Below are 111,483 nucleotides of genomic sequence, written 5' to 3'. Positions count from 1 at the left end.
GCCCGGCCCATGCGCCGCCAGAACTCGACCATGGCGCACCTCTACATCAGCGACCCGATGAAGCCGGGCGTCGTCGACCGCATGTTCCAGACACACCCGCCCATCGCCGACCGAGTCAAGCGCCTCATCGAGAACGCGAACCGCTTCTAGGTCTGCTGGGCGAGGGCGGCGCGCACTTCGGCCGCCGCGTTGCCCCAGAGGGGCTCGGTCACGATCACTTCGCCGAGGCCCTGCCACGCGGATGCTCGCCGCAGCACGGGCGCCACTCGCGCCGCGAGTTCCGAGGCCGAACCCCCGGGCTCTACCCACGCGCTCTGCACCCGCAACACCCCCGACTGCCGGTCGCTCTTGAGGTCGATGCGCCCGAGCAGCCGATCGTCGACGAGCACGGGCAGCGTGTAGTAGCCGAACTGCCGCTTCGGCGCGGGCGTGTAAATCTCGATGCGGTAGTGAAAGCCGAACATGCGCAGCGCGCGGTCGCGGCTCCACACCACGGGGTCGAACGGCGAGAGCAGCGAGGTGGTCTCGATACGGCGCGGGATGCGCGCGCCCGGCACGATGAACGCTGGCAGCGGGCGGCCCGCTCCGCTGCGCCACCCCTCCACCTCGACCTGCTCGACCTCGCCGGCGGTGAGCAGCGCCCGGAGGGCATCCGTCGTCGGGGCGATCTTCAGCCGGAAGTAGTCGGCGACGTCACCCACGGTGCCCACGCCCAGGGCCCGCACGCTGCGCAGCACGAGCTCGCGCTCGGCGTCGGCCCGCGGCACGACCTCGGCGTGCAGAGCGGCGAGCCCCACCTGCTCGGGCAGTGCGTAGACGCGCGAGAAGCCGCGCCGACCGCCGCTCACCACGTCGCCGAACGCGAAGAGGTACTCGAGGCCTTCCTTGACGTCGCTCCAGCCCCACCACGGACCGCGTCGCTCTGTCGCGGCATCGTGCTCGACGTCGCTGACGGTCATGGGGCCCTTCGCCGCGAGTTCGGCGAGCAGCCAGTCGAGCATCGCGGTGTTCTCGCGCACCCACGCGCTCTTGAGCGTGAACCGCTCGCGCAGCGCATCGCGCTTCCAGCCCCACAGCGGCCAATCGTCGCGACGGATGATCGCCGCCTCATGCGCCCAGTACTCGGTGTAGCGCCCACGACGCGCGAAGATCGCCGCATCGAGGTGGCCGCGGTCGTAGGAGCCGAGGCGCGCGAAGAGCGGCAGGTAGTGCGATCGCTCGAAGACGTTGACCGAGTCGAGCTGCAGCACCTGCAGGCGGTCGATCGCCGCGGTCAGCTGCCGCGTGCCGACGGTGGAAGGGTGCGGACGGTCGAAGCCCTGCGCGGCGAGCGCGAGGCGGCGGGCCTGAGCGGCAGACAGTCGCGTCACGGGTCTGACAGTACCCGGCAGGTGCGACGCGGCTCAGGCTCGTAGACTGGCGCAGTGCCTGGGTCTACCAGGCCGCCCCCCCTTCTTCACGCAGGAGCGCGCATGACGATTCCGCTCACCCTCGCGGGCCCGACCCTCGCTGAGGTCGAGGCCGCCCGCGTCGTCGTCAGCCGGGTGGCCGAGATCACACCGATGGAGACCTCGCGGTACTTGAGCGAACTGCTCGGCACCTCGGTGCATCTCAAGTGCGAGAACCTGCAGCGCACAGGGTCGTACAAGATTCGCGGCGCGTACAACCGCATGTCGCAGCTCTCTGACGAGGAGAAGGCGCGCGGCGTCGTCGCCGCGAGCGCTGGCAACCACGCCCAGGGTGTCGCCTTCGCGGCTCGCGAGCTCGGGATTCCGGCGACGATCTTCATGCCCATCGGGGTCGCCCTACCCAAGCTGCAGGCCACGCGCGCCTACGGTGCCGAGGTCGTGCTGCGCGGGCACACGGTCGCCGAGCCGCTGCGTGCTGCGCAAGAGTTCGCCGAGCGCACGGGTGCCGTCTACATTCCGCCCTTCGATCACAGCGACGTCATCGCGGGGCAGGGCACGCTGGGGCTCGAGATTCTCGACCAGGTGCCCGACCTCGAGACCATCATCGTGCCGATCGGCGGCGGCGGACTCATCTCCGGTGTCGCGAGCGTCATGAAGCGGCGCGCGGCCGAGCAGGGTCGCGAGATCAGGGTCATCGGCGTGCAAGCGGCCAACGCCGCCCCTTACCCGATCTCGCTCGCGGCCGGCGAGCCGACCGAGATCTCGATCAGCCCGACGATCGCCGACGGCATCGCCGTGTCGAAGCCGGGCAAGCTCAACTTCGCGATCATCCGCGACGCGGTCGACGAGGTCGTCACGGTCGACGACGACGCGATCGCCAAGGCGATGCTCGTGTTGCTCGAGCGCGCCAAGCTCGTCGTCGAGCCCGCGGGCGCCGTCGGCGTCGCGGCGATCATGACGGGGGCCGTGAAGGCCTCGGGTGAGACCGTCGTCGTGCTCTCGGGCGGCAACATTGACCCGCTCATCATGGAGCGCGTCATCTCGCACGGGCTCGCCGCCTCAGAGCGATACCTCAAGCTGCGCATCCCGCTGCCCGACCGCCCCGGCCAGCTCGCCCGCACCTCAGAGATCATCGCCGACCAGAACGCCAACGTCGTCGAGGTGCTGCACACTCGCCACGGCTCAGGCCTCGCCATCAGCCAGGTCGAACTCGAACTGCACATCGAGACTCGCGGGCCCGAGCACGCCGACCAGGTGTTGGGGGCGTTGCGTGACGCGGGGTATGACCCCCGCGTCGACTTCTAGCCCGTGTAGGTCGCGACGTCGACGATCGTGACGGCGATCTCTTTGCCGTTCGGCGCCGTGTACGACACGGTGTCGCCGATCTTGTGGCCGATGATGGCCTGGCCAAGCGGGCTCTGCTCGCTGTAGACGTCGATGTCGCTGTCGTCGCCGACGATCTCGCGGCTGCCGAGCAAGAAGCGCTCGTCGTCGCCGAGAATCGTCGCGGTGACGACCGTGCCGGGCTCGACCACGCCGTGCGCGGAAGGAGCCTCGCCGACGACCGCGTGACGCAGCAGCTCGGTGAGGGTACGAATGCGGGCCTCGATCTTGCCCTGCTCGTCTTTCGCGGCGTGGTATCCGCCGTTCTCTTTGAGATCACCCTCGTCGCGCGCCGCCTCGATGCGCTTCGCGATGTCGTTGCGGCCCTCGGTCGAGAGGTGGGTGAGCTCGGCCGAGAGGCGGTCGTGCGCCTCTTGGGTCAGCCACTGCGTGGTGGAACCGGTGCTGTCGCTCATGGAACATGCCTCCTGACACAACGGAACCGGCCCGCGGGCCGGTTCCGTCTTTCGATTCCGGCGAGTTTACGCGAGCCAGCACCGATACGGCAAAGCGGTGACGGGGGGTTCCGCTGTGCGGATGGTCTCGATAAAGACGCGCGTGCGCTCGTCAGAGGCGCCGAGGTCGACGATGCGCCAGCCGACGATGCCGAAGCTCTCGTTGAGCGCCTGGATCGCGCAGGTCACGCTCTCGCCAGGAGCGGCCGAGACCTCCCACCGCACATCGATGGAGGTGTCGGTCACTGCTGAGTACCCCAGCTCTCGGGTTTCGATCGTGGCGTTGGTGCCCGAGAGGCCGCCCCACACGACCCAGGCCGTGAACACGATCGAGAAGATCACGCCGGCGACGATCATCAGGGTGCGCGTGCGACGCTCGGCGCCGGGAGTGCGCCCGTAGCGCTCGTCGAGGCTCTGCCGCTGCGCGGTGTGCGTGTGCTCGGTCAGCTGAGCCTCGCTCTGTGTCGCACTCATCGTGCAGTCACCCCTTCAGCCTGACTCGGTACCCTGTGATCACAGCGTAGAGCGCGCAGGTCAGGGTTGGCTTGACCGCGGCTGAGCGCCACCCTCGTGAGGAGCATCCGCGTGATCGTTTTCGGCCTGGCCTCGTTGCTGGCACCGATGGGCATCGGCCCCAACCCGATCGATGAGCCCGGCACCCCGCCGGGCTTCGACCCCGACACGGTGACACCCGGCGTCGCAGGTTTCGTAGCGATCGCCCTCGTCGCGATCGCCGCAATCTTTCTCATGGTCGACATGTCTCGCCGCATCCGACGCGTGCGATACCGCGGCGAGATTCGCGAGCGCATGGAGGCCGAGCAGCTGATGGCCGAACAGCTCATCGACGAGAAGCAGATGGTGGCCGAAGGCGGCCCCGCCGAGCCCGACCCGGCAGCGCTAGCCGCCGAACGGCGGGTCGATCGCGACCAGTAGCACCGCGGTCCAGTGGCAGAGAAACGCGATGACCGTGAGCGTGTGGAAGATCTCGTGGAAGCCGAACACGCCCGGTCGGGGGTTGGGCTTCTTCATCGCGTAGACGATCGCGCCCGCCGTGTAGGCGAGCCCGCCGACGATGACAAGCACCATCATGGCGACGTTTGCCGCGAAGAGGTCGCCGAGATAGAGAACGGCGGCCCAGCCGAGCATGACGTAGAGCGGCACGTACGCCCAGCGCGGCGCCGAGATCCAGAACACGCGAAACCCGATGCCGATGAGAGCACCCGCCCACACGAGCACGAGCAGCAAGTAACCCTTCTCGGGCGGCAGCGCCATGATCGACAGGGGTGTGTAAGTGCCGGCGATGAGCAAGAAGATGTTGGCGTGGTCGAGGCGCTTGAGCAGCACGCGCGTGCGGTCGGGCCAGTTGAATCGGTGGTAGGTCGCCGAGATGCCGAACAGCAGCAGCGATGAGAAGACGAAGACAGCGCTTGACCACCGCGCGGCTGCGCTATCGCCGACCGCGATCAGCACGAGCCCCAGCACGATCGCGAGGGGAAAAGTGCCGGCGTGAATCCACCCGCGCCACGTGGGCTTCTGGTCGAGGTCGTGGTACTCGATTGACTCGTCGAGCAGGGGAATGTTCGGAATATCCGTGCCCTCCTCCTCGTCGACAGCAGCCGGGTCGTTCTCGCGGCGGGGGGCAGAGGTCATGGCCCGATGATACGGGAGCCACATCGGCTCGGCCACGGCGTGAGAGGCAGGGCACAACTCGGGCGGGGCCGACTACCCTGGGCCTGTGCGATCGTCGAGAACTGTGCGGGGTCGTGGCCTGCTCTATCAGCTGTACATGCGGCGGCTGCGTCGTCAGCTCGCCGACGCCACGCACCCTCGGCACGTCGCCATGATCATCGACGGCAACCGTCGGTGGGCCCGCCAGTACGGCGGCACGACCGACCACGGGTACCGGGCCGGTGCTGACAAGATGCGCGAGTTCCTCTCGTGGTGCGACCAGGCGGGCATCGGCGTCGTGACTTTGTACTTGCTCTCGACCGACAACCTCGCAGGCCGCGACTCGACCGAGCTCACGGGCCTCATGCGCATTATCGGCGTGCTCGCTTCTGATCTTTCGTCGATCGACCAGTGGCGGGTGCAGCACGTGGGTAGCCGCGACGGCTTGCCGCGCGACCTCCTCGACGAGCTCGACGCCGCCGAGCAGCGCGGCGCTGGCAAGACGGGCCTGCACATCAATCTCGCCGTGGGGTACGGCGGTCGGCGCGAGATCGCCGACGCCGTGCGCGCGATCGTGCATCATCACGCCGAGAGCGGCGGCACCCTCGACGAGCTCGCTGAGCTTGTCACCCCCGAGAAGATCGCCGAGCACCTCTACACGGGCGGGCAGCCCGACCCCGACCTCGTCATTCGCACCTCGGGCGAGCAGCGGCTGAGCGACTTCATGCTCTGGCAGAGCGCGCACAGCGAGTTCTACTTCGTCGAGGCGCTCGGCCCCGATCTGCGCGAGGTCGACTTCTTGCGCGCGCTGCGCGACTTCTCGCGTCGGCAGCGCCGGTTCGGGCAGTAGGTGCTGCGATGAGTGAGATCGACGACTACGCATCGGGGTTCTCTGACGACCCCGGCTACCTCGACTTCGCCCGGCTCGCGCCGATCGGCGACGCTGCAGCCGCCGAATCGCGAGCCATGGTCGACCTCATGACTCGTGCCCGCTTCGGCTCGTTCGCCGCAATCGACGAACAGGATGCGCGGGTGCGCGAGGCGGCCGCCGCCCTCGTGCGCAAGCGCCCCGACCAGATCGTCTTCCAACCCAGCACGAGCCAGGCGCTCATGCACGTCATGTTCGGGCTCACGGGGGGAGTCGCGGCGTCATCGGGCGAGTTTCCGGCCGTCGGCTACGCCATGACTCGCGCGGCCGAGGCCCTCGGCGTGCTCGTGCCCCACACGATCACGCCCGAGCACGAACGGGTGACGCCGGGCGTCGTGCGCGACCAGCTTGCCTCATCGGTCGTGGCCGTGGTCGTGAGCCTCGTCGACTATCGCACGGGCCACCTCGTCGACCTCGAGGGCATTCGGCAGGTCATTGGCGACCGTCTGTTGATTGTCGACGCCATTCAGGGAGCGGGCATCGTGGATGCTCCGTGGGAGCTCGCAGACGTCATCGCCTCGGGCGGCCAGAAGTGGCTACGAGCCGGTCAGGGCACCGGGTTTCTGGCGCTGAGCGATCGGGCGCTCGAACAGCTCACGCCCGTCTGGTCGGGCTGGACCGCGCACGCGGGTGAGGGGGTGGTGCACGAGGTGCTGCAGCCCGCCGCCGATGCGAGCGCGTTCAGGGTGGGGTACGCCGATGCCGGCGCGCAGGCTCGACTGGCCGGTGCGGTCGAGGCCGTGCTGCGTGCTGGCGTGCCCGCCATCCGATCGGTCGTGATCGAGCGCACCGCGCAGCTGATGCAGATCGCCGACGACGCGGCCATCGAGGTCGTGTCGCCGCGCGGCGATGTCGAACGGGCAGGCATCGTCACGCTCGCGCCGCACCCCGAGGCGGTCAGCGCCCTCGCCGCCGCCCTGCACAACCACGGGGTCTCGGCGACCGTGCGTGACGGTCGCGTGCGGCTCTCGGCCCACGTCTCGACGACCGACGAGACCTTCGACATGCTGCGCGCGGCGTTCGCCGAGTTTCAACCGCTCGCCCGGGGCTGACCGCGCACGTTACGGCTCGGTGGCCGTGGGCGTGTCGCGGCGACGTGGCGCCCGCACAGGCCTAGCGTCTGAGATATCGGGCATCGCGCCCGATCGGGACGGCCGGAAAGAGCGTCCTCGCGACTGCCGGCCGCACCGCACACAACAGGTCCGGGGTCGCCCGCGTCCCCGGGGATGGAGCACCGGTGGCTGCTGCGAAAACCTCCCTTCAGAACCCGTCGACGTCGACCGGCCGCAAGGAGGTGGGGCAGCGCACCTATGTGCTCGATACGTCGGTGCTGCTGAGCGACCCGAAAGCGCTCTTCCGGTTCGCCGAGCATGCCGTCGTGCTGCCGGTCGTCGTGATCACCGAGCTCGAAGCGAAGCGCAACGACCCCGAGATCGGCTACTTCGCCCGCCAGGCGCTGCGCAACCTCGATGAGCTGCGCGTGCAGCACGAGCGCCTCGACTTTCCGATCGCCGTCGGCGAGACGGGCGGGTCGCTGCGCGTCGAGCTGAACCACTCGAGCCAGTCGGTGCTGCCGAGCGGTCTGCAGTTGGGTGACAACGACTCGCGCATTCTCGCCGTGGCCATGAACCTCGCCAATGATGGTCTCGACGTCACGGTCGTCTCGAAAGACCTGCCGCTGCGGGTCAAGGCCTCGTCGGTCGGCCTCGCAGCTGAGGAGTACCGCGCCGAACTCGCGGTCGACAGCGGCTGGACGGGCATGGCCGAGGTCTCGCTCTCGAGTGACCAGATGGCCCAGCTCTACGACCGCGAAGTGCTCGCGACGCCCGAGGTCGAGTCGCTGCCCATCAACACCTCGCTCGTCATCCAGAGCGATCGCGGTTCGGCTCTCGGCCGTGTCGCGACCGCGGGCGAGATCGCGCTCGTGCGGGGCGACCGCGATGTCTTCGGCCTGCACGGCCGTTCTGCCGAGCAGCGCCTCGCCATCGACCTGCTCATGGACCCTCAGGTTGGCATTGTCTCGCTCGGCGGCCGCGCCGGCACGGGCAAGTCGGCCCTCGCCCTGTGCGCGGGCCTCGAGGCGGTGCTCGAGCGTCAGCAGCAGCGCAAAATCATGGTCTTCCGGCCGCTCTACGCTGTGGGCGGTCAAGAGCTCGGCTACCTGCCGGGTGACGCGAGCGAGAAGATGAACCCCTGGGCGCAAGCGACGTTCGACACTCTGGGCTCGGTGGTCTCGCAGAACGTGCTCGACGAGGTGATCGATCGCGGGCTGCTCGAGGTGCTGCCGCTCACTCACATTCGCGGGCGCTCTTTGCACGACGCCTTCGTGATCGTCGACGAGGCACAGTCGCTCGAGCGCAACGTGCTGCTCACGGTGCTCAGCCGCATTGGCCAGAACTCGAAGGTCGTGCTCACGCATGACGTCGCTCAGCGCGACAACCTGCGGGTCGGCCGGCACGACGGTGTCGCGAGCGTCATCGAGACGCTCAAGGGACACGCCCTGTTCGGGCACATCACCCTGACCCGCAGCGAGCGCAGTGCCATCGCAGCCCTCGTGACCGAGCTGCTCGAGGGCAACGAGCTCGCCTGATCGGCGGGGTCAGGATCGCTGGGCGACCGCCTGTAGCAGTTCGCCCACAGTGTGCGACTGCTCGAGCGGGTGCCGTAGCGGCTCGCCCGTGATGACGCGATAGCGGTTGCGGCGTCCGTCGCGCTCTTTCTCGAGGTATCCGCCCGAGATGAGTTCGGCGACGATGCGCTGCGTGGCGCGTTCGGTGATGCCGACGAGCTCGGCGATGTCGCGCATGCGCAGGTCGGGGTTCTCTGACAGGCACACGAGCACGTGCGAGTGATTCGTCAAGAACGTCCATTCGGCCACGGTGCCACTGTACGACGCGACGGCCTTGTGCATCGGACATGATTCGTGCGATTCACTTTACACGATTTGAAAGACGTGTATTGTGATGCGCGAAAGGAGGTGCTCATGCCCGCTCTCGACCTCGGCACAGACCTCTGGCGCCTCGACGCGGTCTCGATCCTGTTGCTCGTGCTCGTGGTCGGCATCGCCGCCGCCGTGCTGCCCTACGCGCACCGCTCGCTGCGCGGCGATCGGCACGGCCGCGGTGTGACGGTCGCGATCGGGGCAATGCTCGTCGCGACCGCGCTCGTGAGCGTCGCCGGTCCGATCTGGATGCTCGCCCTCGCCTGGAGCGCCGCCACCGCCGCGACGCTCGCCGCTCTCGGGCTCGGGGGAGGAGCCCGCGCGCTGGCTCGGGCCACCCCCTGGTTGCTGGTTTCCGATGCCGCGCTGTGGGGCGCAGTGGCTCTCATGCTCTCCGGCGTAGAGGGCGACGCGACCGCCCTGCTGCTCGTCGGGGCGGCGGTGGTGCGCTGTGCCCTGCCGCCTGCGCACTCCTGGCTCGTCGACTCGCTGCACGCTCCGACGCCCGTCAGCGCCGCCCTGCACGGAGGCATCGTCAACGGCGGCGGCATCCTCATCATCACCCAGTTCGCCGTGGTCGGCTCGAGTGCGCTGGCGGTTTCCGTGCTGGCCGTACTCGGTGGGCTCGCCGTCGTGGTCGGTGTGCTCGCCGCCCTCATGCGCACCGACATCAAGGGTCGGCTCGTGATGTCGACGGTGGCGCAGATGGGCTTCATGCTGCTCGTCGCAGCCCTCGGCCTCACCGCGGCGGCCCTGCTGCACCTCGTGGCGCACGGCCTGTACAAGAGCGCCCTCTTCCTCTCGTCGAACGACGGCATCGACCGCAGGGCGACCGAACGCCGCGCGCCGCGCGCCCTGCCCCTGCGCTCGTTGTCGCGCTCCGCGCGCTCCGGCATCGGAGCGCTGCTGCCGGTCGCCGCCCTCGCACTTGCCGCTCTCGCGGTGTATCCGGGAGGCCGAGGCGCGGCAGAGCTGCTCGTGCTCGTGGTGCTGGCGGCGGCGTTCGGCATCGTGGGGGCCCAAGCCACCGCGATGATGCCGGGCACAGTGCAGGCTGTGCTTGCAGCGTTCGCGGTCGCCGGTGCCGCCGTGCTCTTCGTGTTGCTCACCTCGGCCCTCACGGGGCTCATCGGCAGGTCGGCCTCGAGTGCGGGAGGCGGGGCTGTCGTGGCGATCGGGGCTGTCTGCCTGCTCGCCGTGGGCGGCATCGCGATGGTGCGGCGCTGGGCGCCGCACGGCACGGTCGGCCTGGCGCTGCTCGCGCTCGGGCACGCGACGGGAGCACCGCGCACGAGCCGATCGCCCGATCTGCGGCGCGAGCACGCAGCCACCGCAGAGTTCTCCCCTGCGACCGCTACCGCGAACGGAGCCCGCGCATGATCGCCCCTGCCCCTGCCACTACCCCCGCCTCGGGAGCCCGCGCCCTCCGGGTGCGCGCGCGCGCCGAGATCGCCGCGAACGTCATCGCCGCCTATTACGGGCTCGATGCTGCGATCGCCGTGAACCCCGTGCTGCCGTCGCTCGGCGATGGCTTCACGGCAGCACTCTCGCACGCTGCGCCGGCGGTCGGTGCGCGCGGAGCTCTGACCGAGCAGCAGTTCCGCGCGCACCTCGCATCGGGCCGCATCGCGCGCTCTGAGCTCGCGGCGAGCATCCGGCGACGCAGCACGGTCGCACACGGTGATGACGCGGCCCTCGTCGAGAGCTTCCTGGCGGCTGCGCCGCGCGAGCCTGGCCACGAGCGGTCGGCCGAACATGCACTGAGCGCGGTCGACGAGCGGCTCGCCCGCTGGTGCCGCGCCGCTCTGGCGCCCGAGGCGGCGGCGTGGCCCGTTCCTGTCGAGAGACTCGGCTTCTACCGCGCCTGGCGTGAGGTGAGCCGCCGTGATCCCTCGCTGTCTCGCCACCAGCGCCGCAGAGTCGCCGACCTCCCTGACTCGCCCGACGCGGCGCTCGCCGACGTTCTCGAGCGCCTCGGGGTCGTCGATGACGATCAGCTCGACCGCTTGCGTACCGAACTCGCGCAGCTGCCCGGATTCGCGGCCTACGTGCGATGGCGAGCGATGACGTCGGGCGACGTCGGCGTCGTCGATCTGCTCGCCGTGCGCCTCGGTCTGGTGTGGGCGCTCGGCGAGCCCCTCGCCGCCCCGCGCGACGTACCTAAGGTCGACGTCGACCGCGTGCTGATCTGGCAGGAGGCCTTCGAAGCGGCCCCGCATCGGCAGGTTCTCGATAGCCTCTCGACTGCCGGCAGTGCGACGCTCGACGCGGCAGCGCACCTCGTGTTCTGCATCGACCCCCGCAGCGAGGGCATGCGCCGTCACCTCGAGCGCACGGGGCCGTATGCCACCACGGGGTTCGCCGGGTTCTTCGGCATCGCGGCGCTCGTCGAGCCCCTCGCCGCATTGGAGCCCTCGGCATCGTGCCCGGTGCTGCTGACCCCGCGCCACCTCATCGCCGAGCGGCCCGCACCGGGGGCATGGCCCGCAGCCGGGCGCTTCGTCGGCCGAGGCGCGGTCGGGCGCGCGCTGCGCTCTGCCCTGAAGTCTCCGGATGCGCTGGCCGGCGCTCCGCTGGGATGGGCTGAGGCGAGCGGCTGGGTGCTCGGCCCGAGCGCCGTCGCGCGCAGCGTGCTCGCGGGTCGTACTCTGGCGCCCTCGCGCCCCGACGACCCGCGCACGGGCGTGTCGACACTGTTCGACATCGACTCTGCGCTGACGCCTGAGGCGCAGGTCGACACCGCCGAGGTGATCATGCGCACGATGGGCATGGTCGACGGCTTCGCCCCGATCGTCGTCTTCGTCGGGCACGGCACCTCGACGACCAACAACGCGTTTCGCACGGCGCTCGACTGCGGAGCCTGCGGCGGGCACCGCGGGGCGCCGAACGCACGTATCGCCGCGGCGCTACTCAACGCCCCCGTCGTGCGGACTGGGCTCGCCGAGCGCGGCATCAGCATCCCGCCTGACACGCTCTTCCTCGCCGGCGAGCACGACACGGCGACCGACGTGGTCACGATTGCCGACCTCGAGCGCGTTCCGGAAGACCGTCGGGCAGAGGTCGAGCGGCTACTCGCCGACACCCGGCGCGCAGGCGACGAGCTCGCCCGGGAGCGGGCGGTCGAGCTACCCGGAGCGGGCAGCGGTTCGAGTCGCGCCGTGGCGCGCCGCTCGCGCGACTGGGCGCAGGTCTACCCGGAGTGGGGTCTGGCTCGCAACGCGGCCCTCATCATCGGGCCTCGCTCGCTGTCGGCCGGAGCCGACCTGCACCGACGCGTCTTCTTGCACTCGTACGAACCCGACCACGACCCGCAGGGCGTCGCGCTCGAGACGATCCTCACCGCCCCGCTCGTCGTGGCGCACTGGATCAACGCCCAGTACTTCTACTCGTCGGTCGACCCCGAGGTCTTCGGCGCCGGCACCAAGACCGTGCACAACCTCGTGGGCGGGGCTGGAGTGCTCTCGGGCCCCTCGGGTGACCTGCGTCTGGGGCTGCCGTGGCAGTCGGTGGGCACGCGCTCTGGATTGCACCATGAGCCGGTGCGCCTTCTGGTGGTGGTGGATGCTCCGCGCGAGCGCATTGAGCGCATCGTTCGGCAGGCCGATGTCGTGAACGACCTCGTACACGGGCAATGGGTGATTCTGGTGCGACCCGGCGAGAGCGCGGGAGAGTGGGAGCGGTGCACGGCGGCCGGATGGCAGCCGTGGATGATGGAGCCGGGTTCCGGCGCAGAGCAGAAGGAGGCGGCATGAGCCGCGAAGCATTGACCAAGATGACCAAGATCGAGGTCGTGGCGCGCACCGTCGACGCCGACGCGGTGCGTCGCCAGATCGTCGCTGCGGGCGCCACCGGCTATACGAGCTTGCCGGCCGTGACCGGTCTCGGGCACCACGGTGCCCACGAGGGCAGGCAGCTGTTCAACGACCGCGATGCGCTCACCCTCATCATCACCGTGGTGCCTGACGATCGCGCCGACGACCTCATCGAGGGTCTGCGATCGCTGCTCGACCTCACGGCTGGCGTTATGTTCGTCTCCGACACCTTCGTGAGCCGGCCCCACTACTTCCGCTGACGCGACGCAGATGGCCGGGCTACGCTGGGCCTGCGGTCCGTGTCGGATGCCCGCGAACGCTTCTCGAACCGGTGGTGCGGATCAGGAGACTCAACGACTCCGACGCGGACCGCTTCGGTGGTGAGGTCTAGAGACCGGGAGCGGTCATCTTCAGCACGTCGAGCGCGCTGTCGAGTTGCTCGAGCGTGACCTCGCCGCGCTCGACGAAGCCGAGGTCGATGACTGCTTCGCGAATCGTGAGCCCCTCGGCTACCGAGTGCTTGGCGATCTTCGCGGCGGCCTCGTAGCCGATCACCCGGTTGAGCGGGGTCACGATCGAGGGTGAGCTCTCGGCGAGAGCCCGCGCGCGGTCGAGGTTGGCCTCGAGACCCGACACGGTCTTGTCGGCGAGCACGCGCGTCGAGTTCGCCAGCAGGCGGATCGATTCGAGCAGTGAGGTTCCCATGACCGGGATGGCCACGTTGAGCTCGAACGAGCCTGAGGCACCGGCCCACGCGATCGTGGCGTCGTTGCCGATGACGCGCGCGCAGACCATGAGCACTGCCTCAGGAACGACGGGGTTGACCTTGCCGGGCATGATCGACGAGCCGGGCTGCAGGTCAGGAATGTGCAATTCGGCGAGACCCGTGTTGGGCCCGGAGCCCATCCAGCGGATGTCGTTGCAGATCTTCGTGAGAGAGACGGCGATCACCCGCAGCGCGCCGGAGGCCTCGACGAGACCGTCGCGTGCTCCCTGGGCCTCGAAATGATCGAGGGCCTCGGTGATCGGCAGACCCGTCGACGTGGCGAGCTCGGCGATGACTTTCTGCGAGAAGCCGAGCGGGGTGTTGATGCCGGTACCCGTTGCCGTGCCGCCGAGCGGCACTTCGGCAACGCGCTCGATCGTCGAGCGCACGCGCGCGACGCCGAGCCGCACTTGCCGCGCATAGCCCGCGAACTCCTGACCGAGGGTCACCGGCGTCGCGTCCATGAGGTGCGTGCGGCCCGCCTTGACCGCGGTCTTCCAGAGCTCGGCCTTCACCTCGAGGGCTTCGGCGAGGTGCTCAAGAGCCGGAATCAGGTCGCGCAGCAGAGCGTCGGTCACGGCGAGGTGCACCGAGGTCGGAAAGACGTCGTTCGACGACTGCGAGGCGTTCACGTGGTCGTTCGGGTGCACGGCGAGCGCATCGGTCGACGCGAGCGTCGCGAGTACCTCGTTCATGTTCATGTTCGAGCTCGTGCCCGAGCCGGTCTGGTAGGTGTCGACGGGGAACTGGTCGTGGTGCTGACCCGCGATGATCTGATCGGCGGCGCCGACGATGGCGTGCGCGAGCGCAGCATCCAAAATTCCCAGCTCGGCGTTGACGAGAGCAGCGGCGCGCTTGATCTGCGCGAGCGCGACGATCTGCCCGGGTTCGAGGCCCGAGCCCGAGATCGGGAAGTTCTCGACGGCGCGCTGCGTCTGCGCGCGGTAGAGAGCGCTGCGCGGCACGCGCACCTCGCCCATGGTGTCGTGCTCGATGCGGAAGTCGGCGTCGGTCGTGTCGCTCACGGCAGTGTGATCCTTCTGGTCTGGAGGGGTGTGCGGTTCGCGGGTCAGAGTCGACCCAGCGCGACGTCGGGCACAACGCGGCCTTCGAGCAGCCGGTAGTTCGCGCCGACGATGCCCAGCGTACCGGCGGCGACCTCGTCGCTGATCAGCTCGCTCGCCGCGAGCAGAGCCCCGACGGTGTCGCGCAGGTGCTGTCGGCCGACCTCGTGCGCGTCGAGCGCCGCTGTCGTCGTCGTGCCAGCGGCGAGCCGCACGCGCTCGACGGCGGGAGCGATCTGATCGACGATCCCCTGAATGTGCACGGGCAGCGGTGGGGCGTCAGGCGTCTCGGCGTCGATGGCGGCCTTGACCGCGCCGCACTCGTCATGCCCGAGCACGACGATGAGGGGCACGCCGAGCACCGCGACCGCATACTCGAGCGAGCCGATGACGCTGTCGCTGATCACCTGACCCGCGTTGCGTACGACGAAGAGGTCGCCGAGACCCTTGTCGAAGATGATTTCGGCGGCGAGGCGCGAGTCGCTGCACCCGAAGAGGGCGGCGCGGGGCGCCTGGGCGGCGGCGAGCTCGCCGCGACGGTCGACGTCTTGTCGTGGATGCTGGGGCTCACCGGCCACGAACCGCTCGTTGCCGCGCAGCATCTCGTTCCAGACCTTGTCGGGCCGGGGTCTCTCGTTCGTCATCACGCTCCTGCCAGACGCTCAACGGTCGGGCCTAGGGTCTCAGCCGAGATACGAGCGTAGCCGCCTCAGTCGATGGTGGCAGGCAGATCGGCGGCGACCGCCGTGGCGAGCAAGGCGAAGTCTGCATCGACCGCGGTGCCGTAGAGCACGATCGTGCTGCTGCCGGTCTCGGTCACGAGGGCGTACTCGCGCAGGCCGACGCCGTCGACACCGCGTCGATCGAAGCGCTGCCAGGTCAGGCCCGCGATGTCGATCTCGTCGCCGTCGCCCGCGTTGCGCAGCGTGTCGCGCAGCCACGTGGGGTTGGCGTCGAAGCCCTGCACCAGGCCGATGAAGGTGTCGTCGGCGGTGATGAAGCCGATCGTCCACTCGTCGACGCCGCCCGAGCCCGCCAGCTCGGCGCGGTTCGCGACCCACGTCGGCGGCACGATCGGTGCCGCGACGGTCTCGCCCAGGCTCTGCTCGGCCTCGCCGGCGGCCGCGAGGTGGTCGATGACGAGGGGTGCCGGATCAGGGCGCACGACGACGAGCACGAGAAACAGCACGATGCCGAGAGATGCGGCGATCGAGAGTGCGAGGTTCTTGGCGGTCTGATTCGAGCGCCGTCGCCGTCGGGCTTCGGCTATGCGGGCCGCCTTCTCGTCGGGGGTCTCGGGCCTGCCGAGCTCGGCGACGACGGGAGGTTCTTCGGGCATGCGGTCAGCCTTCGACCGCAGCGCGCGCGGCATCGAGCCGCTGCTTCGCACCGATGAGCCACTCTTCGCAGCGTCGGGCGAGCGCCTCGCCGCGCTCCCAGAGAGCGATCGACTGCTCGAGAGTCGCGCCGCCCTGCTCGAGCTCGGTCACGACCTTCACGAGCTCGTCGCGCGCCTGTTCGTAGCTGAGGCCCTCGGTGTCGAGATCGCCGGCAGACGCAGCGGGGTCAGCGGCGTTGTTCGGGGTCACGGTAGCCATGCTAGGCGGGCCTTTCTGCACTGTCGGTGGGAGTCTCGACGACCGTCGCGATGCGCCCGTCGGCGAGCGTGAGACGCACCCGAGAGCCGGGCACTGCCGATGCGGCTGACCGCAGCACGGCTCCGTCGTCGGTCTGAGCGATCGCGTAGCCGCGATCGAGCGTGCGCTGCGGTGAGAGCGCGCGCAACTGGGTGCGTCGCTCCTCGAGGTCGATACCCGCGCGCTCGAGCAGGCGATGGGTGAGCTCGACACCCCGGGCGACGGCCCGGGTCAGCTCGTCGGCGCGGGTGTCGACGATCCACGCAGCGTCGGCGAGCACGGGGCGCGACCTGATGGCCGCGATGCGCTCGACCTCAGCGCCGATCGTGGCCGTCACGCGAGAGAGCATGCGCGAGCGCGCCTGCTGCACGCGCGCGATCTCTTCGGTGACATCGGGCACAACGCGCTTGGCCGCATCGGTGGGCGTCGAGGCGCGCAGGTCGGCGACCTCGTCAAGAAGCGGCCGATCGTTCTCGTGGCCGATCGCGCTGACGAGAGGGGTCGCGCAGGCGGCGGCCGTGCGCACGAGGCTCTCGTCGCTGAACGGCAGCAGGTTCTGAAAGTCGCCGCCGCCCCGGGCGACGATGATGACGTCGACGTCGGGGTCAGCATCCAATAGCCGGATGCCCGCTGAGACCTCGGCGACGGCCTTGTCGCCCTGCACGGCGGCGTGCACGACACGGAAGCGCACCGACGGCCACCGCAGTTGGGCGTTGCGCAGCACGTCTTTCTCGGCGTCGCTGTCTTTGCCGGTCACGAGCCCGATGCACTGGGGCAGGAAGGGTAGCCGCTGCTTGCGTTCGGGCGAGAACAGGCCTTCGGCCGCGAGCGTTGCGCGCAGACGCTCGAGTCGCTCGAGCAGGTCACCGAGCCCGACGCGGCGCATCTGCGATACCTGCATCGTGAGCGTGCCGCCCTTGACCCACCAGTTTGCCTTGACGAGCGCGGTCACCCGGTCGCCCTGGCCCAGCCCCTCGGGCAAGGTGGCGCGCACCGACGACCAGATGACGAACGAGACCGTCGCATCCATCGAGACATCTTTGAGCTTGCCGTACACGTTGCCGCCCGAGACACCCCATTGCGCGATCTCGCCGTCGACCCAGACCTGGCCGAGCCGGTCGATGTAGTCCTTGAGCTTTGCCGAGAGCTGGCCGACGGGCCACGGGGCATCGGCACTCGAGGCCGCACCACCTGGCGACGGGGCGGTCGGGTCTTCAGACATACGCCCCTCCTTGCATCGATCGGCGGTGTTCGCCAGGGTAGTCGAGACAGCCGACCCCCGATCGTTCGGAGACGCATGACCACGCCCACGCCGCTCGTCATTGACTCGCTGACCAAGGTGTACGGCGAGGTGACGGCGCTGCGCGATGTGTCGTTCACGGCCGAACCCGGCCGCGTCACCGGTTTTCTCGGCCCGAACGGCGCCGGCAAGACTTCGACGCTGCGCATTCTGCTGGGTCTCAACCGGCCCACTGCGGGCTCGGCACTCATCGACGGGCAGCGCTATCGCGACCTCGATCGCCCTGCGCATCGCGTCGGGGGCTCGCTCTCGGCGGATGTCTTCCACCCCGGCCGCAGTGGGCGCGCGCATCTCGCCGCGTTCGCTCTCGCGGCGGGCATCGATCGTTCTCGCGTCGACACCGTGCTCGAGCAGGTGGGCCTCACCCACGCCGCTCGCCGCGCTGTCGGCGGATACTCGCTCGGCATGAGACAGCGCCTCGGTCTCGCGAGCGCCCTGCTCGGCGACCCCGCGGCCCTCGTGCTCGACGAGCCGATCAACGGGCTCGACCCCGACGGCATCCGCTGGATGCGATCGCTCTTGCGCTCGCTCGCCGCCGAAGGCCGCACCGTGCTGCTCTCATCGCACGTGCTGGGAGAAGTGCAGCAGACGGTCGACGATGTCGTGGTCATCCGTCATGGCCGCATCGTCTTCGACGGCACACTCGACGAGCTCGAGGCGGGAACGACGCGCGTGCGTGTCGACGCATCAGATCGGCCGGCTCTCGCGGATGCCCTCACGCGCGCCGGCGCCTCTGTCGAGCCCGGCGCCGCGGGATTGACGGTGCTCGGTCTCGATGTAGCCCGCACGGGCGAGGTCGCGCGCGACGCAGGCCTCGCGCTCACGCACCTCAGCAACGAAGGCGACGGGCTCGAGTCGGTGTTCCTCGCGCTCACCGCCGACCAGGGCGATGCCGCCGCTGAGGAGGGCGCAGCATGACCGCTCTCGCCTCGAACCTCACGCGTGCCACGGCCGCCGAGTTCGCGAAGGTCTTCTCACTCAAGGCGTGGTGGCTGCTCGGTCTCATCATGGTGGCGTACGTGGGAATGACGGCTGCCGGCCTCGCCTTCTTCTTCAGCGACCTGGGTTCTCAGCTCGCTGGCGCTGGCGCTTCGGCACCCGAGCTCGACCCCGTCGTCACGGCGAATCTCGTCTACAGCAGCGTCACGGCGGTCGGTCTCGTCATTCTGCTGCTCTTCGGTGCGCTTCTCGCGACCACCGAATACCGCCACGGCACGCTCACACCCACCGTGCTCGCTCAGCCCCGCCGCGGGGTCGTGCTCGCGGCGAAGGGAATCGTCGCAGCGCTCATGGGCGCGCTGTACGGCGTGATGGGTCTCGTCGGCTCGGTCGGACTCGGAGCCCCGGTGCTCGCCGCGCTCGGCGAGTCGACGGCGCTCGACGAGCCCGAGGTCATCGCCGTGCTGATGCGTACGTTGCTGGCAACAGCACTGTGGTCGCTGCTCGGCCTCGGACTCGGAGCGCTGCTGACGAGCCAGATCGCTGCCATCGTCATCGTGCTCGCCTTCACTCAGTTCGTCGAGCCGATTCTGCGCCTGGTGGCGAACGTGTGGGAGTGGTCGGCGTCGCTCGGGCGGTTCCTACCCGGCGCGGCGACGGATGCGCTCGTCGGGGCCGGCCTCTTCAGTTCGCTCAACGCTTTCGATTCCTCGATACCGGCATCGGAGGTGGATGCTCTGCTCTGGTGGCAGGGCGGCGTGATACTCGCCGCTCTCGCTGCGGTGCTGCTCGTCGCGGCCTCACTCACCACGATGCGACGAGATGTGGAGTAAACAACGGCGAGACTCGAGAGGTCGGCTCTGCTGAAGCTCACGTGCAGGCGGCCACTCGTAGACTGGGGCTCGTGACCACGATCTCGAACGGCGCCTTCGGCTCGACGCTGACGACCCCGGTGATCCCGCAACGCCGGGAGCGCCTTGTTCCCCTGCCGGTCGATCGCCCGAAACGCGTGCTGCTGGCCGCGCCGCGCGGTTACTGCGCCGGAGTCGATCGCGCAGTGATCGCTGTCGAAAAGGCTCTTGAGCAATACGGGGCTCCCGTGTACGTGCGCAAGCAGATCGTGCACAACATCCACGTCGTGACCGAGCTCGAGAAGCAGGGCGCGATCTTCGTCGACGAGGTCGACGAGGTGCCTCCGGGCTCGCACATCGTTTTTTCGGCCCACGGCGTGAGCCCTGCCGTGGTGCAGGGCGCTGCCGATCGTGAGCTGCAGGCCATCGATGCCACGTGCCCGCTTGTCACGAAGGTGCATCGCGAGGCCGTGCGGTTCGCGAAGCAGGATTACCGCATTCTGCTCATCGGCCACGCTGGCCATGAAGAGGTCGAGGGCACGATGGGTCACGCGCCCGAGCGCACGATTCTCGTGAACGACCCCGACGAAGCCGACCGCATCGAGGTTCCCGAGGGCGACGAGCTCATCTGGCTCTCGCAGACCACCCTGAGCGTCGACGAGACGATGGAGACCGTGCGGCGCCTGCGCGCGCGATTCCCGCACCTGCAGGATCCGCCGAGCGACGACATCTGCTACGCGACGCAGAACCGCCAAGTGGCGATCAAGAAGGTTGCGCCCGAGACCGATCTCGTCATCATCGTGGGCTCGTCGAACAGCTCGAACAGCGTTCGCCTCGTCGAGGTCGCGCTCGAGTACGGCGCCAAAGCCGCGTATCGCATCGATTACGCGAGCGAGATCAAGCAAGAGTGGTTCGAGGGTGTGGCCACTGTCGGCGTCAGCTCGGGCGCGAGTGTTCCTGAAGTGCTCGTCGAGCAAGTGCTCGCCGACCTGCGAGACGCGGGCTTCGACACGGTCGACGAGGTCAAGACGGCCGAAGAAGACCTGCAGTTCTCACTGCCAAAAGAACTGCGGCGCGATAAGGCGGGCAATATCGACGAACGCGCCCTCGGTGGTCGCACCCGAGTCTGACGAGCGCGGGCCATGATCGACGTCGGCCTGCCCCGCGTCGCTGCGGCCCGCATCACCGTCGTCGGGCTCGCCCTCACTCAGCGCATGATCGCGCTCGTCGGCGCCGGAATCTCAGCGACGATTGTCATCGATGTGCAGGTGAGCCGTGGTCTCGTCGAGACCCTGCCTCTCATCGTGGCGCCTTACGTCGGCATCGGGATGCTCGCGCTGCTGCTCATCTGGCGCTCGACCGTGCTCACCGCGACCGTGTTCCTGATCGGCGGGGCCGTGCTCTCGGTCGCAGTACCCGTCATCGGGCTCGCCGCCGACCCGGGCTTCGCGGACTCGGGGCCTTATCTCATCAATCGCGTGGCGACGGCGATCTGCCTTGTTGGTGCGGTCGGTGGCAGCGCCGTTAGCGGATTGCTGTGGTCGGCTGTGGGCTTTGTCGTCGCGCAGTCGAGCGTCATGGTGGGGCTGGCGTTGGCCGGATCGACGATCGGGTCGGGCAGCGGGCCCCTCATCGTGTTCTCGATCTCTGCGGTCGCCTATCTGACGCTGGCGTTCGCCCAGCGGCAGACCGCGCGGCGACTCGAGCCCTTGCGAGCGGCCGAGCGCGAAGTGCGCGATCTCGATGGTCGACGAGAGCTCGAGCGTCGGGCAGCCGGCGTCGTGCACGACACCGTGCTGGCCGACCTGACGGCGATCGCGCGATCGCCCGGCACCCTCAGCGATCACGCTCGCACGGTGCTCAGCGGGCACCTGCGAGTGGTCGACGCGGCGTCGGTCGGCGACACCCCGGCATCGTCGAGCGCCGGAAGTGCCCTGGGCGACGCGGTGCTGGGTCTCGTGCGCGACTACCAGTGGAGCGGTGTGCGCATCGACGTCAGCGGAGTCGACTCGCTGCACGGACGCGTGTCTGCGCCCGTGCGTCACGCCGTCATGGGTGCGGTGCGGGCGGCCCTCGACAACGTTGTGCAGCACGCGTCGACAGATCGCGCCGAGATCGTCGTCGGTGAGCGTACCGGGCAGGTGACCGTGCTCGTCGTCGACGACGGTGTCGGTTTCGATCCTGCCGAGATCGCTGACGATCGGCTCGGGGTGCGCGCGTCGATCACTGATCGCATTGCTCAGGTGGGCGGCACGGTGCGGGTCTGGTCGGGGCCTGACGGAACGACCGTCATGATGACCGTTCCCCTCTCGGAGGCCGAGCGATGACCCGGCGCAATGCCTGGACGAGCAGCCCGTGGGATGCCGACCCATTGAGCTGGTTCACCTCGCCGAACCTTCCTCTCGCCGCGGCAGTCCTGGGCGGGGTGCACGGCGCTCTCGTGCTCACCGTGAGCGGGCAGGCGGGGTCGCGGCCGCTCGTGCAGGTCGCGGCGCTCGTCGTGGCCGTCGGCGCACTCCTCGGCGTGCACGTGGCCACGCGACCTCCTCGCGGTGCTCTGACGCTTCGCCGGGCCATCCCCCTTGCACTGCTGTCGAGCGCGGCGCTCGTGCTGTCGGCATGGGGCTACCGCGGTGAGCCCTTCGCGGTCGAGCTCTGGTGGGCACCGCTCGTCAGCTCGCTCACCCTGCTGGCCATGGCACCGTACGCATCGTCGCAGCGACTCTCCCTCGTGGGTGCAGTCGTCTTCGTGGTCGGCGCGGTGACCGTGCTGGCGCTCGTGGTTCCTGACGAGCAGTCGTGGCCGCCCTACACGACCACCATGATCGCGCTCTTCCCGATCGTGATCGGCACCCTGGGGGGCGTGCTGCTCGTGCAGGCCATCACCTCCGGGCTCGCTCGCTGGAGCGAGCGCCCCCTGGAGCTCGCCCCGAAGACGGCCGACGACGGAACCCTCATCGCGGAGGTCGACGCCGTGACGACCGCGCGCATCGCTGACGCGACGCAGTTGATCAGGGGCGTTCTCGAGCGGGGGAGCGTCAGCGACGGCGATGCTCGACTGGCCGCGCAGCTGTCGGAGCGCCTGCGTGACGAGTTGACGGCCGACGTCGATCGCACCTGGCTCGAACGAGTCGCCCAAGGTCAGCCGGTGCGCGTCGACGACGAGCACCGACTTGCCGATCAGCTCGACCTCGCTCAGCGCACGGCCCTGCGCGCTCTACTCGACGCCCTGCTCGCACCCGACGATGCACGCATCGGCCTCGCGCGGCTCGAACTGCGGCGCACCGATCACGGCGCGATCGCTGTCGCCTTGCGCATCGCGTCGGCCATGCCCGAGGGCCGTCGCGAAACCTTCCTCGCGCCGTACTACGTCGGTCTCAAGTCGACGGTCGACAAGCTGCGCTGGCGCAGCGGTCCGCTCACGGCCGTCGAGTTCGAGGTGTCGGGCGGTGCTCCCGCGAGCACGCCCTTGCGCACACCCCCTGCGGGGTCGCCGGGAGGCCCCCGCCGGTAGCGCCGGAGCGCGATCGACGAGGGGTGGTGACGCGAGCCGCAGCTAGCGGCCCGAGTGCCCCGCCGAGCCGAGCTGCTGCGTCGCCTCGACGACACGAGCGGCCATGGCCGTCTCGGCCGCTTTGCCCCAGGCGCGCGGGTCGTAGACCTTCTTATTGCCCATCTCGCCGTCGACCTTCAAGAAGCCGTCGTAGTTCTTGAGCACCGAGTCGGCGACCGAACGGCTGAACGCGTACTGCGTGTCGGTGTCGATGTTCATCTTGATGACGCCGTTCTTGACCGCCGTCGAGATCTCGTCGTCGGTCGAGCCCGAGCCGCCGTGGAAGACGAGGTCGAGCGGAAGAGCATCCGTGCCGTATTTCGCCTGGATGCCTTGCTGAATCTCGGCCAGCAGCTCAGGCCGCAGCTTGACGTTGCCGGGCTTGTAGACGCCGTGCACGTTGCCGAAGGTGAGGGCGGCCATGTAGCGGCCCTGCTCGCCGAGGCCGAGCGCCTCGACCGCAGCGGTGACATCACCGATCGTCGTGTAGAGCGCATCGTTCGAGCCCTCGTGCTGCACGCCGTCTTCTTCGCCGCCGACGACGCCGATCTCGACCTCGAGAATGGCGTGGATCGCCTTCATGCGGGGGAGGAGGTCGCGGGCGATCTCGAGGTTCTCGGCGAGCGGCACGGCCGAGCCGTCCCACATGTGCGATTGGAAGATCGGATTGCGGCCAGCCTTGACCTCGGCCTCGCTCGCGGAGATGAGCGGCATGACGAAGCCGTCGAGCGCGTCTTTCGGGCAGTGGTCGGTGTGCAGCGCGACCGTGACGGGGTAGTTCTTGGCGACCTCGGTGGCGAACGCGGCGAAGGCGAGCGCGCCCGAGGCACGCGCCTTGACCGTCTGCCCCGCGAAGTAGTCGGCACCGCCGGTGGTCACCTGGATGATGCCGTCAGAGCCGGCCTCGCTCAGGCCCTGCAGTACGGCGTTGATCGTCGACGACGACGACACGTTGATGGCGGGGTAGGCGAACCCGCCCTTCTTGGCCTTGTCGAGCATCTCGGCGTACTGCTCGGGGGTGGCGATGGGCATGAGGCTCCTCGTGGTTCTGGGCGTGGTGGATGCGATTCGAGTCTAGCGACGCGCCCGAAAGGGGCGAGGGCCCAGGCGCTACGCTGGAGGAGCGCTGACCTACCACCCGGCGCGTCCTGCTCTCATCGACCGATCGCACACGAAAGAGGACGCCACTGTGGTGACCACCGAAACGGGAACCCTGTTCCTGCACCCCGACCGCAACCTCGCCATGGAACTGGTGCGGGCCACCGAGGCGGCCGCCATCCGCTCCGCTCCGTTCATCGGCAAGGGCGACAAGAACGCGGCCGACAAGGCGGCGGTGGATGCGATGCGCAAATTCTTGGGCACCGTCAGCTTCAGCGGCCTCGTCGTCATCGGCGAGGGTGAGAAAGACAACGCGCCGATGCTCTACAACGGTGAGGTGGTCGGCAACGGCCAGGGTCCCGCGTGCGACATCGCCGTCGACCCCATCGACGGCACGTCGCTCACCGCGGCGGGCCGCGGGCACGCGATCTCGATGATCGCGGTCTCTGACCGCGGCTCGATGCTCGACGCCTCGAGCGTGTTCTACATGGACAAGCTCGTGGCCGGCAACGAGGGAATCGGGGTGCTCGACATTCGCCAGCCCATCGCGGAGAACATCCGTGCACTCGCTGCGGCGAAGAAGAAGCCGGTCGATGAGATGCGCATCGCGGTGCTCGACCGGCCGCGCCACGAACGGCTCATCGCCGAGATTCGCGCAACCGGCGCTGGCACCCGACTCATTCTCGACGGCGATGTAGCCGCGGGCATCAACGCTGCTCGCCACGACACCCGCATCGACATGGCGGTCGGCACGGGCGGCAGCCCCGAGGGCGTCGCGACGGCGTGCGCGGTGCGCGCGCTCGGTGGCTTCATCCAGGGCCGTCTCGCCCCGGGCAGCGATCTCGAGCGCTCGAACGGCGCTGCCGCTGGCCTGAAGTTCGACTACGTCTACGAGGCCCACGAGCTCGTGCGCAGCGACAACACCTTCTTCGTCGCGACGGGCGTGACCGACGGCGAGCTCGTGCGGGGCGTGCGGCGCGAGCGCGGCATCATCACCACTGAGTCGATCGTGCTGCGGTCGCGGTCGGGCACGATCCGCCGAGTGAGTGCCGACCACCTCGAAGACAAGTGGCTCGATCACTGAGCTGAGCCCGACGGTGACGATCAGCGTTCGCTGAGAGCGGCACGCTCGTGTCATGAGTCCTGTCGTAGCAGGTGAAGAATGAGCAGGCCATGCTTGCACTCATCCTCCGGCGGTATTTGAAGCCCTACGGGCTGCTCATCGCGGGTGTCGTCTTCTTCCAGCTCGCTCAAGCCGTCGCCTCGCTCTTCCTGCCCGCGCTCAATGCGGCCATCATCGACCGCGGCATCGCCACCGGCGATACGGCGTACATTCTGCAGATCGGCGGGGTGATGCTCGCCATCACCCTCGTGCAGATCGCGTGCGCCATCACGGCCGTCTACTTCGGCGCCCGCGTCGCGATGGCGCTCGGGCGCGACCTGCGCGGGGCAGTGTTCGCGCACGTCGGCACCTTCTCTGAACGCGAGGTGAGCCACTTCGGCGCCCCTTCGCTCATCACCCGCACGACCAACGACGTGCAGCAGGTGCAGATGCTGGTGCTGATGACGAGCACGATGCTCGTGAGCGCTCCGATTCTCGCGATCGGCGGCATCATCATGGCGCTGCAGCAAGACCTCGAGCTCTCGCTCATCATGGCGGTCGCAATTCCGGTGCTGCTGCTCGCTGTGAGCGCGATCATCGTGCGCACGGTGCCGCTCTTCCGCGTGATGCAAGAGCGCATCGACACCGTGAACCGGGTGCTGCGCGAGCAGCTGACCGGCATGCGCGTCGTGCGCGCGTTTGTGCGCGAGCGGCAAGAGGTCGAGCGCTTCGCTGAGGCCAACACGGCCCTCACTGACACGGCACTTCGTGCGGGTCGGCTCTTCGCCCTGATGTTCCCGATCGTGCTGCTCGTGCTCAACGTGTCGAGCGTGGCAGTGCTGTGGTTCGGCTCGTTTCGCATCGAGGCGGGTCTCATGCAGGTAGGGGCGCTCACCGCCTTCCTCACCTACCTCATCCAGATCTTGATGGCCGTGCTCATGGCCACGTTCATCGCCGTGCTGCTGCCGCGGGCCGCAGTGTCGGCCGACCGCATCGGAGAGGTGCTCGAGACGCCCTCCTCGGTCGTGCTGCCGGCGAACCCCGTCACCTCGCTCGACGCGAGCGGTCGGGTCGAGCTGCGCGACGCGGTGTTCGCCTACCCGGGGGCTGAGCATCCGGTGCTCGACGGAGTCAGCCTGATTGCCGAGCAGGGGCGCATGACCGCCATCATCGGCAGCACGGGAGCCGGCAAGACCACGCTCATCAGCCTGCTGCCGCGGCTCTTCGACGTGACGGGCGGCGCTGTGCTCGTCGACGGCGTCGACGTGCGCGAGTTCGACGCCGATCTGCTCTGGAGCCGTATCGGGCTCGTGCCGCAACGCCCCTTCCTGTTCTCGGGCACGGTCGCGAGCAATCTGAGGTTCGGTGCACCCGATGCCACCGACGACGAGCTGTGGGCGGCCCTCGAGATCGCGCAGGCCGCCGACTTCGTGCGGGCGATGCCCGAGCAGCTCGAGGCTCCGATCGCGCAGGGCGGCACAACGGTCTCGGGCGGGCAGCGGCAGCGGCTTGCCATCGCCCGCGCGCTCGTCAAGCGACCCGAGATCTACGTCTTCGACGACTCGTTCTCGGCCCTCGACACGGCGACGGATGCTCGCCTGCGAGCCGCGCTGCGCCGCGAGGTCGCCGACGCCACCCTCATCGTCGTCGCCCAGCGCGTCGCCACGGTGCAAGACGCCGACCAGATCATCGTGCTCGACCGCGGCAGGGTGGTCGGCCGCGGTACCCACGACGAGTTGCTCGCGGCCAGCGAGACCTATGCCGAGATCGTCGACAGCCAGTTGCGAGCGGAGGCGAGCGCATGAGCACGGCACCGGCACGACCCGTCGGCCCGCCCGGGGGAGCCCGCCGCGGCCCGATGGGTGGCCCCATGGGCGGCGGCATCGGCATGCCCGCCGAGAAGGCGATGACCTTCGGGCCGTCGGCGAAGCGGCTGATCGGCCGCCTTGCTCCCGAGCGCAGTCTTGTGCTCGTCGTCATCGTTCTCGGGGTCGTGAGCGTGCTGCTGAGCGTCGTCGGCCCCGCCCTGCTCGGCCTGGCGACCAACGTGATTGTCGACGGCGTCTTCGGCAATGGCGACGGCGCGGGCCAGGCGGGCGACGGTGCGGGCATCGATTTCGCCCAGCTGCAGCTGCTGCTCGGCATCGTGCTGCTCGTCTACGTCTTCTCGTCGGTGTTCTCGTGGCTGCAGGCCTACCTGCTCAACGGGGTCACGCAGCGCACGGTCTACCGCTTGCGCGAAGAGGTTCAGGGCAAGCTCAACCGCCTGCCGCTCACCTACTTCGACAGGGTGCAGCGCGGTGAGGTGCTGAGCCGCGTCACGAACGACGTCGACAACATCTCGCAGAGCCTGCAGCAGACGCTGAGCCAGCTGCTGACCTCGCTGCTCACGGTGCTCGGCATCATCATCATGATGTTCGTCATCTCGCCGATTCTCGCGCTCGTCTCGCTCATCACCGTTCCGCTGACGCTCGTCATCACGGCGGTCATCGCGAAGCGGTCGCAGAAGCTCTTCGTGGCGCAGTGGGCGCACACCGGTGAGCTCAACGCGCAGATCGAAGAGACATTCACGGGCCACGCACTCGTCAAGGTGTTCGGGCAGCAGCGCTCTGTCGAGCAGCGCTTTCTGGAGAAGAACGAGCAACTGTTCGCCGCGAGCTTCGGCGCGCAGTTCGTGAGCGGCATCATCATGCCCGCGATCATGTTCGTCGGAAACCTCGTCTACGTGGCCATCGCGGTCGTCGGCGGCCTGCTCGTCACGACGGGCGCGATGACCATCGGCGGCGTGCAGGCCTTCATCCAGTACTCGCGCCAGTTCACGCAACCGCTCAGCCAGCTCGGCTCGATGGCGAACCTGCTGCAGTCGGGCGTCGCGAGTGCCGAGCGCGTTTTCGAATTGATGGATGCGCCCGAGCAGTCTGCCGACCCGCTGGCGCCAGCGATTCCCGACTCAGTCACGGGCCGGCTCGTCTTCGACGACGTCTCGTTTCGCTACGACCCCGCCGTGCCGCTCATCGATGGGCTGTCTCTGGTGGCAGAGCCTGGCCAGACGATCGCCATCGTCGGGCCGACGGGCGCGGGCAAGACCACTCTCGTCAACCTCATGATGAGGTTCTACGAGCTCGACGGAGGCCGCATCACGCTCGACGGCGTCGACATCGCCGCCATGACGCGCGACGGCCTGCGATCGCGCATGGGCATGGTGCTGCAAGACACCTGGCTGTTCGGCGGCACGATTCGCGACAACATCGCCTACGGCCGACCGGATGCCACCGAGGAAGAGATTCTCGATGCCACCCGCGCGACGTACGTCGACCGTTTCGTCGGCGCGTTGCCCGACGGCTATGACACGGTTCTCGACGACGACGGCTCAAACGTGAGCGCGGGCGAGAAGCAGCTGCTGACGATTGCGCGCGCGTTCCTTGCGCGACCCAGCGTGCTGATTCTCGACGAGGCGACGAGCTCGGTCGACACGCGCACCGAGGTGCTCGTGCAGCACGCCATGGCCGCCCTTCGTCGCGACCGCACGAGTTTCGTCATCGCGCACCGACTCTCGACGATCCGCGACGCCGACCTCATTCTCGTCATGGAGGCCGGCCGCATTGTCGAGCAGGGCACCCATGAGCAGCTGCTTGCCGCCGACGGAGCGTATGCGCGGCTCTACGAGGCCCAGTTCGCTGCGCCACTCGACGAGGCGTAGAACGGCACACTGCCGCGCCCTGGGGTGAGGCAGTGGCCGGCATGACGCGCCATTCGCGCCGAGCATTCGTTTCTCTCACGCAAAACGACGCCTCGCACGGAATGAACCGTGCGAGGCGTCGTTGTCGATACGAGGCGCGGGCCCCGCTCTACAACAGGTTCGGAATCTTCTGCTCTTCTGCCAGGTTCGCGCGCCGGAAGTAGAACGTCACGACCGTCGACACGATGACGATGAAGAGCGAGTAGAGCGCCGGCACGATGAGGATCAACCCGATGTCGGGGTTGCCGCTGAAGGTCAGCAGCACGATCGCGATCGCGAGCGGGCCGTTCTGAATACCCGTCTCGAGCCCGATGGTGCGGGCGTTCGACGGGTGCATGCGGATCGCCCGCGCGATGGCGTAGGCGATCGCGATGCCGAAGAGTCCGAGCCCGATCGCGACGGTGTAGGTCTGCCACGGCGTCTTGGTCAGCAGGGCCCAGTTGCGCGGCACCCACGTGGCCATGAGGAACACGATGAAGAACAGCCCGAAGAAGCCGCCCAAGAGCTCCATGACGGCACCGACGTTGGCGCTGTACCGCCGGAGGATCATGCCCGCGACGACCGGGATCAGCAGCGTCGCGAGGGTCACGACGATGTTCACGATCGGAATCTGCAGGTCTGAGCTCTCGGTGAAGATCAGCGAACCGTAGAAGGCGAGCACGAGCGGCGTCATCAAGATGGCCCACAGCGTCGAGTTGGTCGTCATGATGACGCTCAGCGCGAGGTTGCCCTTCGAGAAGTAGGTGAAGATGTTCGACGTCGTGCCGGCGGGCACGCAGCCCATGAGCAGGGCCCCGAGCGCGACCGGCGCCGCGTATTCGCGGGGCAGCTGGAAGAGCACGGTCACGACGAGCACGTACGCCAGCAGCGGCATGATGCCGAACTGCGTCACGAAGCCGATGATGAGGCCATAGGGGCGGCGCAGCGCGAGCTTGAAGTCGCGCGGCGTGAGGCCCGCACCGAGACCGAACATGATGACGAAGACGAGCCCGACGAGCAGGGCCTGCTCGAACGGCGTCACGACGTCTTGCTCGTTGACGACGGTCTGCGTCGCGATGATGAGCGGGGTGGCGATCATGACAGCTCCCTTCCCTGGGTCTCGATACTGGCGGTGGCTGAGGTGACGGCTTCTGCCCGCAGCTCGCGCCGCAGAATCTTGCCGATGGGGCTCTTGGGCAGTTCGTCGAGGAACCGCACCGACTTCGGCACTTTGTAGGCGGCGAGAGTCTCGCGACAATGCGCGATCACCTGGGCCTCGGTCGGCGGGTTCTGGCCGGCGACGATGTAGGCGCGCACGGCCTCGCCCGACTTGTCGTCGGGAATGCCGACAACGCCGACCTCGAGAACTCCGGGCATCTCGGCAATGCGCTCTTCGACCTCGTTCGGGTACACGTTGAAGCCGCTGACGAGCACCATGTCTTTCTTGCGGTCGACGATCGTGAAGAACCCGTCGGCATCCATCTCGGCGACATCGCCGGTGCGGAAGAACCCGTCGACGATCGACGACGCGGAATCGTCGGGTCGCTGCCAGTAACCGGCCATGACCTGCGGGCCGCGCGCGGCGATCTCGCCCGGGGTGCCGGGCGCCACTTCGGCACCCGACTCGTCGATGCAGCGCAGCTCGGTCGAGGGCACCGGAATGCCGATCGTGCCGGCCTTGGCCGTGGGGCCGAAGGGGTTGAAGCTCAGCACAGGCGAGGTCTCGGTGAGGCCGTAGCCCTCGACGATCGGGGTGCCCGTGACCTCGCTCCAGCGCGCGGCGACCGATTCGAACAGGGCCATGCCACCGGCGGCGGATGCTCGCAGATGCTTCGGCGGGCTGTCGAGAAACCACCGCTCATTGAGCAGGGCGTTGAACAGCGTGTTGACGCCCGTGACCCAGGTGATTTTGTAGTTCTCGAACGCTCGCTTGAGATTGCTGGGCGGTCGCGGCGACGGTACGAGAATATTGCGCGCACCAAGGTGGTAGAAGGCCAGCAGATTCACCGTGAAAGCGAAGATGTGGTACAGCGGCAGTGCCGTGAGCACGACCTCGACCCCGGGTCGCATGTAGCCCCCGCACATCTGAATCATCTGCAGCGTGTTCGACACGAGGTTGCCGTGCGTGAGCATGGCGCCCTTCGAGACGCCCGTGGTGCCGCCCGTGTACTGCAGCGCAGCGAGGGTTTCAGAACCGACGCCGTCGAGGTAGCCCTCAAGGGCGCCGGAGTCGCGGCGTTCGCGACCCGCGGCGAGAGCCTTCGGAAACGCCGTGTGCTCGACGGTGATGGCGGGGAGCGTGCGGTTCCACCACTTCTGCACCATGCGGATCACGCCCGCGATGACGGGCGGGAAGAACTCGGCGATGCGCACCGTGACGACTGTGGTGATGTTCGTCTTCGGCACCACGTCGCCCAGCCGGTCGGCGAACATGTCGCTCACGACGAGCACCGTCGCGCCCGAGTCGCTGAACTGGTGCACCATCTCGGTGGCCGTGTAGAGCGGGTTGGTGTTGACGAGCACGCAACCGGCCTTCATGACGCCGAAGGCCACGATCGGGTAGCTCAGGCTGTTGGGCATCTGCACGGCGACGCGATCGCCCTGCGAGAGGCCGACGACCTCGCGCAGATAGGCGGCGAAGTCGTCGGAAAGCTCGTCGACCTGCGCATACGTGAGCGAGCCGTTCATGCCGTTCGCCATGCACTGGGTGAAGGCGACCGTGTCGGCGTAGCTCGAGGCGGCCGCCCTGATCATCGCGGGAAGGTGGGTGAGTGGGCTCTCAGCCAGGTCGGGCTCGACATCGTCGGCGTAGTGGGAGAGCCAGGGGCGTTGGGTCATCGTTGATCTTTCGCCGAAGGGTGCACCGTCGGCGGAACACCGACGATGGTGAAGCGAACTTCATGATAGTTGTTCGCTGAGGTCTCACGAAGGGTGTGTGTCGTCAGACGCCTAGCGGTGACGTGTCTAGCCCTGCGGTGCTGGAGGATTCTGCAAAACCGAGATGATGTTGCCCGCCGGGTCGGTGAACCACGCGATGTCGGGCCCCTGCCCGGAGGCGATGCCGCGCGCGATACCGCGCGAATCCTGATCCAATCCGTCGTAGCGCGCGAACTCGACACCGCGGCCGGCCAGTTCATCGACAGCGGCGTCGATGTCGTCGACCTCGAGGTTGAGCATCGTGTAGACGGCGGGCGCGTGGTCGGGCTTGGGGTACACGAGCACCCAGCCGCCGCCGGGCAGGTCGATCGAGAGCTGGCCCATCATGGCGTCGGTGACCTCGAGGCCGACTACGTCGCGGTAGAACGTGCGCGCGGCATCGATATCGGGCACGGCGAAGCCGCTGAAGGCGTAGGTGAAGGCGACCATGCGGGGCAGGCTACTCCGGCGCTGGTGGCGTGTCGAGAGCCACCGAATCGACAGAGTCGGCGTCGGCGAGCGCCTCGGTCAGTTCGGCCGCCGTGAGCTGCCGCGGCTGCTCGTCGATCGAGCGCGGGGCGGGGATGACCTTCGACTCGTCGAGGCCGTCGAGTCGGCGGGCGGTGACGAGCACGCGGGTCTCGAGCGAGCTCGCGAACTGGTTGTAGGCCTTCACGCTGCGCTCGATCGCGCCGCCCAGCGCGTCGGCGTGCTCGGCGAGCTTCGCGACGCGCGCATAGAGCTCTTTCGACAGGTCGAAGAGCATCTTCGCCTCGTCGGTCAGCACCTCCTGCTGCCACGTGAAAGCGATGGTCTTGAGCACGGCCCAGAAGCTCACGGGGCTCGCGAGAGCGATGCGCTTACTGAAGGCGTACTCGAGTAGCGCCGGGTCTTTCTCGAGCGCTGCCGCGAGCAGCGGCTCGTTGGGGATGAACGCGATCGTGAACTCGGGGCTCGAATCGAGCCCCGTGAAGTAGTTCTTGGCGGCGAGCTGGTCGACGTGCGCTTTCACGCGCCGCGCGTGGTCGGCGAGTAGCGAGCCACGGCGGGCCTCCTCCTCGCCCGTCGCGGTGGCCGGGATTGCGCTCGCCTCGATGTACGAGTTGTACGGCACCTTCGCGTCGACCGCGATCGACTTGCCGCCGGGCAGTCGCAGCACCATGTCGGGGCGGCGGGCGGCACCATCGGCGTCGATCGACTCTTGCAAGAAGAAGTCGACCCGGTTGAGCAGGCCCGCCGATTCGACGAGCGTGCGCAGCTGGGTCTCGCCCCAGACGCCGCGCGTCGCATTGTTGCGCAGGGCGCTCGCGAGCGACTCGGCCGTGGCGCGCAGGCGCTCTTCGGCCTCGGTCGCTGTGCGCAGTTGCTGGCTGAGCTCGCCGTGCTGGCGGCTGCGCTGCTGCTCGAGCTCGTCGACCTTGACCTGCATCGCGCGCAGGGTCGAGGCGACCGGCGCGAGCGCTTCGAGCACCCGGCCCTCTTGGCGTTCGCGCGACTCGCGGTCAGCATCCCGCTGTCGAGCGAGCGCGAGCTGCTCATCGAGGGCGATCGCGCGTGCCTCGGCCTGGGCGACGCGCACCTCGGCGGCAGTCAGTTGCTCGCGCAGGGCGTCGTGGGCCACGGCCGTCACGCCGCTGCGACGGCCGAGCTGCAGGCCGATCACGACGCCGAGCACCACACCGATGACGATTCCGAGTACGAGCGGCAGCACGAAGTCCATGCTGGCCAGTGTGCCAGCCGCCCCCGACTCTCGACCGGCCCCGCGCCCTACGCTGAACGCATGAGTGCTGCGACCGACCCGCACGAGGTGAGCGCCGACGACCTGCGCTACCTGCTCGCGGTCGCGCGCGTCGGGCGGCTCGTCTCGGCAGCAGCCCTGCTCGGCGTCGATCACACGACCGTGCGCCGGCGCCTCGACCGTCTTGAAGCCGCCTTGGGTGCACGACTGCTCGACCGCGGTGCCGACGGGTGGCAGCTCACGGCGATCGGGCGCGATGTGGTCGAGCGCGCGGCTCCGCTCGAGGGGCTCGTCGAGCAGGTCGTCGCCGCCGCGTCCGGTTCTGACGCCGTGCGGGGCACCGTGCGCGTCGCCGCGCCCGAGGGGTTCGGCTCGCTGTTCGCGGCGCCGGCCCTCGCGCGGGTGCGCACCGAGCATCCGGGCATCGCGATCGAGCTCGTGACCTCTACTCGTCCGCTGAGCCTGCGCGGCTCGGGCTTCGACCTCGCGGTCACGGTCGGCGCGGCTGCCGCGTCTCGCGTGACCGCCGAACTGCTCACCGAGTATGCGTTGCGGCTCTACGCGGCACCGAGCTACCTGGCGTCGCGTGCGCCGATCACGCGGCCCGCCGATCTCGACGGCCACGATCTGGTCTTCTATGTGGATGCTCTTCTCACGGTGCGCGAGCTCGACCTCGCCACGCTCGGGCTCGAGGGCATGCGGCTTGGCTTCGGCTCGACGAACGTGTTCGCGCAGCTCGAGGCGACCCGGGCCGGAGCCGGCATCGGGCTGCTGCACGCTTTCATGGGCGAGGGTGCGGCGGGTCTCGAGCCCGTGCTGCCGCGCGACGTCGACGTGCGGCTGCCGTTCATGCTCTCGCAGCGGCCCGACAGCCCCGCGGTCGACGCCGTCGCGATCGTGCGCGAGGCCCTGCAGCGCGAGGTCGCCGAGCGGCGGGACGAACTGCTGCCGCCTCGGTGACCGCGAGCGAGCATCCGACTATCTGCGTTTCTGCACATCGTGTGTGCACCACTGTCGCTTGATCGCAGAGCACTGAACGCGCAGACTGAGCACGAATCGTCCATCAAAGGAGTCATCATGTCGGTTGTTCAGCACTGGGTCGGCGGCGCCGCGTTCGCGGGAGCATCCACCCGCACCGCCCCCGTCTACAACCCGGCCACGGGTGAGACGCAGCGCGAGGTCGCCCTCGCCACGTCCGCCGACGTCGACCACGCCGTGCAGGTGGCGAAGGCCGCCTTCGCCGGTTGGTCGACCACGTCGATCGCCAAGCGGCAGCAGATCATGTTCGCGTTTCGGGAGGGCCTCAACGCGCGCAAAGACGAGCTGGCAGCGATTCTGACGAACGAGCACGGCAAGGTGCTGAGCGACGCGGGTGGCGAGATCGCGCGCGGCCTCGAGGTTGTCGAGCTCGCGTGCTCGATTCCGCAGCTCATGAAGGGCGAGTTCAGCGAGAACGTCTCGACCGGTGTCGACGTCTACTCGATCAAGCAGGCGCTCGGCGTCGTGGGCATCATCAGCCCCTTCAACTTTCCGGCCATGGTGCCGCTGTGGTTCTTCCCGCTCGCGATCGCGGCCGGCAACACGGTCGTGCTGAAGCCCTCGGAGAAAGACCCGAGTGCGGCGATCTGGATGGCCGAGCTGTTCAAAGCTTCCGGTCTGCCCGACGGCGTCTTCAACGTCGTGAACGGCGATAAAGAGAGCGTGGATGCTCTGCTCGAGCACCCCGACGTGGCCAGCATATCGTTCGTGGGTTCGACCCCCATCGCGAAGTACATCTACGAGACGGCCTCGAAGCACGGCAAGCGCGTTCAGGCTCTCGGCGGTGCGAAGAACCACATGCTCGTGCTTCCCGATGCCGACCTCGACCTCGTGGCCGACTCGGCCGTCAACGCGGGCTTCGGATCGGCCGGTGAGCGCTGCATGGCCATCTCGGTCGTGGTCGCCGTTGAGCCGGTGGCCGATGCGCTCATTGAGAAGATCCAGTCGCGCATGAGCGGCCTGAAGGTCGGAGACGGCACGCGCAACTGCGACATGGGCCCGCTCATCACCGAAGTGCACCGCGACAAGGTGGCGAGCTACCTCGAGATCGCCGAGACCGATGGCGCCGAAATCGTCGTCGATGGCCGCGGCATCGAGGTCGACGGCGACGCCAACGGCTTCTGGCTCGGCCCCACCCTCATCGACAAGGTGCCGACGAGCTCGAAGGTCTACACCGAAGAGATCTTCGGCCCCGTGCTCTCGGTCGTGCGCGTGAAGACCTACGACGAGGGCCTCGCGCTCATCAACAGCTCGCAGTACGGCAACGGCACGGCCATCTTCACGAACGACGGCGGCGCCGCGCGCCGTTTCCAGAACGAGGTGACCGTGGGCATGGTCGGCATCAACGTGCCGATTCCCGTGCCCGTCGGCTACTACTCGTTCGGCGGCTGGAAGAACTCGCTCTTCGGCGACGCGAAGGCCTACGGCACGCAGGCCATTCCGTTCTTCACGCGCGAGAAGGCGATCACCTCGCGCTGGCTCGACCCGAGCCACGGCGGCATCAACCTGGGGTTCCCGCAGAACTAGCGGCGGGCATCCGTCAGGCCAGCGAACCCAGCGCTGATCCGTCGCCGATCTGCTGGCGGCGGATCACGCTGAGGGTTCCGTTCGTCTCGAGCACGACGACCGCGATGTCTGCCACATCGCCGCTGCCGCTCGCGCGCACTGCCTGACGCACGTCGGCTTCGGCGAGCCGGCAGGCTGCGAGAGCATCGGCGTCGAACTGCCCGTCTCGAAGCACGACGCGCGGGTGAGACGTGATCGCGCTCCGAGCACCGGGCCAGCGGGAGGCGATGATTGCGACGACCCATTGCAGAGTGACGAGCAGGGCGATCGCGATGAGGCCTTCGGTAAATGAGACATCGCTGCTGAGCAGGATCGTCGCGAGCGTCGACCCCAGGGCGACCGTCACGATGAAGTCGAACGCGTTGAGCTGGCTGAGCGTGCGCTTGCCGCTCACCCTCAGCACGAGCACGAGCGCTCCGTAGGCGGCCGTGCCGACGAGCACGACGCGCGCCAGGTCGGCCCATGAGTCGAACCACATGTTTCGCTCCCCACCCGAGGGCGCGGCGCCCCCGTCTGAGTCGCCCACGATACGAGTCGAACGCGCGGTTGCGCGCGGGGTGGCCTCGCGGGCGTGAGTGCGCTAAATGAGCTGGCGCGACTGGTACGGCGCGACGATGCGCATGATCGTGCCGTCGGGGTCGACCATGACGGCCACCATGTCGGTGAAGTCGTCGAGCAGGGGAATCTTGGTCGGGTCGACGGCGTCAAACAGATAGGCCGTGCCGAGCGGGTCGGGGTAGTTCACGGGCGGCGAGGCAGCGAGCACGTCTGCTACGTCACCTCCGACGGTCAGGTCATCGAGCGTGCGGATGCTCACTCCGTTGATCGGCTCACCCGTGTCGACCTGAACGATCGAGGGCAAGAAGTACTCGGTGCGCGGCTTCTCGAGGCTCACCGCCGTGAAGTAGATGAGGCCCGAGAAGTCGTAGGTTGCGAAGTCTGCGTAGTGCGTCCCGTCGCCTTCGCGCAGCCCCGGTGTCGGCGCGGGGCCGAAGGCGAGCTCGAGCACCTCGAGCGCGGTCTCGGTTTCGTCGGCCCACACGAACGAGCCGACGAGTGCTCCATCTGAGTCGTAGAGCTCGACGCCGCCGCCGCGCACGACCAGGTCGGCCGGCACGGCCTCTGGCTCGGGCGAAGGGGTGCTCGAGGGCTCCTCGGCGGCCGGCGCGGCGGTCGGAGTAGCTGCCGGCGCGGGCATCGAGCACCCCGTGAGGCCGACAAGGGCAAGAGCGGCGAGCGTGAGCAGGCGGCGGGGCATGGTGTGAGCATCCCGCTGACAGAGTCTCGTGACAATAGGCAGTTTCTACTCGACCGCAAGCACCCTTAGGTATGATCTAAAGATGAACACCGCGGTTCGCCCTGCTCTCGTGATGCACGATGCCGTCGATGAGGCCTTCGTAGCCCAGTACGCCCGCGACGGCTACGCGATTCTCCGCGGCGCCCTCACCCCGGCCGAGGTGGCCGAGGTGAACGCCGAGGCCCTGCGTATCTGCCGGGCTGGTCTGAACCCGGTCGATTCCGGCGTGGATGCTCACCCCGGGCAGAGCGACGCCGACGTGCTGCGGCAGTACCTGTGCATCCACCACCCGCACAAGATCAGCGAGGTCGCTCGGCAGATCATGCAGCACCCTCGGATTGTCGACGGGCTCACGCGGGTGATCGGCCCGAACGTCAAGGCCATGCAGTCGATGCTGTTCATCAAGAGCGAGGGAAAGCCGGGGCAGGCCTGGCATCAGGACGAGCACTTCATCCCGACGCGCGACCGCTCGCTCGCCGGCGTGTGGATCGCTCTCGACGACGCCACCACCGAGAACGGCTGTCTCTGGGTTCTGCCCGGCTCGCACGCCCGCGGCGTGCTCTACCCCGACCGCGAGCAGACCGACGAGCGCTTCGACTGCACCGACGAGGCCTTCGGGTTTCCGTACACCGACGACGACGCCTTGCCGGTCGAGGTGCCCGCGGGGGCCGCATTGTTCTTCAACGGCTACCTGCTGCACCGATCGCTCGAGAACTCGGGGGCCCACGGCTATCGGCGCGCGCTCGTCAACCACTACATGAGCGCCGAGTCGCTGCTGCCGTGGCAGAACGCCGAAGGTCGGCACATCGCCGAGTACGACTTCCGCGACATCGTGATGGTCGCGGGGGAGGACCCGTATGCCTACAAGGGGTTGCGCGACCTCAACGTTCCGGGCTCGCGCGCCGACAAGTCGGGCGGCTGCGACCGCTAGAGACGTCGTGAGCATTGCGTTCGATGACGCTCTGCGACGCTGCGTGACGGTGCGCGACACAGTGTGACAGGCGTACTCGACGCGCGAGCATCCACTGCCTAGCGTCGCCGTCATGACTCTTCTCACTGCACCCCCTGTTCCCGCATCCACTGCTGACGAGCGCGCCGCGCGGCTGACCGACGCCGGAGCGGCGTGGGGCGACCGCATCTCCAAAAACTCCTCCGCAGCTCACTTGACCTACAGCGTCTCCGGATCGGGCGAAGGCTCGGTGGCTTCTCGCATCCGTGCCGGTAAGCACGAGTTTCTCGTCGACGAGCCGGCAGTACTGGCGGGCGACGACGTCGCGGCGAGCCCCGTCGAGTACGCCCTCGGCGCGCTCATCTCGTGCCAGATCGTGGTCTACCGCCTCTACGCTCAAGCCCTCGGAATTGTCGTCGACGACATCCGCATTGACGCAGAAGGCGACTTGGATGCTCGCCGCCTGTTCGGCATCGATGAGACCGTGCGCGCCGGATTCAGTGCGGTGCGCCTCGTCGTGACGCTCGACGGCCCCGAGTCGCCCGAGCGCTACGCCGAACTGCGTGACGCCGTCGACGCTCACTGCCCGGTACTCGACCTGTTCGCGAACCCCACCCCCGTGAGCGTCGAGGTGCGCACGGCGTAGGTGCGAGTCAGTCGCTGAACGCCGAAATGAGTGCCGCGACCGTGCCGGAGGTCTCCCAGCCTGCCGAGCGCAGCGCGAGCAGAATGGCGCCGCCGAGTGGGCTCATCGCGGCGGGCGTGTGCCTGTAGTCAGCATGCACGCGAGCGAGTTCGCGTTCGACGGCATCGATGAATGCGCCGTCGGTCGCGAGCGAGCCCGCGCCCGACCACATCACGGGTGTGCCGAGCGGTGCGCCGACGAGGCGAATTCCGAACGCGGTGCGGCGGGCGAGCGCGGCGACGGCGTTGCGGGCCAGGGACGATGTGTCGACGCGACTCGTTATCGCAGGGGCGAAGGTGCCGAAAGAGCGCTTGACGGTTTCGATCTCATAGGGCGCCTCGACCGCAGCGCGCAACTCATCGACGCTCGCAACCTTCCAGTGCTGCAGTGCGAGCGGCAGCAGTTCATCATCGGCACCATCGCCGACGAGTAAGTGGTGCACAACGTCGTAGGCGATATGGCGAGCTGCTCCGGCGTAGTGATGCAGCTGATCGTTGCGATGTTGTCGGCCATGGCGATCAATGCCGAGCATGATCGAACCGGTGCCGGCAATGACGAGCACACCCGGCTCGCCCAGAAAGGCACCCACGTGCGCGATGGTCGAATCGTTGAGGTGCGTGCGTGACTTGGTGAGGCCGGCGAGGTGAGTGTGATCTGTCGCCCACTTCTGGTCGCTCTCGACATTGAGCCCGGCCATACCGGCCACGAGCGCGACGACATCACCCGTCGAGCGACCAGCGTCGGCCAAGGCTTGCGCGAGCGTGGAACGGACTGCAGCCTCGCTCGTTGAGCTGTGCTCGGGGCTTCCTGCGCCTCCGACCGCCCGACCAACGACGTCAGCGTGCCGGTCAATGCACGCCACCCGCGTCGTCGACCCGCCCGAATCGATGGCGACCACGATCTGCCGTTCGGGGTCAGCCATGGCGTGCCTTTCTCTGAAATGAGTACATGTCGCGTCGATCGAATGCTCGACGATTGCGTGAAAGAATTATCGTCATGGGGGACCAGCGAGGAGTCGTCGGTATCGGGTACGAGGGCCGCGAAATAGGCGAGTTCATCAGGGTTTTGCTAGCTGAAGAAGTGACGATCGTTGTGGATGTTCGTCTCAACGCGCTTTCCCGCAAGCGCGGTTTTTCGAAGAATGGCCTTCGTGCTGCGCTGGCTGAGGCTGATATTGAGTACTTCCATCGGCCAGCTCTCGGCAATCCGAGAGAGAACCGAGATGGCTTCGCTGTGCCGGGATCGAGAGCCGGCGATGCCGCCCGATCGGTTTATGGCGAGATTCTCAGAGCCCCGACCGCTGAAAAGGCACTTCACGAGGTCGCCACTCTCGCGCGCTCGCGTCGCGTCGCTGTGATGTGCTTCGAGAGTGATCAACACGCGTGCCACCGCGAGTTGGTCATCGAAAGCCTCGAATCACAACTCAACGAACGACTGCGGCCCGTAAGCATCTAGAACAGCGGTAACGCCTCGACATCGGATTGTCGCGGGTACCAGACTCCGAGCACGCTGAACTTGTCGCGCTTGACCGGATTCTCGAAGTTGCCCATGAGGAAGTGGCTGTCACGGCCGGACGCGAACATCTCGTCGACAAACTTCGTTTCGATCACGCGCTTGAGTTCGCTGTCTGTCACCGAGCGGAGTCGTTGTTGCAGTGCTGTGAGCTCCCAGTCGAGAATTTGACCACGATGTCCCGAACAGGTCGGCCCCGTGCAACGGTACCGATAGGTCACAACGAGACGCGGAGGCTCGAGTTTCCTCGGCGTGAGTCCCGAACCGAACAGGTCAACTTCCTCAAGAGCGCGGCTCAGGATCGCCCTTTGTTTCTCGTTCCATCCGGGGTGGCGTTCGAAGGTCAGCCCAGTGAGGTCGGCGACTCCACCAAGACCGAGTGAGGGGGCGGCGTGGTCTGCTCTTGCTGCAGCACTGAGTTCACAAGTGTTGGTCAGTGGCAAGTTCCGGAGCGCGTCGACTCTTCGCTCCCAGGGGTCAAAGTGATCCACCCGGCGCACCGACGACCAGTCAGGGGAATAGCTTTCTTTTCGGGAATCTTCGTGTCGCCTCCTGATCTCTAGCTCGATCAGGTCGTACTTCTTGAACTGCAAATCGGTCTCAAGGTGGCGAAAAGGGATCGGGTATAGGCAAATCCATCGCGGAGAATCGTCGTCAAGCCGCACGCCCGCAGTGCATACCGTGTCTTTGTACTTGGTGGACGGTTGTGGGCTCGTCTTCACCGTGATGAGAACTTGTGCCTTCTCTGCGATCACTCTCATGATCGAACAGTAATCCTCACCTCCGACACTGTCTGGCCAAGGCTGCTCATGTCGCTCCCTGCCCAACCCCATTCGCTCGAAGCGGTCACGATCATGTCGGACTAGGTGCAGCAAGGCGACCAGCGCGGACGGATGACCTTCACCGACGACGACGTAAGGCATACGCACGTCGGGCGCAAGCGCGCGGTCAGGTATCGGATGACTCTCGATGTGAAAGCGAAAGGCCTCCGAGCAACCCCAGAGGCCAGACGCCGACCGGGCACTCCCAGTCCACTTCCCTACAACGTAGCAAGCTCGAAACGGCGAATCTCTACACCTGCCGTGCGAGCTGCTTGATCCTCGCCCACGGAATGAGTCTGCGTATGGCGGCGCACTGCGTGGCGGGTCGACCGAAGCCGCCGGCTGACTGAGCTGCGGCTCGCACCACTTCCGGGTCTTCGCCCAGCGCCTCTGCGATCCACAACAAGCCCGGCGCGCACTGGAAGTGGTTGTAGGCGTGCCGCGCGCCGAGCCCGCGCGTCATTCGCCCATATGCTCCTGGCCCGTCGATCTCGTCGAGCCACGCAGTGACGTGCTCTTGTTGGCTCGACCACCAGTGCGCACCCGGAAGGTAAACCCGCTCATACTCGTCAGAGACGGGATAGTGCGGCTCGGCTCTGCGAAGAATCTCGGCGAACTCCGCGCCGGTCATGTCGAACCGTTCTGCCATAGTCGCTGTACCTGCGATCTACGCGAGGGCGGCCGGGCGCCGGTCGGCAGCCTCTGCCTCGGTTGCTGCGCCGGTTCGCCCGACGCTCGTGCCGCAGATGCGCGCGAGGTCGGCGACCTCGGTCACGTCGTGGCGCTTCGCCGCGTGCACGATGATCGCGGCACACGCCTCGGCGTCGGCGAGGGCATCGTGGTGCGCGAAGTCTTCGAAGCCCGCGGCCATTGCCGCGACTGGCAGCCGGTACGAGTCGAGGTGGTAAGTCTTGCGGGCAACCCGCAGACTGCAGACGTACGACAGGCTCGGCACCTCGAGCGCGCTGGCCTTCTGCGCCGCACTCAACACTCCCATGTCGAACCCCGCGTTGTGGGCGGCGAGGGTGTCGCCGTCGACGAACTCGAGAAGTGCATCCACCTGTTCGGCCCACAGGGGCGCGTCGACGATGTCGGCGGCGGTGATGCCATGGATGCGCGTGTTCCACTCGAGCATGTCGTCGAAGCCGAACGGCGGGCGGATCAGCCAGCCCGTCTTGTCGACCACGCGGCCGTCGCGCACCTTCACGAGCCCCACCGAGCACGCCGAGGCCGCGTTGTTGTTGGCGGTCTCGAAGTCGATCGCGGTGAAGTTCAACGGCACACTGCGATCGTGCCACGAGCCGCCGACTACGGTGGGCTCATGACTCGGCGCGCTCGCAGATCGGTGGCACTCGTCACCATCGCCCTGAGCGCTTCGTTGCTGGCCGGCTGTTCGGCCCTGCCGTTTTTCGGCTCGCAGGAATGCGTCAGCTGGGTCACCTTCGACGGCGACCAGCAGATGCTCGCCGAATCTGCGCGGCTCATCGTCGTGGGCGAGGTGATCGAGCAGTCGGGCATGGCGGATCTGTTGGGCGGTGACGCGCGGCTCTACCGCTTCGACGTGCAGGAGGCGAGCGACGAGCGTTATGTCGGTCAGCAGATCGAAATCGCGTCGCGGGCAGACGGATGCGCGGCAGACCCCTACGGCAGCGGCGACCAGCTCGACACCGACGAGCGCATCGCCGTTTTCCTCTCGACCGACGAGCAGTGGAACGGGCTGGCGACGCTCACTCCCTTCGACGGAGTGCTGCCAGCCGACGAGCTTGAACCGGGCCTCGTGCCTGGGTTGCCTCCCGTCGACCCCGCGTGATGAAGCGGCGCGCGGATGCGCGGCTCTGCGCGCACGTGCGCAGCTGCCGCGCGGCCCTAGCCTGAACAGGTGCATCTGCTCCGCCGCTACTCGCCCGCCGTGCTCGCCCAGCTCTTCTGGGCGATGAACTTCGTCGTCGCCGACCGCGTGATCGCCGAGTTCACGCCGCTCGAGCTGACCTTCCTGCGCTGGTTGGGCGCGTTCCCGATCTTGCTCGTCATCACGCTCTGGATCGAGCGCCGGCACCGCGACAAGTGGCGGCTCGCGGCGAAGGAGTGGTGGATTCACATCGTCCAGGCCGTGCTCGGCATGGTCGGCTACACCCTGTTGCTCTACGCCGCGCTCGACACCACCTCGCCGGTCAACGCAAGCGTGATCAGCGCCATCAACCCCGCGATCATCGCGCTCGCCGCCGTCGTGGTGCTGGGGGAGCGCATCCGTCGCGGGGGAGTTCTCGGCATCGTCATCTCGTTCATCGGCGTCGTCATCGTCGTGCTGCTCGGCGGACCGAGCGGTGCCTCCGACCTCAGCATCGTGCCCGGCGACCTGCTCATTCTCGGCGCGATCCTGACCTGGACGGCCTACGTCGTCATCAGCCGCCGCATCCAGACCCCGCCCATCACGGCGACGACCGTGCAGGTGGGGCTCAGCGCGCTCATGCTCGCGCCGGTGATGGCGATCGTGGGCTTTCAGGCTCAGCCCTCGGCCGAGGGCTGGTGGGGCCTCGCGCTCATCACCGTCTTTCCGAGCGCGCTGGCCTACCTGTTGTGGAATGTCGCCGTCACCCAGCTCGGGCCGTCGCGCACGGGCGTCTTCCTCAATCTGCTGCCCGTCTTCACGGCGATCATCGCCGTCGCGCTCGGCGACCAGCTCACCGTGTGGCAGGTGGTCGGCGGGCTCATCGTGCTCGCGGGCGTCTACCTGACGACGCGGCCGGGCGCGACGGTCTCCGCCCCGTCGGCGGCCGCCGCGCCGGTTCCGGATGCTGCAGCCGAGCCGCGCGAACGGGAATAGTTCTGCATGCGAACGCATTGACCAGAGCATGACGAAGCTCGGATTTCTGTCGTTCGGAAACTGGATGGGCGTGACCGGCTCGCGCACCCGCACGGGTGGCGAAGCCCTGCTGCAGGGCGTCGAGCTCGCGGTCGCGGCCGAGGAGGTCGGCGTCGACGGCGCGTACTACCGCGTGCACCATTTCGCCCAGAACCACTCGAACCCGTTCCCGATGATGGCGGCCGCGGCCGCGCGGACGAGCCGCATCGAGCTCGGCACGGGCGTCATCGACATGCGCTACGAGAACCCCTGGGCGCTCGCCGAGCAGGCCGGCGCCACCGACCTCATCAGCGGTGGGCGGCTGCAGCTCGGCATCAGCAGGGGATCACCCGAGACCGTCGTCGACGGCTGGCGCTCGTTCGGGTACGTGCCGGCCGAGGGGCAGACGGATGCGGACATGGCCCGCGAGCACACCGACCTCTTCCGTCGCGCGATCGACGGCGAGGGCTTCGCGCCTGGCAACCCGCGCATGATCGGCACTGACAAGCCCCAGCCGGTGACCCCTCAGTCACCAGGCCTGTACGACCGCATCTGGTGGGGTGCCGGCACGCGCGCGACCGCCGTGTGGACGGCCGAGCAGGGCATGAACCTCATGAGCTCGACGCTGCTGACGGAAGACACCGGAGTGCCGTTCGACGAACTGCAGGCCGAGCAGATCGCGATGTTCCGCGAGGCCTGGGCGGCGCGCGGATGGAAGCGTGAACCCCGCGTGTCGGTCAGCAGGAGCATCCTGCCCATCATCGACGAGGAGACGCAGTACTACTTCGGTGTGCAGGCGCAGGCTGAGCAGACCGATCAGGTCGGCATTCTCGATGGCTCGCGCTCGCGCTTCGGCCGTTCGTACATCGGCGCGCCCGACCTGATCGCCACCGAGCTCGCGCGCGACGCGGCCGTGCAGGCCGCCGACACGCTGCTCGTGACGGTGCCGAACCAACTCGGCGTCGAGTTCAACGCGCGCATTCTCGAGGCGATCGTGCGCGACATCATGCCGGTGGTCGACGCGAAGGTTGTGCCCTCGCTCGCATGAGACTGCTACTGCTCAGCGACACCCACCTGCCCGTGCGGGCGAAAGAGCTGCAGCCCCAGGTGTGGGAGCTCGTCGAGCGGGCCGACCTCGTGATCCACGCGGGCGACTGGGTCGACGTGGCGACGCTCGACGCGCTCGAAGCCCGGTCCCGGCGTCTCGTCGGTGTGGCCGGCAACAACGACGGGCCCGAGCTGCACGAACGGCTGGGCGAGATCGCGCGGGTCGAGGTCGACGGGGTGCGCATCGCGGTCATCCACGAGACGGGTGCTGCTACCGGTCGCGAAGCCCGGTGCGATGCGCTGTTCGGGCCTGAGTCGGATGCCCCCGCAGACGTGCTCGTCTTCGGCCACTCGCACATTCCGTGGGATTCGACGACGCCCGGCGGGCTGCGTCTGCTCAACCCTGGGTCGCCGACCGATCGTCGCCGGCAGCCCGTCGGCACCGTCATGACCGCGGTCGTCAGCACTGGCGCTCTGCGTGAGGTGACGCTCGTGCCCACACCGCGCTGAACCGATCTCGCACTCGGGAGCGACGCGGGTCTAGGCTCAGCGCCGTGAACGCGCCCCTGATCGAGACCACTGCCCTCACCAAGCGCTTTGGGCGGGCCACGGCCCTCGACGAGCTCGACCTGCGCGTGTCCGAAGGTGAGGTGCACGGATTCCTCGGGCCGAACGGCGCCGGCAAGTCGACGACGATCCGCGTGCTGCTGGGCCTCATCAGACCGTCGAGCGGCACGGCGAGCGTCTTCGGGCTCGACCCGTGGGCTGATCCCGAGACGATTCATCGCGACGTGGCCTATGTGCCGGGCGATGTGAGTCTATGGCCAGGTCTCACCGGCGGCGAGGCGATCGATCTGCTGACCAGCCTGCGCGGGGGCGCGGATACGACACTGCGTGCTGACCTCATCGAGCAGTTCGACTTCGACCCGCGCAAGAAAGCGCGCACCTATTCGAAGGGAAACCGGCAGAAGGTCGCGCTCATCGCCGCCTTCGCCCGCACCGCCCGCCTGTACATTCTCGACGAGCCCAGTTCCGGCCTCGATCCGGTCATGGAATCGGTGTTCCGGCAGCAGGTGCAGCGCGTGCGTGCTGAGGGGGCGACCGTGCTGCTCTCGAGCCATGTGCTGAGCGAGGTCGAGCAGTTGTGCGATCGTGTGACAATCATCCGCGAGGGGCGCGTCGTCGAGAGCGGTTCGCTCGCCGAGCTGCGACACCTGAGCCGCACGACGTTCAGGGTCTCAGGATTCGCTGATGTCTCGGCCGTACAGGCCCTTGCGGGGGTTCACGCGGTGGCTGCGCAGGGCGACACCGTCGAATTCGAAGCGGATGCCGACGCGATTCCGGCCGTGCTCACCGCCGTCGCGGGCCAGGGTGCCTACGCCGTCATCGCCGCGCCCGCGTCTCTCGAATCGCTGTTTTTGCGCCACTACAGCGAAGCGCGCTAATGCGCGGCCTGAGCGTGATTCTGCGCAGCCAGCTCGCGCGCGATCGCTGGGTGCTCTCGTTCTGGCTGGGCGGCATCGGCCTGCTCGGCATCAGTGTTGCCGCGGCGATCACGACCCAGTTCGCCGACGATGCCGAGCGCACCGTGATCATTCAGATCGCGGCAGCCAACCCCGCGTTCCTGTTCTTGCGGGGGCTGCCCGACGGAATCAACCTCGGCGCCGTCGCCTTCTTCCAGGGCTTCGCGTTCACGAGCGTGCTCGCCGGTCTCATGAGCACCTTTCTCGTCGTGCGCCACACGCGAGCCGATGAAGAGGCGGGTCGCGCCGAGCTGCTCGGCGCGACGCCCATCGCCCGGTCGACGATGCTTGCCGCGACCCTCGTGCTGGGCACTCTCGCGAACCTCACGCTCGTCGCGCTGCTGTCGCTCGCCTACATCGGCGGCGGGCTCGACGCCGGCGGGTCTCTGGTGTCGGCGCTCGCCGTCGGTGCGGTGGGCATGGTGTTTGTCGGTGTCGCGGCAGTAGTCGCCCAGCTGATGCCATCGGGTCGCGCGGCGAACGGCGTCGCCTCGGCCCTCGTGATCGGCGCGTATCTGCTGCGCGGCATCGGTGATGCTCTCGGCACGCCGAGCGACGACCTGCTCAGTGCGACGCCGAGCGCGATCTCGTGGCTCTCGCCGATCGGCTGGGGCCAGGCGACGCGGCCCTACACCGAGCCCACGCTGCTGCCCCTGCTGCTCTCAATCACCGTGTTCCTCGTGCTCGCCGGGGCGTCGATCGCTGTGCGGTCACGCCGCGACCTCGGGTCGAGCCTCGTTCCCGAGCGCAGCGGCAGAGCCTCCGCCCGGTTCGGCGGCCGCAGCGTTCTGGGTCTCGCGTGGCGGCTGCAGCGCGCGACCGTGCTCGGATGGGTCGCGGGAGTCATCGTGCTCGGCGCCATCGCCGGAGGTCTCGGCCCGGTCGTCGCCGAAGCAGTCGCCGAGAACGACACGCTCGCGGGCCTCATCGGCTCGCTCGTACCCGGTAGTACCGCCGACACAGCCGATGTCTTCATCGCCGCGTTACTCGGCATCGGCGGAGTGCTCGCTGCCGCCGCAGGCGTGCAGGCGATGCTGCGGCTGCGGGCCGAAGAGGTCGAGGGTCGCGCCGAGCTACTGCTGGCGACCCCCGTCTCGCGCGTGCGCTGGATGGGCGAGACGGCCCTCGTCGCGATGGCTTCGGTGCTCATCGTGACCACCGCCCTGGGCGTCGCGACTGGGGGAGTGCTCGCGCGGTCGAGCGGTGACGGCGCCGAGCTCGTTCGCTACACGGGTGCCGCGCTCGCGCACGCGCCCGCCGCGCTCGTCTTCGTCGCCATCGCGGCACTCGCCTTCGCCCTCGTGCCTCGCATCACCATCGCCCTGGGATGGGGGCTGCTCGTGATCGGACTCTTCCTCGGCCAGTTCGGCGAACTGCTGCAGTTGCCAGAGTGGCTGCAGGCGCTGAGTCCGTTCTTCCACAGCTCGGCCGTGCCCGTCGTCGAGTTCGACGTCGTGTCGGCGGGCATCCTGCTCGCGGTCACAGTGTTCGGGCTGGCCCTTGCGATGATCGCACTGCGTCGCCGAGACCTCACCGCGTGAGCTGTGTGCCGCGCGTGGCATGTGCCGTGAGCGGCACACTGCCTCAGCGGGGCAATCGACCTCAGGCGGGTCGCATGCTGAGCGCGAGACCGTCGGCGCTCGCCGTATCGAGCGGGATGCCCGCCTCGAGTTCGGCGCGCGACACCACCCACTCGCTACCACTCCACTCGTCACGCACGATCCACGACTCGACCTCCGGTTCGAGCACGGGATTCCAGCGCACGACCTGCCCGACGGCGGTCGGTGAGACTGCGAACGTCGCGAGCTGCGCGCCATCGAGCCGCGGCGTGAGCGCCAGGCCCGTGACCCCGGCAGCCGAGCCCCACACGCCGGCCGATGTGCCAGTCAGCACGGGCGGCACCGCGCGAGCATCCAACGCCGCAGTACGCCACTCGCGGTAGATCGCGATCGCGCGCTGCATCTCGGCGAGCTGCGATTCCGTCCAACCGGGCAGGTCGCCCATGAGGATCCACGGGCCGCCGATCAGGTACGGCGCGAGCTGCGCGCGCAATGGCAGGTGCGGCTCGTCGCCCATATACGTGCTCGTCCACGACGAGGGCAGGTACGCGCCGAGGCCGAGAGCCGCGAGTCGGTTCTCCTCCGACCGGCACCAGTCGTCGCCGATCGTCGTGTCGTGGTGCGCGATCATCTGCAGGTCGAGGGGCTTGCCGCCGTTCCAGCAGTTCTCGACGAGCAGGTCGGGGTGCGCGGCGCGGAGGGTGGCGAGCACCGAGTACCAGCCCGCGACGCCCGCAGCCTCGCCCGCGCCGGGGTCGTGAGTGTGGTTCGTCGCGTCGCAGCGGCTGATCGTCTCGAAGTCGTGCAGCAGCCAGTCGACGCCGTCGCGCACGAGACGGTCGAGGCACGCGAGCACGTGGTCGCGCGCCGGCTCGTGCCCGAGGCACAACGAGTGGTTGCGGTGCGACACCATCTGGTGGCGGCCGTTCCAGGTGGCGAGCCAGTCGGGGTGGGTCGTCGCGACGACCGAGTCGGGCGAGGCATTGCCCGCGCCCACCCAGAGCCCGAGCTTCATGCCGCGGTCGTGCGCGAGCGCGGCGATGCCCGCGACGCCGCCTGCGTAGCCGGCCTGCGCGTTCCAGTCACCGACGTGGTCTTCCCAGCCCTTGTCGACTGTGACGACCTCTACCCCGAGGGCGGCGGCGACGTCGAAGAATGCGGTCACGCGGTCGGCGTCGATATCGGTGCCGAATCCCCAGGTGTCGGCGATGAGGGGCGGCGGCAGGTCGGCGGCGCGGTTCGGGATGCTCGCCGCGAGCAGCGCGCGCAGCCAGCCCTCGGCGGTCTCGTGGTCGCCGAGCCCGTGGCGCACGAGCAGGCCGGGGAGAGCATCCGTCGCCGGAAGCTCGGCGGGGCGGAAGGTTTGCCACGGCAGGCGGGTCTGCACGGTGAGCCCGTGGTCGTCGGCGAGCAGGTCGAGCAGCACGCAGTCGCTGCGGTCGAGGGCGGTGGCGAGCGCGACGGGGCGTCCGTCGGCGTCGACGCCGGCGACCGTGCACCAGCCGGCCGCATCCTGATACCGCTCGTCGACCTCGGGGGAGTGCCCGACCGTGCGGTAGAGCACGCCGTCGTGCATCTCGCCCTCGGGGAAATCGAAGGGGGTGCGGGTGCCGCGCGCGTCGTCGAGGTTGAGCACGGCCGCGTCGGCGACCGAGTAGGCGCCGCTCACGAGCGTTCGCGGCCGCGCGGGGGTGACACCGAGCTCGTCGATGCGGAAGCCGCGGAACTTCGCATCCCACGTGAAGGGGTGCAGCACGCGCACGCTCACGTCGTGCCAGCCGTCGAGCCGAAGACTCGCGACGATCGTGTCGCCGGGCTGCTCGGCGGAGTTGTCAGCACGCTCGGGGTGCGCGACGATGCGCTCAAAGCCGTGGGGCATGCGTTACATCATACCTATAGCCTCGAGAAGTTCAGCGACCTGCGGCGTAGCCCTGGTTGCCGCGCGAATTGGCCGCGGCGAACATCCACCCGCGGTCGTGCTCGATGCCGACGCAGCTGAGGCGGCCGAGGCTCCACGGGCCCATGACCGTCACCTCGTGCCCGCGGGCCCGCAGCTCGTCGATCACCTCGTCGCCGAGCCGCGACTCGACCGTGAGCGACGCCGGCTGCACCGTGCGCGGCTCGAACGACGCCACCATCGCATCCGTGTGGAACATCGGGGCGTCGATCGCCTGCTGCGGCTCATAGCCGCCGACGATGCGGCGCAGCAGGTAGAGCAGCTGCCACTGGTCCTGCTGGTCGCCACCCGGAGTGCCGAGCGCCTCGACCACACGCCCGTCGCGCATCAACATCGTCGGTGACAGCGTGCTGCGGGGGCGGATGCCCGGGCTCAGCGCCGAGGGAGAGTCGGCATCCAGCCACGTCATCTGCAACCGCGTGCCGAGGCAGAAGCCGAGCGAGGGGATCGTCGGCGACGACTGCAGCCAACCGCCCGAGGGCGTCGCCGAGATCGTCGTGCCGTGGCGGTCGACGACATCGAGGTGGCAGGTGTCGCCGCGCTGGCGGCCCGCGCGGTCGAGCGTGGGCTCGCCCGAGCCGGGTAGCGTGGCCGCGGCGGTGCCGGCGAGGCGAACAGGTGGCATCCACGGCTCGCGCCCGCCGGGGTGGCCGGGGCGCACCTCGCGCGATGCGGTCTGGCCGATGAGTGCGGCGCGCTCGGCCGCGTACGCAGGGGCCAGCAGGTCGGCGAGCAGCGCATTCGTGTCATCGATCACGGCGGGGTCGGCGAACCAGGCGTCGCGGTCGGCGAGCGCGAGCTTGAGCGCCTCGGTGATCGTGTGCACGCCGAGCGCCGTGGAGGGGTCGAGCACGTCGTCTCCGTGCGCCGCGGCAGCCGCGTCGAGAATGGCGAGCGACTGCAGCAGGGCGGGCCCCTGAGTCCAGAGCCCGGCCTTGAGCACCTCGACTCCGCGGAAGGTGAGCGACGCCGGCGCCTCCTCGGCGGGAGAGTACGCGTCGAGGTCAGCGGTCGTGAGCACGCCCGCCAGCGCGCCACCGATCGAGTGCTGCACCGGAGTCTGCACGAACTTTTCGACCTCAGCACCCACCACCTCGTTCCACAGCGCGACGGCCGCGTGCACGCGCGACTCCCGGGTGCCGGTCGACTCACCCGCGGCCGACAGCCGCGCGAGCAGCTGCGCCCACGGCTCGTTGGTGATCATGTCGCCGGGCTCCGGGATGCGCCCGGAGGGCATCCACTGCGCCGCCGACGTCGGCCAGTGCTGCTCGAACAACGGCGCGACCGCCGTGATCGTCCGCACGACGTTCGCGTGCACGGGGTGCCCGTCGCGCGCATAGTCGAGGGCCGGGGCGAGCACGTCGGCGAGCTCCCAGGTGCCGCGCGTGGCGAGTAGGTGCAACCAGGCGACGACCGAGCCGGGCACAGCGGCGGCGAGCGGCCCCGCCCCCGGAACCTCGTCGAGCCCGAGCCCGCGATAGTGCTCGATGGTCGCAGCGGCGGGTGCGGCGCCCTGCCCGGCCAGCACGAACGGATGCTCTCCCGCGGGCGCCACGATCGCCGTCAGGTCTCCGCCCGGGCCGTTGAGGTGTGGCTCGACGACGTGCAGCACGAAGGCCGCGGCCACAGCGGCGTCAACTGCGGTGCCGCCCCGCTCGAGCACCGACTGCGCCGTCGCCGTCGCGAGCCAGTGCGTGCTCGCCGCCATGCCAAAGGTTCCGCGCAGCTCGGGGCGGGTGCGGTCGGCGGGCGCGGGGGTGAAGAGGCTCATGCCCCCACGCTAGCCGCGCACCCGGCGCCGGTAGGCTTGACCCCCGTGGCTCTCACTATCGGCATCGTCGGCCTGCCCAACGTCGGCAAGTCCACCCTCTTCAACGCGCTCACCGAGAACGACGTGCTCGCGGCGAACTACCCGTTCGCCACGATCGAGCCCAACGTCGGGGTCGTCGAACTGCCCGATGAGCGCCTGAAGGTGCTCGCCGAGATCTTCGGCAGCGAGCGCATCCTGCCCGCCGCCGTGTCGTTCGTCGACATCGCGGGCATCGTCAAGGGCGCGAGCGAGGGCGAGGGCCTCGGCAACCAGTTCTTGGCGAACATCCGCGAGTCCGACGCGATCGCGCAGGTCGTGCGTGCCTTCACCGACAGCGATGTCGTGCACGTCGCCGGAGCCGTCGACCCCGCCAGCGACATGGAGACCATCAACACCGAGCTCATGCTCGCCGACCTGCAGACGCTCGAGAAGGCGATTCCGCGCTACGAAAAAGAGGTCAAGGGCAAGAAGCTCGACCCCTCGGTGCTGCAGGCGGCGACGGATGCTCACACGCTGCTCTCCGCCGGCACCACCCTGTCTTCCGCCGGCTTCGACGCCGCGCCGATCCGCGAGCTCGGCCTCCTCAGCGCGAAGCCCTTCATCTACGTGTTCAACGTCGACGAGGGCGTGCTCGGCGACGCTGCGCGCATGGATGAACTCGCCGCGCTCGTCGCGCCCGCCAAGGCAGTGTTCTTAGACGCGAAGATCGAGAGCGAACTGATCGGCATGGACGCCGACGACGCCGCCGAACTTTTGGCGTCTACCGGCCAGACCGAGAGCGGGCTCAACCAGCTCGCCCGAATCGGCTTCGACACCCTCGGGCTGCAGACCTACCTCACGGCCGGCCCGAAAGAGTCGCGCGCCTGGACGATCGGCAAGGGCTGGAAGGCTCCCCAGGCTGCGGGCGTCATCCACACCGACTTCGAGAAGGGCTTCATCAAGGCCGAAGTCATCGGCTTCGACGATCTCGTCGAGTGCGGCTCGGTCGCCGAGGCCCGATCCAAGGGCAAGGCTCGCATCGAGGGCAAGGACTACGTCATGCAAGACGGCGACGTGGTCGAGTTCCGGTTCCAAGCAACATCTGGGCAGAAGTAGCGTTTCAATGCAAGCGCCGTCCGATATCGCATCGAAGGATCGGCAGCCCTCTCTCGCGCACGAGATCCTGTGGGGGCTTGCGTTCACGCTCCTCCTTGCGGTGTCTCCGTTCATGTTGGTTCACACGCTGGAGTCAACCGGAGGGGACTGGAACGCCTTGACGGGTGGAGGCGGTCGCTGGGGTGACGGAGTGCCGATGTGGCTCTTGTTCTCAGTGAACGTTCTGCTCATCTCTATTGGCGCTCTGGGATCGATGAGTTCGTTGGTTCTGTTGGTCAGACGGGCGAGAGGCCGGTCGCTTGATCGTCAGACAAGCGGACCGAACACTGGTGATTGACGGCGACGTGGTCGAGTTCCGCTTCAACGTGTAGACGCTGTTGAGCCTTCGCGATCGCTTCGATGGCGTTCCCTCACGCGTCGTACACATCGCTCCGGTGGCCCACGGCGAGTGCGAGGATCACGAGCTCCGCATCCCGCAGTTCGCAGAGAATGCGGTAGTCCCCGACCCGGTACCGCCACACGCCGGCACGATCGCCGACGAGGGCCTTGCCGCGCGAGCGCGGGTCGTCGAGTTGAGCCACCTCATCGAGGTAGTCGACGATTCTGCGGGCGATCGGTCGGTCGAGCTTCCGGAGCTGACGAAGTGCTGTGGCCGTGTACTCGACCTCAGAGGCCAAGTTCGCGCCTCACCTCGGCGGCCGAGTACCGAGGCTCCTCGCGCTCGAGGGCCGCGATCGCGAGCAGGTAATCGGCGCGGTCGGCAAGGAAGTCGTCGAGAGCGCGCTTGACGTAGTAGCTCTTGCTGCGCCCCGTTTCACGGGCGAGCCGCTCGAGCATCGCATCTTGTTCTGCAGTGAGTCGCACGGACAGCATGATGGCCTCCCACTGCAAGTGTATGACATGTGTGACAAGCCACGCTTGCCTCGCCCGCTTGTGCCTGGCGCTGTGGAGGAGGTTCGCGGCGACTACGGCCTGACCATCACCGCAGCGGCATCTCCCACCTCGAGGGGAAACCTGACAACGAGCTCTCCGGCTGCCGTCGTCACGATGAAGTCGAGCCAATCGCCGACCGGTCGCTCGAGCGGACTCGGCGCGATCGACCTGTCGCGGTCACGGATGCCGAGCACCCGCACCTCGCGCGAGCCGACGATGCCGATCGCAGGTGTGAAGTGCAGCAACCCAGGCGAAACCTGAGCGATACCGACGCTCCACTCGGTACCGATGTTGAGCACCCGCCCCTTCCCCGCGCGGATGGCGCATCGCACCTCACCCTCGAGCAGCCGCTTGCGATCGTTGCGGCGCTGGATCTCGTCGGGAATCAGCCACCAGAACAGGTCGGCGAAGAAACCGAACAGCGTTCCCAAGAAGAATTCGAGGAGAAAACCCACGTGGCGAGGAGGCGGCTTAGCTCGCGAGCTCTTCGCGCAGGCGCGGCTCGACGCGGTGCTCGGGTTCGACGCCCGACTTGTCGGCGTAGAACGCGCGGATGACGGTCATGTCGGCAGCGACATCCCCCGTCAGTTCGATGGTCGGCCCCAGGCCGGTCGTCATCGTCGTGCGGTCGACGTAGCCGAGCGTCAGTGGCAGCCCTGCCTCGCGCGCGATGCGGTAGAAGCCCGACTTCCAGTAGCTGTGCCCCTTGCGCGTGCCATCGGGGGTGACGACGAGGCCGAATACGTCGCCCGAGCGGATGCGCTCGAGCACCTCGCCGACGACAGCGCTCGGTGCCTCGCGATCGACCGGGATGCCCCCGAGTCGCCGCATGATCGGCCCCCGCCACCCGCGGAAGAGGCTCTTCTTGCCCAGCCAGCGAAAGTGCATGTCGAGCCGCCACGCGATGGCGAGCATGAACACGAAATCCCAGTTCGACGTGTGCGGCGCCCCGACCAGCACCGTGGGCCGATCGGGAGCGGGCTCGGAGACCAGCTTCCACCGGCTGAACGTCCAGAAGATTCGGGCCACAATGCGTCGAATGAACACAGGTCAACAATAGGTCGCGGCGAGCATTGTGGGGTCCTCGGTGTGTGCCGATGGCGGCATGTGCCGCGAACGGCACATTGCGTCGACGCGGGATCCCGCCCGTCGCCCCGCGCGCCCCGCCCGCTGCCGTAGACGCGGGCCCGTGCACGCGAGTAGCGTCTCGCGCATGTTCCTTCTTGAGCTCAACTGGCTCGGCGTGCTCGCCGGCTTCGCCGTCTACTTCATCTCGGGCGCCATCTGGTTCGGACCCAAGACCTTCTATCCGGCGTGGATGCGCGCCAAAGGCCACGACCCCGAGAGCCCTCCCGGCCTGCATGGGCCTGCGCTTCTCTTCAGCCTGACGGCCGTCGGCGCGCTGGTGCAGGTCATCGCGCTCGCGAGTGTCATGTGGTTCGTCGCTGAGGTGCAGGGCCCCCTCGGTCCGCTCGGCGGCGCGCTCGCCGGACTCCTCGTCGGCGTCGGATTCGCCGCCGCGAGCTCGCTGTCGCACCGCCTCTTCGGCGGCGACGGCTTCAAGGTCTGGGCGATCGAAGTCGGCGGCGACATCGTCGGCCTCACCCTCGCGGGCCTCGTCGTCGGCCTCATCGGCTGAACCCCGCTCGGTTGAACCCCGCTCGGCTGAAAACCAGTCGGCCCAAGCCGTAGGGTGTTGCGGTGACCGACCCCACCCTGAGACTGCCCAACCAGACGTTCCGGGCCGTGCTCGACCTGGGCGACGGCATCGGCACCCTGCCGCCGCTTCCGCGCGGTCTCGGGCGACCCGAGCTCGACGCCGACGTCGACGACGAGACCGGCATCGTGAGCCTGTTCGTGCACTTTCCCACCGGGCAGCTGCACATCGACGTGAGCGACGACCGCGTCGAGCACCACTTCCACACCGCGCGCGGTGACGACACCGACCGCAGCCCGTGGAAGCGCGAGCAGACCGCCGCACTTCTCGAGTGGGCGCGGCAGTTCGCGGCCCGAGCGCTACCCGTGGTGCCCGACCTGCTGGCCGATGCCGAAGAGGCTGCCGAGTGGCATGCGGCAGGCCTGCGCGTGTTCGCACGCGAGACCGGGCCGGTTCCACTCGAGATCATCGAGGTCGAGCTCGAGGGCGAGCTCATGCTTCTGCCGTGGCTCGGCAGCGGCAGCGTCGAGCACGAGCACATCGACGGTGATCACCATCCCATCGAACTGCTCTGGGATCCGCTGGGGGTAGAGCCGAGCATCCGTATCGCGCGCGCCTGGCTCGATCCGCGCACCGACGCACCGCGCACAGCGGCAGAGCCGGGCATCGACTGGAACGCCGTCGGAATGCCGGCCACCGAGGTGGTGACGTGGCTCGAGGGCGTCTACCTCAACCATCACGTCATCGCCCACCCCGCCCAGGTGATTCTGCAGGCCGCGCTCGAGCGCCTCGCGGGCATCGACTGACGCCCACCGCGCGCCTCAGCCGCGCAACCGCTCGCCGCGCGGGTCGTAGAACGGTCGGCGAGAGACCGTCGCGGGCACGCGCTCGCCCTTGCATTCGACCGTGAACGTCGCGTCGAGCGAGACAGTCGGATCGATCGCCGCGATACCCACGGCACGGCCGAGAGTATGGCCATAGGCACCGCTCGTCATCCGCCCGACCGCGACGCCGTCGGCGAAGACCGTCTCGTCGTGCACGAACACGGGCTCGGGGTCGTCGAGGGTGACGTAGACCGTGCGATGCCGCGGTGACTTCGGGTCGAGCGCGGCGACGGCGTCGCGGCCCGTGAAGCCCCCGGGCTTGTCGAGCGCGACCGTGAAGCCGAGGCCCGCGGAGTAGGGGTCGTCGGCGGCGCCGATGTCGTGGCCGAGATGCCGATAGCCCTTCTCGCTGCGCAGCGAGTCGAGCGCGTGATAGCCCGCGAGGCGCACGCCCAGGTCGTGCCCCGCCTCCCACAGCGCGTCAAAGACGTTGAGGGCGAGGTCGGCCGAGGGGTAGAGCTCGTAGCCGAGCTCGCCGACGAAGCTGATGCGCAGGCTATAGGCGAAGCCGTCGGCCACTTCGACCTCGCGGCCCGTCGTGTAGGGCTGCGCGGCGTCTGACCAGTCGTCGGGCGACACCCGCGAGAGCAGCTTGCGGCTGAGCGGCCCCATCACTCCGATCGTCGCGAGCGCCGCCGTCACGTCGACCACCACGGCCGCGTGACCGCGCGCAGCCCGCCGCAGCAGCCAGAGCGACTTGTGGTGGCTCGTCGAGGGGGTGACGACGAGGAAGCGGTCTTCGGCGAGGCGGGTGACCGTGCCGTCGAGTTCGATGCCGCCGTTGCGGTTGAGGAACAGTGTGTAGACGGCCTGCCCCACGGCCACATCGACGTCGTTCGTGGCGGCGTGCTGAACGACGGCGAGAGCATCCGCCCCCACGATCTCGAACTTCGCGAACGGGCTCAGATCGAACAGCGCGACCCCCTCGCGGGCAGCTCGATGCTCGGCCGCGACCTGCTCGAACCAGCCGGGTTTGCCGTAGCTGTACCCCTCGGCCGCGGTCGGCCCGCCGTACCAGTTCGCACGCTCGCCGCCGTTGATCTCGCCGTAGCGCGCGCCCAGCTCGGCGAGCCGGGAGTGCAGGGGGGTGCGCCGCACGTTGCGCGCCGTCTCCGACTGCATGCCCGGCCAGTGCATAGCGTAGAGCCGCCCGAGACTCTCGGTCGTGCGCGCGTGCAGGTACCGCCGGTTGCTCTGGTGACGCGAGAAACGCTGCACGTCGACCGAAGCCGAGTCGAACTGCGGGGTTCCGGCGACGATCCACCGCGCGAGCTCACGACCGATGCCGGGGGCGTAGATGATGCCCTGCGAGTTGAGTCCGGCGGCGACGAACAGCTGCTCGACCTCGGCTGTCTCGCCGAGCAAGAACGACGTGTCGGGCGTGAAGCTCTCGGGCGCGGTGATGAAGCGGTCGTAGCCGGCGGTGCCGAGCGCGGGCACGGTGCGCTCGGCTGCCGTGCGCACGGGGGCGAAGTGCTCCCAATCGTCGGGGAAGGTCGCGAATCCCGCTGTCGAGATCTCGGTCACCGCGCGCGGGATGCCGTTCGGCTCGAACGCGCCCACGAGCAGCCGCCCGGCCTCATGACGGACGTAGTAGCTGTGGTCGACGTCGCGCAGCACGGGCAGCGACGCGACAGCCCCCTCGATCGGCTCAGAGCGCACGTGCACGTGCTCGGCGGCATAGAGCGGCAGGTGCACACTCGCGGTGGCAGCGAGGTCGCGGCTCCACAGGCCGCCCGCGATGACGACGCGGTCGGCGAGCACTGTGCCCTGATCGGTCTCGACACCGGTGGCGCGCCCGCCCTCGTGCAGGATCGCGGTGACCGTGACGCCCTCGCGGATGCTCGCCCCGGCCTCGTGCGCCAGCTTCGCCATCGCGAGCGCGGCGTAGCCAGGGTTCACGTGCCCGTCGTCCGCGAAGTGCAGCCCTGCCAGCACGCCGTCGGTCGTCGCGATCGGCCAGAGTCGTGCGACCTCGGCAGCGTCGACCATTCGAGCGTCGATGCCGTTCTGCACGGCGACATCGCGCGCGTACAGCAGCTCGTCGACGCGGCCGGGGTGGCGCGCGAGGCTCAGCGACCCGCACCGCTCGAATGACACGTCGACCCCCGAGCGCCGCTGCAGGTCGGCGTAGAACCCGAGCCCGTACGACGAGAGACCGGTCATGGCCGTCGTTCCGCGCGCTCCCGCGACGAGACCTGCCGCGTGCCAGGTCGTACCGCTGGTCAGCACGGCGCGCTCGAGCAGCAGCACGTCGGTCTCGCCCGCCTCGGCAAGGTGCAGGGCGATGCTCGAGCCGATGATGCCGCCGCCGACGATGATCGTGCCCGCGCGGGCCGGCAGCGGCAGGGCTGCGTCATCGGTGAACGCCGCAGCACTGAGCGAGCGGTCTGCGAGTCTGTCCATGGCGGTGAGCCTCCTGCGTGCAGGCTAATCGGGTGTTGGCCCGCTGGACAACACGCGCCCGAGGCGATGTGCTGTTGGCCGTGTGTGCCTCTCGCGGCACATGCCTCGGCAGGCACATTGCCTCTACGGGGCCGTCGATTCGCACGAGCGCGGGGGCGACGCAGTCGGTCGGGGACCCGACCTGGCCGAGAAAGGGGGAGGTGCGCGCATTCAGCCGGGCAGGGCACGATAGCCCTGTGGATGCTCACACCGCGCTCGCCGAGGCCCGCGCCGCGCTCTCCGCGGCCGCTGAGCGCCTCCGCGCGGCCGGCGCCGCACCCGAGGTGCTCGTCGACACCGTGCCGGCGCGACGCGCGCTCGGGTTCATCCCGCGCCGCGAGACTTTTCGGCGCACGGGCGAAGGATTCGTGCTCGGCGCGCTGCTCGTCATGTCGACCGGTGGCGCTGCAGAGCCCGGGCGCATCGCCCGCGCGAGCCGGCAGGTGCTGCCGGGCCACCAGTCCGAGAGCGCGCGGGCTCGCCGCGAGCTGCGTCAGCGGCTGCTCGACGCGCGCCTGCCCGAGGGCAGCACGGTCGTGATCGACTCGCGTCGCGTGCCCCTCGACGACCCGACCGCCATGGCCGCCGAGCACGGGCCGCTCGTGCTGCGCGAGACGGCGAACGGCGCCGAAGTGCTCGTGCGCTGGATGCCCACGGCGGCCGATGACACCCTGCGCCCCCTCGACGCCTACCTCGCCGAGCGCCTCGACCTGGCGCTGGGCACCCTGACCGCAGCGCGAGCCGAGAGCGAGCATCCATGACCGAGAACGAGACCGCTGGGCTCGACGGCGCTGGAATCACCACAGACGCGTTCGCCTTCTACGCCGAGCTCGCCGACAACCAGACCAAAGAGTGGTGGCTCGCCAACAAGCAGCGCTACGAGAATCGAGTCAAGGCGCCTGTTGAGCGACTCGTCGACGCGCTCGGTGGCGAGTTCGGGCCGCTCAAGATCTTCCGCCCCTACAAAGACGTGCGGTTCAGCGCCGACAAGCGGCCGTACAAAGACCACCTCGGGCTCGTGACGGCCGACGACTCGAGCGCGACCTACTACCTGCAGCTCTCGCAGCACGGCATCATGCTCGCGGGCGGGCTCTATCAGCCGGCGCGCGAGCAACTCGCCCGCTTTCGCGAGATCGTCGACGACAACCGGCTCGTCGGCGACCTCGAGGCGACGCTCGAGGAGGTGTCAGAGAGCGGCTTCGCGATCATGACGACGGATGCCCTTGCCACCGCCCCCCGCGGCTTCAGCGTCGACCATCCGAAGATCGAGCTGCTAAGGCTCAAGCGCCTGGCCATCGCCGCCGAGCACGCGCCCGCCGACTGGATGACCGGCCCCGAGCTCGTCGACCGCGTGCGCGCGGGCTGGCGCACCGTGCGCGTCTGGAACGACTGGATCGCCGAGAACCTGCCGACCGCGGTCGAGGCGACCCGATGATCGTCGAGCGGCGGGTCGACCCCGTCGTCCAGGCCGTGCGCGCGGTCGTCGCCCCGCTCACCCGTACGAGGGCGTTCCGTTGGGCGGCGCCCCGCGTCATGCCGCCGATCGAGCGTGCGATCGCGGCACTGACGGGTCGCAACGTGCAGTTGAGCGCTCTGCTCGTTCCCTCGCTGATCCTCACGACGACGGGTGCCAAAAGCGGCCTGCCGCGCGAATCGGTGCTCATGTACACGGCCGACGGCGACGGTCGGGCAATCGTCGCCGGCACGAGCTTCGCGCGCGAGCACCACCCGGCGTGGACCTATAACCTGCTCGCCCACCCCGAGGCCGAGATCTCGGTGCGCGGGCGGCGGTACGCGGTGCGGGCATCCGTCATCGAGGGGGATGCCCGCGAACAGGCCTGGCGCCGCATCGAGTCGCAGTGGCCCGGGTACCGGGCCTACGAGCGCGAGTCGGGGCGGGTCGTACGCCTCTTCCGACTGCACCTGCTGCGCGAGCTCGGAGATCGGCCATGACCGAGCTGCGGCCCCTGCCGAAGGCCGACCCGATCGTGCGCGGCGTGCGCACGGTGGTGTCGGCGACCACGCGCACGAGCGCCTGGCGATGGGCGTCTCACCGCGTCATGCCGCCCGTCGAGCGCGCGCTTGCGAGCCTCACCGGCGGCCGTGTGCAGTTCAGCAGCATCTTCGTGCCCTCACTCATCCTCACCACGACGGGAGCGAAGAGCGGCCTGCCGCGCGACACCGTGCTCATGTACACCGCCGACGGCCACGGCCGGGCGATCGTCGCCGGCACGAACTGGGCTGCCGCGACGCACCCCGCCTGGACCTACAACCTGCTCGCCCACCCCGAGGCCGAGATCACGGTGCGGGGGCGGCGCTACGCTGTGCGGGCATCCGTCATCGAAGGGGATGCTCGCGACCGGGTCTGGCGGCACCTCGAGTCGCAGTGGCCCGAGTATCGGGCCTACGAGCGCGACTCGGGGCGCACCGTCAGGCTGTTCCTCCTGCACCTGACGCGCGCGCTCTGAGCGCAGTAGCTCGTGGGCGGCGCGCTCGGCTGATCGTCGCGGCGATCGCTGGCTGCCCGAGAACGATGCCGACGATGACGATGACCATGCCCGCCAGCTGCGCGCCGGTGAAGCTCTCACCGGCGATGAGCACGCCGAGGGCGACCCCGGCGACCGGGTTGAGCAGACCGACGAGCCCGACGGCACCTGCGGGAAGATGTTGCAGCGCCGCGAACCAGGTCGCGAAGGCGAGAGCCGTGGCGACGAGCGAGAGATAGGCGGCACCGACGAGGCCCCCGGCGTCGAGCCCGGGCGGCGCGCCTTCTACGATCAGCGCGACCGGTACGAGGGCGAGGCCGCCGAGCGTCAATTGCCACGAGGTCATGGCGAGCACGGGGGTGCCATCGTTCCAGCGCCGGGCGAGAACGAAGCCGACTGACGACATGAGCATCGCCGAGAGTGACGCAACGATGCCGAACCCGTCGAGCTTTCCGGTCGCACCCGCGAGCAGCACGACCACACCGGCGAAGCCGATGCCGGCACCCAGCAACGAGAGTGCCGCTGGGCGTTCGGCGGCGAGCGGCCACGCGAGCAGCAGGATCACGGCGGGCGAGGTGGCCATGAGCATTGCCGCGACTCCAGAGGGCAAGAGCTGGGCCGCGAGATAGACGAGCACGAAGAAGGCGCCGACGTTGAGCACGCCGAGTAGGGCCGAGCGCCACCACCAGCGGCCGCGCGGCAGTCGGCGGGCGAGCAGTAGCAAGACGAGGCCGGCAGGTAGGGCGCGCAGGGCGGCGCCCCAGATCGGAGTGTCAGCCGGCAGCAGTTGCGAGGTCACGATATAGGTCGAGCCCCAGGCGACGGGGGCAATGCTCGCGACAAGAATCCAGCGCCAGGAAGACGTCATGACGGGCAGAACCTTTCCGTGGAAAGTATTATTCCCGCATGACACCCCCTCCGCCGCCCCCCGACGACGCGGCTCCCGATCGCGTCGCTCGCATCCAGGCCGAGTGGCGCCGCGAAAGGCCCGAGCTCGACGTCGCCCCGCAGGGCATCTTCGGCCGGCTCGCCCGACTGGCCGACGCCATCGATGACGAGCTGGAGCGGGTCTTTCGCCAATTCGGCCTCACGGCGGGCGAGTTCGACGTGCTCGCCACGCTACGCCGCGCCGGCAAACCTTTCGAGCGTGCGCCCGGCGTGCTCGCCGACAGCACGATGGTGACCGCGGGCGGGCTCACGAAACGCGTCGATCGGCTCGAGGCTGCTGGGCTCGTCACGCGCAGCGTCTCACCCGATGACGGTCGCGTGCGCGTCATCGCCTTGACACCGGCAGGGCGCGAGCTGCTCGATCGCGCCTTCGAGGCCCACCTCGCCAACGAGCACTCCCTGCTCGGCGCCCTGTCGAAGCCCGACCGCGAGCAGCTCGAACGGCTGCTGCGGCAGTGGCTCACGGCACTCAGGCCTGAACCGTAGGCTAAAGCCGTGCTGCTTCTCGACATCGCCCTCGTCATCGGCGGGCTCATTCTTTTAGTCGCCGGCGGCGAGGCGCTCGTGCGCGGCGCCTCGACCCTTGCTCAACGTGTGGGCATCTCACCGCTCGTCGTCGGCCTCGTCGTCGTGTCGGCGGCGACCTCGGCTCCTGAACTGGCCGTCACGGTCGGGGCGGTGCTACGCGGCGAGCCCGATCTCGCCCTCGGCAACGTCGTCGGCAGCAACATCGTCAACATTCTGCTCATTCTGGGCATCTCGGCGCTCGTGCTGCCGCTGCTCATCAAGCGGCAGATCGTGCGGTTCGACCTGCCGGTCATGGTCGGCATGTCGGTGTTGCTCGTCGTGGTGAGCCTCGACGGGCAGATCGGGCTTCTCGACGGCGTGCTTCTCCTCGCCGGGCTCGTCCTGCACGCGGTCATGAGCATCCTCATCGGCCGACGCGAAGTTGCCGCAGGGGTCGAGGGCGCTGGTACCGCTCCGATTCCTCTTCCCGGCAAGCCGGTGCCGCTCTGGCTCGCACTCGTGCTGCTCGTCGTCGGCATCGGCCTGCTCGTGCTGGGGGCACAGCTGCTCGTCGACGGTGCCGTCAGCATCGCCACCGGGCTGGGGGTCAGCAGCCTGGTCGTCGGCCTCACGGTGGTGGCGATCGGCACCTCGCTGCCCGAGCTCGCGACCTCGATCATCGCAGTGCGTCGCGGTGAGCGCGACATGGCCGTCGGCAACATCGTCGGCAGCAACATCTTCAACATCGGCATGGTGCTGGGTCTGCCGGCGATCATCTTCGGTCAGGGCATCCCGGTGCCGGCCGCCGCGATCGCTCTCGACCTGCCCCTCATGCTCGCCGCGGCGATCGCGCTGCTGCCGATCGCTTTCACGGGGTTCATCATCGCTCGGTGGGAGGGCGCGCTGTTCGTCGCGCTCTACGTCGCCTACACGGTCTACTTGATTCTCGCGTCGACCCAACACGACGCTCTCGAGGGCTTCACCGACGTCATGCTGTGGTTCGTACTGCCTCTCGTCGGCCTCACACTCGTCGTCTTCACCGCGTTCGAGGTCGGCCTGCACAGCGGACGACGTCGGGCTCGACGCGAGCTCGGTGCACGCGAGTCAGGCGACTAGTCTCGCGAACATGGACGGGCTCTTCGTCGTTGTCGGTTCGGCCCTCGTCGCCATCGGCGGATACGACGTCTTCCACACGCTGCTGAACCCCAGCGGTCGGGGCACGATCTCCCGACTGGTCTTCGCTTTCGGCTGGCGATCGTCCAGGCGAGCTCGTCGGCTGGGGGTCGCGGTGGGCCCGATCTCGGTGGTCGTGACGATCGCGATCTGGGCGACTCTTCAGGTGTTGGGGTGGGCGCTCATCTACCTGCCGAGCTTTCCCGAGGGCTTCGCCTACACGAACGACCTCGACCCGTCTGAGCTCGTGCCGCTCGTCGAGGCGGTCTACTTCTCGGGGGCCACTCTGACGACCCTCGGGTTCGGCGACGCCGTTCCCGCAGAGTCCTGGCTTCGCGTTCTGGCGCCTGTCGAGGCGCTCACCGGGTTCGCTCTGCTGTCTGCCTCGGCCACGTGGTTCTTGCAGTTGCACGGTGCACTCGCTCGACGACGCACTCTCGCCCTGCGTCTCTCGCAACTCGAGGAGTCGGGGTTCTCCGCTTCGCTCACGTTGACGCCGCACCCGTCGGCCGCCGTGGTGATCGAGTCGTTGGCCGCGCAGATCGCCGGCGCACGCGTCGACTTCGTGCAGTCGGCCGAGACCTACTACTTCCGCGAGCTCGACCCGCGTGCCTCGCTCTCGACGGCGCTGCAGACCGCATGGTCGCTCGCCCAAGCCGCTGAACAGTCTCCCGACGCCTCCGTGCGACAGGCGGGTCAGGTGCTCGACTCGGCCCTGCGCGACCTCGCGGACAACCTGCACGAGAGCTTTCTCGGTCGGCGGCGCAGCGCCGCCGGGTCGATCCCCGAAGTACTCGCTTCCTATTCGCACGATCACCGTCAGCGGTGAACGAGGTGCGAAGCAGGCGGTGTCGGGCCTCGCGGCAAGAGACCTAGCCGGCACCTCCCGGCTCGGCAGCCGCGATCTCGACGAGGGCTTCGTTGTGCCTCAGGAATCCGGGCTTCCACGGCGGGTCAAACCGTGCGTAGTAGACATCACCTACGGGGTCGAGTCCGGCTGCGCGAACAGCAGCGATGAGCTTCTCGCCCTGGTCCGTGAAATTCTCGGCGCGAGCGCCTCCCGAAAACCGACGAGCGGCGACGAAGCGCTCGCCAACGGCAGTGGTGCGCACCCGTGGGTCGCGAGGCGCTGGTGTACCAGCTGGGCTCATGTCGGCAGGCAGCACGAAGCTCACCGTCTGCGCCGACGTGCCCTTCTGCTGCTGCAGCACCGGCGCCGTCATCGAGATGCTCTGCCCGGCGGCATTGGCACCGCTGATGTACTGGAAGAGGGGGCCGAAGCCGGCCCCCGCGCCCGCAGCGACGCCGCCGCGAACATCCACCTGCACGAGCATGTGGTCCGGGTAGCGGCGCACCTCGAAGGCGCCGTGCGAGCTCACTGACTCGTACGGCTGCTGCTCAGTCATGATCAGTGCCTTCCTTCGAGGCGGGCCATTCCGACTAGCCGAGCAGGTCTTTCATCTGCTTGTAGATGAGGCCTGCGGCGTTCTTCGGGTTGAGGCGCGAGAGCCGCGACATGATGCGGGCATCGCCGCCGATGAAGATCTCGTAGCTGCCCTTCTCGATTGCCTCGATGATCTGGCGGCCGGCTTCGGCGGGTGCCGTGGTCTTGCGTGGCTTGCCGTCAGCGGCAGAAGCGGCCATCGCCTCCATCTCGGCGGCGGTCATGATGCCCGAGTTCTGGGCGATGTTCGTGCCGATCGCGCCCGGGAACACCCCCGTCACGGCGACGTTCGTCTCCATGAGCTCAGAGTGCAGACCGCGCGACAATTGCGCCACAGCCGCCTTCGTCGCACCGTAGAGCGACTGGCCGGGCACGGGCGCGTAGGCGCCCATGCTCGCGACGTTGACGATCGATGCTTCGGGTCGCGTCAGCAACTCGGGCAAGAATGCCTTCACGGTGTTGAGCACGCCGTAGAGGTTGACATCGATCACGCGCTCGATCTGATCCCACTCGAGCTCATTGACCTTGACGAACTTCTGGATGATGCCCGCGATGTTGAGCAGGCCGTCGACCTGACCGTGCTGCTTAATGATCGCGGCCGGAAGCTTCGCGACGGCCTTGCGGTCGGTGATGTTCACGACGTGCGTCGAGATGCGGTCGGCCTGGTCGCCCGCGAGTCGCACGGTCTCGGCGAGGCCTTCTTCACTCAGGTCGAGGGCGGCGACTCGGCCGCCCTTCGTGACGAGGCCGAGCGTGACCTCTCGCCCGATGCCGTTGCCGGCGCCGGTGACGGCGAAGACTTTGCCACTGATCTGCATGGTGCTCCTTGATCGAAACGAATGCGCGAAGCGCGCCCTTCCAGGCTAGGTGCATCCCGACCGATCGGTCAGGGTCAAACGTCCCGGTGCTCGCTTGCGCAGCGGCTACCGCTTCAGCGACACAGCATCGACGCGCGTAAACGACAGTACGAGCTCATCGCCCTTGACAGGGCGACCCAAGAAGAATCCAGCGGGGCAGAGGTTGAGCACGCCGGTGGCGAGCATGAGGATGCCGACAGGGATCAGGGCCAGAGCCCAACCGCCCGACAGAAGGCTGCCAGCGATGATGGCAGGCCCGCCGATGATGCGGGCCCACCGCCCGACGGGTGACGACACGGCTGTGAGAACGGCGATACCCCAGGGGGCGGGAGTCTTCATGATGCTTCCTTGTGATCAGACGTGGTGGTGCTCGCCGCGCTTCGGCGGCACGTAGGTGCAGGTGTCACCCGCACACAGAGTGGGTTTCTCGCGGCTGAACCGCCTCGCGAGCTCGCAGCCGAGGCAGTAGCCGAAGGCGGCCTCGACATAGAGCAGGGAGAGGCAGATGCCGCACACCGTCTGTGCGATCGCGGCCGGAAAGCCGAGCCAGCCGAGGGCCAGGCAGCCGGCCATAGCCATGCCGAACCCGAGACCCCACGCAAACTTCTTCGACCGCGCCTCGACCCATTCGGGCCGCTGCGCGCGGGTGATGAGGGTGCCGATTAACAGGGTCGGGGTGAATCGCGTGCCGAGAAAGAGCCGCAGGTACATGTCGACGGCGAAGATGATGCCGAACACACGCATCGGCTGCAGGTCGCCGGTGATCACGCCGTACAACCAGGCCGAGAACCCGGCGAGAAAGAGCAGCCCCGCCGATGCGCGCACCGCTCGTTCGTTGACGACCGGCACGTCGATGCCACCGACCCACTCGCCGACAACGGGGCGGGCGCTGCGGTCGACGATTTCTGCGGTCATGGTGAGAGTATACCCCCAGGGGTATCTACACTGACGGGGAATCTGCAGGAAGCAATGACGTCGTTGCCTTCCTGACGTCGCTGCGGATGATTGCCCACAGGTCGTTGCAGTTGCCCCTCGAGGCCTCACGGGTACTCCTCGGGACCTTCGGCCCTCGTGCCATCGGCCGGTGCGGCGTACCGTGCTCCGGTGAGCGGCACCGTCTGGGTGATCCGGTCAGACGGGAGGGCATCATGCGCGCATCGGCCCTGCGGGTCATCTCGATCGCGGCCATCGTCGCGCTCGGCGGCTGCGTCGGGCCCCAACCGGGCATCAGCCCGGAGCCTTCGCCTCCCGCAAGCTCTCCGGCCGTGCAGGAAATCGGCGCCGACGTCTATTTCTCCCACTCCCAGCCCTCAGAGTTCACGCTCATCAGCGAGCCACACACGGTGCTCGTCGCCGAGGGCGCTTCCGTGCTCGACACGGTGCTGGGGGCGCTCATCGGCGGCGAGCTGCAGCCGACAGATCCCGAGTACGCGAATCTCTGGGGCAACGGAAGCGCCCTGCTCTCGACGCAGAGCGGGGGCGACGTGCTGACGATCGACCTCACTGTCGGCGCGCTGAACGTCGGTGCCGAGGCGGAGTCCATCGCGATCGCGCAACTGGTGTGGACCGCGGTCGGGATCGATCCCGCGATCGGCGCCGTGCAGCTCACGATCGACGGTGCCGTCTCCGAGACGCTCGCGGGCCATGTCGACATCTCAGGCCCGATCTCGCCCGAGCCGCCCGAAGGTGTGCTCACTCCGGTTCAGATCCTCGTGCCCACCGAGGGGGCGTCGGTGATGACTCCCGTGGTCGCGGTAGGGGTCGCCTGCGTCTTCGAGGCGGCGTTCCTCTGGCGGCTCGAGGGCCCCGGCGCCAGCCTCGTGGAGGGATCGGCCATGGCGGCCGAGGCCTGCCCGACACGCGCCGACTGGCAACTCGACCTCGGTGATCTCGCACCGGGAGACTACGTGCTCACCGTGCTCGAGCTCTCGCCGCGCGATGGCTCGGTCTCAAGTACTGACAGCAAGGCGTTCACGGTCGTCGGGTGACCGCCTCGACGAGGAGTGGGGGACCCGCGAGAACTCGGCACACTCGGGAGACAGACGTCGCCTCCGGTAGGGCGGGTGTCTGGGAATCCGCAGGAACCGGTGACATCGTGATGCCATGACCGTCATGCCGATGTTCCCGCTCGGGTTGGTGCTGTTCCCCGCGATGCCGACGGCACTGCGGGTGTTCGAAGAGCGGTACATCGTGATGCTCTCGACCATTCTCGGCGACGAGCCGCCCGAGTTCGGCATCGTGCTCATCGAGCGCGGCAGCGAGGTCGGCGGGGGAGAGCAGCGCTTTCCGATCGGCACTGTGGCCCAGATCACCCGGGTCGAGACGAGCGAGGGCTTCATCGGCCTCATCGCGCAGGGCGACCGCCGCATCGAGGTCACGGCGTGGCTCGACGACGACCCCTACCCCCGGGCCGAGGTGCGCGAGGTGCCTGCCCTCGACTGGGACGACGAGCTCGAGCCTCTCTTCGAGCGGGCCGAGCACCTGGTGCGCCGCACGATCGCCCGCGCGAGCGAATTCGTCGAGCAGCAGTGGCCCGCCGACATCGTGCTCAGTGACGACAAGGTCGAAGCAGCCTGGCAACTCGCGGGCATCGCCCCTCTCGGCCCGCTCGACCAGGTGCGGCTGCTGCAGTCGACGAGCGTCGCCGAACTGCTCTCGGCCACGATCGAGGCGACCGAGGCTGCGGCCGAGATGCTGACCGTCGATTGGGGCGACGACGACTTCCCGACCTTTCCCGACGAGCCCGAGAACCGCCAGGGCGACTAGCCTGCCCTCATGGACGAGATCATCGCCTTCCCGATTCCCGTCGACGGCACCCTGCAGCCCTGGCTGGCCCCTGTCTTCGGCCTCATGGCGCTGACGGCCTTCACCGTCGTGGTCTGGCAGGCCGTGCGGTACCTGCGCAGCGATGACGGCGACGAGCACGACCCGCGATTCGACGACGAGCCTGATGAGCCGGGGCGGCACGACCGGCTAGAGTGAGCGCCAGCAGCATCCCAACTGAATACCGGGCCGTTTCCGCGATGCGGGAGAGCCGCGAGCGCACCACTGCCAGCGGCACCGAAGGAGCAAGCCTCCCCGCCAATCTCTCAGGTAGCTGTACCGCATCGACCAGGCCACTCTGAAAAGTAGAGCGCGCATCCCAGCCCCATCGAGATGGATGCTCGCACTCGCCCACGGTGAAAGCCCCAGTGATCTCGATCACCGGCGCGAAACTCTCAGGCACCATGACAGAGGGGGAGTTCCACCGGCCATCCGCGTCAGGAGAACTCCGTGTCAGAACCCTTTGCCGTCGCCCCGCTGCAGCACTCGCCGCTGCACGCCGAGCACGTCGCGCTCGGCGCCGCGTTCACCGACTTCGGCGGCTGGCAGATGCCCGTGCGCTACAGCTCTGACCTCGCTGAGCATCACGCCGTGCGCACCGCCGCCGGCATTTTCGACATCTCGCACATGGCCGAGATCTCGGTGACCGGAGCCGACGCCGGCGCGTTTCTCGACTACGCCCTCGCCGGTCGGCTGTCGACGCTGCCGCTGCTCAAGGCCAAGTACTCGCTGCTGCTCGACGAGCAGGGCGGCATCGTCGACGACCTCATCGTCTACGCGAGCGCCGAGGCCGAGTACCTCGTGGTTGCGAACGCAAGCAACCGGCACGCCGTCGTCGAGGCGCTCGTCGCACGGCAGACTGACTTCGAGGTGCAGCTCTCTGACCTCACCGAGCACATTGCGCTCATCGCCGTGCAGGGGCCGGTCTCGCGCCGCGTGCTCGAGGCGACCGCCGGGCTCGAGCTGCGCGACGACCTCTCGCGCGGTCGCACGCTCGACACGCTCGGCTACTACGCCGCGATGGGCATGGCGTTCGAGGGCACCTCGGTGCTCGTCGCCCGCACCGGCTACACGGGCGAAGACGGATTCGAGCTCTACGTCGACGCCGAGCAGGCCGTTGCGCTGTGGCGCGCGTTGCTCGCGGCCGGCGAGCCCCTCGGCCTCGTGCCGTGCGGCCTCGCGGCGCGCGACACCCTGCGGCTCGAGGCCGGCATGCCGCTCTACGGGCACGAGCTCGGGCTCAGCATCCAGCCCTCGCAAGCGGGCCTGGGGCGCGTGGTCGTGACCGACAAGCCGCGCTTCGTCGGCAAGGCCTCCATCGAGGCCGGGCCGTCGACGGATGCGCGGGTGCTCGTCGGGCTCACCACCGAGGGGCGCCGCGCGCCCCGAGCCGACTACCCCGTCATGCTCGGCGACACCGAGGTCGGGCTCGTCACGAGCGGAGCGCTCTCGCCGACCCTCGGCTACCCCGTCGCGATGGCGTTCGTCGACCCCGCCGTGCGCGAGCCCGGCACCGCCCTCGAGGTCGACGTGCGCGGCTCGCGCGTCGCCGCCACCGTCGTCTCCCTTCCCTTCTATCAGCGAAAGGCCGCATCATGAGCGTTCCCAACGATCTGCAGTACACCGCCGAGCACGAGTGGGTGCGCCTCGACGGCGATATCGCCACGGTGGGCATCACGCAGTACGCCGCCGACGCGCTCGGCGACGTCGTCTACGTCGACCTGCCCAAGGTCGGTGCGGCCATGACCGCCGGCGCGATCGTCGGCGAGGTCGAGTCGACCAAGTCGGTCGGCGAGCTCTACGCGCCGCTCGACGGCGAGGTCGTTGAGGCCAACGACGCCGTCGCTTCCGCGCCTGAGACGATCAACGCCGACCCCTACGGCGACGGCTGGCTCGTCAAGGTGCGCGTCAGCGGCACGCCCGCACTGCTGAGCGCCGACGAGTACCGCGCCCTCATCGGCGGCTGACCCACCGCACGCCGCACGGCTGCACCGACCCGCACCGCCCGACCGATTCACCGAGAAGAGACTCACGTGAGCATCCCCTTCGCCGAGCGCCACATCGGCACCGACCACGACGCGCAGCAGCTGATGCTCGACGCGCTGGGCTACGGCTCGCTCGCAGCCCTGATGGACGCCGCCGTGCCGACCGCGATCCGTCAGAAAGACGTGCTGCGAACGCTGCCTGTTCCGGCGACTGAGGCCGAGACGCTCGCTGAGCTGCGTGCGCTCACCGACCGCAACACGGTGCGGCGCAGCATGATCGGGCAGGGGTACTACGGCACCATCACGCCCTCGGTCATTCAGCGCAACGTGCTCGAGAACCCCAGCTGGTACACCGCGTACACGCCCTATCAACCCGAGATCTCGCAGGGGCGCCTCGAGGCGCTACTCAACTTTCAGACCATGGTCGCCGACCTGACCGGGCTGCACACGGCGAACGCGTCGATGCTCGATGAGGCGACCGCCGTCGTCGAGGGCATGCTTCTCGCGCGGCGGGCATCCGGTGTGGCCGAGAACCGCTTCATCGTCGACGCCGACACTTTCGCGCAGACGCATGCCGTGCTCGCGGGCCGGGCCGAGGCGCTCGACATTGACCTCGTCGTGCTGCCCCTCGCCGAGATCGACCCCGCCGACCTGCCACCGGCGTTCGGCGTCTTCGTGCAGTACCCGGCTGGGTCGGGGCGTGTGTGGGACCCGTCTCTGGTCATCGCCGCCGTGCGCGAGACCGGCGGCCTTGCCATCGTCGCGGCCGATCTGCTGGCCCTGACGCTCGTGACGCCTCCCGGCGAGCTCGGTGCCGATGTCGCTGTCGGCACCACCCAGCGCTTCGGGGTGCCGATGGGCTTCGGTGGCCCGCACGCGGGATACCTCGCCGTGCGCGAGGGCCTCGAGCGACAGATGCCCGGGCGCCTCGTCGGAGTCTCGCGCGACGCCGACGGCCGCCCCGCCTACCGCCTCACGCTGCAGACGCGTGAGCAGCACATCCGTCGCGACAAGGCGACGTCGAACATCTGCACTGCCCAGGTGCTGCTCGCCGTCATGGCGGGCATGTACGGCGTGTATCACGGGCCCGACGGGCTGCGACGCATCGCTGAGCGCGTGCGCGCCCAGGCCCTCTCGATCGCCGCGCAGCTGCGGAGAGCCGACTACGAGGTCGTGCACTCCGCTTTCTTCGACACGCTCGAGGTGCGGGCTCCCGGCCGCGCCGCAGAACTCGTAGCCGCGGCGCTCCAGCACAACCTGTTGCTCTGGCAGGTCGACGACGACACCGTGCGCCTCAGCGTCGACGAGGTCACGTCGGCCGCGGCGTCGACGGGCTCGCCCGCCGACGTCGGCCCCGCGCTGAAGGCCGTCTTCGGCATCGAGTCAGACTGGGCGATGGTGTTCGACGCTCAGTTCTCCGACGACGTGCGGCGAGCATCCGACTTCATGACCCACCCGGTCTTCCATGCGCACCGCAGCGAGACCGCGATGATGCGGTATCTGAAGCGGCTGGCCGACCGCGACTACGCGCTCGATCGCGGGATGATCCCTCTGGGCTCGTGCACCATGAAACTCAACGCGGCCACGGAGATGGCGGCGGTGAGCTGGCCCGAGTTCAGCGCCCTGCACCCCTTCGCACCGCTCGACGACGTGCAGGGCACGCTCGTCATGATCAGCCACCTCGAGACCTGGCTCGCCGAGTTGACGGGATACGACGCCGTGTCGTTGCAGCCCAACGCGGGGTCGCAGGGTGAGCTTGCCGGCCTGCTCGCCATTCGCGGGTACCATCGCTCGCGCGGAGACGTCGAGCGCACCGTGTGCCTGATTCCGTCGAGCGCGCACGGCACGAACGCCGCGAGCGCCGTGCTCGCGGGCATGCGCGTGGTGGTCGTCGCGACGACCGAGTCGGGCGACGTCGACCTCGTCGATCTGCGCGCCAAGATCGAGGCGCACCGGAGCGAACTCGCGGCGCTCATGATCACCTACCCCTCGACGCACGGGGTCTACGAGCACGACGTGATGGAGGTGACGGCGGCCGTGCACGAGGCCGGCGGCCAGGTCTACATCGACGGCGCGAACCTCAACGCGTTGCTCGGCTACGCGCGCTACGGCGACATCGGTGGCGACGTCAGCCACCTCAACCTGCACAAGACCTTCTGCATCCCGCACGGCGGCGGCGGGCCCGGCGTAGGACCGGTCGCGGCGAAGGCGCACCTTGCCGAGTTCTTGCCCGGGCACCCACTCGCGCAGATGCACCAGCACCCGCCGTTCGACCTGCGCACGGGCAACGCGGGCACCGTCGAGCACCGCGGCGCGCCCGTCTCAGCGGCGCCGTACGGCTCGGCGAGCATCCTGCCCATCTCGTGGGCCTACGCGCGCCTCATGGGCGCAGAGGGCCTGCGTGACGCGACCGCGAGCGCCGTGCTCGCCGCCAACTACATCGCTCTGCGCCTGCGCGACCACTATCCGGTGCTCTACGCGGGTGAGAACGGGCTCGTGGCCCACGAGTGCATTCTCGATCTACGACCGCTGAAAGAGGCGACCGGCGTCTCGGTCGACGACGTCGCCAAGCGGCTCATCGACTACGGCTTTCACGCGCCGACGATGTCGTTCCCCGTCGCGGGCACCCTCATGGTCGAGCCGACCGAGAGCGAAGACCTCGCCGAGCTCGAGAGGTTCATCCAGGCGATGATCGCCATCAAGCTCGAGGCCGACGCGCTCGCCGGCGGAGAGTGGAGTGCCGACGACAACCCGCTCGTGAATGCGCCGCACACGGCCGAGAGCGTCATCGTGGGGGAGTGGCAGCACCCCTACAGCCGTGAGCTCGCCGCCTACCCGGCGACGCTGGCGGGGTCAACGGTCGACGGCGGTTTCGGGGCGACGCGCGCTGACAAGTACTGGCCGCCCGTGCGCCGCGTCGACCAGGCGTTCGGCGACCGCAACCTGGTGTGCGCGTGTCCTCCGATAGAAGCCTTCGCCTAAGGGCTCGGCGTGGGGCTGGGCGTGGGCATGGGCCCTAACCCCGGAAAGACCGAGGCCGCCCAGGCGTAGCCGACGAAGACAGCCGCGTCGATGAGCGTGTGCGCGATGACGAGTGGCAACAGGCGGCCGTAGCGCGTGTAGAGCCAACCGAACAGCAGGCCCATCGCGAAGTTGCCGACGAAGCCGCCGAAGCCCTGATAGAGGTGGTAGGTGGCGCGCAGCAGGGCGCTTGTGAGAATGATGGCCCACGGACCCCACCGCAGGTCGCGCAGCCGCGCGAACAAGTAGCCGACCACGATGACCTCTTCGACAATGCCGGCGCGGGCCGCCGAGAGCAGCAGTACCGGCACCGTCCACCAGTGCTCGTCGAGCGCCGTCGGTACGACCGTCACCGTGAGGCCGAGCGCGCGGCCGCCCAGGTAAAGCGCGAGGCCCGGAATGCCCACGAGCAGCGCGAGACCGACACCATCTCGGGAGTCGCGCCACGGTCGGGTTCCGTCGACGCCGAGCCGGCCGAGGTGGGGTCGGCCAGAGCTCCAGAGCAGGAACACCACCAGAGCCACTGGCACGAGGTCGGCGACGATGCCGAGCACTTGGTAGATGAGGTCGAAGACCGGCCGCTCACTGCGCGAAGGGTTGAGTGTCGCGGTCTGGTCGCCGAGCGCGACCTCGCGCGTCAGCCGGTTGACGATCGCGACGAGCGAGTAGACGGCGCTGAGCCCGAGCGACAACCCGAGCACGATGATGATCTCGACACGGATGCGCCGATCGCCCGATAGTGGCGGTTGGCGAGAGCGGGCATCCGTCATCGTGCGCATCTGCCCATTCTGAGCGATGCGACCTGCGCGAGCTGGCGGCGGGCACGACCGGCTTGTGCGAGATCGGCAACGGTGCCCGGGTGCGGGCAGCAACTCTTGTGGAACATCGACAGTGCCGAGGGTGAAGAGTCGTCGCTTCGTCACTGCACCTTCACGGTGCCGAACGAGAACTGCACCAGTACGCACGAATCGTGCGAAAACTGGGCGACTTCGTGCACGATATCTGCGTCGACGCGCCGTTGCGCGGCTTGGCGTTACTGGTGTGTAACGAAAAGGCCTACAGTTTGCCGGGGGTTGATCCCGCTCTCTAGGGTCGACTCAACAGGCGTGATGGCGCGCTCGGAAAACGTGCCGTCTCGCATCCATCTTGCACAGGAGGAAAATTGCGTATCAGCAGACTCGCGGCCACTACGGCCACGATCGCGGCGAGCGCTCTCGTACTCTCGGCTTGCGCAGCGCCGCAATCCGAGGTCGTCGAGGGAAGCTCGATCACGGTCGCGTGGAACCAGCCGTTCTACTCGTACAACGCCAACACGTCGTTCGCCAACGCCACGGCCAACGCGAACATCATTTACATGACCAACGCGGGCTTCAACTACTACAACAACGAGCCTGCGCTCGTTCGTGACGAGTCGTTCGGAACCTACGAGGTCGTGTCGGAGGACCCGCTGACGGTCACCTACACGATCAACGACGACACGCAGTGGTCTGACGGTGTCGCGGTCGACGCAGCCGACATGCTGCTCGCCTGGGTCGCGAACACGGGCCGTCTCAACACGCCCGACTTCGACCCGAGCGAGTTCACCGACCCCGAGACCGGCGAGTTCACCGACGAGTACCCGACTGACGTCGTCTACTTCGACGGCTCGCTCGGCACGGGTCTCGACCTGACCGCGTTCCCCGAGTTCGACGGCAAGACCATGACGCTCACCTACGACGAGTTCTTCGTCGACTGGGAGCTCGTGTTCGGCGTCGGCGTGCCCGCCCACATCGTGGCGAGCCGTGCACTCGACATCGAAGACCCGGCAGAGGCCAAGCAGGCTCTCATCGACGCCGTGGTCAACGAAGACACCGAGGCGCTCGCGGCGATCTCGAGCTTCTGGAACTCGGGCTTCAACTTCACCGAGATGCCCGAAGACACCGGCCTCGTCGTCGGTAGCGGCCCGTACACGATCACCGACTTCGTCGCTGACCAGTACATCACCATGACGGCCAACGAGAACTACCGCGGCGACAACCTGCCGGCGATCGAAGAGGTCACCGTGCGGTTCATCTCTGACCCGCTCGCTGCTGTGCAGGCGCTCGCCAACGGTGAGGTCGACATCATCAGCCCCCAGGCCACGGCCGACGTCGCTGACGCCCTTGCGGCGCTCGACGACGTGACCGTGCTCGGTGGCGAAGAAGCTGTCTACGAGCACATCGACCTGTCGTTCGCCAACTCGAAGAACGGCACGTTCGACAACCCGCTCCTGCGCGAGGCCTTCCTGAAGACCATCCCGCGTCAGCAGATCGTCGACACGCTCATTCAGCCGCTGAACCCCGAGGCTCAGGTGCGCAACTCGCAGCTGTTCCTGCCGGGTGCTCCGGGCTACGACGAGACCGTCGCGAACAACGGCATGTCGAACTTCACCGACGTCGACATCGAGGGCGCCCAGGCGCTCATCGCTGAGGCTGGCGTGACCGACCCGGCCGTCTGCATCCTCTACGCATCGAACAACCCGCGTCGTGTCAACGAGTTCGCGCTCATCCAGGCGTCTGCGACCGAGGCCGGCTTCGTCATCGAAGATTGCGGAAGCCCCGAGTGGGGTGGCCTGCTCGGCACCCCCGGTGCGTACGACGCGACCTTCTTCGGATGGCAGTCGACGAGCCTTGGTGTGACCAACAGCTCGCCGACCTTCCGCACGGGTGGCATCAACAACCTCAACAGCTACAGCAACACTGAGGTTGACGCGCTGCTCGACGAGCTCGACGTCACGCTTGACGCCGAGCGCCAGATCGAGATCCAGGTCGAGATCGACAAGCTGCTGATGGACGACTTCTACGGTCTGACCATCTTCCAGTTCCCCGCCGTCACCGCGTTCTCCGACCGCGTGACGAACGTGGAGCCGGGCCCGCTGTCGCCGACGATCTTCTGGAACGTCTGGGACTGGGAGCCGACCGAGAACAACTAGTCGATAGCTCGTCTATCGACTGACTCGCGTCAGTTCGACTCAGCAGTTGGGCGCTGGGGTCGCGCAAGCGGCCCCAGCGCCTGACACTGAGAGTCCTCGTTCACAGAAGGGTGCCATTCTCGATGGCCACGTTCGTTACCAGGCGGCTCATCGCCTCGTTCTTCGTCCTGCTCGCAGCGACGTTTCTCATGTACAACCTCATCGCCTTCGCAGGCGATCCGCTCGAAGACCTGCGCACGAGCAACGCTCCCAACAAAGAGCAGCTCATCGAGGCGCGCACGAGGCTTCTCAACCTCGACGTCATTCCGCCCTTGCGCTATTTCCTCTGGCTCGGCGGCCTTCTGCAGGGTGACTTCGGTGTCACCGTCCAGGGCCGCAGCGTCAATGCCCTGCTCGAGCAGGCGCTCGGCTCGACCATCCAGCTCGTCACGATCGCCACTGTCGTCGCCATCGTGCTGGGCCTCATCGTCGGCATCACGACCGCCCTGCGCCAGTACAGCGGCTACGACTACACCGTCACCTTCATCTCGTTCCTCTTCTTCTCGCTGCCGATCTTCTGGGTCGCCGTGCTGCTCAAGCAGTTCGTGGCCATCGGCTTCAATGACTTCCTCGAAGACGATCCGCAACTGCCGCTCTGGTTGATCGCGGCCTTCGCGCTCGTGAGCGGATTGCTGTGGGCCTCGATCATCCCCGGTCACCTCCGGCGAAAGATCACGACCTTCGCACTCGCCGTAGGTGCGACCGCGAGTGTGCTGCTGATCATGAACCTCGTCGACTGGTTCACCTACCCGGGCCTCACGATTCTCGGTGTTGCCCTGATCTCGATCGGTGCGGCGGTGGGTTTCACCGCGCTGATCACGGGGTTGAAGAACCGTAGAGCGCTGTACGCGGCCCTCGCCGTCGCAGGCCTCGCGCTCGTGCTCTACTTCCCGTTCCAGTTCGGCATCTCGTACTACGTCACCGAGTGGTGGATGCTCTTCCTGCTGGCCATCGCCTCGGTCGGCGTGAGCCTCGGCATCGGCTGGTTCATGGGCGGCGTCGACAAGGGCCCCGTCATGCGAGTCGCTGCGTTCACCGGCTTCTTCGCCGCCGGATCGATCGCACTCGACCGCTTCATGATGGTGTGGGACGACTACGCGAGCTCAGGCCGCATCCGCGGACGACCGATCGCGACGATCGGCTCGTCGACGCCGAACCTCGAGGGTTCCCTCTGGGTCGAAGGCGTCGACATCTACACGCACTTGCTGCTGCCGACGATCGCGCTCATCCTCATCTCGTTCGCGACGTACACGCGCTACTCGCGCGCGAGCCTGCTCGAGGTCATGAACCAGGACTACATCCGCACCGCGCGCGCCAAGGGCCTGCACGAGCGCACGGTCGTCGTGCGCCACGCCTTCCGCAATGCGCTGATCCCGATCGCTACCATCGTCGCGTTCGACATCGGCGGCATCGTTGGCGGCGCGGTCATCACCGAGACAGTGTTCGGCTGGACAGGAATGGGGCAGCTGTTCATCAACGGCCTCAACGCCGTCGATCCGAACCCCGTCATGGCCTTCTTCCTCGTCGTCGGCGGGCTCGCGATCTTGTTCAACCTGATCGCCGACCTCGTCTACGCAGCACTTGATCCACGAATCCGGGTGAACTGATGTCCCTTCCTCCCGAGCCGACTCCCGGCACGACCGCCAGCGGAGTGACCGACGCCGAGAACTCCCTCGAGATGAAGGAGGTCGAGGGCCTCAGCCAAGGGCAGATCGTTCGTCGACGCTTCTTCCGGCACAAAGGCGCGGTCATTTCGATGATCGTGCTCGCGACGATCATCATCATGGCCTTCACCGCCGTAGGGTTCGACTTCGCGGTCTTCGATCTCGCCATCAAGACGGCGGGGTGGTGGCAATGGTCGTGGATCGACATCCCGACGCCGCAGAACGGCGGCCGGCCCACCCTGAGCCTCGTGCCCGAGTGGCTCGGCGGTGACGGAATCCGCATCGGAGATCATCCGTTCGGTCAAGACGAGATCGGCCGAGACATCTTCGCCGTCGTCATGCGCGGCACGCAGCAGTCGGTCGTCATCATGTTCGTCGTCGGCATCATCGCGACGACGATCGGCACGGTCATCGGCGCCGTCGCGGGCTACTACCGCGGGTGGGTCGACTCGGTGCTCATGCGCTTCACCGACATCATCATCACGATTCCGCTGATCGTCATCGGCGCCGTGCTGGGCCTGGCCTTCGGTCGACTCGGCGCCTTCGTGCTCGCGATCATCATCGGGCTCTTCACCTGGACCGGCCTCGCTCGACTCGTGCGTGCCGAGGTGCTGAGCCTGCGAGAACGCGAGTTCGTCGACGCAGCCCGGGTCGCCGGCGCGAGCGACCGCCGCATCATCTTCAAGCACATCCTGCCGAACGCGATCGGCGTGATCATCGTCAACACGACCCTGCTGATGGCCGCGGCGATCCTGCTCGAGACGGCCCTGAGCTTCCTGGGCTACGGCGTGCAGCCGCCCGACACCTCGCTCGGCAAGATCATCAGTGAGAACCAGGCCGCTTTCGCGACCCGGCCCTGGCTGTTCTGGTGGCCGGGCCTGTTCATCATCTTGATCGCGCTGTGCATCAACTTCATCGGAGACGGACTGCGCGACGCGTTCGACCCCCGGCAGAAGCGCATGCCGAGTGCGAAGGCCCTCAGCAAGGGGCGCGACGAGAAGGTGTCGAGCTAGATGACGGTCGGGATGCGCCTAGACCACGAGACCGAGCACGCCGAGGGCGGCGAGAGCGCCGAGCGCGGCGATCGTGCGCGGATGCCACTCGCGGCGCAGCGCGCCGGGCGCCACGGGCTCATCGAGCAGACCGTCGTCGCGCAGCAACTCCCAGTGGCGACGGATGTGGTTGGCGGCGGCGCCGCTCTCGCTCGAGAGTGTGTCGCCCGGGCGAATCGACCCGGCGAGTCGCGCCGACTCGCTGACCTTCGTGTCGTCGGGGCCGAGCGTGAAGACCGTGAAGCGCCCCGAGGAGGGCGCGGCCCACGCCTCGATGCGCACGGTCGACGTGTAGAGCGTCAACGCCCACTTCGTGTCGATGCGCGCAATCGCGGGCCAGGGCACATGCCAGGTGCTGAGCGGGTTGCGCACCGTGACCTCATGCTCGAGCACGTCGACGCGCGGGGTCCAGTAGAGCGCCACGGTGACGACGACCAACAGCACGAACCACACGCCGTATCGCAGCAGACTCTCGAGGTCATTGCCGACCACGAGCCCGATCAGACCCAGGGCCGCCACGATGCCGACCGCGATCGTCAGCACACGGCCGAAGGCGGGGCGAAAGCTCGCAGGCTGAAAACGCATGCGCCCAGCATCCCAGACGCCCGCACCATGACCACGCGGAAGGACCTCCCGTGACCAGCACCACACCCACCACCGTCGAGACCGTTCTCGAGGTCGACGACCTCGGGGTCGACTTCTGGGTCGACGGCGAGTTCTACCCGGCCGCGGTCGGCCTCAGCTACGCGGTCAAGCGCGGCCAGGTGCTCGCGATCGTCGGAGAGTCAGGGTCAGGCAAGTCGTCGAGCTCGATGGCGCTGCTCGGCCTGCTGCCTCCGACCGCCCGAGTCTCAGGCAGAATCTCGCTGCTCGGTCGCGACATCTCGAACCTCAACAAGGCCGATCTTCGCGCGGTGCGCGGCCAGCAGATCGCGGTCATCTTCCAAGAGCCCATGACGGCGCTCAACCCGGTGTATACCGTGGGCTTCCAGATCGTCGAGACTCTGCGCACCCACTTCGACCTCACGCCGTCGCAGGCGAAAGAGCGCGCGATCGAACTGCTCGAGAAGGTCGAGATGCCCGACCCTCCCGTCGCGTTCAACAAGTACCCCCACCAGCTCTCGGGCGGTCAGCGGCAGCGCGCCATGATCGCCCAGGCGATCTCGTGCGACCCCGTGCTCCTCATCGCCGACGAGCCGACGACCGCGCTCGACGTGACGGTGCAAGCCGAGATTCTCGAGCTGCTGCGTAGCCTGCGTACGCGTCTCGACAGTGCGATCGTGCTCATCACTCACGACATGGGTGTCGTCGCCGACCTGGCCGACAACATCCTCGTCATGAAAGACGGCGTCGCGGTCGAGCAGGGCACCGCGCTCGACATCTTTCAGCGGCCGCAGCACCCCTACACGCAGTCGCTCCTCGCCGCCGTGCCGCACCTCGGCATCAATATGAGCGAAGGGGGCTCGCAGTCGACCGATCGTCGCGGTGTTGAACCGGTTCTCTCGTTCCGCGACGTGTCGATCGAGTACCCGAAGCGCGGACGCGTGCCGGCGTTCCTCGCCGCCGACGACATCACGCTCGATGTCTTTCCGGGAGAGATTGTCGGTCTGGTCGGCGAGTCGGGCTCGGGCAAGACCACGCTCGGGCGCGCCGCGGTCGGTCTGCTGCCGATCAAGGAAGGCCAGCTGGTCTCGGCGGGCATCGACATCTCGAAGGCCTCGCTGCGCGACCTGAAGCCCTTGCGGCGCAAGGCGGGCATCGTGTTCCAAGACCCCGGCTCGAGCCTCAACCCGCGCATGCCGATCGGCGAGAGCATCGGCGAGCCGCTCATGCTGGCCGGTGAGGCGAGCGGCAAAGATCTCGACAAGCGCGTCGAAGAGCTGCTCACGCAGGTCGAGCTTCCGGCGAGCTACCGCAACCGGTATCCGCACGAGCTCAGCGGCGGTCAGCGCCAGCGCGTGGGCATCGCGCGTGCCCTCGCTCTGACGCCAGAACTGCTCGTTGCCGACGAGCCGACGAGCGCGCTCGACGTCTCGGTGCAGGCGCGCTTCCTCGACCTGCTGCAAGAGTTGCAGGAGCGCTTGCAGTTCGCCTGCCTGTTCATCAGTCACGACCTCGCGGTCGTCGATATCCTCGCGCACCGTATCGCTGTGATGCACCGGGGTAGACTGGTCGAGCAGGGTTCGCGCGATCAGATTCTGCGCAACCCCCAAGACCCTTACACTCAGCGCCTCATCGCCGCTGTTCCCCTGCCCGATCCCGTGGCGCAGCGGGAGCGTCGAGAGCAGCGCGCAGCCACCAAGGAATAACTCATGGCACTCGCCACCCGCACCGACCTGCGCAACGTGGCGATCGTCGCCCACGTCGACCACGGCAAGACCACCCTCGTCGACGCGATGCTGCGGCAGACCGACTCGTTCGCCGCGCACGCCCACCTCGAAGACCGGGCGATGGATTCGAACGATCTCGAGCGCGAGAAGGGCATCACGATTCTCGCGAAGAACACGGCGGTGACCTACAAGGGTCTGCACGCCGAAGGCCGCGAGATCACCATCAACGTGATCGACACCCCCGGCCACGCCGACTTCGGCGGTGAGGTCGAGCGCGGCCTCAGCATGGTCGACGGCGTTGTGCTGCTCGTCGACGCGAGCGAGGGCCCGCTGCCGCAAACCCGCTTCGTGCTGCGCAAGGCGCTTGCGGCGAAGCTTCCGGTCATTCTGCTGGTCAACAAGACCGACCGGCCGGATGCCCGTATCGAGGCCGTCGAAGAAGAGACCCACGACCTTCTGCTCGGGCTGGCGAGCGACCTGCAAGACGAGGTGCCCGACCTCGATGTCGACGCCATTCTCGATCTTCCGGTCATCTACGCCTCGGGTCGCGCCGGCGCGGCGAGCCGCAACCGCCCCGCCGATGGCGAACTGCCCGACAACGGCGACCTCGAGCCACTGTTCGAGGCGATTCTGCAGCACATCCCCGCGCCGAGCTACGACGACGAGCACCCGCTGCAGGCCCACGTCACGAACCTCGATGCGAGCCCCTTCCTCGGTCGCATCGCTCTGCTGCGCATCTTCAACGGCACCCTCAAGAAGGGCCAGCAGGTCGCCTGGGTGCGCCATGACGGCACGCACAGCTCGATGCGCATCACCGAGCTGCTCAAGACCCGCGCGCTTGAGCGCTACCCGGCCGAGTCGGCGATGGCCGGCGACATCGTCGCCATCGCGGGCATCGAAGACATCACGATCGGCGAGACGATCGCCGACCTCGATGACGTGCGACCGCTGCCGGCGATCACGGTCGACGAGCCGGCGATCTCGATGACGATCGGCACCAACACCTCGCCGCTGGTCGGCAAGGTCAAAGGCCACAAGCTCACCGCTCGTATGGTGAAAGACCGCCTCGACCGAGAGCTCATCGGCAACGTGTCGATCCGCGTCGTCGATGTCGGCCGCCCCGATGCGTGGGAGGTGCAGGGCCGCGGCGAGCTCGCGCTCGCGATTCTGGTCGAGAACATGCGGCGCGAAGGCTTCGAGCTCACCGTGGGAAAGCCTCAGGTGGTCACCAAGACCATCGACGGCAAGCTGCACGAGCCGTTCGAGCACCTCACGATCGACGCGCCCGAAGAGTACCTCGGCGCGATCACGCAGCTGCTCGCGGCCCGTCGCGGGCGCATGGAGGGCATGACGAACCACGGCACGGGCTGGGTGCGCATGGAGTTCATCGTGCCGAGCCGCGGTCTCATCGGCTTCCGTACCGAGTTCCTCACCACGACGCGCGGCACGGGCATCGCGAACGCGATCGCGCACGGCTACGAGCCGTGGGCAGGGTCGATCGTCTCGCGCAACAACGGCTCGATCGTGGCTGACCGCTCGGGCGTCGTCACGAGCAACGCCATGATGACGCTGCAAGAGCGCATGACGTTCTTCGTGAAGCCCACCGAAGAGGTCTACGAGGGCATGGTCGTCGGCGAGAACTCGCGCGCCGACGACATGGACGTCAACATCACGAAAGAGAAGAAGCTCAACAACATCCGTTCGTCGACGGCCGAAGAGCTCGAACGACTCACACCTCCTCGTCAGCTCACTCTGGAGGAATGTCTGGAGTTCGCACGAGAGGATGAGTGCGTCGAAGTCACCCCCGAAATCGTGCGCATTCGCAAGGTCGAGCTCGACCAGACGATGCGTGCTCGCGCCGCGTCGCGTCTGAAGAAGCAGAACGCCTGATCGCGCGACTCGCGCCCAGCCCGACCCCCAGGAGCACCATGTCTCTGTCGCGACCCCATCGCACCCTTGCCGCCGTCGTTGTCGCCCTCTCGCTTGCGACGGGAACCTCGGCCTGCAGCACCGGCACCCCCCTCGACAACATCGTCGAAGGTCTGGTGCAGCAGGGTATCGATCAGGTGGCGGGAGGGATCGACGATCAGATCAGAGGCCTGGTGGACGACGTGCTCGGCGGTGTCGAGATCACGGGTGACGGTGAGGTACCCGCGAGCTTTCCCGCAGAGGTCGCCGTGACCGGCTCCGTGCTCGGCGGCGGTGCCGCCCCCGACGGTCTCGGCTGGGTCGTGCGCACGCAGCTCGACGGCGGCCTCGGCTTCGCCGATGCGGGCGCGGCGCTCGAACAGGCCGGGTTCGCTCCTTCGGGTGTCTCGACAGACACCGGAAGCGGATACGGCGCCTACACGAGCGCGGCGTATCGCGTCGATCTGTCGGTGGCCACCGACGATGCCGGTACCGTCACGGCAACCTATGTGGTGACGTCGCGCTGAGCCAGTGCAGTTAGGCTGAACGGGTGAAGATCGCGCGTTTCAGCACCGGTGACGACCCTCGTTTCGGCATCGTCGACGACGACGAGCTCGTGGTGCTCTCGGGCGACCCGATGTTCCATGGTTACGAGACCACCGGTGAGCGCGTTCCGCTCTCTGACGCGCGCATTCTCGCGCCGGTCATCCCGCGATCGAAGGTCGTCTGCATCGGCATGAACTATGCCGCGCACGTGCAGTCGATGCAGTACGACGGTCCGCAGAATCCGCTCATCTTCTTGAAGCCGAACACCGCCGTGATCGGGCCCGACGAGCCCATCATCCTTCCGCCCGTCGACGGGCGCATCACCCACGAGGGCGAGCTCGTCGTCGTCATCGGAGCCGTGGCGAAGCGCGTCAAGAAAGAAGACTGGCGCGACGTCGTGTTCGGCTACACGATCGGCAATGACGTCTCGGCGCGCGACGTGATGTTCGCCGATGGCCAGTGGGCCAGGGCCAAGGGGTACGACACCTTCGCCCCGATCGGGCCCTACATTGAGACCGAGCTCGACCCGACGAACCTCGACATCGCGACGTTCGTCGATGGCGAGCCCCGCCGCACCGGCAACACGCGCGACATGATCTACGGGGTGCCCGAGATCATCGAATTCGTGAGCGATGCCTGGACTCTGCTGCCGGGCGACATCATCATGACGGGCACGCCCGACGGACTGGGCGGCTTCACCGACGGACAGACCGTCGAGATCACGATCGAGGGTCTCGGCACTCTGCGCAACCCTGCCAAGAATCGCGACGACCGCACCGACGACCGCAGCGTCGAACCGGCCTGACCGTCTGCCGATGACCACCCTCACCGCCGGGTCTGTCGCCGCGGTGCAGCGGCGCACCCGCACGGTGCTCATGATCGGTCAGGTGCTCGCCGGCCTGGGCATGGGGGCGACCCTCTCGATCGGTGCCATTCTCGCCGCCGAGATCTCGGGCTCTCCGGCGTTCAGCGGCATGGCGGCGACGATGGTGACCCTCGGGGCCGCCCTGGCGGCGATTCCGCTCGCTCGGCTCGCGCGGCGTGCCGGGCGGGCGCCAGCGCTGGCCACCGGTGCCCTGACGGCGGCGACGGGTGCCGTCATCGCGATCATCTCGGCGGGTGCGCAGAGTTTCGCCCTGCTGCTGCTGGGCATCGCCCTCATCGGCTCGGGCACGGCGGTGAACCTGCAGTCGCGCTTCGCCGCCGTCGACCTCGCATCGGTGTCAACCCGGGGTCGCGACCTGTCTCTCGTGGTGTGGGCGACCACCGTGGGTGCCGTCTCGGGGCCGAACCTCATCGGCCCCGGGGAGACTCTCGGCGCCTATCTCGGGTTGCCCGACCTCAGCGGACCGTTCCTCTTCACGGTGGTCGCGCAGAGCCTCGCCGCCGTGCTCTACCTGGTCGGCCTTCGCCCCGACCCGCTGCGGGTCGCGGCGGCCTGGCAGGCCGAGCAAGAGCGTGCGACGCGCGATGAGGCCGAGCGCACCGGCAGCGCGCCCCCGACGCCGACGATCGCCGTCGACGACCAGCCGGGCATCCGTCTGGCGATGCTCTCGATCGCTCTCAGCCACGCGACCATGGTCTCGGTCATGGCGATGACCCCGGTGCATTTGACCGCGCACGGGGCGAGCCTCGTGATCGTTGGCTTCACGATCAGCCTGCACATCGCGGGCATGTACGCCTTGTCGCCCGTCTTCGGCATTCTCGCGGATCGCGTCGGACGTCGCACGACGATCGCTCTGGGCCAGGGGATGCTCGCCGCGAGCCTGCTGATGACCGGCTTCGGCGCCGAGAGCGAGGGCTGGGTCGTCGCCGGCCTCATCTTCCTCGGTCTCGGATGGAGTGCGAGCACGGTGGCGGGCTCGGCTCTGCTGACCGAATCTGCCCGACCTGATCGTCGACCCATCGTGCAGGGGCGCAGCGATCTCGTCATGAGCGCCAGCGGTGCGCTGGGCGGTGCGCTGGCTGGTGTCGCGCTGGCGCTGCTCGGGTACTCCGGACTCTCATTCCTGACGATGGCGCTCGTCGCGACGGTCGTCGTGGCACTTGCGGTGACGCGCCGAGCACGTTCCCGCCCGTTCCCAAGCCCGTCGACACCTGCAGAAGCGAAGAACGTTCGCCCCGCGAATAGGGGGTAGCCCCACCCCTCGGCTTCTCGGCGAGCCTCACCTAGAGTGGAGAAGCGTCGAGGCAGGGGGTCTCGACGCATCGCGGTACGGCGGGGGGCGTCGTCTGCGATTCGCTGGGTTCGGGGGGAACCGTGAAAACGCACATCGCGATCGCAGTAGCGCTCTCTGCACTGCTCGTCATGCCGTCGGTCACCGCAACGGCGGCGCCCGAGGTCGACGACTCGGTTCCGGGCCTTGAGTCGTCGACCGACTACAGGGCTGCTGACACAGCGGGCTCGTTCGACGCGGCATCCACTCTGATGCCCACCGCAGGTGTCTACGAGTCGGAGCGGGCCCTGATTCTGCAGCAGACGAACACTCTGCGCGCCCAAAACGGCCTGCCGCCACTGCGCTTGAACGCGGCTCTCAACGACATCGCACAAGACTGGTCGGTGCGCCAAGCACAGGCGTCGGCCATGTCGCACCGGCCGAACTTCCACCTGCTGTACCCCGCGGGCTGGTCGCGCGCGTCAGAGAATGTCGCCGCGGGCTACAGTCCGACCTCGGTCGTGAACGCCTGGGCCGGGTCGCCGGGCCACCGGGCGAACATGCTGTCGAGCAGCACCGACATCGGCATCGGGGTTGCCGCGAGTTCGACGGGGCGGCTCTACTACACGCAGAACTTCGGGCGGTACACCTCGGCGCCGCCGACGCCGCCGGGCGATGTCAATCGCATCTCCGGAAACGACCGCTTCGCGACCTCGGCGCAGATTTCGGCGCGAACCTTCGGACCGGGGGTGAGCACGGTATACGTGGCGAATGGCTACGGCTTCCCTGACGCCTTGAGCGCGGCAGCACTCGCGGGTGCCGCAGCGGGCCCTCTGCTGCTCGTCTTGCGCGACAGCGTTCCCTCGGTGATTCTCAGCGAGTTGCGCCGGCTGGACCCCGATCGCATCGTGGCGGTGGGTGGCACGGGAGTGATCTCCGACTCGGTGATGGCCACTCTGCGCACCGTCGCCCCTGATGTCGATCGAGTTCTCGGTTCTGATCGATTCGAGACCTCGCGCAACCTCGCTCGCGATGCCTACGGTCAGAGCGGCTCGGCGGTCGTCTATGTGGCGACCGGCTACGGCTACGCCGACGCGCTCGCCGCGGGCCCCGCTGCGGCTTCGGTCAGTGCACCCGTGGTTCTCGTGCCCGGTGATGATGGCGAGGCCGATGCGGCAACGCTGAGCCTGCTCCGTGATCTCTCGACCGATCGCGTGGTGATCGTCGGCGGCGTCGGTGCTGTGAGTGCCGGCATCGAGCAGTCGCTCGCCCGTGCGGGTCTGACCGTCGAGCGCATTGCCGGCGCTGATCGCTACGCCACGGCTGCGTTGATCGGTGCCCGACACTTTCCTGACGCCACCCGCAGCTACCTGGCCACCGGCAGCGGCTTCGCTGACGCTCTCTCGGGCGGGGCCGCGGCGGGCGCCCTGGGTGCACCGCTCTTCACCGTGCTCACGGGCTGCGTGCCGAGCGGCGCCTACGCTGCGCTGATCAACCAGCGGCCAGACGACCTCGTGCTTCTGGGTGGTCTGGGTGTGCTGACGCCGAACGTCGCCGGGTTCTACCGCTGCTGAGCCGAAGAGCTCGAGGGCGGTCGAGCAGTGAGCGGGCATCCGGTCGGCGTTCTTTCGTGAGCACCTAGACTTTTCAACCGTGACCAGCCCCACCTTCTCGACCGCGACCGGCGCCGACGTGCGCGTTCGGTTCTGCCCGTCTCCGACCGGAACCCCGCACGTCGGGCTTATTCGCACAGCCTTGTTCAACTGGGCGTACGCGCGGCACACGGGCGGCACAATGATCTTCCGCATCGAAGACACCGATCAGGCGCGCGACAGCGAAGAGAGCTACCACCAGCTGCTCGACGGCCTGCGCTGGCTCGGCATCGACTGGGATGAAGGCGTCGAAACGGGCGGGCCGAACGAGCCCTACCGCCAGTCGCAGCGTGGCGAGATCTATACGGGCGTCATCGAGCAGCTGCGCGCGAGCGGGCACCTCTACGAGAGTTTCCTGACGGGCGACGAGATCGAGGCGAAGAACCTCGAGCTCGGTCGCGACCCGAAACAGGGCTACGACAACTGGGAGCGCGACCTCAGCGACGAGCAGAAGGCCGCCTACCGCGCCGAGGGCCGCGAGCCCGCGCTGCGGCTGCGGGTGCCCGACACCGACTTGAGCTTCACCGACCTGGTGCGCGGCGAGATCACCTTCCCGGCAGGCAGCTTCGTCGACTTCGTCGTGGTGCGGCCGAACGGCGCGCCGCTCTACACCTTCGTCAACCCGGTGGATGACGCGCTCATGGGCGTCACCCACGTGCTGCGCGGCGAAGACTTGCTGTCGTCGACCCCGCGGCAGATCGCGCTCTACCACGCGCTCATCGAGGTCGGCGTGGCGAGCGCGATTCCGCAGTTTGGCCACCTGCCGTATGTGACGGGCGAGGGCAACAAGAAGCTGTCGAAGCGCGACCCCGAGTCGAGCCTCTTCCACCACCGCGACCGCGGCTTCATCCGTGAGGGGCTGCTCAACTATCTCTCGCTGCTCGGCTGGTCGCTCGCGGCCGACCGCGACGTCTTCACGATGGACGAGATGACGGCCGCCTTCGACGTCGCCGACGTCAACCCCAACCCCGCGCGGTTCGACGTGAAGAAGGCCGAGGCCATCAACGGCGACCACGTGCGGCGGCTCTCGCTCGATGAGTTCGTCGAGCGCAGCATTCCGTACTGCAGCGGCGCGGGCCTCTTCAACGACGTTCCGCGCCCGGCCGAGCGCGCTCTGCTGACGGCCGCCGCTCCGCTGGTTCAGGAGCGCGTCGCGCTGCTGGGCGAGGTGCCGGGTATGGTCGCGTTCTTGTTCACGACTGACGACGATCTGACGATCGAAGCGGATGCTCGCGCCTCGCTCGACGCCGACGCGGCCGCCGTGCTCGATGCTGCACTAGCCGCGCTCGAGTCGCTCGAACCATTCGAGCCCGAGCCCATCGAGGCAGCGCTGCGCGCCGCCCTCATCGATGGTCTCGGGCTCAAGCCGCGCACCGCCTTCGGGCCGCTCAGGGTCGCCGTCTCGGGTCGGCGGGTGAGCCCGCCCCTGTTCGAGTCGATGCAGCTTCTCGGCCGCGACTCGACGCTGGCCCGGCTCAGGGCGCTGCGCGCGACTCTCTAGCGCGGCTTCTCGGTAGCAGGCGCGGCAGGCATGCGCCGCACGTCGGCGACGCGCTCGGCGATCGCCACTTGCGCGGGCGGACGTAGCAGCACCCATGCCAGGGCCATGACGACGACCGACACCCCGAACACGATGGCCCCGAGCCAGCTCTCGCCGTCGTCGATGCCGAGATACATCGCATTGAGGTTGCGGCGCGCGCCGGTGAGCAGCACCAGGCCGACGTGCACGACCGTGAACGCGAGGTAGAACCAGAGCACGAGAGAGTGCGTCTGCCGCGCCCACGCGTCAGAGAGCGCTCCGCGGGTACGCATCCACTTCTCGGGCCAGACGGGCGAGAGGCGCAGCCCCGTGGCGAGCGCGAGTGGCGCGGCCACGAACACGGTGGCGCCGTAGAACAGCACCTGCAGGCTGTTGTAGTACGCCCAGCTCGTGTGCGCGGGCCAGTTGAGCGAGAGGTATTGCACGCCGGCTGAGATCGCGTTCGGCACGACTGACCACTCGGTGGGCACGATGCGCGCCCAGTGCCCGGTCACGAGCAGCAGAGCCACGTAGACGAGGCCGGTCGCGATCCAGAGCGCGACGACGACGAGGTGCCACCAGGTGTGCAGCCCCAGGCGCTTCGGGGGGTTCGCCGTGCGGGGCAACCGGTTGCGGCGAGTCACGAAGGCGATCGGGCGTGCCTTCGATCGCAGGTGCAGGGCCGAGCTCACGATGAAGAGCAGGAAAAACCCGTTGAGAAAGTGGGTCCAGCTGAGCCAGGCCGGAAAACCCTCCGGTGTACCGGGCGGCGGGGCAACCGAGCCGGGAAACTCGGCGATGAACGCGGCGCCGGTCGTCGAATCCCGCCACCAGCGGGCGATGAGGATGCTCGCCGCGAGTACGAGCACAGCAACAACAACGGCCACCACGAGGGCGCGGCGGTTGCGGGGTCTCGCGTCGGGCACCCCTCTACGGTAGTCGGCGGCGGGTGGGGGAGCGGTGAGGGTGGGCACAGCATCCGGAGGTCGTGTCGACGCCGTGGGAGACTGGGGTCATGACCCTGCTGAACCCGCACCGCCCCGAGTGGGTGCGCTGGATTCCCGCGGTCATTCTCTCGATCATCATCCTCGGCGTCGTACTCTTCGCCCTCATCGCCGGGCCGCGCATCGCCGCAGGCCCCGGCCCCGCTCAAGAGGGCCAGGTCACCGATCTCAACTGGTCGGTCTTCACCGACGACGGTCTGCAGTTCATCGAGAGCGCGCGTACCCCGCGCATCGACCTGAGTTCGCCGCCCGTCGACGCCGTCGAGATCGGCCTGCCGGCCGACGGGTCGCTCACGGTTGGTCCGCATCAGACCGGCCTCGACTACCGGCTCGTGCTCATCGCGACCGATGCCGAGCCGAACGGCGCCCTGTTCACGACGCCGCAGTTCACCGTGAACTCTTCCGGTGGTCGACTCGAATCGGTGCGCGTCGAAGAGCGCGGGGCCTTCACGTTCCGCGAAACCTTCCTCGCCGTGAGCGAGCGAGCTCCCGACTTCGGCTACACGCCGCCAAGCTCGCAGCAGCTCGCGCAGGCGGTGACAGATGCACGCGAGAGCGGTCGGCCGGCCGTCGTGCGCACAGACCGCGGCCTCGACGCCGGCATGGGCGTCGTCGCCGAGACCACGTGCTTCGGCGGCGGCTTCTGCCAGCTGTCGTTCATCGTGACACCGGCCGTAGGGTAAACTCGCAACTCGGCCCGGTCACGGGCCGCCTCAGCGCCGGCCCTGGTCGCGCTGATGGGGTGTGGTGTAATTGGCAACACGGCTGATTCTGGTTCAGTTGTTCTTGGTTCGAGTCCAGGCACCCCAGCTTCGACAGTCTTCTTCTGCAGCGGCGCGCGGCTCTTCGTGCCGCTCCCGGTGCGGAGCGCTTTCTCTCGTGCCCTGTGCCTACGGCGGCATGTGCCGCGCGAGGCGCACTGCGACGACGACACCAGCGTTCCTTTCAGCATGGCTATCAAAGAATATAGACACTGCCACTATCGATAGTGGTACTATCTGTGCATGAGGATGTCCGAGCTCAGTGCCACGACCGTCACACCCGTGCCGACGCTCAAGTTCTACCTGCGTGAGCGTCTGCTGCACGCGGGTGAGCGAACGAGCCCCAACCAGTCGCAGTACGACGAGACCCACGTGGAGCGGGTGCGCCTGGTGCGCGCCCTGCTCGAGGTCGGTGGATTGAGCGTCGCGCAAGCAGCTTCCGTCATCGCCGCGCTCGAGGCCGAGCTGCCGCTGTCGAGCGTCTTCGGGGTGGCGCAGCGTGCGGTGAGCATCCCCGCCTCGATCGCGGCCGACGAGATGGATGCTGAAGCCGCGCCCACCGTGGGCGCGACCCTCGTCGCCGAACTGTGCGAACGTCGCGGCTGGCGCGTGTACCCCAACAACCCCGGTCTCGCGCTCGCGGCCCGAGTGCTCGACACCTACGCCGAACTCGGACTCGAGGGCATCACGACCGCCGTGCTCGAGCCTGGTGCTGATGCCGCGCAGCTCGTTGCCGGCGCCGACCTCGCGGCCGTCGCCAGTGCGGCACCCGACACCGCGGCCATGACGCGCATCGTCGCCGTCGGCACGGTGCTCGGCGACAGTCTGCTGGCGGGGCTGCGGCGCATCGCCCAAGAGGCCGAGTCGTTTCGCCGCTTCCCGTTGCCCGAGGGCGCGCCCGCGCCCGATCCACTCACTGCCGCCGCGATCGCGGCCCACCTCGAGGACTGCTGATGATCACCACTCCCACCCCCGCCACCGACTGGCGTCTTGACCTGCCGCCAAGCCGCTGGCACCGCCCGCTGCTCGTGCTCGGCCTCCTGCTCGCGGGGCTCACCATCGCGACGCTCGTCGGCTGGCTCGTCGACGATCGGGAACTGCTCGGCGTGAACCTGTGGGAGAAGCCCCTGAAGTTCGCGATCTCAGGCACGATCTACGCCGTGACCTGGGCGTGGATCATCGGCCACTTCACGCGCTGGCAGCGCGCCGCGTGGTGGGCGGGCACCGTCATCGCGGTGACCCTCGCGATTGAGCTCGTCGTCATCGTCGGCGCGGCTGCCGCCGGCATCACGAGCCACTTCAACGTGTCGACCCCGCTGGCCACGACCCTCTGGTCGATCATGGCGACGGCGATCACGACGCTGTGGGTCGCCACGTTCGTCGCTGCTGTCGCCCTGTGGCGCAACCCCGGTGCCGACCCTGCTCGCCAAGCGGCGATTCGCACCGGTGTCGCGATCTCACTGCTCGGCATGGGCCTCGCCTTTCTCATGACGGGCCCCACCGCCGATCAACTCAATGACTTCCAGGGCATCGCAGGTGCCCACGCGGTCGGCGTCGCCGACGGCGGCCCCGGACTGCCTCTGCTGGGGTGGAGCACGATCGGAGGCGACCTGCGTATTCCGCACTTCATCGGCATGCACGCCCTACAGGCTCTGCCGCTGCTCGCGCTGCTGCTCGAACTCGGTGCGCGCCGGGTGCCCTTGCTGCGCGACGCGATCGTGCGTCGAGCCCTCGTGCTCACGGGAGCGGGCGCCTACCTCGGCGTCGTCGGTCTGGTCACGATGCAGGCCTTGCGCGGCCAGTCGATCGTGGCGCCGGATGCCCTCACGCTGTCGATCGGCATCGCCATCGCCGCGCTGGCTCTCGCCGTGTCGTTCGGGGTGGTCGCCGCGGGATCGCGGCGGCAGAGACTGGCATCCCCTGTGAACTCGGCCACAAGAGGGTGACCTCGCCGTAGGTTCGAAGCATGACGTCGCACACGGCAGCCGTGGTCGGGTCGGGCCCCAATGGGCTCGCCGCGGCCGTCGTGCTCGCGCGCGCGGGAATCCGCACGACGGTGTACGAGGCCGCCGATTCGATCGGCGGCGGTGGGCGCTCCGCAGAACTGACCGTGCCGGGCTATCGGCACGACATGGGCTCGGCCGTGCATCCGCTCGCCGTCTCGTCCGGGTTCTTCCGTCGCTTCGAGCTCAGCAAACGCATCGAGCTGGTGACCCCCGAGATCTCGTACGCCCACCCGCTCGATGACCGCCCGGCGGCGATCGCCTATCGCGACCTTCAGCACACTGCCGAGCAGCTCGGCGTCGACGGTCAGGCGTGGCACCGGTTGTTCGCGCCTCTCGTCGATCGAGCGCAGAAGGTTGCGCAGTTCACGGGCTCGTCACTGTTGCGCATCCCCGCGCATCCGCTCACGACGGCGATCTTCGGGCTGCGCGCGCTCGAGCAGGGCAGTCTGGCCTGGAACCTGCGATGGCGCGACGCTGCAGCGCCTGCGCTGCTCTCGGGGGTGGCTGCGCACTCGGTGCGGCCGATGCCGTCGCTCTCGACCTCGGGTACGGCCTTCGCTCTCGCCACGGCGGCCCACGGCGGCGGGTGGCCGATTCCGATCGGCGGCAGTCAGGCCATCATCGATGCTCTCGCCGACGACCTGCGCGCACACGGCGGCTCGATCGAGACCGGGGTCGAGATCACCGACCTCGCTCAGCTCGGGCCGGTCGATGCGGTGCTCCTCGATACCACCCCGCGTGCGCTCGTGCGGCTCACCGGTGACGCGCTGCCGAGCAGCTATCGCGCGCGCATGCTCGCCTATCGCCACGGCGACGGCGTCGCGAAGGTCGACTTCGCGCTGAGCGGCCCCGTGCCGTGGTCAGAGCCGGCGCTGCGCGACGCCCCGACTTTGCATCTCGGCGGTAGCCGTGAGCGCATCGCCGCCGCCGAAGCGGCCGTGGCGAGCGGTCGGCACGCCGACGACCCCTACGTGCTCGTTTCTCAGCCCTCGGTGGTCGACACCTCGCGAGCGCCCGCCGGCCACCACGTGCTGTGGAGCTACACGCACGTGCCGCACGGCTCGACACTCGACCAGACCGAGGCGATCATCCGTCAGATCGAGCGGTGGGCGCCCGGATTTCGCGACGTCATCATCGCGTCGTCCAGCGCGACGGCGATGGACATGCAGCGGCAGAACGCGAACTACATCGGGGGCGACATCGCGACCGGCGCCGCGACGCTGTGGCAACTCGCGGCGCGCCCGACCCTCTCGCTCGACCCGTGGCGCACGCCGATGCCCGGTGTGTACCTCTGCTCGTCTGCCACGCCGCCTGGACCGGGAGTGCACGGGCTCGCGGGCGCCTACGCGGCGCGGTCGGCACTGCGTCACGAATTCGGCATCGAACGGCTTCCGTTTCTGGGAGTCGGCAAGGGGGAGAACTGATGGCCCGCACGACCCGACTACTGCAGTGCCCGCCCGAAGCCGTCTTCGCGGTGCTCGCCGACGGATGGACCTACCCCTCGTGGGTGGTCGGAGCGTCACGCATGCGAGCCGTCGACGAGAACTGGCCAGAACCCGGTGCGCGCATCTTTCACTCGGTCGGCGTCTGGCCGGCCCTCATCGATGACGAGACGGAGGTCACCGAGTGGAACGCGCCGCATCGCGCAGCGTTCATCGCCCGTGGCTGGCCGATCGGCGAAGCCCGCATCATTATCGAGGTGAGGCCGCATCGGCAGGGCTGCGTGGTGCGCATGCACGAGTACGCGGTGCGAGGTGCCCTGCAGTACGTGCCGCGCGTGCTCACTGACCCGCTGCTCGACTTCCGCAACCGTGAGGCACTGCATCGGCTCGGCTACTTGGCCGAAGGGCAGTGGGTCAACGACGAGACCGAAGAGCGGTCGACCCCCGAAGAGCGCGGCGACGCCTAGCGGGTGAACGACGGGTCAGTCGAGCTCGAGCGTCTCACCCGGCTGCAGCACCGTGACGCGCCCGCCGTGCGATTCGACCACGTGCGTGATGCGCGCGTTCGCCATGGCGTTGCCGGCGTCGGAGTTGACGCGCTCGTGCGTCGGGAACGCGTGCCGCGGTCTGACCGCGTCGAGGTAGTCCATGACCTCGCCGATCTTCAGCCACGGCGCGCTCGAGGGCACGGCGAGCACGGGCACCTCGCCTGTGGGCACCGTGTACGAATCGCCGGGGTAGTAGAGCGTCTCGTTGACGAACACGCCCACGTTGTCGACGATAGGAATCGAGCGGTGGATGGTCGCGTGGTGCCCGCCGAAGAAGGCGAGCGCGAACGGACCGGCGGAGCGCACGTCGCCACCGTCGACGATCTGCCAGTGGTAGTCGGGATGCGCGGTCGCCACCCCGGCCGGAGCGAACAGCTCGACGGGCCCGGGCGCGTCGGCCAGCAGGCGGTCGAGGTGCTCGCGCGTCACATGGTCGCCGTGCTCGTGCGTGATGACGATCGCGGCGAGGCCCGTGACGGCGAACGGGGCGGTGAAACTGCCGGGGTCGATGACGAGGGCGGCGCCGCTCTGCTCGACGACGAGGCAGGCATGCTCGCGCTTGGTGATGTTCATGGCGCCACCCTACTCAGCGCTTCTGCGTGAGCAAGGGTGTCGCGCGTGCGCACGACAGACCCCCTGGGGGTATGCTGGCGGCGTGATCGACGACATCAAGAAGCGAGCCTTGCACCGTTCGCGCATTCTGCAGGGTCAATTGCGCGGCATCGAGAAGATGATCGAGAACGAAGAGTACTGCGTCGACATCATCACGCAGTCGCTCGCCGTGCAGAAGAGCCTGCGCAGCCTCAACAAGCTGCTGGTCGAAAACCATTTGCGCACCCACGTCTCCGACATGTTCGACGAGGGCGGTGACGCGCGCGAGAAGGCGGTCGCCGAGCTGCTGGCGGTGTTCGAGTTGCAGCAGAACCGCGGCACCTGAGCCGAATCGCCTTCGCTTCGGTAGCGCGCCATAATCAGCGCATGACATCGTCGTCGAAGCGCATCGTCGTCGCCATCAACCCGAACGCCTCGTTCGGTCGAGGGCGCGAGGTCGGCCCCGCCGTCGTGACCACGCTGCGCGGCCTCGGCCATGAAGTCACGAGCCTCATCGAGCCCGACTTCGCTCAGCTTCTCGACGCGACCCGCGCGGCGGTGCGCGAGAAGCCAGACGCGCTCGTCGTCGTCGGCGGCGACGGCATGGTCAATCTGGGCGTGACGGCCCTCGAGGGCACGAAGGTGCCCCTCGGCCTTGTGCCGAGCGGCACCGGCAATGACGTGGCACGCGGTCTGAGCATCCCGATCGACGACACCGAGGCGGCCATCGAGGCCCTCGTGGCTGCGCTCGATCGCCCGCCCCGAGTCATCGATGCCGGCACGATCTCGTTCGGCGGCGGGGATGAGCCGCGGGGCCACGCTCGATTCGGTTGCATTCTGTCGGCAGGCTTCGATGCGCTCGTCAACGAACGGGCCAACCGCATGACGCGACCCCGAGGGCGCAGCCGCTACACGATCGCGCTGCTCGTCGAGCTCGCCAAGCTGCGACCGATCGAGTACACCGTGACGCTCGATGGTGTCGTGCACACCGAGCGCGCCATGCTCGTGGCCGTCGCGAACAACCTCTCGTTCGGCGGGGGAATGAAGGTCGCGCCAGCGGCGAGTCTCGACGACGGACTCTTCGACGTCGTGCTCGTGCGGCCTCTCGGCAGACTCGCGTTCTTGCGCATCTACCCGCGCGTCTTCGCCGGCACCCACGTCACCGACCACCGGGTCGTCGTGCACCGAGCGCGCTCCGTGCGCGTCGTGGCCGAGGGCGTGGTGGCCTACGCAGACGGCGAGCGCATCGCGCCGCTACCAGTCGACATTGAGATGGATGCGGGCAGTCTGCGCGTGCTGGCATAAGCCGCCGGCCCCGGTTTTGCCGGGGTATCGGCGCTGTGGCATACTCGTACGGTTGCAGCCGCGGCCCCATCGTATAGCGGCCTAGTACGCCGCCCTCTCACGGCGGTAACGCGGGTTCGAATCCCGCTGGGGTCACCACATCCGCAACGAACACCAGCACCACGAGAAGCCTCCGGAAGCGGAGGCTTTTTTCGTGCCACCGCGCAGGTAGTCTGGCCGCATGTCTCGCCTGCGCATGCTCGCTGCCGCACTCTCACTCACGCTCGTCATCGCGGTCTCCGGGTGCGCGAGCATTGAGCAGCTCTTGGCGGGCCCGTCGACGGGTGAACCGCTCATCGGCACGAGCTGGTCGGGCACTGACTCTGATGACGACGAGTGGGGAATCCTGTTTCAGGAGGATGGCACGATCGGCCTGACCCTCAACGGCAATGAGTACGACGACCCGACCGACACGTGGGCCGTGGCAGACGAGATGCTCACGATCTCGATCGCGTTCACGACGGGGGAGGCGACGATGGTCGGACCGTACACCGACGGCGCGACGTCGATCGACCTCGACGGCGAGCAGGGCGACGCGACGTGGACCCTCACGATCGAGCAGGACTAGCCGTCGCGACGGGCTAGGCTGGCCCGCAGCGAAGGGGAGTATCCCACCCTCGTCGATCCCGTCACCACGGTTTGCAGCGTTGCGAGCCCGGGTTCGACGCCGCGGTAGCGCGGGGGAGAGACTTTCGACCGTGACCGACCCTTCCGAAAGGCTCCCGTGAGCGACTTCGTCATTCCCGCCTGGTTCGAGATCAGCTCGCTCATCGTGCTGAGTGTGATCCTCGTGCTCGACCTGCTGCTCGTCGTGCGCAGGCCGCACGTGCCGAGCCCGAAAGAGTCGGGGCTGTGGGTCGCGTTCTACGTGACCCTTGCCCTCATCTTCGCGGGCCTCATGTTCGTCGTCGTGGGCCCCCAGGCCGGCGGCGAGTTCGTCGCCGGCTGGCTGACCGAGTACAGCCTGTCGATCGACAACCTCTTCGTCTTCGTCATCATCATGGCTCAATTCGCCGTGCCCAAGAAGATGCAGCAAGAGGTGCTGATGATCGGCATTATTCTCGCCCTCCTGTTCCGGGGCATCTTCATTCTGCTCGGCGCCGCGCTCATCGAGAACTTCAGCTGGATCTTCTACATCTTCGGCATCTTCCTGCTCATCACTGCGGCTCAGCAGGCGTTTTCGGGCCGCGAAGACGACGAAGCCCGCGAGAGCGCCCTCATTCGTGTCTTGCGCAAGCGCATCGCGATCACCGACGACTTCCACGGCATGAAGCTGCGCGTGAAGATCGATGGTCGACGGCTGTGGACCCCCCTGCTCATCGTGCTTATCGCCATCGGCACGACCGATGTCATCTTCGCGCTCGACTCGATTCCGGCCATCTTCGGCATCACGCAGAGCCCGTTCATCGTCTTCACGGCGAACATCTTCGCCCTCATGGGGCTGCGCCAGCTCTACTTCTTGCTCGGCCACCTCGTCGACAAGCTCGAGTACCTCAAGTACGGCATTGCCTTCATCCTCGCCTTCATCGGCGTGAAGCTGATCTTCCACGCCATGCACGAGAACGAGTTGCCGTTCATCAACGGTGGTGAGCACATCGAATGGGTGCCGGTCATCGACACGGTGACGTCGCTGCTGGTCATCGTGGCGGCCATGGCAGTCGCGGTGGTCGCGAGCCTGGTGAAGCTTCGCGTCGAGAACCGTTACATTCCGACCGCGCTCGCCCGCGCCACCGATGATGATGATGACGATGACTCGGTCGCCCCACCCGAGAGCGGGGTCAACGCGGTTTCAGAAGAGACCCGGTCGTGATTCCGCACCCCACAGAGGGCCAGTTTCTTTCCGGTCAGGTCACGAGCGCAGAGAATCGCGAATGGCTCGCGAGCGTCGAGCGCGAGTTCGAGAAGGCCTTCAGCACTCTCGACGGCATGCGCCTGGGGGTGTCGGTGTTCGGCTCGGCGAGGGTCGCCCCCGAGCATTCGCGCTATGCCCTCGGTGTCGAGGTCGGCCGCCGCATCTCTGACGCGGGGTTCACGGTCATCACGGGTGGCGGGCCCGGGCTCATGCAGGCAGCGAACCAAGGAGCCGCTGAAGCCGGAGCTCGATCGATCGGCCTGACGATCGAACTGCCCCGTGAAGAGAAGCCGAACCCCTATGCCGAGATCGTGCTGCCGTTCGAGCACTTCTTCGTGCGCAAGACCGTGTTCGTGCGCTACTCGTGCGCCTTCGTCGTGCTGCCGGGCGGATTCGGAACGCTCGACGAGCTGTTCGAATCGCTCACGCTCATTCAGACCGGCAAGCTGCACGACTTTCCGGTGATTCTCATCGGCACCGAGTTCTGGACGCCCGCCCTCGAGTGGCTGCGCGACTCTCTGCTGGCGGCAGGCACGATCTCGCCCGGCGACCTCGACCTCATCACGGTGACCGACGACCTCGACGAGATGATCACCGTCATTCAGGCGTGCGTCGAGTGCCACACCCCGCCGCCCGCCTGACCGTGGCCCCAGTGATAGCCTGAGCAGATGCACCGCGCGCGGCTTCTTCTTCGTCGCCGCGGCGAGTCCTGATCACCCCAGGTCGCACTCTCGCCGCGGAGTTTCGACGCGGCCGCATCGCAACCCCGCAAGAAGGGTGATTTCCCCATGAACGACGCAACACCGCACCTGCACCGCCCCCGCACTCTGGCCGAGAAGGTCTGGGATGCGCATCTTGTCGCCAAGGGCGAGAACGGCGAGCCCGACCTGCTCTACATCGACCTGCACCTCGTGCACGAGGTCACGAGCCCGCAGGCCTTCGACGGACTGCGCATGGCCGGTCGGCCCGTGCGTCGCCCCGATCTGACGATTGCGACCGAAGACCACAACACGCCAACGCTCGCGATCGACAAGCCCATCGCTGAGCCCACGAGCCGCAAGCAGATCGAGACCCTTCGCGCCAACTGTGCCGAGTTCGGCGTGCGCCTGCACTCGCTCGGCGATATCGAACAAGGCATTGTGCACGTCGTCGGCCCGCAGCTGGGTCTGACGATGCCGGGCATCACTGTCGTGTGCGGCGACTCGCACACGAGCACGCACGGCGCGTTCGGTGCCATGGCGTTCGGCATCGGTACGAGCGAGGTCGAGCACGTGCTCGCCACCCAGACGCTGCCGCTCACGCCGTTCAAGACCATGGCGATCACGGTCGAGGGCGAGTTGAAGCCCGGAGTCACGGCGAAAGACATCATTCTCGCCGTCATCGCCAAGATCGGCACGGGCGGCGGACAAGGCTATGTGCTCGAGTACCGTGGCTCGGCCATCCGTGCACTGTCGATGGATGGCCGCATGACGATCTGCAACATGTCGATCGAGGCGGGTGCGCGGGCCGGCATGGTCGCTCCCGACGAGACGACCTACGCCTATCTGAAGGGCCGACCGCACGCGCCCCAGGGCACCGACTGGGATGCGGCCGTCGAGTACTGGAACACGCTCGCGACCGATGACGATGCCGTCTTCGACGCCGAAGTGTTTCTCGACGCCAACGAGCTCGAGCCATTCGTCACCTGGGGCACCAACCCCGGCCAGGGTGTCTCGCTCAGCCAGTCGGTGCCCGACCCGTCGACGATCATCGACCCCAACGAGCGCGCGGCGGCCGAGCGCGCGCTCGAGTACATGGCGCTCGAACCTGGCACCCCGATGAAGAAGATTCCCGTCGACGTCGTCTTCATGGGCTCGTGCACGAACAGTCGTCTCGACGACCTGCGAGCGTTCGCCTCGATCATCAAGGGTCAGAAGAAGGCCGACGGTGTCGACGTCATCGTGGTGCCCGGTTCTGCCCGCGTGCGACTCGAGGCCGAAGCCGAGGGCATCGACAAGGTGGTGGAGGCGTTCGGAGGAGAGTGGCGTTTCGCCGGATGCTCGATGTGCTTAGGCATGAACCCTGACCAGCTCGAGCCCGGCCAGCGTTGCGCCTCGACGAGCAACCGCAACTTCGAGGGTCGCCAGGGCAAGGGCGGCCGCACCCACCTCGTGTCGCCGCTCGTGGCGGCGTCAACCGCGATTCGCGGCACGTTGTCGAGTGTGAGCGACCTGATTGCTGACGGCGTTGCCGTCGACCCGCGCTTCGCGACAATCGAAGGGGCACAGGTTTAGTCATGGAGAAGGTCAGCACGATCACGGGCGTCGCGGTGCCGTTCCGTCGCAGCAACGTCGACACCGACCAGATCATCCCCGCCGTGTTCCTCAAGCGGGTCACGAAGACCGGCTACGACGATGCGCTTTTCTCGGCGTGGCGCCAAGACCCCGACTTCATCTTGAACAAGCCCGAGTACGCGAACCCGCGAATCCTCATCGCCGGCCCCGATTTCGGAACCGGGTCGAGTCGCGAGCACGCGGTGTGGGCACTGCGTGACTTCGGCTTCGCGGCCGTGATCAGTCCGAAGTTCGCCGACATCTTCCGCGGCAACGCTGGTAAGCAGGGTCTGCTCGTGGGCGTGATCGACGAGCCGACCGTCGAGAAGCTGTGGGCCGAACTCGAGGCGAGTCCGGGTATGGAGGCGACCGTCGATCTCGAGGAGCGCACCGTGACGGTCGGGAATATCACGGTGCCGTTCGAGATTGACGACTACACCCGGTGGCGCTTGCTCGAAGGCCTCGACGACATCGGCCTGACCCTGCGTGACGAGCAGGCCATCACCGACTTCGAGTCTCGTCGCGAGAGTTGGCGACCCACCACCCTTCCCGCCCGCTGAGGGCCGACCGACACCACCACCGTAAGGTCTCATGAATTCGCTCTCAAAAGACTCGCAGAAGGCTGCCGCACGCGTCGGCCTCACGTCTGACTCCATCGTCATCCACGGCGGCAAGCCATTGCGCGGCCGCATCGAGGTGCGCGGCGCGAAGAACCTCGTCACCAAGGCGATGGTCGCCGCGCTGCTTGCCGACACCCCGAGCGTTTTGCGCGGCGTACCCGAGATCAGCGACGTGCACGTCGTGAGCGGTCTGCTCAAAGCGCACGGCGTCGAGATCACCTCGACAGCGCCGGGCGAGCTCACGCTTGACACGAGCAACGTCGTCGGTGCGCATTTCGCCGAGATCGACGCGCACGCCGGGTCGAGCCGCATTCCGATTCTGTTCTGCGGGCCTCTGCTGCACCAGCTCGGTGAGGCCTTCATTCCCGACCTGGGCGGCTGCCGCATCGGCGACCGCCCCATCGACTTCCACCTCAACGCGTTGCGCGCGTTCGGGGCGATCGTCGAGAAGTCGCACCAGGGCATCCACCTCACGGCGCCGCAGAAGCTCGTGGGAGCGCACATCGAACTGCCCTTCCCGAGCGTCGGAGCGACCGAGCAGGTGCTGCTCACGGCTGTTCGCGCCCAGGGCACGACCGAGCTTGTCAACGCGGCCATCGAGCCCGAGATCATGGACCTCATCGCGATTCTGCAGAAGATGGGCGCGATCATCTCGGTCGAGCCGAATCGCGTCATCGTCATCGAGGGCGTCGAGACCCTGCGCGGCTACACCCACACCGCGATCGGAGACCGCAATGAGGCCGCGAGCTGGGCGGCGGCGGCGCTTGCGACAAAGGGTGACATCACCGTCGGTGGTGCGAAGCAGCAAGAGCTCATGACCTTCTTGAACGTCTACCGCAAGGTCGGGGGCGAGTTCGAGGTGCTCGACGACGGCATTCGCTTCTGGCACCCCGGCACGCCGCTCAAGCCGGTCATGATCGAGACCGACGTGCACCCCGGCTTCATGACCGACTGGCAGCAGCCGCTCATCGTCGCGCTCACGCAGGCCGAAGGCGAGTCGATCGTGCACGAGACCGTCTATGAGAACCGGTTCGGCTTCACCGAGGCGCTCAACGAGATGGGTGCGAACATCGTCGTGCACCAGGCTGGCATCGCGTCGATCACGCGTCGTGTGCCGCGCCGCCCGCTCGAGCAGGCCGCCGTCATCACGGGGCCGACGCCGCTGCACGGCGCATCCGTTCGGGTTCCCGACTTGCGGGGCGGCTTCAGCCACCTCATTGCGGGCCTCGCCGCGTCAGGCACCTCGACGATCAGCAACGTCGGCATCATCAGCCGGGGCTACGAGCTGTTCATCGACAAACTGCGAGCCCTCGGGGCCGACTTCGAACTCGTCTGAGTCTTCTCGCGCTACGCCGCGCACGCACTACCCTTGACCCGTGCCTGACTCTGCAACGAAGCCGAAGCGTCGCCGCGAGAAGACGCTCTTGTGGCACTCGATCGCCGCGCTCTGCCTGCCCCTGCTGACCCTGATGGCGCGCTACCCGGTCGTCGACGGCGAGAAGCTGCCGAAGACCGGTGCCTTCATCCTCGCCCCGAACCACTACAGCGAGATCGACCCCGTCATTATGGGGCGCTTCATGTGGAAGCTCGGGCGGGTGCCGAGGTTTCTCGCCAAGGCGAGTGTCTTCAAGGTGCCGGTGCTAGGGGCGATCCTGCGCTGGTCGGGGCAGATTCCGGTCGAGCGCGATGCGCGGTCGGATGCTCCGCTCAAGGCGGCGCAACAGCTCGTTGATCGCGAGCTCGCGGTCATCATCTACCCCGAAGGCAGCCTCACCCGCGACCCCGACCTGTGGCCGATGCGCGGCAAGAGCGGTGCCGTGCGCATGGCCCTGCAGGCCGGCGTACCCATCGTTCCCGCGGCGCACTGGGGCACCCAGCAGATCATGGCGCGCTACTCGAAGAAGATCAGCTTCTTTCCGCGCAAGACCATCTACTGCAAGATCGGCGACCCCGTCGACCTGAGCGACCTCGCCGGGCGGCCTCTCGACCAGGCGACGCTCGCTGAGGGCACCGACCGGGTCATGGCTGCTATCGCCGCCCTGCTGGGCGACCTGCGCGGCGAGACGCCTCCGGCTGAGCGGTGGGACCCGATCAAGAACGGTCAGAGCGAGACGGGGCGCCTGTGAGCGCGGCGCCGGGCGACCGTGCGGTCGACAGCGGCGAGACCGAGCATCCACCGCTGACCGAAGCCATCTCGGTGCCGTCGGCGGCTGCCGGCCCGGGTGCCCTGCGCATCGCGGTGCTCGGTGCCGGTTCGTGGGGCACGACCTTCGCCAAGGTGCTCGCCGACGGCGGTGCTGACGTGCTCGTGTGGTCGCGGCGGCGCGAAGTTGCCCACGAGATCACCGAGACCCATCGCAATTCGGGCTACCTGCCGGGCATCAACCTGCCGAGCAACCTGCGCGGTCACGACTCGCTCGAGCACGTGCTCGCGGGCGCGCAGCAGGTCTACCTCTCGGTGCCGAGCCAGAGCCTGCGCAGCAATCTCGCGTCGATCCGCGACATTTTGCCCGCCGAGGTGCCGATCGTCAGTCTCATGAAGGGCGTTGAGCGCGGCACGGGCCTGCGCATGAGCGAGGTCATCGAGGGCGAGCTCGGCGTCGAGCGCGAGCGCATCGCCGCGGTGAGCGGGCCAAACCTCGCACTCGAGATCGCGCGGCGCGAGCCGACGGCGGCAGTCGTGGCCAGCATCCATCACGAGACGGCGGTCGCAGTCGCGCAGGCTGCCACCAACGACTACTTCAGAACGTTCGTCAACACCGACGTCATCGGCACCGAGTTCGGCGGGGTGCTCAAGAACCTCATCGCCGTGGCGGTGGGCATCGCCGACGGCGTCGGATACGGCGAGAACACGAAGGCCTCCATCATCACGCGCGGGCTCGTCGAGCTCACCGACTTCGCCGTCGCCTTCGGCGCGCGGCCCGAGACGATGATCGGCCTCGCCGGGCTGGGCGACCTCATCGCCACGTGCGAGTCGCCGCTCTCGCGCAACAACGCCGCCGGTCGCCTGCTGGGGCAGGGCTACGGCTTCGAGCAGGTCATCGCGCAGATGAACCAGACGGCAGAAGGCCTCGCCTCGGTGGGGCCGATTCTCGAGCTGGCCGCCACCAAGGGCGTCTCGATGCCCATCGTGGCCCAGGTGGCACAGGTGCTCGACGGCACGCTCGACCCGCGCGAACTCGCGCCGCACCTCGCGACCGACTCTGACGAGCCCCAGGCGGAGTAGTCGCAGCTACGAGCCCACCAGCCTGAGCGGCCCCGGCGCATCTCTCACCGCTTGCGACACCTCGCACGCATTGTTCCGTGCGACGTGTCGCAAACAGTAAGGCGCAGCACCGCAGGTCGGCGGCCCAGCCCTCGGTAGGCTTGCAGGGTGATCACCTCTCTCGCCGGCGGCCGCGTGCTGGCCGAGAAGCACGGTGCGACGCCGCCCCGGGTGGTGGCGCTGCACGGCTGGGGACGCGACGGCACCGACTTCGCGACGGTGCTCAGCGGGCTCGATGCGGTGAGCATCCACTTGCCCGGTTTCGGCCCGGCGCCCGCCCCCGACGACGTGTGGGGCACCGAAGACTATGCCGATCTCGTCGCCGAGGCGATCGCTGCCTACGCCCCCATCGTGATTGTCGCCCACTCTTTCGGCGGCCGGGTAGCGGTGCGGCTCGCAGCCCGCCGACCTGAGCTCGTGCGCGCCCTCGTGCTCACGGGTGTGCCTCTCGTGCGCCTCGCACCGCCGACCCGTCCTCCGCTGGCCTTCCGCCTCGCGCGCTGGGCGAACGCGCGCGGCCTGCTGAGCGATCAACGAATGGATGCTCTGCGCAACGAGCGCGGCTCAGCCGACTACCGCGCCGCTCACGGAGTCATGCGCGGCATCATGGTGCGTGCCGTGAACGAGAACTACGACGACGAGCTGGCAGTGCTGGCGGGCACGACGCTGCCGATGCGCTTCGTGTGGGGTGCTGCCGACACTGCGGCGCCGACTGACGCCGGCCGTGTCGCGGCCGAGCGAGCGGGCGCGCCGTTCCGCACTGTCGACGGCTGCGCGCACCTGCTGACCGGCGACCTCGAGCTCGCCGTGCGCGAAGAGCTGCTGTCGGTGCTTGCCGAGACCGAGGAGCCCGCGTGATCGACCTGCTGCTGAGCTGGCCAGTTCTCGCTGCGCTGGCACTGGGTGCAGTGGCCGGGGTGCCTGTCGCTGCCCGTTGGTTGCGCGTTGCCCAGCGCGAGCACTACGTGCCCGGCTCTGTCTCGCGCATGGCGTGGCTCTGGGTCATACGTGAGCCCGCAACGGGCCCCGCTCTCATTGTCGCGGGCCTTGCCATCGTGATCCCTCTGACACTTCTCCTCTCGCTCGGCGATGCAGCGCCCTTGCTCGCCGTCAACCCGCTCGCCTTCGCGGCCATCGTGCTGCTCTCACTGCTGCCTTTTGGACTGTCGCCGCGCGGCACGTCGAAGAAGCTCGCGTTCACCGGGCGCCTGAAGCGGCTGCTGATCACCTGGGTGGTGGTGCACCTCGTCGTGGGCATCCTGCTGACGATCGTGCTGGGCGCCGCGGGGCCCGCCCTCACCCTGTTGCTGAGCGCACCGCTCACCGACCTCGCGCTCGCGATCATGGCGCCGATCGAGAAGGCAGCGTCGCAGCGCTACGTGACGCAAGCGCAGGCGCGCCTCAAGCAGACCGGGTCGCGCGTCGTGGCGATCACCGGCTCGTACGGCAAGACGAGCACGAAGAACTACGTCGCCCACCTGCTGAGCGCGGCCTTCACGACCGTCGCGAGCCCCGCCTCGTTCAACAATCGCCTCGGTCTTGCGCGTGCCGTCAACGACAGGCTCGTGCCCGGTACCGAGCTGTTCGTCGCCGAGATGGGAATGGCCGCGCCTGGTCAGATTGCCGAGCTCTGCCGCCAGTTTCCGCCCTCGATCGCCGCGATCACCGTCATCGGTGAAGGCCACTTGCAGCGCATGCGCACGACCGACGCGATTCTGCGCGAGAAGTCGTCGATCACCGAGCTCGCGCCCGTCGTCGTGCTGCCGATCGACGACCCGCGCCTGGCGGCGCTCGCCGAGCAGTGCCGCGCGGCTGGAAAGACGGTCGTCACGACGACGTGCCGCGACGGGGTCGACGCCGACATTGCGCTGACGCCGCCCGCCGATGGGGCAGCGGATGCTGCGCCCTGGTCGATCCGCCTCGGCGAGGGCGCCGAGCCCGTGCCCGTGAGCATCGGCGGCACGGGGCATGCGGTGAACGTCGCAGTCGCCGCGGGTATTGCGCTCGCGGCCGGGGTGCCCGTGGCGGCGATCGCGGCCAGGCTCGGCGACCTGCCCGGCTCGCAGCACCGCGCTGAAGTGCAGCAGGCTCCGACTGGCGCGCTCGTGATCGACGACACCTACAACGCGAACCCCGTCGGGTCGCTCCGCGCCCTCGAGGGCGCGGCATCCCTCGCTGCCGAACGCGGAGGCCCGCTCGTGGTCGTCACGCCCGGCATGGTCGAGCTCGGGCCCGTGCAGGTCGAGCGCAACTGTGCCTTCGGCGCCGCGATCGGCGCGGCCAACGGGCTGCTCTTCGCGGTCGCGCGCACGAATCGTGCAGCCCTGCTCGCGGGCTACGCCAGCACGGCCACGAGCGAGGCCCCGGGAGCCATCGCCGTCGACACTCGCGAGGCCGCCGTCGCGCGCGCGGTCGAGGCCGCGGGTGACCGGGGCGTTATCCTCTACGAGAACGATCTGCCCGACCACTACCCCTGAACGGCCGCTCGGGCACGACTGCCGCGGCCACCGACAAACTGAGGTGAACATGGCGGGTTCCGCCCCCTGGGCCGTCGTCTTCGGCGGCCCGAGCCCCGAGCACGAGATCTCGATCCTCACCGGTCTGCAGGCCGAGCGAGTGCTGACAGCCGCCGGTCACAGTGTCGTGCCGATCTACTGGTCGCCGACGGGGGAGTGGTTCCGCGTGCCCGACGCCACCGAGGCGAAGGACTACCTCGCGGGCGCACCGCAGGGCTCGACCCCGCTCGAGGCGCGCATCTCGGGCGAGCCCGGCCTGTACCGCCGCAAGAAGCTCGGCTCAGAGCGCCTCGAGATCGAGGCCGCACTGCTGTGCCTGCACGGCGGCGTCGGCGAGGGCGGCGGCGCGGCCGCGGTGTTCTCGCTGCTGGGCATCCCCGCCACGGGCTCGACGCTCTTCGCGGGCGCGGTCGGCATGGACAAGCTCGCCTTCGGTGGCCTCATGCACGCAGCGGGCATCCCGTCGCTGCCGCGCGAAGCCGTCTCGACCATTGTCGAACCGACGTTCGCGGGCCCCTACATCGTCAAGCCGCGCTTCGGTGGCTCGTCGATCGGCATCGAAATCGCCGACGATGTGGATGCTGCGCGCGCGCTCGCCGCGACAAGCGTTCACCTGCGCACGGGCGCGGTGGTTGAGCCCTACCGCCCCGAACTCGTCGACCTCAACATCGCCTTCCGCACCTACCCCTCGCTCGAGATCACGCAGCTCGAAAAGCCTCTGCGCGGCGAGAAGGGCAGCGCGGTTTACTCGTATGCCGAGAAGTACCTCGCCGGTGGCGCGGGTGCCGAGGCGGGCTTCATGAGTGCTCCGCGCGAGTTTCCGGCTGCGGTGCCCGATGCCGTGCACGCGGCGGCCCGGTCGCTCGCGGAACGCGTCGCCGAAGTCACACGTCTCACGAGCATCGTGCGCGTCGACCTGTTGCTCGACGAGAAGACGGGCGAGTTGTTCGTCAACGAAGTCAACTCGATTCCCGGCGCCCTCTCGCTGTACCTGTGGGCTCCGCAGCAACCGGCCGCGACCGTGCTCCTCGACGCTCTCACCGAGGCGCGCGACCGCCGTGTGGTGTTCGCGCAGGCCGGCTTCGGTGGCGGTGCCGCACTGCGCGCCGCGGGCGGAATCGCGGGCAAGCTCGTCGGGCTCGACGGCCCGCGCGCCTGAGCGGCTAGGGCGTCGGCTCCGGGGTCGGCTCGGCCGTAGGGCTCACTGACCCGCCGCCGAAGACGTCGGTCGCGGCGAGGCACCGGGCATCCGCATCCACGACCGCGACGGCCTCGCTGAGGGTGCGCACGGCGTCGGCTCCCGCGATGTAGGTGATGTCGACGATGATCTCGGTCACGGGCGTGCGGCCGTAGGTCGTGAACACGTAGCGCGGAGCATTCGACTCGTCGAGCAGCCAGTCGACTCCGTCGACGTCGAAGCACGGCAGATCGCTCGGGCCCTGCTCGGGCAGCCCGCACCGGTAGATGACGGCGGCGGGGTCGCCCCACGCGGCGGTCGCCTGTGCGTTCGTCGTGCGCCGATCGAGGTCGCCGACCCGGTCGGGAACGCGCACAGAGATCGCCGCGCACTCAGGATTGTTCGCATCGGGCCCGGGCTCGAGCGGCACGGTGCCCGCGCACCCGGCGAGCGCGAACGCGGCGACGAGAGCCACGACGGATGCCCGGCGGGCTCGAGCGGAAACGGTGCGTGTCGACATCGGCACCACGCTATCGCGGCGAGGGTGTGCGAACGCTCGAACGCTGGGCTCTGCCTAGATGGCCTGGTCGCTCGCCGAGAGCAGCCCTGAGAGCACGATGAACCCGAGGAAGACGAGGACGAAGACGAGGATCACACTGAGGAGCGAGAGCACCCCGCCGACGCCGATGATCATTCCTGTGCGGGTTCCGCTCGACATGCGCGAGAGCGGGCGCACCATGGCCCGCCAGACGATCATGTGCAGGCCGAGCACGAGCAAGGTCGGGCCGAGGAAGGTCAGGGTGAACCCGACGATCTCACTGACGGGGTCGATGCCGAAGATGCTGCCACCCGTGCCGACCTGTACGGCGATCGCGACGATGCTGAGCACCAGGCCTACGACGGGCAGCGCTATCGACAGGCGTCGGAGCGTGCGCCTGGCCCGAGTCACGGCGTCTGAGTCACCCGTCGATGTGGGCGTCAGCTCAGAGACTTCGGCGTCGGCGACCGTGTCGGAGGACGCAGTCGAGCCGAACAGCTCTTCGACCCCGTCGGCCGGGCCGTACGGCGAGTCGGGCAACGGCTCGGGTCGGTTTGGCGCGGAGGCATCTGTCATGGCTAGACACTACTGGCCGTCGGTGCCGCGCACACTCGTGCAGCAGCGAGTGCCGCAGTCAGGCGCCGAACCCGCTGCCCGCACTCGCGAACGCGCTGACCAAGAAACCGAAGAACAGCAGCACCGCCACCAGGATCACGCTGCCGACCGCGAGTGCCACCGTGACCGCCAGGATCATGGCAAACGCCTCACCGCGGGTCTGCCCGGCGACTCGACGCAGCAGCGCGCGCCAGATCAACAGGTTGAGCGCGACGACGAAGAGAACCGGGCTCGCCGTCACGGCGATCCACACGAGCGCGTCTTCACCGTCGGTGAGATTGTCGGCAGCCGTGCCTAGCCCCATCGCCGCGAGCACCACGAGCACGACGACGAGCAGCACCGAGAGTCCCGCCGTCGACCAGATCGCGACACGCAGGATGCCTCGGCCTCGGTCGACCCACGCTGCTGGGGTAGCGCGTGGTTCGGGCACGGGAACCGATGCGCCGGTCACACCCTCGGCTGGACCGTACGGCGAGGCCGGCGGCGGCGCGGGCACATCGGTCGCGGAAGACTCAGACATGGCTCGACAGTACTGGCGCGCACTGGCGCGGACTACCGTTGAGGCGTGAGCCACGCCCAGAATCCCGACACCCTCGCATCAGTTGGCGAGCTCGCGGCGCTCGCGCGCATCATCCCGCTGCTGCCCGAGAGCGAGTCGACGCTGCTCGGCCCGGGTGACGACGCCGCCGTGCTCGCCGCACCCGACCGCCGAGTCGTGATCACGACCGACATGATGATTCATGGCCCCGACTTCCGCACGGCGTGGTCGACGATGCACGATCTCGGCTTCAAGGCTGCGGCGACCAACCTCAGCGATGTCGCGGCGATGGGCGCCCGCCCCACAGCGCTCGTCGTGGCGCTCGCCGCCCCCGCCGAGACGCCGGTCGCCGAGCTCGAGGCGCTCGCCGAGGGGCTTCGCGATGCGTGCGAGGCG

Annotated in this window: 113 protein-coding genes, 2 tRNA genes and 2 riboswitches (2 of these 117 only partly in view); of the genes, 75 read left to right on the top strand and 40 right to left on the bottom strand. The window is 68.3% G+C overall.

From position 1 onward, the window contains the following. Window positions 1–150, top strand: the final stretch of a protein-coding gene (locus KL788_RS05590; RefSeq protein ID WP_293169285.1) for a M48 family metalloprotease. Its footprint begins 729 nt before the window's first position; 150 of the gene's 879 nt are visible here — the last part of the coding sequence; the start codon falls outside the window, past its left edge; its stop codon occupies window positions 148–150. Here the strand turns inward: KL788_RS05590 and KL788_RS05585 are convergent. Then, window positions 147–1,370 (bottom strand): winged helix-turn-helix domain-containing protein, encoded by a 1,224-nt coding sequence (locus KL788_RS05585; RefSeq protein WP_293169283.1) that lies wholly within the window; start codon window positions 1,368–1,370, stop codon window positions 147–149. The genes KL788_RS05590 and KL788_RS05585 overlap by 4 nt on opposite strands. Before the next feature lie 102 nt (window positions 1,371–1,472). Here KL788_RS05585 and ilvA point away from each other — a divergent pair, with 102 nt between their 5' ends. Then, a complete protein-coding gene (gene ilvA / locus KL788_RS05580; RefSeq protein WP_293169281.1) occupies window positions 1,473–2,714 on the top strand; it encodes a threonine ammonia-lyase in 1,242 nt (413 codons plus the stop codon). Here the strand turns inward: ilvA and greA are convergent. Continuing rightward, window positions 2,711–3,208: a transcription elongation factor GreA gene (greA, locus tag KL788_RS05575; protein ID WP_293169279.1), complete on the bottom strand. Its 498-nt coding sequence runs from the start codon at window positions 3,206–3,208 to the stop codon at window positions 2,711–2,713. The two genes, ilvA and greA, sit on opposite strands and share 4 nt — an antisense overlap. A gap of 66 nt (window positions 3,209–3,274) precedes the next feature. Beyond that, complete coding sequence (locus KL788_RS05570) at window positions 3,275–3,721, bottom strand: DUF4307 domain-containing protein (protein WP_293169278.1); 447 nt, start codon at window positions 3,719–3,721, stop codon at window positions 3,275–3,277. Window positions 3,722–3,832: 111 nt separating this feature from the next. Between KL788_RS05570 and KL788_RS05565 the strand changes: the two genes are divergently transcribed. Further along, window positions 3,833–4,180, top strand: a complete 348-nt coding sequence (locus tag KL788_RS05565) for a hypothetical protein (protein WP_367120420.1) — start codon at window positions 3,833–3,835, stop codon at window positions 4,178–4,180. Here the strand turns inward: KL788_RS05565 and trhA are convergent. Continuing rightward, window positions 4,145–4,897, bottom strand: coding sequence for a PAQR family membrane homeostasis protein TrhA (gene trhA / locus KL788_RS05560; protein ID WP_293169276.1), 753 nt, complete (start codon window positions 4,895–4,897; stop codon window positions 4,145–4,147). The genes KL788_RS05565 and trhA overlap by 36 nt on opposite strands. Before the next feature lie 85 nt (window positions 4,898–4,982). Between trhA and KL788_RS05555 the strand changes: the two genes are divergently transcribed. From KL788_RS05555 to KL788_RS05545, 3 genes are all read left to right on the top strand, one after another. Beyond that, window positions 4,983–5,765, top strand: a complete 783-nt coding sequence (locus KL788_RS05555; protein ID WP_293169274.1) for an isoprenyl transferase — start codon at window positions 4,983–4,985, stop codon at window positions 5,763–5,765. Window positions 5,766–5,773: 8 nt separating this feature from the next. Then, complete coding sequence (locus KL788_RS05550; protein ID WP_293169272.1) at window positions 5,774–6,895, top strand: aminotransferase class V-fold PLP-dependent enzyme; 1,122 nt, start codon at window positions 5,774–5,776, stop codon at window positions 6,893–6,895. A gap of 242 nt (window positions 6,896–7,137) precedes the next feature. After that, window positions 7,138–8,433 carry a PhoH family protein gene (locus tag KL788_RS05545; RefSeq protein ID WP_293173186.1) on the top strand — a complete coding sequence of 432 codons (1,296 nt, stop codon included), beginning with the start codon at window positions 7,138–7,140 and terminating at the stop codon, window positions 8,431–8,433. 9 nt (window positions 8,434–8,442) lie between these two features. On the opposite strand, the gene KL788_RS05540 is transcribed toward KL788_RS05545, so the two are convergent. Continuing rightward, window positions 8,443–8,721: a helix-turn-helix transcriptional regulator gene (locus KL788_RS05540; RefSeq protein WP_293169270.1), complete on the bottom strand. Its 279-nt coding sequence runs from the start codon at window positions 8,719–8,721 to the stop codon at window positions 8,443–8,445. Window positions 8,722–8,826: 105 nt separating this feature from the next. Here KL788_RS05540 and KL788_RS05535 point away from each other — a divergent pair, with 105 nt between their 5' ends. The 3 genes from KL788_RS05535 to KL788_RS05525 are packed head-to-tail and all read left to right on the top strand — an operon-like array spanning window position 8,827 to window position 12,856. Continuing rightward, a complete protein-coding gene (locus tag KL788_RS05535) occupies window positions 8,827–10,164 on the top strand; it encodes a proton-conducting transporter membrane subunit (protein WP_293169268.1) in 1,338 nt (445 codons plus the stop codon). Continuing rightward, window positions 10,161–12,536, top strand: coding sequence for a DUF2309 domain-containing protein (locus KL788_RS05530; protein WP_293169266.1), 2,376 nt, complete (start codon window positions 10,161–10,163; stop codon window positions 12,534–12,536). The genes KL788_RS05535 and KL788_RS05530 overlap by 4 nt, the downstream gene beginning before the upstream one ends. Then, window positions 12,533–12,856, top strand: a complete 324-nt coding sequence (locus KL788_RS05525) for a P-II family nitrogen regulator (protein WP_293169264.1) — start codon at window positions 12,533–12,535, stop codon at window positions 12,854–12,856. Before KL788_RS05530 ends, KL788_RS05525 begins: the two co-directional genes overlap by 4 nt. Before the next feature lie 127 nt (window positions 12,857–12,983). On the opposite strand, the gene KL788_RS05520 is transcribed toward KL788_RS05525, so the two are convergent. The 5 genes from KL788_RS05520 to xseA all read right to left on the bottom strand — a co-directional run bounded on the left by KL788_RS05520 (window position 12,984) and on the right by xseA (window position 17,285). Next, complete coding sequence (locus KL788_RS05520) at window positions 12,984–14,387, bottom strand: class II fumarate hydratase (protein WP_293169262.1); 1,404 nt, start codon at window positions 14,385–14,387, stop codon at window positions 12,984–12,986. 44 nt (window positions 14,388–14,431) lie between these two features. Further along, the gene (locus tag KL788_RS05515) at window positions 14,432–15,070 is read right to left on the bottom strand and encodes a carbonic anhydrase (RefSeq protein WP_293169260.1); all 639 of its coding nucleotides are present in this window, start codon (window positions 15,068–15,070) and stop codon (window positions 14,432–14,434) included. A gap of 65 nt (window positions 15,071–15,135) precedes the next feature. After that, window positions 15,136–15,765 (bottom strand): DUF4245 domain-containing protein, encoded by a 630-nt coding sequence (locus KL788_RS05510; protein ID WP_293169258.1) that lies wholly within the window; start codon window positions 15,763–15,765, stop codon window positions 15,136–15,138. Between the two features lie 4 nt (window positions 15,766–15,769). Beyond that, on the bottom strand, window positions 15,770–16,024 hold the full coding sequence (locus KL788_RS05505; RefSeq protein ID WP_428846111.1) for an exodeoxyribonuclease VII small subunit: 255 nt from the start codon (window positions 16,022–16,024) through the stop codon (window positions 15,770–15,772). Window position 16,025: 1 nt separating this feature from the next. Further along, a complete protein-coding gene (xseA, locus tag KL788_RS05500) occupies window positions 16,026–17,285 on the bottom strand; it encodes an exodeoxyribonuclease VII large subunit (RefSeq protein ID WP_293169254.1) in 1,260 nt (419 codons plus the stop codon). Between the two features lie 75 nt (window positions 17,286–17,360). Between xseA and KL788_RS05495 the strand changes: the two genes are divergently transcribed. From KL788_RS05495 to KL788_RS05475, 5 genes are all read left to right on the top strand, one after another. Next, complete coding sequence (locus tag KL788_RS05495) at window positions 17,361–18,281, top strand: ATP-binding cassette domain-containing protein (protein ID WP_293169252.1); 921 nt, start codon at window positions 17,361–17,363, stop codon at window positions 18,279–18,281. After that, window positions 18,278–19,135, top strand: coding sequence for an ABC transporter permease (locus KL788_RS05490; RefSeq protein ID WP_293169251.1), 858 nt, complete (start codon window positions 18,278–18,280; stop codon window positions 19,133–19,135). The genes KL788_RS05495 and KL788_RS05490 overlap by 4 nt, the downstream gene beginning before the upstream one ends. Before the next feature lie 107 nt (window positions 19,136–19,242). Beyond that, entirely contained in the window at window positions 19,243–20,283 is a 1,041-nt protein-coding gene (locus KL788_RS05485; RefSeq protein WP_428846131.1) for a 4-hydroxy-3-methylbut-2-enyl diphosphate reductase, read from the top strand. 12 nt (window positions 20,284–20,295) lie between these two features. Beyond that, complete coding sequence (locus tag KL788_RS05480; RefSeq protein WP_293169249.1) at window positions 20,296–21,480, top strand: sensor histidine kinase; 1,185 nt, start codon at window positions 20,296–20,298, stop codon at window positions 21,478–21,480. Then, window positions 21,477–22,667 carry a hypothetical protein gene (locus KL788_RS05475; protein WP_293169248.1) on the top strand — a complete coding sequence of 397 codons (1,191 nt, stop codon included), beginning with the start codon at window positions 21,477–21,479 and terminating at the stop codon, window positions 22,665–22,667. Before KL788_RS05480 ends, KL788_RS05475 begins: the two co-directional genes overlap by 4 nt. 42 nt (window positions 22,668–22,709) lie before the next feature. Here the strand turns inward: KL788_RS05475 and fbaA are convergent, their stop codons facing one another. Then, window positions 22,710–23,738, bottom strand: a complete 1,029-nt coding sequence (gene fbaA, locus KL788_RS05470; protein WP_293169247.1) for a class II fructose-bisphosphate aldolase — start codon at window positions 23,736–23,738, stop codon at window positions 22,710–22,712. Between the two features lie 211 nt (window positions 23,739–23,949). Between fbaA and glpX the strand changes: the two genes are divergently transcribed. From glpX to KL788_RS05455, 3 genes are all read left to right on the top strand, one after another. Beyond that, the gene (gene glpX / locus KL788_RS05465) at window positions 23,950–24,888 is read left to right on the top strand and encodes a class II fructose-bisphosphatase (protein WP_293173180.1); all 939 of its coding nucleotides are present in this window, start codon (window positions 23,950–23,952) and stop codon (window positions 24,886–24,888) included. 89 nt (window positions 24,889–24,977) lie between these two features. Then, window positions 24,978–26,711: an ABC transporter ATP-binding protein gene (locus KL788_RS05460; protein WP_293169246.1), complete on the top strand. Its 1,734-nt coding sequence runs from the start codon at window positions 24,978–24,980 to the stop codon at window positions 26,709–26,711. Beyond that, a complete protein-coding gene (locus KL788_RS05455; RefSeq protein WP_293169245.1) occupies window positions 26,708–28,606 on the top strand; it encodes an ABC transporter ATP-binding protein in 1,899 nt (632 codons plus the stop codon). The genes KL788_RS05460 and KL788_RS05455 overlap by 4 nt, the downstream gene beginning before the upstream one ends. A gap of 148 nt (window positions 28,607–28,754) precedes the next feature. Here KL788_RS05455 and KL788_RS05450 read toward each other — a convergent pair whose 3' ends face one another. From KL788_RS05450 to KL788_RS05435, 4 genes are all read right to left on the bottom strand, one after another. Continuing rightward, complete coding sequence (locus tag KL788_RS05450) at window positions 28,755–29,723, bottom strand: bile acid:sodium symporter family protein (RefSeq protein ID WP_293169244.1); 969 nt, start codon at window positions 29,721–29,723, stop codon at window positions 28,755–28,757. Beyond that, a complete protein-coding gene (locus tag KL788_RS05445; RefSeq protein ID WP_293169243.1) occupies window positions 29,720–31,462 on the bottom strand; it encodes an AMP-binding protein in 1,743 nt (580 codons plus the stop codon). Before KL788_RS05445 ends, KL788_RS05450 begins: the two co-directional genes overlap by 4 nt. Before the next feature lie 126 nt (window positions 31,463–31,588). Then, on the bottom strand, window positions 31,589–31,990 hold the full coding sequence (locus KL788_RS05440; protein ID WP_293169241.1) for a VOC family protein: 402 nt from the start codon (window positions 31,988–31,990) through the stop codon (window positions 31,589–31,591). A 10-nt stretch (window positions 31,991–32,000) separates the two neighbouring features. Continuing rightward, window positions 32,001–33,260, bottom strand: coding sequence for a DNA recombination protein RmuC (locus KL788_RS05435; protein WP_293169239.1), 1,260 nt, complete (start codon window positions 33,258–33,260; stop codon window positions 32,001–32,003). Window positions 33,261–33,320: 60 nt separating this feature from the next. On the opposite strand from KL788_RS05435, the gene KL788_RS05430 reads away from it, so the two are divergent. Together KL788_RS05430 and KL788_RS05425 are read left to right on the top strand one after the other, a co-directional pair. Then, window positions 33,321–34,238, top strand: coding sequence for a LysR family transcriptional regulator (locus KL788_RS05430; protein ID WP_293169237.1), 918 nt, complete (start codon window positions 33,321–33,323; stop codon window positions 34,236–34,238). Between the two features lie 117 nt (window positions 34,239–34,355). Next, on the top strand, window positions 34,356–35,843 hold the full coding sequence (locus KL788_RS05425; RefSeq protein ID WP_293169235.1) for a CoA-acylating methylmalonate-semialdehyde dehydrogenase: 1,488 nt from the start codon (window positions 34,356–34,358) through the stop codon (window positions 35,841–35,843). A gap of 13 nt (window positions 35,844–35,856) precedes the next feature. Here KL788_RS05425 and KL788_RS05420 read toward each other — a convergent pair whose 3' ends face one another. Together KL788_RS05420 and KL788_RS05415 are read right to left on the bottom strand one after the other, a co-directional pair. After that, entirely contained in the window at window positions 35,857–36,360 is a 504-nt protein-coding gene (locus KL788_RS05420; protein WP_293169233.1) for a DUF421 domain-containing protein, read from the bottom strand. Window positions 36,361–36,462: 102 nt separating this feature from the next. Next, window positions 36,463–37,140, bottom strand: a complete 678-nt coding sequence (locus tag KL788_RS05415) for a hypothetical protein (RefSeq protein WP_293169231.1) — start codon at window positions 37,138–37,140, stop codon at window positions 36,463–36,465. Window positions 37,141–37,222: 82 nt separating this feature from the next. Here KL788_RS05415 and KL788_RS05410 point away from each other — a divergent pair, with 82 nt between their 5' ends. After that, a complete protein-coding gene (locus KL788_RS05410) occupies window positions 37,223–38,110 on the top strand; it encodes a phytanoyl-CoA dioxygenase family protein (RefSeq protein ID WP_293169229.1) in 888 nt (295 codons plus the stop codon). A 112-nt stretch (window positions 38,111–38,222) separates the two neighbouring features. After that, a complete protein-coding gene (locus KL788_RS05405) occupies window positions 38,223–38,774 on the top strand; it encodes an OsmC family protein (RefSeq protein ID WP_293169227.1) in 552 nt (183 codons plus the stop codon). Window positions 38,775–38,781: 7 nt separating this feature from the next. Here KL788_RS05405 and KL788_RS05400 read toward each other — a convergent pair whose 3' ends face one another. Further along, complete coding sequence (locus tag KL788_RS05400) at window positions 38,782–39,735, bottom strand: BadF/BadG/BcrA/BcrD ATPase family protein (RefSeq protein ID WP_293169225.1); 954 nt, start codon at window positions 39,733–39,735, stop codon at window positions 38,782–38,784. A gap of 74 nt (window positions 39,736–39,809) precedes the next feature. On the opposite strand from KL788_RS05400, the gene KL788_RS05395 reads away from it, so the two are divergent. Next, entirely contained in the window at window positions 39,810–40,268 is a 459-nt protein-coding gene (locus tag KL788_RS05395; protein ID WP_293169223.1) for a DUF488 family protein, read from the top strand. On the opposite strand, the gene KL788_RS05390 is transcribed toward KL788_RS05395, so the two are convergent. The 3 genes from KL788_RS05390 to KL788_RS05380 all read right to left on the bottom strand — a co-directional run bounded on the left by KL788_RS05390 (window position 40,265) and on the right by KL788_RS05380 (window position 42,428). Next, entirely contained in the window at window positions 40,265–41,086 is an 822-nt protein-coding gene (locus tag KL788_RS05390; protein WP_293169221.1) for a hypothetical protein, read from the bottom strand. The genes KL788_RS05395 and KL788_RS05390 overlap by 4 nt on opposite strands. A gap of 310 nt (window positions 41,087–41,396) precedes the next feature. Beyond that, entirely contained in the window at window positions 41,397–41,777 is a 381-nt protein-coding gene (locus tag KL788_RS05385; RefSeq protein ID WP_293169219.1) for a hypothetical protein, read from the bottom strand. A gap of 36 nt (window positions 41,778–41,813) precedes the next feature. After that, window positions 41,814–42,428, bottom strand: a complete 615-nt coding sequence (locus KL788_RS05380) for an exonuclease domain-containing protein (protein ID WP_293169217.1) — start codon at window positions 42,426–42,428, stop codon at window positions 41,814–41,816. Between the two features lie 39 nt (window positions 42,429–42,467). Here KL788_RS05380 and KL788_RS05375 point away from each other — a divergent pair, with 39 nt between their 5' ends. The 6 genes from KL788_RS05375 (at window position 42,468) to KL788_RS05350 (ending at window position 48,099) form a co-directional block, all read left to right on the top strand. Further along, window positions 42,468–42,956 (top strand): hypothetical protein, encoded by a 489-nt coding sequence (locus KL788_RS05375; RefSeq protein ID WP_293169215.1) that lies wholly within the window; start codon window positions 42,468–42,470, stop codon window positions 42,954–42,956. 69 nt (window positions 42,957–43,025) lie between these two features. Continuing rightward, window positions 43,026–43,970 (top strand): DMT family transporter, encoded by a 945-nt coding sequence (locus tag KL788_RS05370; RefSeq protein ID WP_293169214.1) that lies wholly within the window; start codon window positions 43,026–43,028, stop codon window positions 43,968–43,970. Window positions 43,971–43,998: 28 nt separating this feature from the next. Then, window positions 43,999–45,036, top strand: coding sequence for an LLM class flavin-dependent oxidoreductase (locus KL788_RS05365; RefSeq protein ID WP_293169212.1), 1,038 nt, complete (start codon window positions 43,999–44,001; stop codon window positions 45,034–45,036). Next, a complete protein-coding gene (locus KL788_RS05360) occupies window positions 45,033–45,545 on the top strand; it encodes a metallophosphoesterase family protein (RefSeq protein ID WP_293169210.1) in 513 nt (170 codons plus the stop codon). The genes KL788_RS05365 and KL788_RS05360 overlap by 4 nt, the downstream gene beginning before the upstream one ends. A 44-nt stretch (window positions 45,546–45,589) precedes the next feature. Continuing rightward, the gene (locus KL788_RS05355) at window positions 45,590–46,480 is read left to right on the top strand and encodes an ABC transporter ATP-binding protein (protein ID WP_293169208.1); all 891 of its coding nucleotides are present in this window, start codon (window positions 45,590–45,592) and stop codon (window positions 46,478–46,480) included. Next, window positions 46,480–48,099 (top strand): ABC transporter permease, encoded by a 1,620-nt coding sequence (locus KL788_RS05350; protein WP_293169206.1) that lies wholly within the window; start codon window positions 46,480–46,482, stop codon window positions 48,097–48,099. Before KL788_RS05355 ends, KL788_RS05350 begins: the two co-directional genes overlap by 1 nt. Before the next feature lie 61 nt (window positions 48,100–48,160). Here KL788_RS05350 and KL788_RS05345 read toward each other — a convergent pair whose 3' ends face one another. Further along, window positions 48,161–49,996: a glycoside hydrolase family 36 protein gene (locus tag KL788_RS05345; protein WP_293169204.1), complete on the bottom strand. Its 1,836-nt coding sequence runs from the start codon at window positions 49,994–49,996 to the stop codon at window positions 48,161–48,163. A 31-nt stretch (window positions 49,997–50,027) separates the two neighbouring features. Then, window positions 50,028–51,845, bottom strand: a complete 1,818-nt coding sequence (locus KL788_RS05340) for a gamma-glutamyltransferase family protein (protein WP_293169202.1) — start codon at window positions 51,843–51,845, stop codon at window positions 50,028–50,030. Window positions 51,846–51,890: 45 nt separating this feature from the next. Here KL788_RS05340 and ychF point away from each other — a divergent pair, with 45 nt between their 5' ends. Then, entirely contained in the window at window positions 51,891–52,979 is a 1,089-nt protein-coding gene (gene ychF, locus KL788_RS05335) for a redox-regulated ATPase YchF (protein ID WP_293169200.1), read from the top strand. Between the two features lie 410 nt (window positions 52,980–53,389). On the opposite strand, the gene KL788_RS05330 is transcribed toward ychF, so the two are convergent. From KL788_RS05330 to KL788_RS05315, 4 genes are all read right to left on the bottom strand, one after another. Next, on the bottom strand, window positions 53,390–53,656 hold the full coding sequence (locus tag KL788_RS05330) for a type II toxin-antitoxin system RelE family toxin (RefSeq protein ID WP_293169198.1): 267 nt from the start codon (window positions 53,654–53,656) through the stop codon (window positions 53,390–53,392). Continuing rightward, window positions 53,646–53,852: a type II toxin-antitoxin system RelB family antitoxin gene (gene relB, locus KL788_RS05325; protein ID WP_293169196.1), complete on the bottom strand. Its 207-nt coding sequence runs from the start codon at window positions 53,850–53,852 to the stop codon at window positions 53,646–53,648. Before relB ends, KL788_RS05330 begins: the two co-directional genes overlap by 11 nt. A gap of 92 nt (window positions 53,853–53,944) precedes the next feature. Further along, the gene (locus tag KL788_RS05320) at window positions 53,945–54,367 is read right to left on the bottom strand and encodes a hypothetical protein (RefSeq protein ID WP_293169194.1); all 423 of its coding nucleotides are present in this window, start codon (window positions 54,365–54,367) and stop codon (window positions 53,945–53,947) included. A 16-nt stretch (window positions 54,368–54,383) separates the two neighbouring features. Then, the gene (locus KL788_RS05315) at window positions 54,384–54,953 is read right to left on the bottom strand and encodes a 1-acyl-sn-glycerol-3-phosphate acyltransferase (RefSeq protein WP_293173177.1); all 570 of its coding nucleotides are present in this window, start codon (window positions 54,951–54,953) and stop codon (window positions 54,384–54,386) included. 172 nt (window positions 54,954–55,125) lie between these two features. Between KL788_RS05315 and KL788_RS05310 the strand changes: the two genes are divergently transcribed. Beyond that, window positions 55,126–55,551, top strand: coding sequence for a DUF1761 domain-containing protein (locus KL788_RS05310; RefSeq protein ID WP_293169192.1), 426 nt, complete (start codon window positions 55,126–55,128; stop codon window positions 55,549–55,551). Window positions 55,552–55,613: 62 nt separating this feature from the next. Next, a complete protein-coding gene (locus tag KL788_RS05305; RefSeq protein WP_293169190.1) occupies window positions 55,614–56,375 on the top strand; it encodes a hypothetical protein in 762 nt (253 codons plus the stop codon). A 15-nt stretch (window positions 56,376–56,390) separates the two neighbouring features. Here the strand turns inward: KL788_RS05305 and KL788_RS05300 are convergent, their stop codons facing one another. Continuing rightward, window positions 56,391–58,859, bottom strand: coding sequence for a GcvT family protein (locus KL788_RS05300; RefSeq protein ID WP_293169189.1), 2,469 nt, complete (start codon window positions 58,857–58,859; stop codon window positions 56,391–56,393). Between the two features lie 236 nt (window positions 58,860–59,095). On the opposite strand from KL788_RS05300, the gene KL788_RS05295 reads away from it, so the two are divergent. From KL788_RS05295 to KL788_RS05280, 4 genes are read left to right on the top strand one after another with little or no spacing between them, the layout of a single operon-like run. Further along, a complete protein-coding gene (locus KL788_RS05295; RefSeq protein WP_293169187.1) occupies window positions 59,096–59,659 on the top strand; it encodes a hypothetical protein in 564 nt (187 codons plus the stop codon). Further along, a complete protein-coding gene (locus KL788_RS05290) occupies window positions 59,656–60,333 on the top strand; it encodes a DUF2461 domain-containing protein (protein ID WP_293169185.1) in 678 nt (225 codons plus the stop codon). Before KL788_RS05295 ends, KL788_RS05290 begins: the two co-directional genes overlap by 4 nt. Then, on the top strand, window positions 60,330–60,851 hold the full coding sequence (locus KL788_RS05285) for a nitroreductase family deazaflavin-dependent oxidoreductase (protein WP_293169183.1): 522 nt from the start codon (window positions 60,330–60,332) through the stop codon (window positions 60,849–60,851). Before KL788_RS05290 ends, KL788_RS05285 begins: the two co-directional genes overlap by 4 nt. Continuing rightward, entirely contained in the window at window positions 60,848–61,366 is a 519-nt protein-coding gene (locus tag KL788_RS05280; protein ID WP_293169181.1) for a nitroreductase family deazaflavin-dependent oxidoreductase, read from the top strand. The genes KL788_RS05285 and KL788_RS05280 overlap by 4 nt, the downstream gene beginning before the upstream one ends. Here the strand turns inward: KL788_RS05280 and KL788_RS05275 are convergent. Next, window positions 61,329–62,252 carry a DMT family transporter gene (locus KL788_RS05275; protein WP_293169179.1) on the bottom strand — a complete coding sequence of 308 codons (924 nt, stop codon included), beginning with the start codon at window positions 62,250–62,252 and terminating at the stop codon, window positions 61,329–61,331. The two genes, KL788_RS05280 and KL788_RS05275, sit on opposite strands and share 38 nt — an antisense overlap. A 38-nt stretch (window positions 62,253–62,290) precedes the next feature. Here KL788_RS05275 and KL788_RS05270 point away from each other — a divergent pair, with 38 nt between their 5' ends. The 3 genes from KL788_RS05270 to KL788_RS05260 are packed head-to-tail and all read left to right on the top strand — an operon-like array spanning window position 62,291 to window position 64,841. Next, window positions 62,291–62,818 (top strand): MarR family winged helix-turn-helix transcriptional regulator, encoded by a 528-nt coding sequence (locus KL788_RS05270; protein WP_293169177.1) that lies wholly within the window; start codon window positions 62,291–62,293, stop codon window positions 62,816–62,818. Window positions 62,819–62,827: 9 nt separating this feature from the next. Beyond that, window positions 62,828–63,955, top strand: a complete 1,128-nt coding sequence (locus KL788_RS05265) for a calcium/sodium antiporter (protein ID WP_293169175.1) — start codon at window positions 62,828–62,830, stop codon at window positions 63,953–63,955. A 10-nt stretch (window positions 63,956–63,965) separates the two neighbouring features. Continuing rightward, the gene (locus tag KL788_RS05260; protein ID WP_293169173.1) at window positions 63,966–64,841 is read left to right on the top strand and encodes a potassium channel family protein; all 876 of its coding nucleotides are present in this window, start codon (window positions 63,966–63,968) and stop codon (window positions 64,839–64,841) included. 43 nt (window positions 64,842–64,884) lie between these two features. On the opposite strand, the gene KL788_RS05255 is transcribed toward KL788_RS05260, so the two are convergent. The 4 genes from KL788_RS05255 to KL788_RS05240 form a co-directional block, all read right to left on the bottom strand. Continuing rightward, a complete protein-coding gene (locus tag KL788_RS05255) occupies window positions 64,885–65,418 on the bottom strand; it encodes an SOUL family heme-binding protein (RefSeq protein ID WP_293169171.1) in 534 nt (177 codons plus the stop codon). Window positions 65,419–65,452: 34 nt separating this feature from the next. Then, a complete protein-coding gene (locus tag KL788_RS05250; RefSeq protein ID WP_293169169.1) occupies window positions 65,453–66,274 on the bottom strand; it encodes an SDR family NAD(P)-dependent oxidoreductase in 822 nt (273 codons plus the stop codon). A 105-nt stretch (window positions 66,275–66,379) separates the two neighbouring features. Further along, a complete protein-coding gene (locus tag KL788_RS05245; RefSeq protein WP_293169167.1) occupies window positions 66,380–66,652 on the bottom strand; it encodes a YgaP family membrane protein in 273 nt (90 codons plus the stop codon). Window positions 66,653–66,667: 15 nt separating this feature from the next. Continuing rightward, the gene (locus tag KL788_RS05240) at window positions 66,668–67,228 is read right to left on the bottom strand and encodes a DUF4395 domain-containing protein (protein WP_293169166.1); all 561 of its coding nucleotides are present in this window, start codon (window positions 67,226–67,228) and stop codon (window positions 66,668–66,670) included. A 233-nt stretch (window positions 67,229–67,461) separates the two neighbouring features. Here KL788_RS05240 and KL788_RS05235 point away from each other — a divergent pair, with 233 nt between their 5' ends. The 6 genes from KL788_RS05235 to gcvP all read left to right on the top strand — a co-directional run bounded on the left by KL788_RS05235 (window position 67,462) and on the right by gcvP (window position 74,103). Further along, on the top strand, window positions 67,462–68,301 hold the full coding sequence (locus KL788_RS05235; protein ID WP_293169165.1) for a Gmad2 immunoglobulin-like domain-containing protein: 840 nt from the start codon (window positions 67,462–67,464) through the stop codon (window positions 68,299–68,301). A 115-nt stretch (window positions 68,302–68,416) separates the two neighbouring features. Further along, window positions 68,417–69,079, top strand: a complete 663-nt coding sequence (locus tag KL788_RS05230) for an LON peptidase substrate-binding domain-containing protein (RefSeq protein WP_293169164.1) — start codon at window positions 68,417–68,419, stop codon at window positions 69,077–69,079. 9 nt (window positions 69,080–69,088) lie between these two features. Then, window positions 69,089–69,295 (top strand): hypothetical protein, encoded by a 207-nt coding sequence (locus KL788_RS05225; protein WP_293169162.1) that lies wholly within the window; start codon window positions 69,089–69,091, stop codon window positions 69,293–69,295. 34 nt (window positions 69,296–69,329) lie between these two features. Continuing rightward, a riboswitch (glycine riboswitch) is annotated at window positions 69,330–69,428 on the top strand. A gap of 1 nt (window position 69,429) precedes the next feature. Next, window positions 69,430–69,554: riboswitch (glycine riboswitch) on the top strand. A 32-nt stretch (window positions 69,555–69,586) separates the two neighbouring features. Further along, entirely contained in the window at window positions 69,587–70,735 is a 1,149-nt protein-coding gene (gene gcvT, locus KL788_RS05220) for a glycine cleavage system aminomethyltransferase GcvT (protein WP_293169160.1), read from the top strand. Beyond that, complete coding sequence (gene gcvH / locus KL788_RS05215; protein ID WP_293169158.1) at window positions 70,732–71,103, top strand: glycine cleavage system protein GcvH; 372 nt, start codon at window positions 70,732–70,734, stop codon at window positions 71,101–71,103. The genes gcvT and gcvH overlap by 4 nt, the downstream gene beginning before the upstream one ends. Window positions 71,104–71,226: 123 nt before the next feature. After that, the gene (gene gcvP / locus KL788_RS05210; RefSeq protein ID WP_428846130.1) at window positions 71,227–74,103 is read left to right on the top strand and encodes an aminomethyl-transferring glycine dehydrogenase; all 2,877 of its coding nucleotides are present in this window, start codon (window positions 71,227–71,229) and stop codon (window positions 74,101–74,103) included. Here gcvP and KL788_RS05205 read toward each other — a convergent pair. After that, window positions 74,100–74,921, bottom strand: a complete 822-nt coding sequence (locus KL788_RS05205; RefSeq protein WP_428846110.1) for a CPBP family intramembrane glutamic endopeptidase — start codon at window positions 74,919–74,921, stop codon at window positions 74,100–74,102. The genes gcvP and KL788_RS05205 overlap by 4 nt on opposite strands. A gap of 383 nt (window positions 74,922–75,304) precedes the next feature. Here KL788_RS05205 and KL788_RS05200 point away from each other — a divergent pair, with 383 nt between their 5' ends. The 3 genes from KL788_RS05200 (at window position 75,305) to KL788_RS05190 (ending at window position 79,808) form a co-directional block, all read left to right on the top strand. Further along, entirely contained in the window at window positions 75,305–77,092 is a 1,788-nt protein-coding gene (locus KL788_RS05200) for an ABC transporter family substrate-binding protein (RefSeq protein WP_293169154.1), read from the top strand. 122 nt (window positions 77,093–77,214) lie between these two features. Continuing rightward, the gene (locus KL788_RS05195) at window positions 77,215–78,738 is read left to right on the top strand and encodes an ABC transporter permease (protein ID WP_293169152.1); all 1,524 of its coding nucleotides are present in this window, start codon (window positions 77,215–77,217) and stop codon (window positions 78,736–78,738) included. Beyond that, a complete protein-coding gene (locus KL788_RS05190; RefSeq protein ID WP_293169150.1) occupies window positions 78,738–79,808 on the top strand; it encodes an ABC transporter permease in 1,071 nt (356 codons plus the stop codon). The genes KL788_RS05195 and KL788_RS05190 overlap by 1 nt, the downstream gene beginning before the upstream one ends. 18 nt (window positions 79,809–79,826) lie before the next feature. Here KL788_RS05190 and KL788_RS05185 read toward each other — a convergent pair whose 3' ends face one another. Further along, the gene (locus tag KL788_RS05185; protein ID WP_293169148.1) at window positions 79,827–80,432 is read right to left on the bottom strand and encodes a PH domain-containing protein; all 606 of its coding nucleotides are present in this window, start codon (window positions 80,430–80,432) and stop codon (window positions 79,827–79,829) included. Between the two features lie 50 nt (window positions 80,433–80,482). On the opposite strand from KL788_RS05185, the gene KL788_RS05180 reads away from it, so the two are divergent. The 7 genes from KL788_RS05180 to gltX all read left to right on the top strand — a co-directional run bounded on the left by KL788_RS05180 (window position 80,483) and on the right by gltX (window position 89,940). Continuing rightward, window positions 80,483–82,156 (top strand): dipeptide ABC transporter ATP-binding protein, encoded by a 1,674-nt coding sequence (locus KL788_RS05180; RefSeq protein ID WP_293169146.1) that lies wholly within the window; start codon window positions 80,483–80,485, stop codon window positions 82,154–82,156. Window positions 82,157–82,159: 3 nt separating this feature from the next. After that, window positions 82,160–84,067, top strand: a complete 1,908-nt coding sequence (typA, locus tag KL788_RS05175; RefSeq protein ID WP_293169144.1) for a translational GTPase TypA — start codon at window positions 82,160–82,162, stop codon at window positions 84,065–84,067. Window positions 84,068–84,105: 38 nt separating this feature from the next. Next, window positions 84,106–84,612, top strand: coding sequence for a hypothetical protein (locus KL788_RS05170; protein WP_293169142.1), 507 nt, complete (start codon window positions 84,106–84,108; stop codon window positions 84,610–84,612). A 23-nt stretch (window positions 84,613–84,635) separates the two neighbouring features. Beyond that, window positions 84,636–85,436, top strand: coding sequence for a fumarylacetoacetate hydrolase family protein (locus KL788_RS05165; protein WP_293169140.1), 801 nt, complete (start codon window positions 84,636–84,638; stop codon window positions 85,434–85,436). Window positions 85,437–85,446: 10 nt separating this feature from the next. Further along, window positions 85,447–86,769, top strand: coding sequence for an MFS transporter (locus KL788_RS05160; RefSeq protein ID WP_293169138.1), 1,323 nt, complete (start codon window positions 85,447–85,449; stop codon window positions 86,767–86,769). A gap of 122 nt (window positions 86,770–86,891) precedes the next feature. After that, window positions 86,892–88,361: a cell wall-binding repeat-containing protein gene (locus KL788_RS05155; protein WP_293169137.1), complete on the top strand. Its 1,470-nt coding sequence runs from the start codon at window positions 86,892–86,894 to the stop codon at window positions 88,359–88,361. Between the two features lie 79 nt (window positions 88,362–88,440). Next, entirely contained in the window at window positions 88,441–89,940 is a 1,500-nt protein-coding gene (gene gltX, locus KL788_RS05150) for a glutamate--tRNA ligase (RefSeq protein ID WP_293169136.1), read from the top strand. Here the strand turns inward: gltX and KL788_RS05145 are convergent. Next, window positions 89,937–90,884, bottom strand: a complete 948-nt coding sequence (locus KL788_RS05145; RefSeq protein ID WP_293169134.1) for a cytochrome b/b6 domain-containing protein — start codon at window positions 90,882–90,884, stop codon at window positions 89,937–89,939. The two genes, gltX and KL788_RS05145, sit on opposite strands and share 4 nt — an antisense overlap. Window positions 90,885–90,973: 89 nt before the next feature. On the opposite strand from KL788_RS05145, the gene KL788_RS05140 reads away from it, so the two are divergent. The 6 genes from KL788_RS05140 (at window position 90,974) to KL788_RS05115 (ending at window position 95,638) form a co-directional block, all read left to right on the top strand. Further along, window positions 90,974–91,645, top strand: a complete 672-nt coding sequence (locus KL788_RS05140; RefSeq protein ID WP_293169132.1) for a hypothetical protein — start codon at window positions 90,974–90,976, stop codon at window positions 91,643–91,645. Window positions 91,646–91,700: 55 nt separating this feature from the next. Then, window positions 91,701–91,772, top strand: a tRNA-Gln gene (locus tag KL788_RS05135). 194 nt (window positions 91,773–91,966) lie between these two features. After that, complete coding sequence (locus tag KL788_RS05130) at window positions 91,967–92,677, top strand: MerR family transcriptional regulator (protein ID WP_293169130.1); 711 nt, start codon at window positions 91,967–91,969, stop codon at window positions 92,675–92,677. Continuing rightward, on the top strand, window positions 92,677–93,669 hold the full coding sequence (locus KL788_RS05125) for a hypothetical protein (protein WP_293169128.1): 993 nt from the start codon (window positions 92,677–92,679) through the stop codon (window positions 93,667–93,669). The genes KL788_RS05130 and KL788_RS05125 overlap by 1 nt, the downstream gene beginning before the upstream one ends. A 20-nt stretch (window positions 93,670–93,689) precedes the next feature. After that, window positions 93,690–95,153: a phytoene desaturase family protein gene (locus tag KL788_RS05120; protein ID WP_293169126.1), complete on the top strand. Its 1,464-nt coding sequence runs from the start codon at window positions 93,690–93,692 to the stop codon at window positions 95,151–95,153. Continuing rightward, window positions 95,153–95,638: an SRPBCC family protein gene (locus tag KL788_RS05115; protein WP_293169124.1), complete on the top strand. Its 486-nt coding sequence runs from the start codon at window positions 95,153–95,155 to the stop codon at window positions 95,636–95,638. The genes KL788_RS05120 and KL788_RS05115 overlap by 1 nt, the downstream gene beginning before the upstream one ends. A 15-nt stretch (window positions 95,639–95,653) precedes the next feature. Here KL788_RS05115 and KL788_RS05110 read toward each other — a convergent pair whose 3' ends face one another. Continuing rightward, window positions 95,654–96,292, bottom strand: coding sequence for an MBL fold metallo-hydrolase (locus KL788_RS05110; protein ID WP_293169122.1), 639 nt, complete (start codon window positions 96,290–96,292; stop codon window positions 95,654–95,656). Between the two features lie 82 nt (window positions 96,293–96,374). On the opposite strand from KL788_RS05110, the gene KL788_RS05105 reads away from it, so the two are divergent. The 14 genes from KL788_RS05105 (at window position 96,375) to KL788_RS05040 (ending at window position 109,378) form a co-directional block, all read left to right on the top strand. Then, the gene (locus KL788_RS05105) at window positions 96,375–96,656 is read left to right on the top strand and encodes a metal-sensitive transcriptional regulator (protein WP_293169120.1); all 282 of its coding nucleotides are present in this window, start codon (window positions 96,375–96,377) and stop codon (window positions 96,654–96,656) included. Between the two features lie 41 nt (window positions 96,657–96,697). Continuing rightward, window positions 96,698–97,615, top strand: coding sequence for a diacylglycerol/lipid kinase family protein (locus KL788_RS05100; protein ID WP_293169118.1), 918 nt, complete (start codon window positions 96,698–96,700; stop codon window positions 97,613–97,615). Window positions 97,616–97,677: 62 nt separating this feature from the next. After that, a tRNA-Glu gene (locus tag KL788_RS05095) sits at window positions 97,678–97,753 on the top strand. Between the two features lie 82 nt (window positions 97,754–97,835). After that, a complete protein-coding gene (locus KL788_RS05090) occupies window positions 97,836–98,222 on the top strand; it encodes a hypothetical protein (RefSeq protein WP_293169116.1) in 387 nt (128 codons plus the stop codon). A 156-nt stretch (window positions 98,223–98,378) separates the two neighbouring features. Then, window positions 98,379–99,464, top strand: a complete 1,086-nt coding sequence (locus tag KL788_RS05085; RefSeq protein ID WP_293169114.1) for a TerC family protein — start codon at window positions 98,379–98,381, stop codon at window positions 99,462–99,464. After that, complete coding sequence (locus KL788_RS05080) at window positions 99,461–100,147, top strand: TIGR00730 family Rossman fold protein (protein ID WP_293169112.1); 687 nt, start codon at window positions 99,461–99,463, stop codon at window positions 100,145–100,147. Before KL788_RS05085 ends, KL788_RS05080 begins: the two co-directional genes overlap by 4 nt. A gap of 147 nt (window positions 100,148–100,294) precedes the next feature. Then, window positions 100,295–101,779, top strand: a complete 1,485-nt coding sequence (leuC, locus tag KL788_RS05075; RefSeq protein ID WP_293169110.1) for a 3-isopropylmalate dehydratase large subunit — start codon at window positions 100,295–100,297, stop codon at window positions 101,777–101,779. 2 nt (window positions 101,780–101,781) lie between these two features. Next, window positions 101,782–102,378: a 3-isopropylmalate dehydratase small subunit gene (gene leuD / locus KL788_RS05070; RefSeq protein ID WP_293169108.1), complete on the top strand. Its 597-nt coding sequence runs from the start codon at window positions 101,782–101,784 to the stop codon at window positions 102,376–102,378. Window positions 102,379–102,409: 31 nt separating this feature from the next. Further along, window positions 102,410–103,774 (top strand): UDP-N-acetylglucosamine 1-carboxyvinyltransferase, encoded by a 1,365-nt coding sequence (gene murA, locus KL788_RS05065; protein WP_293169106.1) that lies wholly within the window; start codon window positions 102,410–102,412, stop codon window positions 103,772–103,774. Between the two features lie 40 nt (window positions 103,775–103,814). After that, window positions 103,815–104,564 (top strand): lysophospholipid acyltransferase family protein, encoded by a 750-nt coding sequence (locus KL788_RS05060; RefSeq protein ID WP_293169104.1) that lies wholly within the window; start codon window positions 103,815–103,817, stop codon window positions 104,562–104,564. A gap of 53 nt (window positions 104,565–104,617) precedes the next feature. Further along, window positions 104,618–105,664, top strand: coding sequence for an NAD(P)H-dependent glycerol-3-phosphate dehydrogenase (locus KL788_RS05055; protein ID WP_428846129.1), 1,047 nt, complete (start codon window positions 104,618–104,620; stop codon window positions 105,662–105,664). A gap of 147 nt (window positions 105,665–105,811) precedes the next feature. Further along, on the top strand, window positions 105,812–106,561 hold the full coding sequence (locus KL788_RS05050; protein ID WP_293169102.1) for an alpha/beta fold hydrolase: 750 nt from the start codon (window positions 105,812–105,814) through the stop codon (window positions 106,559–106,561). Then, a complete protein-coding gene (locus tag KL788_RS05045; protein ID WP_293169100.1) occupies window positions 106,558–108,180 on the top strand; it encodes a Mur ligase family protein in 1,623 nt (540 codons plus the stop codon). The genes KL788_RS05050 and KL788_RS05045 overlap by 4 nt, the downstream gene beginning before the upstream one ends. Before the next feature lie 49 nt (window positions 108,181–108,229). Then, on the top strand, window positions 108,230–109,378 hold the full coding sequence (locus KL788_RS05040; protein WP_293169098.1) for a hypothetical protein: 1,149 nt from the start codon (window positions 108,230–108,232) through the stop codon (window positions 109,376–109,378). A gap of 4 nt (window positions 109,379–109,382) precedes the next feature. On the opposite strand, the gene KL788_RS05035 is transcribed toward KL788_RS05040, so the two are convergent. Genes KL788_RS05035 through KL788_RS05025 form a run of 3 tightly spaced genes read right to left on the bottom strand, consistent with a single transcriptional unit; the run spans window position 109,383 to window position 111,069 of the window. After that, a complete protein-coding gene (locus KL788_RS05035) occupies window positions 109,383–109,916 on the bottom strand; it encodes a DUF3515 family protein (RefSeq protein ID WP_293169096.1) in 534 nt (177 codons plus the stop codon). A gap of 54 nt (window positions 109,917–109,970) precedes the next feature. Further along, on the bottom strand, window positions 109,971–110,510 hold the full coding sequence (locus tag KL788_RS05030; protein WP_293169094.1) for a hypothetical protein: 540 nt from the start codon (window positions 110,508–110,510) through the stop codon (window positions 109,971–109,973). Between the two features lie 58 nt (window positions 110,511–110,568). Beyond that, window positions 110,569–111,069, bottom strand: coding sequence for a hypothetical protein (locus tag KL788_RS05025; RefSeq protein ID WP_293169092.1), 501 nt, complete (start codon window positions 111,067–111,069; stop codon window positions 110,569–110,571). 45 nt (window positions 111,070–111,114) lie between these two features. Here KL788_RS05025 and thiL point away from each other — a divergent pair, with 45 nt between their 5' ends. After that, window positions 111,115–111,483: the 5' portion of a thiamine-phosphate kinase gene (gene thiL, locus KL788_RS05020; protein WP_293169090.1), read on the top strand. 684 nt of this gene lie beyond the right edge of the window; only the first 369 of its 1,053 coding nucleotides appear in the window; the start codon lies at window positions 111,115–111,117; its stop codon lies off the right edge, out of view.

Origin of the sequence: Microcella sp., assembly GCF_019739195.1 — a bacterium.
In the GTDB taxonomy this organism is placed as follows: Bacteria; Actinomycetota; Actinomycetes; order Actinomycetales; family Microbacteriaceae; genus Microcella.
Note: the sequence above shows the minus strand (reverse complement) of the source record. Positions and strands in the feature narration are given on the sequence as shown.

Excerpts from the sequence above, each read along its gene's own strand:
- relB (WP_293169196.1), bottom strand. The coding sequence starts at position 53,852 with ATGCTGTCCGTGCGACTCACTGCAGAACAAGATGCGATGCTCGAGCGG.
- KL788_RS05535 (WP_293169268.1), top strand. The coding sequence starts at position 8,827 with ATGCCCGCTCTCGACCTCGGCACAGACCTCTGGCGCCTCGACGCGGTC.
- KL788_RS05365 (WP_293169212.1), top strand. The coding sequence starts at position 43,999 with ATGACGAAGCTCGGATTTCTGTCGTTCGGAAACTGGATGGGCGTGACC.
- KL788_RS05415 (WP_293169231.1), bottom strand. The coding sequence starts at position 37,140 with ATGCCCCGCCGCCTGCTCACGCTCGCCGCTCTTGCCCTTGTCGGCCTC.
- KL788_RS05125 (WP_293169128.1), top strand. The coding sequence starts at position 92,677 with ATGATCACCACTCCCACCCCCGCCACCGACTGGCGTCTTGACCTGCCG.
- KL788_RS05140 (WP_293169132.1), top strand. The coding sequence starts at position 90,974 with ATGACCCTGCTGAACCCGCACCGCCCCGAGTGGGTGCGCTGGATTCCC.
- KL788_RS05375 (WP_293169215.1), top strand. The coding sequence starts at position 42,468 with ATGACTCGGCGCGCTCGCAGATCGGTGGCACTCGTCACCATCGCCCTG.
- KL788_RS05130 (WP_293169130.1), top strand. The coding sequence starts at position 91,967 with ATGAGGATGTCCGAGCTCAGTGCCACGACCGTCACACCCGTGCCGACG.
- glpX (WP_293173180.1), top strand. The coding sequence starts at position 23,950 with ATGGAACTGGTGCGGGCCACCGAGGCGGCCGCCATCCGCTCCGCTCCG.
- KL788_RS05270 (WP_293169177.1), top strand. The coding sequence starts at position 62,291 with ATGACACCCCCTCCGCCGCCCCCCGACGACGCGGCTCCCGATCGCGTC.
- KL788_RS05170 (WP_293169142.1), top strand. The coding sequence starts at position 84,106 with ATGTCTCTGTCGCGACCCCATCGCACCCTTGCCGCCGTCGTTGTCGCC.
- KL788_RS05340 (WP_293169202.1), bottom strand. The coding sequence starts at position 51,845 with ATGAGCCTCTTCACCCCCGCGCCCGCCGACCGCACCCGCCCCGAGCTG.
- KL788_RS05510 (WP_293169258.1), bottom strand. The coding sequence starts at position 15,765 with ATGCCCGAAGAACCTCCCGTCGTCGCCGAGCTCGGCAGGCCCGAGACC.
- KL788_RS05300 (WP_293169189.1), bottom strand. The coding sequence starts at position 58,859 with ATGGACAGACTCGCAGACCGCTCGCTCAGTGCTGCGGCGTTCACCGAT.
- KL788_RS05285 (WP_293169183.1), top strand. The coding sequence starts at position 60,330 with ATGATCGTCGAGCGGCGGGTCGACCCCGTCGTCCAGGCCGTGCGCGCG.
- KL788_RS05430 (WP_293169237.1), top strand. The coding sequence starts at position 33,321 with ATGAGTGCTGCGACCGACCCGCACGAGGTGAGCGCCGACGACCTGCGC.
- KL788_RS05205 (WP_428846110.1), bottom strand. The coding sequence starts at position 74,921 with ATGCGCACGATGACGGATGCCCGCTCTCGCCAACCGCCACTATCGGGC.
- ilvA (WP_293169281.1), top strand. The coding sequence starts at position 1,473 with ATGACGATTCCGCTCACCCTCGCGGGCCCGACCCTCGCTGAGGTCGAG.
- KL788_RS05110 (WP_293169122.1), bottom strand. The coding sequence starts at position 96,292 with ATGAACATCACCAAGCGCGAGCATGCCTGCCTCGTCGTCGAGCAGAGC.
- KL788_RS05040 (WP_293169098.1), top strand. The coding sequence starts at position 108,230 with ATGGCGGGTTCCGCCCCCTGGGCCGTCGTCTTCGGCGGCCCGAGCCCC.
- KL788_RS05310 (WP_293169192.1), top strand. The coding sequence starts at position 55,126 with ATGTTCCTTCTTGAGCTCAACTGGCTCGGCGTGCTCGCCGGCTTCGCC.
- KL788_RS05475 (WP_293169248.1), top strand. The coding sequence starts at position 21,477 with ATGACCCGGCGCAATGCCTGGACGAGCAGCCCGTGGGATGCCGACCCA.
- leuD (WP_293169108.1), top strand. The coding sequence starts at position 101,782 with ATGGAGAAGGTCAGCACGATCACGGGCGTCGCGGTGCCGTTCCGTCGC.
- KL788_RS05405 (WP_293169227.1), top strand. The coding sequence starts at position 38,223 with ATGACTCTTCTCACTGCACCCCCTGTTCCCGCATCCACTGCTGACGAG.
- KL788_RS05425 (WP_293169235.1), top strand. The coding sequence starts at position 34,356 with ATGTCGGTTGTTCAGCACTGGGTCGGCGGCGCCGCGTTCGCGGGAGCA.
- KL788_RS05185 (WP_293169148.1), bottom strand. The coding sequence starts at position 80,432 with ATGCGTTTTCAGCCTGCGAGCTTTCGCCCCGCCTTCGGCCGTGTGCTG.
- KL788_RS05515 (WP_293169260.1), bottom strand. The coding sequence starts at position 15,070 with ATGACGAACGAGAGACCCCGGCCCGACAAGGTCTGGAACGAGATGCTG.
- trhA (WP_293169276.1), bottom strand. The coding sequence starts at position 4,897 with ATGACCTCTGCCCCCCGCCGCGAGAACGACCCGGCTGCTGTCGACGAG.
- KL788_RS05480 (WP_293169249.1), top strand. The coding sequence starts at position 20,296 with ATGATCGACGTCGGCCTGCCCCGCGTCGCTGCGGCCCGCATCACCGTC.
- KL788_RS05275 (WP_293169179.1), bottom strand. The coding sequence starts at position 62,252 with ATGACGTCTTCCTGGCGCTGGATTCTTGTCGCGAGCATTGCCCCCGTC.
- KL788_RS05550 (WP_293169272.1), top strand. The coding sequence starts at position 5,774 with ATGAGTGAGATCGACGACTACGCATCGGGGTTCTCTGACGACCCCGGC.
- KL788_RS05395 (WP_293169223.1), top strand. The coding sequence starts at position 39,810 with ATGGGGGACCAGCGAGGAGTCGTCGGTATCGGGTACGAGGGCCGCGAA.
- KL788_RS05450 (WP_293169244.1), bottom strand. The coding sequence starts at position 29,723 with ATGATCGCCACCCCGCTCATCATCGCGACGCAGACCGTCGTCAACGAG.
- KL788_RS05235 (WP_293169165.1), top strand. The coding sequence starts at position 67,462 with ATGCGCGCATCGGCCCTGCGGGTCATCTCGATCGCGGCCATCGTCGCG.
- KL788_RS05255 (WP_293169171.1), bottom strand. The coding sequence starts at position 65,418 with ATGACTGAGCAGCAGCCGTACGAGTCAGTGAGCTCGCACGGCGCCTTC.
- KL788_RS05280 (WP_293169181.1), top strand. The coding sequence starts at position 60,848 with ATGACCGAGCTGCGGCCCCTGCCGAAGGCCGACCCGATCGTGCGCGGC.
- KL788_RS05505 (WP_428846111.1), bottom strand. The coding sequence starts at position 16,024 with ATGGCTACCGTGACCCCGAACAACGCCGCTGACCCCGCTGCGTCTGCC.
- KL788_RS05245 (WP_293169167.1), bottom strand. The coding sequence starts at position 66,652 with ATGAAGACTCCCGCCCCCTGGGGTATCGCCGTTCTCACAGCCGTGTCG.
- KL788_RS05250 (WP_293169169.1), bottom strand. The coding sequence starts at position 66,274 with ATGCAGATCAGTGGCAAAGTCTTCGCCGTCACCGGCGCCGGCAACGGC.
- KL788_RS05225 (WP_293169162.1), top strand. The coding sequence starts at position 69,089 with ATGGACGAGATCATCGCCTTCCCGATTCCCGTCGACGGCACCCTGCAG.
- typA (WP_293169144.1), top strand. The coding sequence starts at position 82,160 with ATGGCACTCGCCACCCGCACCGACCTGCGCAACGTGGCGATCGTCGCC.
- KL788_RS05390 (WP_293169221.1), bottom strand. The coding sequence starts at position 41,086 with ATGAGAGTGATCGCAGAGAAGGCACAAGTTCTCATCACGGTGAAGACG.
- fbaA (WP_293169247.1), bottom strand. The coding sequence starts at position 23,738 with ATGCCCATCGCCACCCCCGAGCAGTACGCCGAGATGCTCGACAAGGCC.
- leuC (WP_293169110.1), top strand. The coding sequence starts at position 100,295 with ATGAACGACGCAACACCGCACCTGCACCGCCCCCGCACTCTGGCCGAG.
- KL788_RS05490 (WP_293169251.1), top strand. The coding sequence starts at position 18,278 with ATGACCGCTCTCGCCTCGAACCTCACGCGTGCCACGGCCGCCGAGTTC.
- KL788_RS05260 (WP_293169173.1), top strand. The coding sequence starts at position 63,966 with ATGGACGGGCTCTTCGTCGTTGTCGGTTCGGCCCTCGTCGCCATCGGC.
- KL788_RS05435 (WP_293169239.1), bottom strand. The coding sequence starts at position 33,260 with ATGGACTTCGTGCTGCCGCTCGTACTCGGAATCGTCATCGGTGTGGTG.
- KL788_RS05195 (WP_293169152.1), top strand. The coding sequence starts at position 77,215 with ATGGCCACGTTCGTTACCAGGCGGCTCATCGCCTCGTTCTTCGTCCTG.
- KL788_RS05230 (WP_293169164.1), top strand. The coding sequence starts at position 68,417 with ATGACCGTCATGCCGATGTTCCCGCTCGGGTTGGTGCTGTTCCCCGCG.
- KL788_RS05290 (WP_293169185.1), top strand. The coding sequence starts at position 59,656 with ATGACCGAGAACGAGACCGCTGGGCTCGACGGCGCTGGAATCACCACA.
- KL788_RS05190 (WP_293169150.1), top strand. The coding sequence starts at position 78,738 with ATGTCCCTTCCTCCCGAGCCGACTCCCGGCACGACCGCCAGCGGAGTG.
- KL788_RS05350 (WP_293169206.1), top strand. The coding sequence starts at position 46,480 with ATGCGCGGCCTGAGCGTGATTCTGCGCAGCCAGCTCGCGCGCGATCGC.
- KL788_RS05100 (WP_293169118.1), top strand. The coding sequence starts at position 96,698 with ATGACATCGTCGTCGAAGCGCATCGTCGTCGCCATCAACCCGAACGCC.
- KL788_RS05525 (WP_293169264.1), top strand. The coding sequence starts at position 12,533 with ATGAGCCGCGAAGCATTGACCAAGATGACCAAGATCGAGGTCGTGGCG.
- KL788_RS05410 (WP_293169229.1), top strand. The coding sequence starts at position 37,223 with ATGAACACCGCGGTTCGCCCTGCTCTCGTGATGCACGATGCCGTCGAT.
- greA (WP_293169279.1), bottom strand. The coding sequence starts at position 3,208 with ATGAGCGACAGCACCGGTTCCACCACGCAGTGGCTGACCCAAGAGGCG.
- KL788_RS05400 (WP_293169225.1), bottom strand. The coding sequence starts at position 39,735 with ATGGCTGACCCCGAACGGCAGATCGTGGTCGCCATCGATTCGGGCGGG.
- KL788_RS05120 (WP_293169126.1), top strand. The coding sequence starts at position 93,690 with ATGACGTCGCACACGGCAGCCGTGGTCGGGTCGGGCCCCAATGGGCTC.
- KL788_RS05115 (WP_293169124.1), top strand. The coding sequence starts at position 95,153 with ATGGCCCGCACGACCCGACTACTGCAGTGCCCGCCCGAAGCCGTCTTC.
- gcvH (WP_293169158.1), top strand. The coding sequence starts at position 70,732 with ATGAGCGTTCCCAACGATCTGCAGTACACCGCCGAGCACGAGTGGGTG.
- KL788_RS05570 (WP_293169278.1), bottom strand. The coding sequence starts at position 3,721 with ATGAGTGCGACACAGAGCGAGGCTCAGCTGACCGAGCACACGCACACC.
- KL788_RS05420 (WP_293169233.1), bottom strand. The coding sequence starts at position 36,360 with ATGTGGTTCGACTCATGGGCCGACCTGGCGCGCGTCGTGCTCGTCGGC.
- KL788_RS05495 (WP_293169252.1), top strand. The coding sequence starts at position 17,361 with ATGACCACGCCCACGCCGCTCGTCATTGACTCGCTGACCAAGGTGTAC.
- gcvP (WP_428846130.1), top strand. The coding sequence starts at position 71,227 with ATGCTCGACGCGCTGGGCTACGGCTCGCTCGCAGCCCTGATGGACGCC.
- KL788_RS05030 (WP_293169094.1), bottom strand. The coding sequence starts at position 110,510 with ATGACAGATGCCTCCGCGCCAAACCGACCCGAGCCGTTGCCCGACTCG.
- KL788_RS05530 (WP_293169266.1), top strand. The coding sequence starts at position 10,161 with ATGATCGCCCCTGCCCCTGCCACTACCCCCGCCTCGGGAGCCCGCGCC.
- KL788_RS05090 (WP_293169116.1), top strand. The coding sequence starts at position 97,836 with ATGTCTCGCCTGCGCATGCTCGCTGCCGCACTCTCACTCACGCTCGTC.
- KL788_RS05440 (WP_293169241.1), bottom strand. The coding sequence starts at position 31,990 with ATGGTCGCCTTCACCTACGCCTTCAGCGGCTTCGCCGTGCCCGATATC.
- KL788_RS05385 (WP_293169219.1), bottom strand. The coding sequence starts at position 41,777 with ATGACCGGCGCGGAGTTCGCCGAGATTCTTCGCAGAGCCGAGCCGCAC.
- KL788_RS05460 (WP_293169246.1), top strand. The coding sequence starts at position 24,978 with ATGCTTGCACTCATCCTCCGGCGGTATTTGAAGCCCTACGGGCTGCTC.
- KL788_RS05035 (WP_293169096.1), bottom strand. The coding sequence starts at position 109,916 with ATGTCGACACGCACCGTTTCCGCTCGAGCCCGCCGGGCATCCGTCGTG.
- KL788_RS05445 (WP_293169243.1), bottom strand. The coding sequence starts at position 31,462 with ATGACCCAACGCCCCTGGCTCTCCCACTACGCCGACGATGTCGAGCCC.
- xseA (WP_293169254.1), bottom strand. The coding sequence starts at position 17,285 with ATGTCTGAAGACCCGACCGCCCCGTCGCCAGGTGGTGCGGCCTCGAGT.
- KL788_RS05345 (WP_293169204.1), bottom strand. The coding sequence starts at position 49,996 with ATGCCCCACGGCTTTGAGCGCATCGTCGCGCACCCCGAGCGTGCTGAC.
- KL788_RS05455 (WP_293169245.1), top strand. The coding sequence starts at position 26,708 with ATGAGCACGGCACCGGCACGACCCGTCGGCCCGCCCGGGGGAGCCCGC.
- KL788_RS05025 (WP_293169092.1), bottom strand. The coding sequence starts at position 111,069 with ATGTCTGAGTCTTCCGCGACCGATGTGCCCGCGCCGCCGCCGGCCTCG.
- murA (WP_293169106.1), top strand. The coding sequence starts at position 102,410 with ATGAATTCGCTCTCAAAAGACTCGCAGAAGGCTGCCGCACGCGTCGGC.
- KL788_RS05360 (WP_293169210.1), top strand. The coding sequence starts at position 45,033 with ATGAGACTGCTACTGCTCAGCGACACCCACCTGCCCGTGCGGGCGAAA.
- KL788_RS05160 (WP_293169138.1), top strand. The coding sequence starts at position 85,447 with ATGACCACCCTCACCGCCGGGTCTGTCGCCGCGGTGCAGCGGCGCACC.
- KL788_RS05240 (WP_293169166.1), bottom strand. The coding sequence starts at position 67,228 with ATGACCGCAGAAATCGTCGACCGCAGCGCCCGCCCCGTTGTCGGCGAG.